At 69.7% G+C, this 107,839-nt stretch carries 113 protein-coding genes, 2 tRNA genes and 3 pseudogenes (1 of these 118 cut by a window edge); 53 read left to right on the top strand and 65 right to left on the bottom strand.

The genetic code is table 11. The annotated features are described in order from the left end of the window. From truB to JMJ56_RS16220, 18 genes are all read right to left on the bottom strand, one after another. Window positions 1-283: the beginning of a tRNA pseudouridine(55) synthase TruB gene (gene truB / locus JMJ56_RS16305; RefSeq protein WP_202832824.1), read on the bottom strand. 695 nt of this gene lie to the left of the window's left edge; the window shows 283 of its 978 coding nt (coding positions 1-283); the start codon lies at window positions 281-283; its stop codon lies off the left edge, out of view. After that, window positions 284-625, bottom strand: coding sequence for an acyl-CoA thioesterase (locus JMJ56_RS16300; RefSeq protein WP_202832921.1), 342 nt, complete (start codon window positions 623-625; stop codon window positions 284-286). A gap of 44 nt (window positions 626-669) precedes the next feature. Beyond that, window positions 670-1,083, bottom strand: a complete 414-nt coding sequence (gene rbfA / locus JMJ56_RS16295) for a 30S ribosome-binding factor RbfA (protein ID WP_202832823.1) — start codon at window positions 1,081-1,083, stop codon at window positions 670-672. Window positions 1,084-1,175: 92 nt separating this feature from the next. Beyond that, window positions 1,176-3,977 carry a translation initiation factor IF-2 gene (gene infB, locus JMJ56_RS16290; RefSeq protein WP_202832822.1) on the bottom strand — a complete coding sequence of 934 codons (2,802 nt, stop codon included), beginning with the start codon at window positions 3,975-3,977 and terminating at the stop codon, window positions 1,176-1,178. 78 nt (window positions 3,978-4,055) lie between these two features. Continuing rightward, window positions 4,056-4,682 (bottom strand): RNA-binding protein, encoded by a 627-nt coding sequence (locus JMJ56_RS16285; protein ID WP_202832821.1) that lies wholly within the window; start codon window positions 4,680-4,682, stop codon window positions 4,056-4,058. Continuing rightward, window positions 4,660-6,201: a transcription termination factor NusA gene (gene nusA, locus JMJ56_RS16280; protein ID WP_202832820.1), complete on the bottom strand. Its 1,542-nt coding sequence runs from the start codon at window positions 6,199-6,201 to the stop codon at window positions 4,660-4,662. Before nusA ends, JMJ56_RS16285 begins: the two co-directional genes overlap by 23 nt. 4 nt (window positions 6,202-6,205) lie before the next feature. After that, complete coding sequence (gene rimP, locus JMJ56_RS16275; RefSeq protein WP_202832819.1) at window positions 6,206-6,805, bottom strand: ribosome maturation factor RimP; 600 nt, start codon at window positions 6,803-6,805, stop codon at window positions 6,206-6,208. A gap of 62 nt (window positions 6,806-6,867) precedes the next feature. Beyond that, entirely contained in the window at window positions 6,868-7,881 is a 1,014-nt protein-coding gene (locus JMJ56_RS16270; RefSeq protein ID WP_202832818.1) for an SGNH/GDSL hydrolase family protein, read from the bottom strand. Next, a complete protein-coding gene (gene trmB / locus JMJ56_RS16265) occupies window positions 7,881-8,594 on the bottom strand; it encodes a tRNA (guanine(46)-N(7))-methyltransferase TrmB (RefSeq protein ID WP_202832817.1) in 714 nt (237 codons plus the stop codon). Before trmB ends, JMJ56_RS16270 begins: the two co-directional genes overlap by 1 nt. A 69-nt stretch (window positions 8,595-8,663) precedes the next feature. Continuing rightward, window positions 8,664-9,854, bottom strand: coding sequence for a methionine adenosyltransferase (gene metK / locus JMJ56_RS16260; RefSeq protein WP_202832816.1), 1,191 nt, complete (start codon window positions 9,852-9,854; stop codon window positions 8,664-8,666). Window positions 9,855-10,000: 146 nt separating this feature from the next. Beyond that, window positions 10,001-10,741: a 4-hydroxy-tetrahydrodipicolinate reductase gene (gene dapB / locus JMJ56_RS16255; RefSeq protein WP_202832815.1), complete on the bottom strand. Its 741-nt coding sequence runs from the start codon at window positions 10,739-10,741 to the stop codon at window positions 10,001-10,003. A 45-nt stretch (window positions 10,742-10,786) separates the two neighbouring features. Further along, on the bottom strand, window positions 10,787-11,185 hold the full coding sequence (locus tag JMJ56_RS16250; RefSeq protein WP_202832814.1) for a PRC-barrel domain-containing protein: 399 nt from the start codon (window positions 11,183-11,185) through the stop codon (window positions 10,787-10,789). Window positions 11,186-11,378: 193 nt separating this feature from the next. Then, a complete protein-coding gene (dnaJ, locus tag JMJ56_RS16245) occupies window positions 11,379-12,533 on the bottom strand; it encodes a molecular chaperone DnaJ (protein WP_202832813.1) in 1,155 nt (384 codons plus the stop codon). A 109-nt stretch (window positions 12,534-12,642) separates the two neighbouring features. Next, window positions 12,643-14,568, bottom strand: a complete 1,926-nt coding sequence (dnaK, locus tag JMJ56_RS16240) for a molecular chaperone DnaK (protein WP_202832812.1) — start codon at window positions 14,566-14,568, stop codon at window positions 12,643-12,645. Between the two features lie 196 nt (window positions 14,569-14,764). Beyond that, entirely contained in the window at window positions 14,765-15,370 is a 606-nt protein-coding gene (locus JMJ56_RS16235) for a nucleotide exchange factor GrpE (protein ID WP_202832811.1), read from the bottom strand. A gap of 80 nt (window positions 15,371-15,450) precedes the next feature. Further along, window positions 15,451-15,927, bottom strand: a complete 477-nt coding sequence (locus JMJ56_RS16230; protein ID WP_202832810.1) for an RES family NAD+ phosphorylase — start codon at window positions 15,925-15,927, stop codon at window positions 15,451-15,453. Continuing rightward, on the bottom strand, window positions 15,924-16,379 hold the full coding sequence (locus JMJ56_RS16225; RefSeq protein ID WP_202832809.1) for an antitoxin Xre/MbcA/ParS toxin-binding domain-containing protein: 456 nt from the start codon (window positions 16,377-16,379) through the stop codon (window positions 15,924-15,926). The genes JMJ56_RS16230 and JMJ56_RS16225 overlap by 4 nt, the downstream gene beginning before the upstream one ends. Window positions 16,380-16,426: 47 nt before the next feature. Beyond that, on the bottom strand, window positions 16,427-17,056 hold the full coding sequence (locus tag JMJ56_RS16220; protein WP_202832808.1) for a glutathione S-transferase family protein: 630 nt from the start codon (window positions 17,054-17,056) through the stop codon (window positions 16,427-16,429). Between the two features lie 282 nt (window positions 17,057-17,338). On the opposite strand from JMJ56_RS16220, the gene JMJ56_RS16215 reads away from it, so the two are divergent. After that, window positions 17,339-19,111: a nucleoside hydrolase-like domain-containing protein gene (locus JMJ56_RS16215; RefSeq protein ID WP_202832807.1), complete on the top strand. Its 1,773-nt coding sequence runs from the start codon at window positions 17,339-17,341 to the stop codon at window positions 19,109-19,111. Window positions 19,112-19,144: 33 nt separating this feature from the next. Here JMJ56_RS16215 and JMJ56_RS16210 read toward each other — a convergent pair whose 3' ends face one another. Then, the gene (locus tag JMJ56_RS16210; RefSeq protein WP_202832806.1) at window positions 19,145-20,098 is read right to left on the bottom strand and encodes a tripartite tricarboxylate transporter substrate binding protein; all 954 of its coding nucleotides are present in this window, start codon (window positions 20,096-20,098) and stop codon (window positions 19,145-19,147) included. 75 nt (window positions 20,099-20,173) lie between these two features. Then, window positions 20,174-20,842 carry an alpha/beta hydrolase gene (locus JMJ56_RS16205; RefSeq protein WP_202832805.1) on the bottom strand — a complete coding sequence of 223 codons (669 nt, stop codon included), beginning with the start codon at window positions 20,840-20,842 and terminating at the stop codon, window positions 20,174-20,176. A gap of 374 nt (window positions 20,843-21,216) precedes the next feature. Here JMJ56_RS16205 and JMJ56_RS16200 point away from each other — a divergent pair, with 374 nt between their 5' ends. From JMJ56_RS16200 to JMJ56_RS16170, 7 genes are read left to right on the top strand one after another with little or no spacing between them, the layout of a single operon-like run. Continuing rightward, on the top strand, window positions 21,217-21,738 hold the full coding sequence (locus tag JMJ56_RS16200; RefSeq protein WP_456318793.1) for an Rrf2 family transcriptional regulator: 522 nt from the start codon (window positions 21,217-21,219) through the stop codon (window positions 21,736-21,738). Beyond that, window positions 21,735-22,811, top strand: a complete 1,077-nt coding sequence (locus JMJ56_RS16195; RefSeq protein ID WP_202832804.1) for a cysteine desulfurase family protein — start codon at window positions 21,735-21,737, stop codon at window positions 22,809-22,811. Before JMJ56_RS16200 ends, JMJ56_RS16195 begins: the two co-directional genes overlap by 4 nt. 18 nt (window positions 22,812-22,829) lie before the next feature. Beyond that, window positions 22,830-24,005: a cysteine desulfurase family protein gene (locus JMJ56_RS16190; RefSeq protein WP_202832803.1), complete on the top strand. Its 1,176-nt coding sequence runs from the start codon at window positions 22,830-22,832 to the stop codon at window positions 24,003-24,005. A 1-nt stretch (window position 24,006) separates the two neighbouring features. Then, a complete protein-coding gene (locus JMJ56_RS16185; protein ID WP_202832802.1) occupies window positions 24,007-24,336 on the top strand; it encodes a ferredoxin family 2Fe-2S iron-sulfur cluster binding protein in 330 nt (109 codons plus the stop codon). Then, window positions 24,329-25,024 (top strand): TenA family protein, encoded by a 696-nt coding sequence (locus JMJ56_RS16180; RefSeq protein ID WP_202832801.1) that lies wholly within the window; start codon window positions 24,329-24,331, stop codon window positions 25,022-25,024. Before JMJ56_RS16185 ends, JMJ56_RS16180 begins: the two co-directional genes overlap by 8 nt. Then, window positions 25,024-26,103, top strand: coding sequence for a tRNA 2-thiouridine(34) synthase MnmA (gene mnmA, locus JMJ56_RS16175; protein ID WP_202832800.1), 1,080 nt, complete (start codon window positions 25,024-25,026; stop codon window positions 26,101-26,103). The genes JMJ56_RS16180 and mnmA overlap by 1 nt, the downstream gene beginning before the upstream one ends. After that, window positions 26,100-26,441, top strand: a complete 342-nt coding sequence (locus JMJ56_RS16170) for a hypothetical protein (protein WP_202832799.1) — start codon at window positions 26,100-26,102, stop codon at window positions 26,439-26,441. The genes mnmA and JMJ56_RS16170 overlap by 4 nt, the downstream gene beginning before the upstream one ends. Before the next feature lie 110 nt (window positions 26,442-26,551). Here JMJ56_RS16170 and JMJ56_RS16165 read toward each other — a convergent pair whose 3' ends face one another. Further along, window positions 26,552-26,896 carry a hypothetical protein gene (locus JMJ56_RS16165; RefSeq protein ID WP_202832798.1) on the bottom strand — a complete coding sequence of 115 codons (345 nt, stop codon included), beginning with the start codon at window positions 26,894-26,896 and terminating at the stop codon, window positions 26,552-26,554. A 167-nt stretch (window positions 26,897-27,063) separates the two neighbouring features. Between JMJ56_RS16165 and JMJ56_RS16160 the strand changes: the two genes are divergently transcribed. Beyond that, a complete protein-coding gene (locus JMJ56_RS16160; protein WP_202832797.1) occupies window positions 27,064-27,444 on the top strand; it encodes a hypothetical protein in 381 nt (126 codons plus the stop codon). Here JMJ56_RS16160 and JMJ56_RS16155 read toward each other — a convergent pair. The 8 genes from JMJ56_RS16155 to JMJ56_RS16120 form a co-directional block, all read right to left on the bottom strand. Then, window positions 27,422-27,613, bottom strand: coding sequence for a hypothetical protein (locus JMJ56_RS16155; protein ID WP_202832796.1), 192 nt, complete (start codon window positions 27,611-27,613; stop codon window positions 27,422-27,424). The two genes, JMJ56_RS16160 and JMJ56_RS16155, sit on opposite strands and share 23 nt — an antisense overlap. 86 nt (window positions 27,614-27,699) lie before the next feature. Further along, on the bottom strand, window positions 27,700-27,897 hold the full coding sequence (locus JMJ56_RS16150; RefSeq protein WP_202832795.1) for a DUF2934 domain-containing protein: 198 nt from the start codon (window positions 27,895-27,897) through the stop codon (window positions 27,700-27,702). A 4-nt stretch (window positions 27,898-27,901) separates the two neighbouring features. Continuing rightward, the gene (locus tag JMJ56_RS16145) at window positions 27,902-28,747 is read right to left on the bottom strand and encodes a metallophosphoesterase family protein (RefSeq protein ID WP_202832794.1); all 846 of its coding nucleotides are present in this window, start codon (window positions 28,745-28,747) and stop codon (window positions 27,902-27,904) included. Then, the gene (locus tag JMJ56_RS16140; RefSeq protein ID WP_202832793.1) at window positions 28,747-29,397 is read right to left on the bottom strand and encodes a phosphonate ABC transporter ATP-binding protein; all 651 of its coding nucleotides are present in this window, start codon (window positions 29,395-29,397) and stop codon (window positions 28,747-28,749) included. Before JMJ56_RS16140 ends, JMJ56_RS16145 begins: the two co-directional genes overlap by 1 nt. Beyond that, entirely contained in the window at window positions 29,397-30,143 is a 747-nt protein-coding gene (gene phnE / locus JMJ56_RS16135) for a phosphonate ABC transporter, permease protein PhnE (protein WP_202832792.1), read from the bottom strand. Before phnE ends, JMJ56_RS16140 begins: the two co-directional genes overlap by 1 nt. Continuing rightward, a complete protein-coding gene (locus tag JMJ56_RS16130; protein ID WP_202832791.1) occupies window positions 30,140-30,994 on the bottom strand; it encodes a phosphate/phosphite/phosphonate ABC transporter substrate-binding protein in 855 nt (284 codons plus the stop codon). Before JMJ56_RS16130 ends, phnE begins: the two co-directional genes overlap by 4 nt. An 85-nt stretch (window positions 30,995-31,079) precedes the next feature. Beyond that, window positions 31,080-32,261 (bottom strand): acyl-CoA dehydrogenase family protein, encoded by a 1,182-nt coding sequence (locus tag JMJ56_RS16125; protein WP_202832790.1) that lies wholly within the window; start codon window positions 32,259-32,261, stop codon window positions 31,080-31,082. Window positions 32,262-32,340: 79 nt separating this feature from the next. Continuing rightward, window positions 32,341-33,243 carry a LysR substrate-binding domain-containing protein gene (locus JMJ56_RS16120; RefSeq protein ID WP_236037822.1) on the bottom strand — a complete coding sequence of 301 codons (903 nt, stop codon included), beginning with the start codon at window positions 33,241-33,243 and terminating at the stop codon, window positions 32,341-32,343. A 207-nt stretch (window positions 33,244-33,450) separates the two neighbouring features. On the opposite strand from JMJ56_RS16120, the gene katG reads away from it, so the two are divergent. Next, window positions 33,451-35,688, top strand: a complete 2,238-nt coding sequence (gene katG, locus JMJ56_RS16115; RefSeq protein WP_202832789.1) for a catalase/peroxidase HPI — start codon at window positions 33,451-33,453, stop codon at window positions 35,686-35,688. Between the two features lie 3 nt (window positions 35,689-35,691). Here katG and JMJ56_RS16110 read toward each other — a convergent pair whose 3' ends face one another. Genes JMJ56_RS16110 through JMJ56_RS16095 form a run of 4 tightly spaced genes read right to left on the bottom strand, consistent with a single transcriptional unit; the run spans window position 35,692 to window position 38,733 of the window. Further along, the gene (locus JMJ56_RS16110) at window positions 35,692-36,630 is read right to left on the bottom strand and encodes an ABC transporter ATP-binding protein (RefSeq protein ID WP_202832788.1); all 939 of its coding nucleotides are present in this window, start codon (window positions 36,628-36,630) and stop codon (window positions 35,692-35,694) included. Further along, window positions 36,627-37,253: an ABC transporter permease gene (locus JMJ56_RS16105; protein ID WP_202832787.1), complete on the bottom strand. Its 627-nt coding sequence runs from the start codon at window positions 37,251-37,253 to the stop codon at window positions 36,627-36,629. Before JMJ56_RS16105 ends, JMJ56_RS16110 begins: the two co-directional genes overlap by 4 nt. Then, window positions 37,253-37,870, bottom strand: a complete 618-nt coding sequence (locus JMJ56_RS16100) for an ABC transporter permease (protein ID WP_202832786.1) — start codon at window positions 37,868-37,870, stop codon at window positions 37,253-37,255. The genes JMJ56_RS16105 and JMJ56_RS16100 overlap by 1 nt, the downstream gene beginning before the upstream one ends. Next, window positions 37,870-38,733, bottom strand: coding sequence for a glycine betaine ABC transporter substrate-binding protein (locus tag JMJ56_RS16095; RefSeq protein ID WP_202832785.1), 864 nt, complete (start codon window positions 38,731-38,733; stop codon window positions 37,870-37,872). The genes JMJ56_RS16100 and JMJ56_RS16095 overlap by 1 nt, the downstream gene beginning before the upstream one ends. A gap of 64 nt (window positions 38,734-38,797) precedes the next feature. Here JMJ56_RS16095 and JMJ56_RS16090 point away from each other — a divergent pair, with 64 nt between their 5' ends. Genes JMJ56_RS16090 through JMJ56_RS16075 form a run of 4 tightly spaced genes read left to right on the top strand, consistent with a single transcriptional unit; the run spans window position 38,798 to window position 42,388 of the window. Beyond that, window positions 38,798-39,601, top strand: a complete 804-nt coding sequence (locus tag JMJ56_RS16090; RefSeq protein WP_202832784.1) for a class II glutamine amidotransferase — start codon at window positions 38,798-38,800, stop codon at window positions 39,599-39,601. Then, the gene (locus tag JMJ56_RS16085; RefSeq protein ID WP_202832783.1) at window positions 39,598-40,428 is read left to right on the top strand and encodes a uroporphyrinogen-III synthase; all 831 of its coding nucleotides are present in this window, start codon (window positions 39,598-39,600) and stop codon (window positions 40,426-40,428) included. Before JMJ56_RS16090 ends, JMJ56_RS16085 begins: the two co-directional genes overlap by 4 nt. 36 nt (window positions 40,429-40,464) lie before the next feature. Then, a complete protein-coding gene (gene puuE / locus JMJ56_RS16080) occupies window positions 40,465-41,373 on the top strand; it encodes an allantoinase PuuE (protein ID WP_202832782.1) in 909 nt (302 codons plus the stop codon). 19 nt (window positions 41,374-41,392) lie between these two features. Then, complete coding sequence (locus JMJ56_RS16075) at window positions 41,393-42,388, top strand: tripartite tricarboxylate transporter substrate-binding protein (protein ID WP_202832781.1); 996 nt, start codon at window positions 41,393-41,395, stop codon at window positions 42,386-42,388. 3 nt (window positions 42,389-42,391) lie between these two features. Here the strand turns inward: JMJ56_RS16075 and JMJ56_RS35515 are convergent. Both JMJ56_RS35515 and JMJ56_RS16065 read right to left on the bottom strand, forming a co-directional pair. Then, window positions 42,392-42,589 (bottom strand): annotated as a pseudogene (locus JMJ56_RS35515) (cupin domain-containing protein); the annotation flags it as partial. An 86-nt stretch (window positions 42,590-42,675) separates the two neighbouring features. Further along, on the bottom strand, window positions 42,676-43,644 hold the full coding sequence (locus JMJ56_RS16065; RefSeq protein WP_202832780.1) for a hydroxyacid dehydrogenase: 969 nt from the start codon (window positions 43,642-43,644) through the stop codon (window positions 42,676-42,678). A 282-nt stretch (window positions 43,645-43,926) separates the two neighbouring features. Between JMJ56_RS16065 and JMJ56_RS16060 the strand changes: the two genes are divergently transcribed. Next, window positions 43,927-45,516 (top strand): 2-isopropylmalate synthase, encoded by a 1,590-nt coding sequence (locus JMJ56_RS16060; protein ID WP_202832779.1) that lies wholly within the window; start codon window positions 43,927-43,929, stop codon window positions 45,514-45,516. 61 nt (window positions 45,517-45,577) lie between these two features. Here JMJ56_RS16060 and JMJ56_RS16055 read toward each other — a convergent pair whose 3' ends face one another. The 3 genes from JMJ56_RS16055 to JMJ56_RS16045 form a co-directional block, all read right to left on the bottom strand. After that, the gene (locus tag JMJ56_RS16055; protein WP_157033526.1) at window positions 45,578-45,778 is read right to left on the bottom strand and encodes a NepR family anti-sigma factor; all 201 of its coding nucleotides are present in this window, start codon (window positions 45,776-45,778) and stop codon (window positions 45,578-45,580) included. A 70-nt stretch (window positions 45,779-45,848) separates the two neighbouring features. Then, window positions 45,849-46,457 (bottom strand): sigma-70 family RNA polymerase sigma factor, encoded by a 609-nt coding sequence (locus tag JMJ56_RS16050; protein ID WP_202832778.1) that lies wholly within the window; start codon window positions 46,455-46,457, stop codon window positions 45,849-45,851. A 72-nt stretch (window positions 46,458-46,529) separates the two neighbouring features. After that, the gene (locus JMJ56_RS16045) at window positions 46,530-47,045 is read right to left on the bottom strand and encodes a sigma-70 family RNA polymerase sigma factor (RefSeq protein WP_328702400.1); all 516 of its coding nucleotides are present in this window, start codon (window positions 47,043-47,045) and stop codon (window positions 46,530-46,532) included. Between the two features lie 69 nt (window positions 47,046-47,114). Here JMJ56_RS16045 and JMJ56_RS16040 point away from each other — a divergent pair, with 69 nt between their 5' ends. From JMJ56_RS16040 to JMJ56_RS16025, 4 genes are all read left to right on the top strand, one after another. Continuing rightward, window positions 47,115-47,861: a PhyR family response regulator anti-anti-sigma factor gene (locus JMJ56_RS16040; protein ID WP_043365263.1), complete on the top strand. Its 747-nt coding sequence runs from the start codon at window positions 47,115-47,117 to the stop codon at window positions 47,859-47,861. A gap of 213 nt (window positions 47,862-48,074) precedes the next feature. Next, on the top strand, window positions 48,075-48,239 hold the full coding sequence (locus tag JMJ56_RS16035; RefSeq protein ID WP_043359947.1) for a DUF1328 domain-containing protein: 165 nt from the start codon (window positions 48,075-48,077) through the stop codon (window positions 48,237-48,239). After that, complete coding sequence (locus JMJ56_RS16030) at window positions 48,236-48,904, top strand: hypothetical protein (RefSeq protein ID WP_202832777.1); 669 nt, start codon at window positions 48,236-48,238, stop codon at window positions 48,902-48,904. The genes JMJ56_RS16035 and JMJ56_RS16030 overlap by 4 nt, the downstream gene beginning before the upstream one ends. Before the next feature lie 2 nt (window positions 48,905-48,906). Continuing rightward, the gene (locus tag JMJ56_RS16025; protein WP_202832776.1) at window positions 48,907-50,748 is read left to right on the top strand and encodes an ABC transporter ATP-binding protein/permease; all 1,842 of its coding nucleotides are present in this window, start codon (window positions 48,907-48,909) and stop codon (window positions 50,746-50,748) included. 95 nt (window positions 50,749-50,843) lie between these two features. Here JMJ56_RS16025 and JMJ56_RS16020 read toward each other — a convergent pair whose 3' ends face one another. Continuing rightward, window positions 50,844-51,080, bottom strand: coding sequence for a hypothetical protein (locus JMJ56_RS16020; RefSeq protein WP_202832775.1), 237 nt, complete (start codon window positions 51,078-51,080; stop codon window positions 50,844-50,846). Window positions 51,081-51,312: 232 nt separating this feature from the next. On the opposite strand from JMJ56_RS16020, the gene JMJ56_RS16015 reads away from it, so the two are divergent. The 7 genes and pseudogenes from JMJ56_RS16015 to JMJ56_RS15985 all read left to right on the top strand — a co-directional run bounded on the left by JMJ56_RS16015 (window position 51,313) and on the right by JMJ56_RS15985 (window position 57,613). Continuing rightward, window positions 51,313-52,356: a rod shape-determining protein gene (locus JMJ56_RS16015; RefSeq protein ID WP_202832774.1), complete on the top strand. Its 1,044-nt coding sequence runs from the start codon at window positions 51,313-51,315 to the stop codon at window positions 52,354-52,356. A gap of 56 nt (window positions 52,357-52,412) precedes the next feature. After that, window positions 52,413-53,276: a rod shape-determining protein MreC gene (mreC, locus tag JMJ56_RS16010; RefSeq protein WP_202832773.1), complete on the top strand. Its 864-nt coding sequence runs from the start codon at window positions 52,413-52,415 to the stop codon at window positions 53,274-53,276. Between the two features lie 6 nt (window positions 53,277-53,282). Then, entirely contained in the window at window positions 53,283-53,816 is a 534-nt protein-coding gene (locus JMJ56_RS16005) for a rod shape-determining protein MreD (protein ID WP_202832772.1), read from the top strand. Then, a pseudogene (gene mrdA, locus JMJ56_RS16000) lies at window positions 53,813-55,727 on the top strand (penicillin-binding protein 2). Before JMJ56_RS16005 ends, mrdA begins: the two are co-directional and overlap by 4 nt. After that, entirely contained in the window at window positions 55,724-56,875 is a 1,152-nt protein-coding gene (gene rodA / locus JMJ56_RS15995) for a rod shape-determining protein RodA (protein WP_202832771.1), read from the top strand. Before mrdA ends, rodA begins: the two are co-directional and overlap by 4 nt. A 55-nt stretch (window positions 56,876-56,930) precedes the next feature. After that, window positions 56,931-57,006, top strand: a tRNA-Lys gene (locus JMJ56_RS15990). A gap of 436 nt (window positions 57,007-57,442) precedes the next feature. Further along, window positions 57,443-57,613 (top strand): hypothetical protein, encoded by a 171-nt coding sequence (locus JMJ56_RS15985; protein WP_202832770.1) that lies wholly within the window; start codon window positions 57,443-57,445, stop codon window positions 57,611-57,613. 98 nt (window positions 57,614-57,711) lie between these two features. Here JMJ56_RS15985 and JMJ56_RS15980 read toward each other — a convergent pair whose 3' ends face one another. Further along, the gene (locus JMJ56_RS15980; protein ID WP_202832769.1) at window positions 57,712-57,873 is read right to left on the bottom strand and encodes a hypothetical protein; all 162 of its coding nucleotides are present in this window, start codon (window positions 57,871-57,873) and stop codon (window positions 57,712-57,714) included. A 259-nt stretch (window positions 57,874-58,132) separates the two neighbouring features. Here JMJ56_RS15980 and JMJ56_RS15975 point away from each other — a divergent pair, with 259 nt between their 5' ends. Further along, the gene (locus JMJ56_RS15975) at window positions 58,133-59,107 is read left to right on the top strand and encodes a Bug family tripartite tricarboxylate transporter substrate binding protein (protein WP_202832768.1); all 975 of its coding nucleotides are present in this window, start codon (window positions 58,133-58,135) and stop codon (window positions 59,105-59,107) included. 18 nt (window positions 59,108-59,125) lie between these two features. Here the strand turns inward: JMJ56_RS15975 and JMJ56_RS15970 are convergent, their stop codons facing one another. From JMJ56_RS15970 to dut, 3 genes are all read right to left on the bottom strand, one after another. Beyond that, the gene (locus JMJ56_RS15970) at window positions 59,126-59,347 is read right to left on the bottom strand and encodes a biotin/lipoyl-binding carrier protein (protein ID WP_202832767.1); all 222 of its coding nucleotides are present in this window, start codon (window positions 59,345-59,347) and stop codon (window positions 59,126-59,128) included. 38 nt (window positions 59,348-59,385) lie between these two features. Beyond that, entirely contained in the window at window positions 59,386-59,745 is a 360-nt protein-coding gene (locus JMJ56_RS15965) for a DUF427 domain-containing protein (protein WP_202832766.1), read from the bottom strand. Between the two features lie 81 nt (window positions 59,746-59,826). Further along, the gene (dut, locus tag JMJ56_RS15960) at window positions 59,827-60,294 is read right to left on the bottom strand and encodes a dUTP diphosphatase (RefSeq protein WP_202832765.1); all 468 of its coding nucleotides are present in this window, start codon (window positions 60,292-60,294) and stop codon (window positions 59,827-59,829) included. Between the two features lie 228 nt (window positions 60,295-60,522). On the opposite strand from dut, the gene JMJ56_RS15955 reads away from it, so the two are divergent. From JMJ56_RS15955 to JMJ56_RS35505, 4 genes and pseudogenes are all read left to right on the top strand, one after another. Next, the gene (locus JMJ56_RS15955; RefSeq protein WP_202832764.1) at window positions 60,523-60,867 is read left to right on the top strand and encodes an Hpt domain-containing protein; all 345 of its coding nucleotides are present in this window, start codon (window positions 60,523-60,525) and stop codon (window positions 60,865-60,867) included. Between the two features lie 47 nt (window positions 60,868-60,914). Continuing rightward, window positions 60,915-61,067: a response regulator gene (locus tag JMJ56_RS15950; protein ID WP_202832763.1), complete on the top strand. Its 153-nt coding sequence runs from the start codon at window positions 60,915-60,917 to the stop codon at window positions 61,065-61,067. Continuing rightward, window positions 61,015-62,054: pseudogene (locus JMJ56_RS35510) on the top strand (sigma-54-dependent transcriptional regulator); the annotation flags it as partial. The gene JMJ56_RS15950 and the pseudogene JMJ56_RS35510, both read left to right, overlap by 53 nt. After that, on the top strand, window positions 62,028-62,288 hold the full coding sequence (locus tag JMJ56_RS35505) for a helix-turn-helix domain-containing protein (protein WP_407927926.1): 261 nt from the start codon (window positions 62,028-62,030) through the stop codon (window positions 62,286-62,288). The pseudogene JMJ56_RS35510 and the gene JMJ56_RS35505, both read left to right, overlap by 27 nt. Window positions 62,289-62,290: 2 nt before the next feature. On the opposite strand, the gene JMJ56_RS15940 is transcribed toward JMJ56_RS35505, so the two are convergent. Next, window positions 62,291-63,163, bottom strand: coding sequence for a LysR substrate-binding domain-containing protein (locus JMJ56_RS15940; RefSeq protein WP_236037820.1), 873 nt, complete (start codon window positions 63,161-63,163; stop codon window positions 62,291-62,293). Between the two features lie 105 nt (window positions 63,164-63,268). Between JMJ56_RS15940 and JMJ56_RS15935 the strand changes: the two genes are divergently transcribed. Continuing rightward, the gene (locus tag JMJ56_RS15935) at window positions 63,269-63,889 is read left to right on the top strand and encodes a pyridoxamine 5'-phosphate oxidase family protein (RefSeq protein ID WP_202832762.1); all 621 of its coding nucleotides are present in this window, start codon (window positions 63,269-63,271) and stop codon (window positions 63,887-63,889) included. Window positions 63,890-63,893: 4 nt separating this feature from the next. On the opposite strand, the gene JMJ56_RS15930 is transcribed toward JMJ56_RS15935, so the two are convergent. Continuing rightward, the gene (locus tag JMJ56_RS15930; protein WP_202832761.1) at window positions 63,894-64,877 is read right to left on the bottom strand and encodes an MORN repeat-containing protein; all 984 of its coding nucleotides are present in this window, start codon (window positions 64,875-64,877) and stop codon (window positions 63,894-63,896) included. After that, on the bottom strand, window positions 64,874-66,682 hold the full coding sequence (locus JMJ56_RS15925; RefSeq protein ID WP_202832760.1) for a serine/threonine-protein kinase: 1,809 nt from the start codon (window positions 66,680-66,682) through the stop codon (window positions 64,874-64,876). The genes JMJ56_RS15930 and JMJ56_RS15925 overlap by 4 nt, the downstream gene beginning before the upstream one ends. A 370-nt stretch (window positions 66,683-67,052) precedes the next feature. On the opposite strand from JMJ56_RS15925, the gene JMJ56_RS15920 reads away from it, so the two are divergent. Next, complete coding sequence (locus JMJ56_RS15920; RefSeq protein WP_202832759.1) at window positions 67,053-68,105, top strand: glycosyltransferase family 2 protein; 1,053 nt, start codon at window positions 67,053-67,055, stop codon at window positions 68,103-68,105. A 186-nt stretch (window positions 68,106-68,291) separates the two neighbouring features. Here JMJ56_RS15920 and JMJ56_RS15915 read toward each other — a convergent pair whose 3' ends face one another. The 12 genes from JMJ56_RS15915 to JMJ56_RS15860 all read right to left on the bottom strand — a co-directional run bounded on the left by JMJ56_RS15915 (window position 68,292) and on the right by JMJ56_RS15860 (window position 80,927). Then, window positions 68,292-69,377: a glycosyltransferase family 2 protein gene (locus tag JMJ56_RS15915; RefSeq protein WP_202832758.1), complete on the bottom strand. Its 1,086-nt coding sequence runs from the start codon at window positions 69,375-69,377 to the stop codon at window positions 68,292-68,294. Beyond that, window positions 69,364-70,068: a GNAT family N-acetyltransferase gene (locus JMJ56_RS15910; RefSeq protein WP_202832757.1), complete on the bottom strand. Its 705-nt coding sequence runs from the start codon at window positions 70,066-70,068 to the stop codon at window positions 69,364-69,366. The genes JMJ56_RS15915 and JMJ56_RS15910 overlap by 14 nt, the downstream gene beginning before the upstream one ends. Beyond that, complete coding sequence (locus JMJ56_RS15905; RefSeq protein WP_202832756.1) at window positions 70,068-71,237, bottom strand: acyltransferase family protein; 1,170 nt, start codon at window positions 71,235-71,237, stop codon at window positions 70,068-70,070. The genes JMJ56_RS15910 and JMJ56_RS15905 overlap by 1 nt, the downstream gene beginning before the upstream one ends. A gap of 24 nt (window positions 71,238-71,261) precedes the next feature. Beyond that, a complete protein-coding gene (locus JMJ56_RS15900) occupies window positions 71,262-72,920 on the bottom strand; it encodes a serine aminopeptidase domain-containing protein (protein ID WP_202832755.1) in 1,659 nt (552 codons plus the stop codon). Between the two features lie 23 nt (window positions 72,921-72,943). After that, entirely contained in the window at window positions 72,944-73,882 is a 939-nt protein-coding gene (locus JMJ56_RS15895) for an amino acid--[acyl-carrier-protein] ligase (protein ID WP_202832754.1), read from the bottom strand. After that, the gene (locus JMJ56_RS15890) at window positions 73,879-74,187 is read right to left on the bottom strand and encodes an acyl carrier protein (RefSeq protein WP_328702398.1); all 309 of its coding nucleotides are present in this window, start codon (window positions 74,185-74,187) and stop codon (window positions 73,879-73,881) included. Before JMJ56_RS15890 ends, JMJ56_RS15895 begins: the two co-directional genes overlap by 4 nt. Before the next feature lie 195 nt (window positions 74,188-74,382). Further along, window positions 74,383-75,438, bottom strand: coding sequence for a hypothetical protein (locus JMJ56_RS15885; protein WP_202832753.1), 1,056 nt, complete (start codon window positions 75,436-75,438; stop codon window positions 74,383-74,385). 4 nt (window positions 75,439-75,442) lie between these two features. After that, window positions 75,443-75,691 (bottom strand): acyl carrier protein, encoded by a 249-nt coding sequence (locus tag JMJ56_RS15880; protein ID WP_202832752.1) that lies wholly within the window; start codon window positions 75,689-75,691, stop codon window positions 75,443-75,445. Beyond that, the gene (locus JMJ56_RS15875; protein WP_202832751.1) at window positions 75,688-77,601 is read right to left on the bottom strand and encodes an HAD-IIIC family phosphatase; all 1,914 of its coding nucleotides are present in this window, start codon (window positions 77,599-77,601) and stop codon (window positions 75,688-75,690) included. Before JMJ56_RS15875 ends, JMJ56_RS15880 begins: the two co-directional genes overlap by 4 nt. 7 nt (window positions 77,602-77,608) lie before the next feature. Beyond that, the gene (locus JMJ56_RS15870) at window positions 77,609-79,273 is read right to left on the bottom strand and encodes an MBOAT family O-acyltransferase (RefSeq protein WP_202832750.1); all 1,665 of its coding nucleotides are present in this window, start codon (window positions 79,271-79,273) and stop codon (window positions 77,609-77,611) included. Between the two features lie 107 nt (window positions 79,274-79,380). Beyond that, window positions 79,381-80,361 (bottom strand): hypothetical protein, encoded by a 981-nt coding sequence (locus JMJ56_RS15865; protein ID WP_202832749.1) that lies wholly within the window; start codon window positions 80,359-80,361, stop codon window positions 79,381-79,383. Window positions 80,362-80,390: 29 nt separating this feature from the next. Then, a complete protein-coding gene (locus tag JMJ56_RS15860; RefSeq protein WP_202832748.1) occupies window positions 80,391-80,927 on the bottom strand; it encodes an adenine phosphoribosyltransferase in 537 nt (178 codons plus the stop codon). A gap of 132 nt (window positions 80,928-81,059) precedes the next feature. On the opposite strand from JMJ56_RS15860, the gene JMJ56_RS15855 reads away from it, so the two are divergent. After that, window positions 81,060-81,248, top strand: a complete 189-nt coding sequence (locus JMJ56_RS15855) for a DUF2842 domain-containing protein (protein ID WP_202832747.1) — start codon at window positions 81,060-81,062, stop codon at window positions 81,246-81,248. A gap of 48 nt (window positions 81,249-81,296) precedes the next feature. Here JMJ56_RS15855 and JMJ56_RS15850 read toward each other — a convergent pair. After that, window positions 81,297-81,373 (bottom strand) — tRNA-Pro (locus JMJ56_RS15850). A 65-nt stretch (window positions 81,374-81,438) separates the two neighbouring features. Then, a complete protein-coding gene (locus tag JMJ56_RS15845; RefSeq protein ID WP_202832746.1) occupies window positions 81,439-82,023 on the bottom strand; it encodes an LOG family protein in 585 nt (194 codons plus the stop codon). 145 nt (window positions 82,024-82,168) lie between these two features. Between JMJ56_RS15845 and JMJ56_RS15840 the strand changes: the two genes are divergently transcribed. The 7 genes from JMJ56_RS15840 to JMJ56_RS15810 all read left to right on the top strand — a co-directional run bounded on the left by JMJ56_RS15840 (window position 82,169) and on the right by JMJ56_RS15810 (window position 89,683). Beyond that, on the top strand, window positions 82,169-82,603 hold the full coding sequence (locus JMJ56_RS15840) for a c-type cytochrome (RefSeq protein ID WP_202832745.1): 435 nt from the start codon (window positions 82,169-82,171) through the stop codon (window positions 82,601-82,603). 82 nt (window positions 82,604-82,685) lie between these two features. Further along, on the top strand, window positions 82,686-84,041 hold the full coding sequence (gene lysA, locus JMJ56_RS15835; RefSeq protein WP_202832744.1) for a diaminopimelate decarboxylase: 1,356 nt from the start codon (window positions 82,686-82,688) through the stop codon (window positions 84,039-84,041). Window positions 84,042-84,097: 56 nt separating this feature from the next. Further along, complete coding sequence (locus JMJ56_RS15830) at window positions 84,098-86,617, top strand: DUF4175 domain-containing protein (RefSeq protein WP_202832743.1); 2,520 nt, start codon at window positions 84,098-84,100, stop codon at window positions 86,615-86,617. Beyond that, window positions 86,617-87,573 (top strand): cation diffusion facilitator family transporter, encoded by a 957-nt coding sequence (locus JMJ56_RS15825; RefSeq protein ID WP_202832742.1) that lies wholly within the window; start codon window positions 86,617-86,619, stop codon window positions 87,571-87,573. The genes JMJ56_RS15830 and JMJ56_RS15825 overlap by 1 nt, the downstream gene beginning before the upstream one ends. 76 nt (window positions 87,574-87,649) lie before the next feature. After that, window positions 87,650-88,819, top strand: a complete 1,170-nt coding sequence (locus JMJ56_RS15820; protein WP_202832741.1) for a zinc-dependent alcohol dehydrogenase — start codon at window positions 87,650-87,652, stop codon at window positions 88,817-88,819. After that, window positions 88,816-89,328, top strand: coding sequence for a cyclase dehydrase (locus JMJ56_RS15815; protein WP_202832740.1), 513 nt, complete (start codon window positions 88,816-88,818; stop codon window positions 89,326-89,328). Before JMJ56_RS15820 ends, JMJ56_RS15815 begins: the two co-directional genes overlap by 4 nt. A 94-nt stretch (window positions 89,329-89,422) precedes the next feature. Further along, entirely contained in the window at window positions 89,423-89,683 is a 261-nt protein-coding gene (locus tag JMJ56_RS15810; RefSeq protein WP_202832739.1) for a hypothetical protein, read from the top strand. Window positions 89,684-89,724: 41 nt separating this feature from the next. Here JMJ56_RS15810 and JMJ56_RS15805 read toward each other — a convergent pair whose 3' ends face one another. The 4 genes from JMJ56_RS15805 to JMJ56_RS15790 all read right to left on the bottom strand — a co-directional run bounded on the left by JMJ56_RS15805 (window position 89,725) and on the right by JMJ56_RS15790 (window position 95,135). Further along, window positions 89,725-90,141: a tellurite resistance TerB family protein gene (locus JMJ56_RS15805; protein ID WP_043342020.1), complete on the bottom strand. Its 417-nt coding sequence runs from the start codon at window positions 90,139-90,141 to the stop codon at window positions 89,725-89,727. Between the two features lie 62 nt (window positions 90,142-90,203). Next, entirely contained in the window at window positions 90,204-92,996 is a 2,793-nt protein-coding gene (locus JMJ56_RS15800; RefSeq protein ID WP_202832738.1) for an ATP-dependent DNA helicase, read from the bottom strand. 45 nt (window positions 92,997-93,041) lie between these two features. Further along, window positions 93,042-94,058, bottom strand: a complete 1,017-nt coding sequence (gene cuyA, locus JMJ56_RS15795) for a D-cysteate sulfo-lyase (protein WP_202832737.1) — start codon at window positions 94,056-94,058, stop codon at window positions 93,042-93,044. Window positions 94,059-94,139: 81 nt separating this feature from the next. Next, the gene (locus JMJ56_RS15790) at window positions 94,140-95,135 is read right to left on the bottom strand and encodes an aspartate-semialdehyde dehydrogenase (protein ID WP_202832736.1); all 996 of its coding nucleotides are present in this window, start codon (window positions 95,133-95,135) and stop codon (window positions 94,140-94,142) included. A 150-nt stretch (window positions 95,136-95,285) separates the two neighbouring features. Here JMJ56_RS15790 and JMJ56_RS15785 point away from each other — a divergent pair, with 150 nt between their 5' ends. After that, window positions 95,286-96,854 carry a lysine--tRNA ligase gene (locus JMJ56_RS15785; protein ID WP_202832914.1) on the top strand — a complete coding sequence of 523 codons (1,569 nt, stop codon included), beginning with the start codon at window positions 95,286-95,288 and terminating at the stop codon, window positions 96,852-96,854. After that, complete coding sequence (locus JMJ56_RS15780) at window positions 96,854-98,779, top strand: lysylphosphatidylglycerol synthase domain-containing protein (protein WP_202832735.1); 1,926 nt, start codon at window positions 96,854-96,856, stop codon at window positions 98,777-98,779. Before JMJ56_RS15785 ends, JMJ56_RS15780 begins: the two co-directional genes overlap by 1 nt. Window positions 98,780-98,789: 10 nt before the next feature. On the opposite strand, the gene JMJ56_RS15775 is transcribed toward JMJ56_RS15780, so the two are convergent. Then, entirely contained in the window at window positions 98,790-99,434 is a 645-nt protein-coding gene (locus JMJ56_RS15775; RefSeq protein WP_202832734.1) for a S24 family peptidase, read from the bottom strand. A 186-nt stretch (window positions 99,435-99,620) separates the two neighbouring features. On the opposite strand from JMJ56_RS15775, the gene JMJ56_RS15770 reads away from it, so the two are divergent. From JMJ56_RS15770 to JMJ56_RS15725, 10 genes are all read left to right on the top strand, one after another. Then, the gene (locus JMJ56_RS15770; RefSeq protein WP_202832733.1) at window positions 99,621-100,049 is read left to right on the top strand and encodes a hypothetical protein; all 429 of its coding nucleotides are present in this window, start codon (window positions 99,621-99,623) and stop codon (window positions 100,047-100,049) included. After that, on the top strand, window positions 100,046-100,486 hold the full coding sequence (locus tag JMJ56_RS15765) for a hypothetical protein (RefSeq protein ID WP_202832732.1): 441 nt from the start codon (window positions 100,046-100,048) through the stop codon (window positions 100,484-100,486). The genes JMJ56_RS15770 and JMJ56_RS15765 overlap by 4 nt, the downstream gene beginning before the upstream one ends. A 144-nt stretch (window positions 100,487-100,630) precedes the next feature. After that, window positions 100,631-100,852 (top strand): hypothetical protein, encoded by a 222-nt coding sequence (locus tag JMJ56_RS15760; RefSeq protein WP_043365245.1) that lies wholly within the window; start codon window positions 100,631-100,633, stop codon window positions 100,850-100,852. A 5-nt stretch (window positions 100,853-100,857) separates the two neighbouring features. Beyond that, complete coding sequence (locus tag JMJ56_RS15755) at window positions 100,858-102,276, top strand: portal protein (protein WP_202832731.1); 1,419 nt, start codon at window positions 100,858-100,860, stop codon at window positions 102,274-102,276. An 8-nt stretch (window positions 102,277-102,284) separates the two neighbouring features. Next, window positions 102,285-103,010 carry a capsid assembly protein gene (locus tag JMJ56_RS15750; RefSeq protein WP_202832730.1) on the top strand — a complete coding sequence of 242 codons (726 nt, stop codon included), beginning with the start codon at window positions 102,285-102,287 and terminating at the stop codon, window positions 103,008-103,010. 141 nt (window positions 103,011-103,151) lie between these two features. Then, complete coding sequence (locus JMJ56_RS15745) at window positions 103,152-103,985, top strand: phage capsid protein (protein WP_202832729.1); 834 nt, start codon at window positions 103,152-103,154, stop codon at window positions 103,983-103,985. A gap of 72 nt (window positions 103,986-104,057) precedes the next feature. Continuing rightward, window positions 104,058-104,627 (top strand): hypothetical protein, encoded by a 570-nt coding sequence (locus JMJ56_RS15740; protein ID WP_202832728.1) that lies wholly within the window; start codon window positions 104,058-104,060, stop codon window positions 104,625-104,627. A gap of 2 nt (window positions 104,628-104,629) precedes the next feature. Continuing rightward, window positions 104,630-106,510 carry a hypothetical protein gene (locus JMJ56_RS15735; RefSeq protein ID WP_202832727.1) on the top strand — a complete coding sequence of 627 codons (1,881 nt, stop codon included), beginning with the start codon at window positions 104,630-104,632 and terminating at the stop codon, window positions 106,508-106,510. Then, window positions 106,510-106,971 (top strand): hypothetical protein, encoded by a 462-nt coding sequence (locus JMJ56_RS15730; protein WP_202832726.1) that lies wholly within the window; start codon window positions 106,510-106,512, stop codon window positions 106,969-106,971. Before JMJ56_RS15735 ends, JMJ56_RS15730 begins: the two co-directional genes overlap by 1 nt. Window positions 106,972-106,980: 9 nt before the next feature. After that, window positions 106,981-107,802, top strand: a complete 822-nt coding sequence (locus tag JMJ56_RS15725; RefSeq protein ID WP_202832725.1) for a glycosyl hydrolase family 28-related protein — start codon at window positions 106,981-106,983, stop codon at window positions 107,800-107,802. Window positions 107,803-107,839 lie beyond the last annotated feature (37 nt).

Here is a 107,839-nt window from a genome sequence, read left to right as displayed (position 1 = left end):
CGCGCAGGTCGCCGAAGCGGAGGGTGAAGCGGTAGGACTTCGTTCCGTCCATCACATAGGGGACGGTCTTGGTCGCGGTGCCGAGGGCGATGGGCAGCACGCCGGTCGCCAGGGGGTCAAGCGTGCCGCCATGACCGCATTTCTGTGCATCGAAGGCGCGCTTGACCTTGGCGACGACATCGGTGGAGCCGATGCCGGAAGGCTTGTCGACGATCAACCAGCCATCGACCACGCGGCCCTTCGGCTTGCGGTGGCGGTGGTGGCGGGGTTTGCCGTTGGACATCTAGCGGGCCTCGGGGGGGACGGGACGCGGCCGGCCATGGGCATCGAGCGCGACGAAGGTGAAGACGGCGGAGGTGACGCGGACGGAATGCTCCTCGGTCCGGCTGCGGCACCAGGCTTCGACCTGGATGCGGAGGGAGGTGCGGCCGGTCGAGACGACATCGGCATAGAGGCTGACCTCGTCGCCGACCTGGACCGGGGCGTGGAAGCTCATCGCCTCCACCGCCACGGTGGCGCAGCGGCCATGGGTGCGGCGGCTGGCGGCGTTGCCGGCGGCGAGGTCCATCTGCGACATGAGCCAGCCGCCGAAGATGTCGCCGGCCGGGTTGGTGTCGGCCGGCATGGCGATGGTGCGGATACGGGGCTCGCCAGAGGGCGGGGTGCCGCTCACGCCTCGTCGTCCGGCTTGGGGGCGAGGTCGCGGGCGACCTCGGGCTGGCGCAGAGCGCGGTCGATCTGCATGGCGTAGTCGAGCGCGGTGTCCTGCTGGAAATGCAGGTCGGGCGCCGCGCGCAGGCGGACCGACTTCGCCACCTGGGTGCGGAGCCAGGGAGCGACGCGGCGGAGGGCGCGCATCTGCGCCTCCGGCAACTCGCGCCCGAGGCCGCTGACGAAGGCGGTCATGTGCTTGAGATCGGGGGAGGCGCGGACCTCCGTCACCGTGACATGCAGGCCGACGAGGTCCGGATCGCGGAACTCGGCGCGGGCGAAGACGGCGGAGAGGGCGTGGCGCACCTCTTCCGCGACGCGCAACTGGCGCTGGGAGGGGCCGGCAGCAGGGCCGGCGGAATGCTTGGGCATAGGCGTCCTCGAAGGGGCTTGAACCCGTTGAAAAGCAGAGGGGCGCGGCACCATGCGGCGCCGCGCCCCCGGATCAGGGTGGAGGCGGCGCCTCAGGTGGCGGCGACCATCTCCGTCTCGTAGCACTCGATCTGGTCGCCAACGCGAATGTCGTTGTAGTTGGCGAAGCTCATGCCGCAATCGTAGCCGTTGGTCACCTCTCGGACATCGTCCTTGAAGCGACGGAGCGTGGACAGCTCGCCTTGGTGGATGACGACGCCGTCGCGCAGCAGGCGGACGCCGCAGCCGCGGCGGACCACGCCCTCCGTCACGCGGCAGCCGGCCACGTTGCCGATGCGCTTGACCTCGAAGACCTGGAGGATCTGCGCGTAGCCGAGGAAGTTCTCGCGCTGCACCGGGGCGAGCTTGCCCTTGTACAGCTTTTCGATGTCATCCGAGACCTCGTAGATGATCGAGTAGTAGCGGATGTCGACGCCGTCACGCTGCGCCATCTCCCGCGCCTGAGTGGTGGCACGGACGTTGAAGGCGACGACCACGGCGCCGGAAGCCTTGGCGAGCTGGATGTCGCTCTCGGTGATCTGGCCGACCGCCGAGTGCAGCACCCGGACCTTGACCTCGTCGTTGCCGAGCTTGCCGAGGGTGACGCCGATCGCCTCGGCCGAGCCCTGGACATCGGCCTTGACGACGACGGCGACTTCCTTCTGCTCGCCGAGCTGCACCCGGGCCAGCATCTCGGCCAGCGTGCCGCGGCCGGCGGTGGCCGCCGCCGAGGACTTCTCGCGCAGCTTGCGCTGGCGGAACTCGGAGATCTCGCGGGCCTGGGTCTCGTCCTCGACCGCGACGAAGGACTCGCCCGCGGTCGGCACGCCGCCGAGGCCGAGAATCTCGATCGGCAGGCTGGGGCCGGCCTCCTTCAGCTGGCGGGCCTTGTCGTCGAGCATGGCGCGGACGCGGCCCCATTCGGAGCCGGCGACCACGATGTCACCTGTGTGCAGCGTGCCCTTCTGGACCAGCACCGTGGCGACGGGGCCACGGCCGCGGTCGAGGCGGCTCTCGATGACGGTGCCCTCGGCCGCGCGGTTCGGATTAGCGCGGAGGTCGAGCAGCTCGGCCTGCAGGGTGATGGCCTCGAGCAGCTTGTCGAGGTTCAGCTTCTGCGTGGCCGAGACCTCGATCTCCTGGGTCTCGCCGCCGAGGGACTCCACCACGATCTCGTGCTGCAGCAGCTCCTGCCGCACGCGCTCGGGGCGGACGCCCGGCTTGTCGATCTTGTTGATGGCAACGATGATCGGGACATTCGCCGCCTTGGCGTGGTTGATCGCCTCGATCGTCTGCGGCATCACGCCGTCATCCGCCGCGACGACCAGCACGACCATGTCCGTGACGGACGCGCCACGCGAGCGCATGGCGGTGAAGGCGGCGTGGCCCGGCGTGTCGATGAAGGTGACGCGCGAGCCGTCCGGCACCGTCACCTGGTAGGCGCCGATATGCTGGGTGATGCCACCAGCCTCGTGCGCGGCGACATCGGCCTTGCGCAGCGCGTCGAGCAGGCTGGTCTTGCCGTGGTCGACATGGCCCATGATGGTGACGACGGGCGGGCGCGGCTGCAGGTCCGCATCCACATCGGTCGCGCCCTCGATGCCGAGCTCGACATCGCTCTCGCTGACGCGCTTCACCCGGTGGCCGAACTCCTGCACCACCAGCTCGGCGGTGTCGGCATCGATGCTCTGGGTGAGCGTCGCCATGACGCCCATGCGGAACAGCGCCTTCACCACCTCGCCGCCACGGGCGGCCATGCGGTTGGCGAGCTCTTGGACAGTAATGGTCTCGGGCAGGACCACATCGCGCACCACGCGCTCGGTGCCGGCACGGAGGCGGGCGAGCTCCTGCTGGCGGCGCTCCCGCTCGCGGGCGCGGCGCATGCTGGCGATGGAGCGACTGCGGTCGTCCTCGCCCTCGATCGCGGCCTGCACGTCGATGCGGCCGCCGCGGCGGTCGGCACCGCCGAGGCTCTTCTTGACCGCGGCGAGCGCGGGCTTCTTGGCCGGGGCGACGATCCCACCCGGGCGGCGGGCGGCGGCGCGGCGCGCCTCGTCCTCCTCCTCGGCGGTACGGGCGCGGAGCGACAGCTTGGCGGCCGGCGAGGCGGCGCCGCCGGGCGCGGCCGGGGCGGTGCCGGCCGGGCGGCGGGCGGCGGCGATCTGCGCCGGGGTCAGCGAGGGCTTCGCCACGGGCGCAGCGGGCTGAGCCGGGGCAGGTGCGGCGGCGGCGGGTGCCGGGGCGGCCGGAGGCTCATCCTCGGGGGCGGCGGGCTGCTTCGGAGCGACGGCGGCGGCGATGGCGGCTTTGCGGGCCTCCTCGGCTTGGCGGCGCTCTTCCTCCTCGCGAAGGCGGGCCTCCTCGGCGGCGCGGACGGCTTCTTCCTCGGCCTGGCGGCGCTCCTCCTCCTCGCGGCGGCGGGCCTCCTCTGCGGCGGAGCGGACCATCAGGGCTTGGCGCTCGCGCTCCTCGCGCTGGCGCTGTGCCTCGAGGCGGCGCTGTTCCTCCAGCACGCGCTGGCGGGTGGCCAGTTCGGCTTGAGTGAGGGGGCGGCCGCCGGCAGAGGCGGGGGCAGGGCGCTGGCCACTGGGCGGGCGGTTGCCGGAGCCGCCCGCGGGGCGGGGGCCGGCGGCAGGCGCGGCAGGGCTGGCCTGCGGCGCCGGCGCGGCCGGGCGGGTGCCCGGCGTGACCACGCGCTTCTTCACCACCTCGACCTGGACGGTCTTGCTGCGGCCATGGCTGAAGCTCTGGCGGACGCTGCCCGCATCCACCGTCTTGCCCAGTTCCAGGCGGCCACCGGCCGGCCGGAGGCTCAGCCTGCTCTTCGCCGCATCCTGGTCGTTCTGGTCACTCATGCGCTGATCCGAACCCGATCCGTCTGACGTCATTGCCGTCCGTTCACTGCCGACGCGAGGGTTCGCGCCGGACATCCATTAACTCGCCGCCGTGCCGGCAATGCCGGCGAGCCGTGCGGCTTCCACCTCAATGGCCTCGGCCAGGCGTCCGGGCGCTATGGCCACATGGACGGCCTGATCCCGGCCGAAGATGCCGCCGAGCATGTCGGCCGGCAATGGCGCCACGACCGGCAGCCCGAACCCGCCGACATGCCTCGCCCGTTCCCTTGGGCTGCCGTCGGAGGCTTCCACCAGCAGCCCGGCCTTGCCAGACCGCATCCATTCCCGCACCGAATCCCGGCCGCAGATGGCCTGGCCGCCGCGACGGGCGAAACCGACGAGATCGCGGAGGCGGCTCCTAAGGCCGTCTTCGATCCGCGCACGAAGGTCAGGGGGCGGGTTCACGGTGCCGCGAGCTGCCCTCAAGAAGGCACCGCGCGTCAGGGCGCGTTCTAACACATCGGCTTTGGCCGACAACCACATTCCCCGCCCTGGCAGCTTGCCGGCCAAATCAGGGACCAATTCGCGCTCAGGGCCGAGGACGAAGCGGATCATCCGCTCCTTCGGCAGGCTCTCCCGCGTGACGATGCAGCGGCGGAGTGGGCCCTTCTCGGCCTCATCCGCCTCGCCGGCTACCGCCGGCTCATGCTGGGGGGCCGTCTGCATTCGCGCCATCCTCGGCGAACCAGTGTTCGCGCGCCGCCATGATGACGGCATTGGCCGTCTCCTCATCCATGGCGTCGGCGCCGACGATTTCAATCAGTTCGTCGGAAGCGAGGTCGGCCAGGTCGTCCAGCGTCTTCACTCCCTTCTCACCGAGCGCCACCAGCTGCGCCGGGTTGAAGCCGCCGATCTCGGCGACCGTATCCTCGACGCCCAGCTCGCGCCGCTTCTCGTCCAGTTCCACGTCGCGGCGCTCGAGCCAGGATTCAGCGCGGCGCTTCAGCTCCGCCGCAACGCTCTCGTCGAAGCCTTCGATACCAGCCAGTTCCTCGTCCTCGACCGAGATGATGTCCTCGACCGAGGTGAACCCCTCGGTCACCAGCAGCCCGGCGATGACATCGTCCACGTCCAGCGCCTCGACGAACAGACCGGAGCGCTTGCGGAATTCCTCCTGCCGCCGCTCCGATTCCTCGGCCTCGGTCAGGATGTCAATGTCCCAGCGGGTGAGCTGCGAGGCGAGGCGGACATTCTGGCCGCGACGCCCGATGGCAAGGGACAATTGGTCATCGGGGACGACGACTTCAACCCGCCGCGCGTCGTCGTCGAGGACGACCTTGGTGACCTCGGCAGGCGCCAGGGCGTTGACGACGAAGGTGGCGTTGTCGCCGGACCAGGGGATGATGTCGATCTTCTCGCCCTGCAGCTCCTGCACCACCGCCTGGACGCGGCTGCCGCGCATGCCGACGCAGGCGCCGACGGGATCGATGCTGCTGTCGCGCGAGATCACCGCCATCTTGGCACGGCTGCCGGGGTCGCGGGCCACGGCGCGGATCTCAATGATGCCGTCGTAGATCTCGGGCACTTCCTGGGCGAAGAGCTTCGCCAGGAAACCCGGATGGGTGCGGCTGAGGAAGATCTGCGGGCCGCGCGGCTCCTCGCGCACGTCGTAGATATAGGCCCGCACGCGGTCGCCGTTCTTGAAGGCCTCGCGGGGGATGGTCTCGTCGCGGCGGAGCAGGGCCTCGGCCCGGCCGAGATCGACCATCAGGTTGCCGTACTCGGTGCGCTTCACCGTGCCGTTGATGATCTCGCCGACGCGGTCCTTGTACTCGTCGAACTGCTTGCGCCGCTCGACCTCGCGCACGCGCTGGACGATGACCTGCTTGGCGGATTGCGCGTTCACCCGGCCGAAGTCGATCGGCGGCAGCGGGTCGATGATGAACTCGCCGGCCTGGATGCCCGGCTTGATCTTCTGGGCGATGCGGAGCGGGATCTGCGTCGCCTCGTTCTCGACCGGCTCCTGGTCCACCACCTCGGTCCAGCGGGAGAGGCGGACCTCGCCGTTCTTGCGGTCGATGACGGCGCGGATGTCCTTCTCGTGCCCGTATTTGGCGCGGCCGGCCTTCTGGATGGCCTCCTCCATCGCCTCGAGCACCTCTTCGCGCTCGATCATCTTCTCGCGGGCAACCGCATCGGCGACCTGCAGCAGCTCCGGGCGCGCGATGGTGATATCGACGGCCATGGCGCTAATTCCTCCTGGGCGGCGTGGGGGCTTCGGCTACCGGTTCCCCGGCATCCGTGTCGTCTTGTTCGGGGAGATCCTGGTCAGGCAGGGCGGCCGCGGCGGCGGTGGCCTCGATCAGGGCGTCGGTCAGCACCAGCTTGGCACGGCGGATGTTGGCCCGCGGCACGGCGATGTCGGGGCCCTCATCAAGGCGCATGCGGGCGGTTTCGGAATCGGCGCCGAGGATGGTGCCGCGGAAGCGGCGGCGGCCATCCTGCGGCACCAGCAACTCCATCGTGGCAAGGTGGCCGGCGTAGTTCACCCAGTCCTTGGTGCGGGTCAGCGGGCGGTCGATGCCGGCGGAGGATACTTCAAGCGCCCATTCACCCTTGATCGGGTCCTCGACATCCAGCACGGCGCCGATGGCGTGGCTGATCGCCTCGCAATCCTCAACGCGGAAGGGGGTGCCGTCGGCGCGATCGGCCATGATCTGCACGACCGGGCGCTCTTTGCCGCTGACCTGCACCCGAACGAGTTCATAACCCATATGTTCGATGGTGGGCGCCACCGCATCGGCGATGCGGGCCTCGAGGCCTTCGTGCTGCGGTCGTTCGGTCGACAAAAACAAAAAAGGCGGCCCGCGAAGGCCACCCCCCTAAGAGCGGATGAGGTTATCTGCCGGGATTATAGGCATCGGCCAGCCCGGGTGCAAGCGGCGCTGCGCAGGGCCGTGGCGAGGGCGGCAGCGGCCTCGCGGGTGGCCTGGCGTACACCTGCCTCCGTCCAATGGATGCCGTCGAGGCCAGGGACGATGCCGGCCATGTCGCCGCCGCTGGGGAGGCCAAGCCTGGCCTGGGCGGCGCGAATTGCCTCCGCATGGCGGGCAAGGTGCGGGTCGAGGGGCTGACGGCGAGCGAGGCCGGGCAGGAGCATCGCCAACCTGCCGCTGCCGAGCAGGGTGGTGCGGCCGAGCAGCGGCGGGAGCGGGGCCAGGAGGACGGGCATTGCCGGTGAGGCGGTGCGAAGCGTGGCGACGATGGCGGAGAGGCGCTCGGCATAGACCGAGGGCGGCGTGCCAACGAGGACGTCCGTCGTGCCATGGGCGAGAATGAGGGCGGCCGAGGCTGGCGTCGCCGCCATCCGCCGGAGGCGGGCGCCGGCCGGGGTGGCGGGGTCGGCGAGCATGGCGGCGCTGCTGTTGCCCCAGGCGGCATTGACGAGGCCGAGCGGGATGCCAGGGCCGAGATGCCGCGCCAGCTCGGCGAGCAGGATGCGAGCGCCGAGCGGGGCGATTGCCGTGGTCCAGCCCGCCGCCTCGTCGGCGAGCATGGCGGCGAAGGGCGGGGCGGGCGGATCGTCCCGCCCGGCGGGGAAGGCCCCGGCCGCGGCCGGGGCAGTGTCGAAGAGGGAACTCGCCTGGGACTGGCCGGTGACGATCACCACGACGCCGATGGCGAAGCGGCCGCCGAGCGGGGTGGTGGTGCCGTCCGTCTCGCGGCGGAGCATGCGGTACCAGCCGTCGGGCGGAAGGATGCCATCCGGCGCGGGGATGACGCGGCCGGACTCGTCCTCCGCCTGCCAGGCGATGCCGGGAGGGGCGCGTGGCGCCTCCCCGATGGGATAGACCTGGTTGGGCACCGGCTGGGCCGCGGCGCCGGTGATGGTCGCGAGCCAGGCAAGAGCGAGGAGGTGGAGCATCACCCGCGCCGCGTCAGGCTCCAGTAGAGAGGGCTGCGGCCCTCGCGCAGCGCCTTCGCCTCGTAGCGGGTGCCGGGCCAGCCCTCAGGCCGGGCGGTGGCGGGGGGCGGGACGTCGAAGATATCCTGCGCCGCCATCACATCGCTGACCCAGGCCTGGTAGGTCGGGTCGTCGCTGGCGATGCGCCACTCGGCGCCAGGGCGAAGGGCGCGGGCGACGAGGGGCAGCAACGAAGGGTTCACGAAGCGCCGCTTGGCATGCCGCGCCTTCGGCCAAGGGTCGGGGAAGAGGAGGAAAAGGCGGTCGAGCGTGCCCTCCGGCAGCAGGCCGAGCAGGTGCCGGGCGTCCTGGGGCCAGAGGCGGAGATGGCCAGGCAGGGGTGCAGTGGCTTCCTCGCCCTCCGGCACCAGGGTGGTCAGCAGGGAGCAGAGGCCGTTCTCGAAGACCTCGGAGGCGATGTAGCCGACATGCGGGTTGGCCTTGATCTGGGCCAGGCTGTGCTCGCCGCCGCCGAAGCCGATTTCGAGCCAGAGGGCGGTGACGGGCGCGCCGAAGGCGGCGCGCGGGTCGGCGGCCTGCTCGGGCAGCAGGCGGAGGCGGGGAAGGGTCTCGTCCAGCAGGCGCTGTTGGCGGGGGCGGAGCGGATGGCCGCGGCGGCGGCCGTAGAGCCGGTCGGGGATGCCCTCGGCGAGCGGCGGGCGGTCGGCTGTCATCGGCGATCCTGCCATGAAAAAAGGGTGGTGCCGTGGCACCACCCCCAAGTCGCGGTCAATGGCGAAGGTTCAGCGGCCGAAGGCGCGCTTCAGCTCCGGCGCCAGCAGGTCGGTGCGCTCCCAGGTGAAGGTATCCTTCGCCTGGTCGGGCGTCCGGCCGAAATGGCCGTAGGCGCTGCTGGGGACGTAGATCGGGCGGTTCAGGCGCAGCATCTCGCGGATGCCGCGGGGGGAGAGGTTCACCATCTCCTGCACCACGCTGGCGAGCTTCGCCTCGTCGATGTCCTTCCCCGTGCCGTGCAGGTCGAAATAGACCGAGAGCGGCTTGGAGACGCCGATGGCGTAGGAGACCTGGATGGTGCAGCGGTCGGCGAGGCCGGCGGCTACCACGTTCTTCGCCACGTAGCGGGCGGCATAGGCGGCCGAGCGGTCGACCTTGGTTGGGTCCTTGCCGCTGAACGCGCCGCCGCCATGCGGGGCCGCGCCGCCATAGGTGTCGACGATGATCTTGCGGCCGGTGAGGCCGGCATCGCCGTCCGGGCCGCCGATCACGAATTTGCCGGTCGGGTTCACGTAGAACTCGGCCTCGGGCACCTCCCAGCCGGCGGGGAGGACGTCGCGCACGATCGGGCGCAGCAGCCCCTTGATCTCGGCCTGCTCCATGCCCTCGTCATGCTGGGTCGAGATGACGACGCAGGTGACGCCGACGGGCTTGCTGTCCACGTAGCGCAGCGTGACCTGGGACTTGGCGTCGGGCTGCAGGCCGCGGGCGCGCTTGTCGCCGGCATGGCGGTACTCGGCCATCTTGCGCAGGATGTTGTGCGCGAAGGTGAGCGGGGCAGGCATCAGCTCCGGCGTCTCGTTCGTCGCATAGCCGAACATGATGCCCTGGTCGCCGGCACCCTCGTCCTTGTTGCCGGCCGCGTCGACGCCGACGGCGATATCGGCGGACTGGGCGTGCAGGTGGCATTCGAAGGCGGCGTTGCGCCAGGAGAAGCCTTCCTGGTCGTAGCCGATGTCCTTCACCGCGGCGCGGACCAGCTCTTCCAGCAGGGCCGGGGTGACGCTGTCGGGGCCGCGGGTCTCGCCGGCGAGGACGATGCGGTTGGTGGTGACCAGCGTCTCGCAGGCCACGCGGGCATAGGGGTCAGCCGAGAGGAAGGCGTCGAGCACCGTGTCGGAGATCCGGTCGGCGACCTTGTCGGGGTGGCCTTCGGACACGGATTCGGAGGTGAAGAGATATTCGCCCTTGTCGCGCATGGCTTGGTTCGGCCTCTTGTCGCGGGTAACGGTCCGGCAGACCCCGGCCTGGCTGTCCCCGATTGGGGCGCGCGTGTGTCGCAGGCAGGGGGCAGGGGGTCAAGCGGAAGGGGCAGATTTCACAACACGGCTTGTTGCGATATCGTTCAGTTCATGCCCAGGACGTGCTTCATATCGTAAAGGCCGGGCGGGCGGCCCTGCAGCCAGAGGGCGGCGCGGACGGCACCCGCCGCATAGGCGCGACGATCGAAGCTGCGATGGGTCAGGACGATCTGCTCGGCCCCTGCAGCGAAGATCAGGCTGTGCTCGCCGATCACTTGGCCGCCGCGCAATGCCGCGAAGCCGATGGTGCCGGTGCCCCGGGCGCCGCAATGGCCATCGCGGCCGCTTTCGGTGCCGGCCTCCTCCAGCGTAGTGCCGCGGCCACGGGCGACGGCGCGGCCGAGGGCGATGGCGGTGCCGGAAGGGGCGTCCACCTTCTGGCGGTGATGCATCTCGAGAATTTCGGCATCGTATTGCGCGGCGGGCAGGGCGGCAGCCATGCGCTCGGCCATGGCGAGGACGAGGTTCACCCCGGTCGCGAAATTGGCAGCATAAACAATGGGGACAGCGCGCGCGGCCTTGGCAAGGGCGGCTTCCTGCGCTGTGGACAGGCCGGAGGAGCCGAGGACAAGGGGAATACCGGCGGCGACAGCCGCAGCGGCATGGGCCTCTGCCGTAGCAGCATGGGTGAAGTCGATGACGACGTCACTGGCGCTGAAGAGCGGGCCAGCGGCCTCGCCGCGGTGGAGGCCGCCGGAGAGGGCGGCACCGGCGGTGGCCACTTCCTCGGTGAGGAGCCGCCCCATGCGACCGGTGATGCCGGCGATGCCGATACGGATGGACATGGGGCGACTGTGGCCGGGCGAGGGCTGCCCGTCCAGATGGTCAGGTCAGGGAACTTCGGCCCAGTACGGGCGGACTCCATAGTAGTCCGAGACACGCTGACCCCATTGCCGGTCTGCCCAGTCGACCTCGTCGGTCGCGGCATAGCTCGGAGCGCCCTCCAGCTGCTCGCGGTCAAGATCCACCACATAGCCGCCGAGATCCACATCGTAGCGCAGCATGGACCAGGGGAGGGGATGGTAGCGCTCGCCGATGCCGAGGAAGCCGCCGAAGGCCATTACGGCATAGGCGACGCGACCGGAGCGCTTGTCGAGCATGACATCCTCGACGGTGCCAAGCCGCTCGCCGCGCCGGTTGAAGACGGGTGTACCGCCGACCTTGCCGGCAGCGATAAGCTGGGCAGTTTCCTCAATTGCCACACCAGGGGCCACGGGGCTGGTGGCCATCGGCATCTCCTATCGCGGGGAAAGGGGGGGGCGGGCGGCGGTGCGCTGGGACCAATGCGCGCCGCCGCCTGCCTGGACCGCCGATTGGGGGGAAGTGCGGCGGTCGGGATATACAACGTGGCGAATCGGAGCGGGTTCCCGCAGCCGAATCATTCTTCAGACGCCAGCCCTTAAGACGTCAGTCACGAGAGCGTTACCGTGCCAACCCGTCCCAGAAATCCTTCACCTTGGCGAAGAATCCCTCACTTTCAGGGCTGGTGCGGCCGCCCTTGGCAGCCTCGGCCTCGAATTCCTCCAACAATTCGCGCTGGCGCTTGCTGAGGTTCTGCGGAGTCTCGACCGAGACCTGGACATACATGTCGCCCCGCGTCGCGCTGCGAAGGACAGAGAAGCCCTTGGTGCGCAGGCGGAACTGGTCCCCCGCCTGGGTCCCGGCCGGGATGGTGACGCGGGCGCGGCCGCCATCGATTACCGGCACCTCCACCGTGCCGCCGAGTGCCGCCTGCGTCATCCGCAAGGGCACGCGGACGAAGATATTGGCGCCGTCCCGCTGGAAGATCGGGTGCTGGCGGATGCCGATATCGACATAAAGGTCGCCCGCCGGCGCGCCGCGGAGCCCAGCCTCGCCCTCGCCCGCGAGGCGGATGCGGGTGCCGTCCTCCACGCCTGCCGGGATGGAGACGTTGAGGTTGCGATCGCGCTGCACGCGGCCGGCGCCCTGGCAGACCTTGCAGGGGTTCTTGATGGTCTTGCCCTGGCCGCCGCAGGTGGGGCAGGTGCGCTCGATCAGGAAGAAGCCCTGTTGGGCACGGACCTTGCCGGCACCCTGACAGGTCGGGCAGGTCTGCGCCGCGGTGGAGCCGGCCTCGGCACCGCTGCCGTTGCAGGCCTCGCAGGAGACGCTGCTGGGCACGCGCACCGTCGATTTGGTGCCGGCGAAGGCCTCCTCCAGGCTGATCTCGACCGTGGTGCGGAGGTCAGCGCCGCGGCCGGAGGCTTGGCGCTGCCGGCCACGGCCGCCCCCGCCGCCGAAGCGGCCGAACATCTCCTCGAAGATATCCTCAAAGCCCGCGCCGAAGGGGTTGCCACCGGCACCGCCCCCACTGCCCGGGCCGCCGCCGCCCTCGAAGGCGGCATGGCCGAAGCGGTCATAAGCCGCGCGCTTCTCGGCATCCTTCAGAACGTCATAGGCCTCGTTCAAATCCTTGAACTTGGCCTCGGCTTCCTTGTCACCCTGGTTGCGGTCAGGGTGATAGGCCATCGCCAGCTTGCGATAGGCCTTCTTCAGCTCGTCCTCGCTCGCCTCGCGTGAGACACCGAGGATCTCGTAATAATCCCGTTTCGCCATGACCGGGGCGACATCCCCTGAGGAAGGTGCTGCGAAAAGGGCCCGGAGGAGCTAGTCCCCGGGCCCGAACTCCGACGAACCCGGCCTGAAGGCCGGGTGCGAGTCCGGCTTAGCCGGACTTCTTCTTGGTGGGGTCGACTTCCTCGAAGTCGGCATCCACCACCTTGTCGGAGCCGCCACCAGGGGCCCCGGCGCCGGGCTGGGCGCCGCCGGCCTGCTGCTCGGAGGCCTGCTGCGCCTTGTAGAGCGCCTCGCCGACCTTCATCGTCGCCTGAGACAGCGTCTCGGAGGCCGTGCGGATGGCCTCCACGTCGCCGCCCTCGAGCGCGGTGCGGGCCGCGGCGATCGCCGACTCGACCTCGCCCTTCTCGGCTGGGCCGACCTTGTCGCCGTTCTCCTTCAGCGTCTTGTCGGCGCTGTGGATCAAGGCTTCCAGGTTGTTCCGGACCTCGACGGTCTCGCGGCGCTTCTTGTCGGCCTCGGCATTGGCCTCGGCGTCCTTCACCATCCGCTCGATGTCGTTGTCCGACAGGCCGGAGCGAGCCTGAATCTTGATCTGCTGCTCCTTGCCGGTCGCCTTGTCCTTGGCACTGACGGAGACGATGCCGTTGGCGTCGATGTCGAAGGTCACCTCCACCTGCGGCACACCGCGCGGCGCCGGCGGGATGCCCTGCAGATCGAAGTTGCCCAGCAGCTTGTTGTCAGCCGCCATCTCCCGCTCGCCCTGGAAGACCTTGATCGTCACGGCGGTCTGGTTGTCGTCGGCCGTCGAGAAGACCTGGGACTTCTTGGTCGGAATGGTGGTGTTGCGGTCGATGAGCCGGGTGAACACGCCGCCCAGCGTCTCGATGCCGAGGCTCAGCGGGGTCACGTCGAGCAGCAGGACGTCCTTCACCTCGCCCTTCAGCACGCCGCCCTGGATGGCGGCACCGATGGCGACGACCTCGTCCGGGTTTACGTTGCGGGCCGGCTCCTTGCCGAAGAACTGCTTCACCGCCTCGATGACCTTGGGCATGCGGGTCATGCCGCCGACCAGGATCACCTCGTCGATCTCGCCGGCGGAGAGGCCGGCATCCTTCAGCGCCTGCTTGCAGGGCTCCATGGTGCGGGCGATGAGGTCATCGACCAGCGCCTCGAGCTTCGAGCGCGTCAGCGTCATCACCAGGTGCTTCGGCCCAGAGGCGTCGGCGGTGATGAAGGGCAGGTTCACCTCGGTCTGCTTGGCGGAGGAGAGCTCGATCTTCGCCTTCTCGGCGGCCTCCTTCAGGCGCTGCAGGGCGAGCTTGTCGCCGCGCAGGTCGATGCCCTGCTCCTTGCGGAACTCGTCGGCCAGGTAGTCGATGATGCGGGCATCGAAATCCTCGCCGCCGAGGAAGGTGTCGCCGTTGGTGGACTTCACCTCGAAGACGCCGTCGCCGATCTCGAGCACGGAGACGTCGAAGGTGCCGCCGCCGAGGTCGTAGACCGCGATGGTGCCGCCCTTCTTCTGGTCCATGCCGTAGGCGAGGGCTGCCGCCGTCGGCTCGTTGATGATGCGCAGCACCTCGAGGCCCGCGATGGCGCCGGCCTCCTTGGTGGCCTGGCGCTGGGCGTCGTTGAAGTAGGCGGGGACGGTGATGACGGCCTGCGTCACCTTCTCGCCGAGATAGGCCTCGGCCGTCTCCTTCATCTTGCCGAGCACGTTGGCGCTGATCTGCTGCGGCGCGTATTTCTGGCCGTCGACCTCGACCCAGGCATCGCCGTTGTCGGCGCGGCTGATCTTGTAGGGGACGAGGTGGATGTCCTTGTTGACGATCGGGTCGTCAAAGCGGCGGCCGATCAGGCGCTTTACCGCGTAGAGCGTGTTGTTCGGGTTGGTCACCGCCTGGCGCTTGGCGCTCTGGCCGACCAGCCGCTCGCCGTTCTTGGCGAAGGCGACCATGGAGGGCGTCGTGCGCGCCCCCTCGGCGTTCTCGATGACCCGCGTTTCCTTGCCTTCCATGATGGCGACGCAGGAATTGGTGGTCCCGAGATCGATGCCGATAACCTTGCTCATCCGTGCTTCTCCTCTGCGGCGGTCGAGGGCGGCCCTGACATGGCACCGCACCCGTCCCCTTGATCTGACCTTGCCCGGGCCTTCGGGCGCGGGCGATCTTCGGATGGGAATATTGCCGGAAGGCTTCCGGCGACGCTCCCGATGTATGGCCCGGCCAGGGGCAGGACAAGCCCCCTGGCCTGGCTGTGGCTAAATTTTAGGCGGCCGAGGCGCTGGCGGAGCCGCCTGCCGCGACGACGACCATGGCGGGCTTCAGCAGCCGGCCGTTCAGCGTCCAGGCCGGGGTCCAGGCCTGGATGACGGTGCCGGGGGCGACGCCCTCGGGCGCCGGCTGCTCGGCCATCGCCTGGTGCAGCGCCGGGTCGAAGGGCTGGCCCTGGGCCTCCTGGCGCGCGATGCCATGGCGCTCCAGCATGCCGATGAAGCTGCGCTCGACGCCCTCGAAGCCCTCGCGGAGCTTTGCCAGCAGCGGGTCCTCGCCCTCGCCCGCGGCGGGCAGGGCCTCGAGGCCGCGGCGGAGGTTCTGCGCGGCTTCCACTACGTCGCCAGCGAATTTCTGGATGGCGTAGTTGCGGGCATCCGCCACCTCGCGCTGGGTGCGTGCGCGGAGGTTCTGCGTCTCCGCCTCGGCGCGCATCCAGCGGTCGCGGAACTGCGCGACCTCGGCCTCCAGCGCTGCGATGCGCTCGGCGAAGCTGTTGGGCGGGGACTGGTCGGGGCTCGCCTCGGCTTCGGTGGCCGGGGCCGCGGCTTGGGTATCCGCCGGCGCGGTGCCCGGCGGCAGGTCGGTTGGATCGCTCATGCCTGTCTTTGCGAAATGAGGAGAACTGTCCCGCGTCAGGTAGTCGCTGCGGGAAGCCAGGGCAACGGGGTGAGTGTGGTTTACGCAAGCCTCGCGTCATAGAGCCAGCGCCGGATCTTGCGGGCGACGATGCCAGCGCTCGCCGGATGCTGGGGGTTGATCAGGATGTTCTGCTCCTCCGGCACGATGGCGGAGGGGAGGATCAGCAGGGCGGAGCGGCCGGCACGCAGCCATCGCGTGCCGAAGGCGATGCTGGCGCGCCCGGCGGGCTGGGCGTCCCAGCCGACCGGCAGGCTGGCGGGTGTCTCCTGCTGCGCGGCTGTCCACAGGGCCTCAGGAATGGCAATCTCTACCAAGTAGCGGTTGAAGGGGAGGCCGCCGGCATTCAGGTGGACGACCGTCTCCAGGCAGGCGAGGGCGCGGTTCTCCGAGGCATAGAGCATGGGCAGGCTGCGCTCGTTCCAACGGCCACCGCTCTGCTTGGCGCCGGCGCCGGAGAGGTCATCGGCCTCGTAGTCGGGCGTGTCGGTCGCAATGCGCCAGGCGGTGCGGCTCACGCATGGGCCCCGCTCTGCATCTGGGCGAGGGTGGTGGAAACGAGGGCTTGGCCTTCCATCGTATCCAACAGGTCGATCGGGCAGCGGCCGCCGAGGGCGGGCAGCGGCGCCTGGAGCCAGCGGGACATCCAGGCGGTGGCGTCGAAGCCTTCCGGGTCGCCGGAGGCCTGGATCATCGCCTCCAACTGGCCGACCAGCTTCGCCATGCCGAGCACGCGCTCGCTCTCGCCGGGGGAGAGGGTCCCGTCCTGCTTGGCCTTCTTGTTCACCGTCGCGGGCGATAGGCGCAATGCCTTGAGGGCGACGCCCTGGCCAATAGCGAGGTCGGCGAAGATGCGCTTGGCCTCGCTGGCGGAGAGGCCGGCCTTGATCATCTCGATCCGCTCGACTGCGGAGGCCTGGTAAAGGCGGAGATAGTGGGACAGGCCGGCCGGAATGGCGCGGGTATGCATACGGCTGCTCCTTTGAGCATATTAAATGCTCAAAGGAGCAGGCAAGGTCAAGGGGCGTAGGCGTAGGAGCCGCCGCGCTCCAGCGCCCGGCGATAGGCGGGGCGGGCCTGGAGCTTGCGAAGCAGGCCGAACAGGGCGGGGCGGGAAGCATCCAGCCCACCGCGGGCGGTGGCGACCTCGAGCGGGAAGCTCATCATCACATCGGCGGCGGTAAAGTCCGGGCCGGCGAAATATCCCTCCTTCTCCACCTCCGCCTCCAGGTAGTCGAGCAGGCCGGCGATATTGGCCTCGATGCGGGAAAGGACGGGGGCAGCCGCTTCGCCGACCCGGGTCAGGTAGAGCTTCACCAGCAGGGGCGTCATCGCCGAGCCCTCGGCGAAATGCATCCAATAGCGAAGGCGACGATGGGTCGGCGTGCCCGAGGGGGGCGTAAGGCGGCCGGCGCCGTGATGCTCCAGGATGTATTCAACGATGGCGCCGGTCTCGGCAACGGTCTCGCCATCCTCGACCACCACGGGGGACTTGCCGAGCGGGTGAATGGCGCGGAGCTCCGGAGGGGCGAGCATGGTCTGCGGATCCCGCTCGTAGCGGACGACCTCATAGGGCAGCTCCAGCTCCTCCAGCAGCCAGAGGATGCGCTGGGAGCGGGAGTTGTTCAGGTGATGGACCTGGATCATCGGCTGGCCTCCGGGCGTGCGGCGGCACTCTGGGCGAGCCGGAACCGGTTGTCAGGACGTTTTGCGGAACGCACCCGACCATGGCCGTGACGGTGACATCATATCAACCTGAAGTTTATTTTATGCCGTTAAGATTCCCGCAAGACGGATGACAGACAGGAAACCAGACTCACGCAATCGCGAAGTCAGACCTCCATGAGCCGCCCCGGCGGCCCGCCCTCGCATCCAGACCGGATGAGGGGCGGGTCCGCCGGGCCGGCAGGCAGAAGGCAGGAGTTTCCGATGGCTCTCCCGAGGCTGTTCATCTCGACCGATATGCAGATGATCACTGGCATCAACAACATCGATGGTGACAAGGACGACGTCCAATCCCTCGTCCATGCGCTGATGTACCAGGACAAGTTCGACATCGTCGGCATTGCCTCCAGCGTCTCGCGCTGGCAGCCCGGCAAGAACGACGCTTCCTTCATCCACCATGTCATCGACAAATACGGCGCCAACCAGGACGAGCTTGCGCGGCATGGCAGCGGCTTCAAGACGGCGGCCGAGCTGCACGGTATCACCTACCAGGGCACCAAGACGGTCGCGGGCGCGAGCGGCATCGTGGCGCAGACCGACGCCTCGCGCGCCATCGTGCGCGAGGCGCGCGAGGCCGCCGCGGCGGGCACCGACCTCTATGTCACCACCTGGGGCGGGGTCGGCGACGTGGCGCGGGCGCTGTATGACGCGCCGGACATCGCGGACAACATCCGCCTGCTCTCGGTGGCCGGCCAGGTGCAGGAGCCGAACGCGCACAAGTACCTCAAGACGAATTTCGCCGGCAAAGGCGATCTCTGGTGGATCGACGAGGCCAGCACGCATTTCGGGGTCTATGCCCTCCCCGATAACCGCTATCCGACCGGCAATAGTTGGGCCGCCAACAACGCGAAGGGGCATGGCGCGCTCGGCGACCTGTTCTACCAGAACACGATCGACATCCGCGGCACGTCGGGCGACCTGAACCTGACGAAGATGGGCGACTCGGCCACCATCCTCTACCTGATCGACACCGCCAGCAACAACGACGACCCGACGGCCGAAAGCTGGGGCGGCGAGTACCGCAAGGCCGGCAACCAGTACTGGGTGGACCGCACCGACCAGGGCTTCAACTTCGCCGAGAGCGGCGGGGCGCGGACGGTCTACGAGGACCGGGCCGCCTGGCAGGGCGACTTCGCCAAGCGCTTCGACTGGTTGACATCCTCTTCGCCGGCACCGGTGCCGACACCCGGGCCGGCGCCCGGCGGCGGGGTGGTGAAGACCGCAGGCAGCGGCAGCGACGCGGTGGTGCTGAAGATCAGCCAAGACGCCTGGAACGGCAGCGCGCAATACACCGTCAAGGTCGACGGCAAGCAGATCGGCGGCGTGATGACGGCGAGCGCCTCCCATGCGGCGGGACAGGATGACGTCATCACCATCAAGGGCAACTGGAGCGCGGGCAACCACAAGGTCACCGTCACCTTCCTCAACGATGCCTGGGGCGGCAGCGCCGGCGCCGACCGCAACCTGCATGTCGACGGCGTCAGCTACAACGGCAAGGCGCTTGCCGAGGGGACGGCCTTCCTCAACAAGAATGGCGCGGCGGATTTTACCTTTACCGATGCCGGCGGCGCGGTCCCCGGCGGCGGGGCAGTGAAGACCGTCGGCAGCGGCAGCGACGCACTGGTGCTGAAGATCAGCCAGGATGCCTGGAACGGCAGCGCGCAATACACCATCAAGGTCGACGGCAAGCAGATCGGCGGCACGCTGACCGCGAGCGCCTCCCATGCATCGGGGCAGGATGATGTCATCACCGTGCGGGGCGACTGGAACGCCGGCTCGCACAAGGTCACCGTCACCTTCCTCAACGATGCCTATGGCGGCATGGCGGGCGCCGACCGCAACCTGCATGTCGACGGCATCAGCTACAACGGCACCGACCTGGCGCGGGACACGGCGCTGCTGAACCGGAACGGGGCGGCGGATTTCGCCTTCACCGATACCGGCAACGTGGCGATGGCGGACCAGCTCTTCGCCTGAGCCGGCGGGGAGGGGCGTGCAGCCCCTCCCCCGCTACTCCCTCCAGGGATGGGCTGACCACAGGGCCTGGTACTTGTCGCGCAGCGCAGTGAGTTCGGCGAGATAGGCTTCCGGCCCAAGGAAGCGGAGCGGCAGAGCCTGCTGCGAGGCACTCATCTGGAATTCCGGGTCTTGCACCACCCGGTCCACCGCCAGCGACAGCCGTTGCAGCACGGCAGGCGGCAGGCCAGTGGGAGCGGCGAGGCCGCGCATCGAGCCCTCCACCACGTCGAAGCCCGCTTCGCGGAAGGTGGGGATCTCGAGTGCCACCTCGGTGCGGCGTTCGCCCATCTGCGCCACCATGCGGAGCAGGCCCTGGCGGCTCTCCTGGACGCCCTCCGCGACGTTCATCGAGGCGATCTCGATGGTCTTGCCGATCAGCGCCTGCTTCACCTGGGCGCTGCCGGCATAGGGAATGTGGAGCAGGCGGATGCCGGCCTGGCGCTCGAAGGCAAGAACGGCGAGGTGGTCGTCGGAGCCGATGCCGGTGCTGCCATAGCTGATGCTCTCGGGCCTGGCGCGGGCAGCGGTGATGAGGTCGGCGAGGCTGCGATAGGGGCTGTCGGTCAGGACGTAGAAGGCGCCCGGGTCATCGACGATGTTGGCGATGGGGGTGAAGTCCTCCAGCCGGAAGCGGGTGCGGCGCTCGATCGGCAGGGTGACGATGTGCGGCGTGTTGATGAAGCCGATGGTCAGGCCGTCCGGCCGCGCCCGGGCCAGTTCGCCGAAGCCGATCTCGCCGCCGGCGCCGGGGCGGTTGTTGACGACGACGGGCTGGCCGAGGTCGCGCTCCAGGAAGCGGGCGATGGTGCGGGCCGCGAGGTCGGTGCCGCCGCCGGGGGCGAAGGCGACGATCATGGTGAGCGGCCGGTCGGGCCAGTCAGCGGCCGGAGCCGGGCGGGCGAGAAGCAGGGCGGGGGCTACAAGGAGGGCGCGGCGCTTGGGCATCGGGGTTTCCCGAAATGACGAAGGCCGGGGAGTGTCCCCCCCCGGCCCTCGGTCCTGCAACCGTCGATACGCCGATCAGTCGGCGGCGAGCGCCATCCGGCTGCGGTTCATGCGGCTATTCACATGATCCTCCGACATGTCCACCACCCGTTCGGTCTCCTCCGGGGTGAAGACATGGCCGGCGCCAGACATCACGCGGTAGTCGATGGTGATGCCGCGCTGGGTGTTCAGCTTGTCGACCAGCTTCTTCACCGAGCTCTCCGGCACCAGCTCATCCGCCGCGCCGTGCAGGATGAGGCCGTTGCACGGGCAGGGGGCGAGGAAGCCGAAGTCGTAGTGGCTGGCGGGCGCGCTGATGGAGACGAAGCCGCCCATTTCCGGCCGGCGCATCAGCAGCTGCATGCCGACATAGGCGCCGAAGGAGTAGCCGGCGACCCAGAGGCTGTGCGAGTTCGGGTTCACCGCCTGCAGGAAGTCGAGAGCGGAAGCGGCGTCGGAGATCTCGCCGATGCCGCCGTCATACCGGCCCTGGCTGCGGCCGACCCCGCGGAAGTTGAATCGCAGGGTCGAGAAGCCCATGGCCTGGAAGCGCTGATAGAGCGCGTAGATCACCCGGTTGTTCATGGTCCCGCCATGCAGCGGGTGCGGGTGCAGCAGCAGCGCCACCGGCGCGTTCGGCTGCTTCGAGTGGTGGTAGCGGCCTTCGAGCCGGCCGTCGGGGCCGGCGAACATGACCTCAGGCATCGTCCCGTGGGTCCAATTCCGGTTGTGCCCTGCGCGTCTGGGCTGCCGACGGGGAGGTGTACCAGCCCGCCGACAGGCCAAGCGCGCAAGTGCGCTTGCTGGGGAAGTCCTTGCCGGCCTGACGGGGCCAGCCCCGGTCCATGTTCCACCCGGCCCAAAGGTTGACCGGATTGGTCGGACAAAATAGCCTGATGGATGCGACGCTCCCGGAGGGGACGTGTTTCATCGCAGCAGCTATGTCTCCAGTTCATGGATCGGCAACCCCCCAGACAGTCTCCCGGATCCGGGGGTGGCGGGAATATAGGGATGCGCCTCCACGTTTCATAACGAATTCAAGGCGCGGCCCCCTCGTTCACGGCATGGGGCCGGGTGGCGTGCCGGCCGGGCGCTTGGAATCAGGGGATTGGGCGATGCGACTTTCTACCCGTGGTCGCTATGCGGTGATGGCAATGGTCGAGCTCGCGGTTCGAGACGGAGGGTGCGAAGCCGCTGGAAGACCTGGGAATCCAGCGTCACGGCCGGTCTCGCTGGCGGACCTGGCCGGGGCACAGATGCTCTCGGTGGCTTATCTCGAACAATTGTTCGGTCATCTGCGGCGGGCTGGGCTTGTTGCCTCGGCGCGCGGACCGGGGGGCGGCTACCGGTTGGCCCGGCCTGCGGCGGAAATCGCCATTGCCGCCATCGTCGATGCGGTGGACGAGCCGCTGCGGGCAACCCGCTGCGAGGAAGGCTCGCCGGGATGCCTGGCCGGTCGGAAATGCCTGACACATGATCTATGGGAGGAACTTGGCGAGCAGATCCGCCTCTTCCTGGCCCATCTGACGCTGGCGGACATCGTTGCCGGGCGGATTGCCGGACGGGCCAATGTGCCGCGGATGCAGGCGGCAGTGGAATGACCTTGTATCTGGATGCGAATGCCACCGAGCCCCTGCGGCCGACGGCGCGGACGGCCGTGCTCGCGGCGCTGGATGCGGGGGGAAATCCTTCCGCCATCCATAGCACGGGCCGGGCAGCCCGGCGGCGGCTGGAGGAAGCGCGGGAGGCCGTCGCGGCGCGCTTCGGGGCGCGGCCCGGGGATGTCGTCTTCACCGCTGGCGGGACGGAGGCGAATGCGCTTGCCGTCCATGGCCTCGGGCGCGGGCGGCGGGTGCTGGCCGGGGCGACGGAGCATCCGGCGGTGCTGGCGGCCGCGGGAACGGGCGCGGAGGTGGTGCCCGTGCTCGGCGACGGGCGGGCCGATCTCGCTGCGCTTGAGCGGATGCTCGCCGGCGGGCCGCCGGCGCTGGTCTGCCTGATGGCAGCCAACAACGAGACGGGGGTGATCCACCCCATCGCCGAGGCGGCTTCGCTTTGCCGAGCATACGGGGCGCTGCTGCACATGGATGCGGTGCAGGCGGCGGGGCGCATTGCCTTGCCCGAGGAAGCCGACAGCTGGGCGATCTCCGGCCATAAGCTTGGCGGGCCGCCGGGGGCAGGAGCGCTGCTGCTGCGGGCGGGGCTCAACCTGCCGGCGCTGATTGCGGGCGGCGGGCAGGAGCGTGGGCGGCGCGGCGGGACGGAGCCGTTGCCGGCCATCGCCGGCATGGCGGCGGCAGCGGCGGGCCCAGGCGAAGCGGCGCGGCTGGCGGCGATGCGGGACCGAATCGAGGCGGGGGCGGCGGGCTTGGCCGTCATCGCCGGGGCAGGGGCGCCGCGGCTGCCGAATACCAGCTGCATCATCCTGCCGGGCGTGGCGTCCGAAACGCAGGTGATCGCGCTCGACCTCGCCGGCGTCCGGGTTTCGGCGGGGGCGGCATGCTCCTCGGGGAAGGTGGCACGGAGCCCGGTGCTGGGGGCGATGGGGCTCGGCGCGCTGGCGGGATGCGGCATCCGCGTCTCGCTGCCCTGGAATGCGCCGGAGGATGCGGCAGAGCGCTTCCTCGAAGCATGGTCTGCCATGCGCGTCCGCCTCTCCAAAAGCGCGGCCTGAGGGGCCACCATCTGGGGCATGCGATCGAACCGGCCCGTCTATCTCGACAATCACGCCACCACGCCGCTCGACCCGCGGGTGCTGGCCGCCATGCGGCCCTGGTGGGAGGAGAATTTCGCCAACCCCCATAGCGTCGAGCACGCCATGGGGCGCGCAGCGGAGGAGGCGGTGGAGGCGGCGCGGGCGGAGGTCGCCGCGCTGGTCGGGGCGGAGGTGCGAGAGATCGTGCTGACCTCCGGCGCGACGGAGGCGAACAACCTCGCCATCAAGGGGGCGGCGCGCTTCGCCCGCAGCCAGGGCAGCGAGCGGCGGCGGGTCGTGACGCTGGCGACCGAGCATAAATGCGTGCTGGAGAGCGTGCGGGACCTGGCCGAGGAAGGGTTCGAGCCGGTGCTGCTGCCGGTCGGGGCGGATGGGCTGCTCGACCTCGACCTGCTGCGCGGGGCGGTGGATGGGCGGACGCTGCTCGTCTCCGTCATGGCGGTGAACAACGAGATCGGCGTGGTGCAGGACCTCGAGGCGATCGGGGCCATCGTGAAGGCGGCCGGCGCCCTGTTCCATACCGATGCGGCGCAGGCTGTGGGTCGTATCCCGCTCGATGTGGCGGATATCCAGGCCGACCTGCTCTCGATCTCCGGGCACAAGATCTATGGGCCGAAGGGCATCGGCGCGCTCTATGTGCGCCGGCGGCCGCGCGTCCGCCTCGCGCCGCTCTTCTCTGGCGGCGGGCAAGAGCGGGGGCTGCGCTCGGGAACCCTGCCGGCGCCGCTGGTAGTCGGCCTCGGCGAGGCGGCGCGGGTGGCGGGCATCGAGGCGATGCTGGATGCCGGGCGGATCGCCGGGCAGCGCGACCGCTTCCTCAATGCGCTGCGGGTGGAGGTGCCTGATATCCGGGTGAACGGGCACCTGGAGCGGCGGGTGGCAGGCAACCTCAACCTCACCTTCCCCGGCGGCATTGATGCCCAGGCACTGATGGCGGCGGCGCCGGAGGTCTGCGTCTCGACCGGCTCGGCCTGTTCATCGGCGGCGGTCGAGCCATCTTATGTCCTGCGGGCGCTCGGGATTCCTGAGGCGGAGGCACGCGCCACCTTGCGGATCGGGATCGGTCGCTTTACCTCGCCCGCGGATGTGGACCGGGCCGCGGCATCCCTTGCCGCGGGCTGGCGGGCGGCCGTTGCGGGAGCGAGCAGGTAGAATGCCGAAGATGACCTTCGTCGAGCGGGACGGCACCAAACGGGAGGTCGATGCACCGCTCGGCCTGTCAGTGCTGGAGATCGCGCACAAGCACGGCGTCGATATTGAGGGCGCCTGCGAGGGCTCGCTGGCCTGCTCGACCTGCCATGTCATCGTCGATGGCGGCTGGTTCACGAAGCTGGCGGAGCCGACCGAGGACGAGGAGGACATGCTCGACCTCGCCTTCGACCTGCAGGAAACGAGCCGGCTCGGCTGCCAGATCATCATGACCGAAGCGCTAGACGGTCTGGTGGTGAAGCTGCCCTCCGGGACCAGGAACGCCGGTGGCTGATACTCCCTGGACGGATTTTGGGGCTGAGGGCGGGCTGTTCCGGCGGTTGCGGAAGGCCTGCGCGAGCGATTGGGCGGCCTATACCTGGCATCCCTTCGTCCGGGGAATCTCGGACGGGACGCTGCCGCTGGCGGCCTTCCGCCGATACCTGATCCAGGACTACCTCTTCCTCATCCATTTCGCGCGGGCCAAGGCGCTGGCGGTGTTCAAGGCTGAGAGCATTGAGGCGATGCGGGACAAGACCGCCTCCATAGCCGCTATCCTGGCCGAGACGCAGCTGCATCTCGGCTACTGCGCGGAATGGGGGCTGGACGAAGCCGAAGTACGCGGCACGCCGGAAAGCGCTGAGACGGTCAGCTACACCCGCTACGTCATCGACCGCGGCCTGGCGGGGGACATCCTCGACCTCGAAGTGGCGCTCGCCCCGTGTACGGTGGGCTACGGCGAGGTGGCGCTGCGCATCCTCGCCGACCCGCACCGGCGGCGCGAGCGCAACCCATACCAGAGCTGGATCGACGCCTACGCCGCGCCGGGCTACCAGGCGATGGCGCGGGCGGCGGCCCTTAGGATCGATGCGCTGGGAGAGAGCCATGGCGGCTCGGCGCGCTTCCCCATCCTCTCGGCGACCTTTGCCGAGGCGGCGCGGCTGGAGGCGCGGTTCTGGCAGCAGGGGCTGGACGCGGCCTGATGCGTATTCTGGTTGCCATGTCGGGAGGAGTCGACAGCAGCGTCGTCGCGGGGCTGCTGAAGGCGGAAGGGCATGAGGTCATCGGCGCCACCCTGCAGCTCTACGACCACGGTGCGGCGACGAGCCGGAAGGGCGCCTGTTGCGCCGGGCAGGACATCCACGATGCACGCCGCGTGGCGGATACGCTCGACATCCCGCATTACGTGCTGGACCGGGAGAACCGGTTCCGCGATGCCGTCGTAAGGGATTTCGCCGATAGCTATGCGCGGGGCGAGACGCCCATCCCCTGTGTGCGCTGCAACCAGACCGTGAAGTTCGAAGATCTGGTCGGGCTGGCGCGGGACCTGGGGGCGGAGGCGCTGGCGACGGGGCATTATGCGCGGCGCATCGAAGGCGCGGCGGGGGCGGAGCTGCACCGCGCCGCCGATCCGGCGCGGGACCAAAGCTACTTCCTTTTCGCCACGACGCAGGCGCAGCTTGACTTCTGCCGCTTCCCGCTCGGCGGGATGCCGGACAAGGCGGCGGTGCGGGCGGAGGCGGCGCGGCTCGGCCTCGCGGTGGCGGAGAAGCCGGACAGCCAGGATATCTGCTTCGTGCCCGAGGGTCGGTACTCCGAGGTCGTCGCCAAATTCCGGCCGGATGCGGCGGAAGAAGGTGAGATCGTCCATCTCGACGGGCGGGTGCTCGGGCGGCATGCGGGCATCGCACGCTATACGGTCGGGCAGGGGCGCGGGCTGGGGCAGGCATCGCGCGATGGGGAGCAGCCGCTCTATGTCGCGGCGGTGGAGCCGGGGCGCCGCCGCGTTGTCGTCGGGCCACGGGCAGCGCTGCCGCAGGCCGAGGTCGCCGTCGCCGAGGTGAACTGGCTGAGCGCGCCGCCGGAGGGACCCATCGCCTGCCAGGTGAAGCTCCGCGCGCGGGAGGTGCCGCAGCCGGCCCTCGCGCGCTGGGATGCGGCGGCCGGCGTGCTGCGCGTCACTCCGGACGTGCCGGCCATCGCGGCACCGGGCCAGGCCTGCGTGCTCTATGACGGGGAGCGGGTGCTGGGCGGCGGCTTCATCAGGCGGGAGGCGGCATGACCCGGCCGCCACGTCCCGCCAAGCCGAAGGGCGCCAAGGGCCAGGGGCGCCGGGTGGCGCAGCTCGAGACGGAGCTGGCCGAGGCCAGGGCGAAGCTCGCCAGAGCGGAGGCGAGCCTTAGCGAGTTCGAGAAGGGTGGCGTCGAGGCCTATGCGGCGCGGCGGATCGCGGCCCTGGAAGAGGGCCAGCAGGTGGCGCGCGGGCAGGCCGTCGAGGCGGCTATTGCCAAGGCACGGGCCGAGGGGGAGCTGAAATCGCTCAAGGATGCGATCGGCAAGGTGCCGGGCTTCCATGGCTGGCTGCTGCGCCGGGCGGCAGCGAAGCTCGACAAGGGATAAGCCCGGCGCCGAGCTTGTTCCGCTGCAGATCGGTCGTCACGGAGAAGAGGAAGATACGCGGGGCGCCCTGGGAGATGGTCCCGAAGGAGGCGACGCCCGCCCAGTGGTCGTTATCCGTCACGTTGAGGATGCTGGCGCGGAAGGTGCTGGCCGCCCTGCGATCTCTGCCCGGTACCGGGCACCGATACCGAGGCGTGCCCAGGCCGGCAGGCTGACGGTATGGCGGTGTCGACCTGCTGCCGCCCGGTCAGGACCACGGCGCCGTTCAGGCTGAGGCCCGGCGTCCAGGGCAGGTCCCAGTCGAGGCCGTGATTGGTTTGATAGGTCGGCACGCAGTTCGGCCGGTTGCCGACCACGGCGGCGGTGCCGGAACGGGTAATTTCGGCATCGAACAGGGTTGGGCCGCCGAGCAGGCGCAGGGACGGCGTGATTTCGCCGGATGCGGTCGACTCCAAGGCCGCGAACGCGCTGCTCGCCGCCCACCGAATAGACGTTGTTCGCCGTCTCTACCGTCGGCCAGGTGATCTGGAAGGCGCTCAGGATCACGATGGCGCGGTCGAAGTCGAATTTGACACCGGCCTCGTATTGCTGCGCGCGGTAGGGGGCGAAGGCTTCGCCAACATTGACGGCTGTCGTCGACGCGATGCCGCCGCGGCTCAGCCCTTCGATGCATTTGACATGGAGCGAGACGCCGGCCCAAGGGGTGGACCACCAGCCCAACGAAGGGCGCGACCGCGCTCTCGTCATAGGCCAAGCTGCGACCGCCGGTCGCGGCGTTGTATTTGTTGAATTCGACACGCTGGAGGCGCAGGCCGAGCATCAGCTGCAGCCGTTCGTCGAGCATGGCGATCGTGTCGGCGAGGGACAGGCCGCTGAATGCCGTGGTCGAGACCCTTGGCACGCGCCCTGGCGCGGGGACTGCCTGCTCCGGCCGCAGGACCGGCTGGAAGATGTCGGAGCGATAGGCCGTGCCGTGATGATCAGCCGGTCCTGCCGTTCGTGATAGGCATCGCCTGCAGGGTCAGCGTATGGCCGACAGGGCCGGTGGCGAAGCGGGCACGGGCTCCGCCGCTGGCGCCGTAGTGCTCGATCCGGAAGGTGGCGTTGCCGGGCGTGCTCGTCGTGTCGCCCAGGGCGTTGACGATGGTCGGCAGGCTGAACAGCCGCCGCATCCCGGTCTGCGAACCGCCGAGATTGCCGAAGACGGTGATGCTGTCGGTGAGGTCGTATTCGGCGCGTGGTCAGGACGGCAGGGCTGTCACCCATCCCGCTCCGGCAGGGGCGCAGCCCCGGTTTCGCCAGCGAATTCCTGCGGGGCGCGGTCGGCCAGGGCCAGTTGCTCGCGGGCGCGATGCCAGAATTCCTCGGCCCGGCCCTCGGGGCAGCCGGCTTCCTCCCAAAGGGCATGGGCCCAGTGGCGGATCGCGTCTTCGGTGCTGGTCTGTTGCCCGGACATGGCGTCATCCTCCTTGGTGTGCGGCATCCTCTGGCCGGAGCCAGAGCAGGGGCGGCGGGGCAAGCGGCTGGCCGCGGCGGGCACGCTCGGCGGACGGCAGCACGTCCTCGGAGGGCCAGAGGCCGGTCTCCAGTGCCGCGGCATAGCCTTCCGCCAAGCCGGCTTCGCGCATGGCGCGGGCGGCGGCGTCGTGGTCATAGGCAAGGGCGTGGTGTTCGATGCGAATGCCGCCGAGCGAGGGCGTCAGCAGGGAGAACCAAGCGCGCGGGGTGCCGTCATGCGCCGGCATGCCGATGGCGCCGGCATTGTGCCAGAGCCGGCCCTCGACCAGCCGGGTGAAGGGCAGGCCGCAATGTCCGGCGAGCACGCCCTCGGCGCCGGTCCCGGCGATCTCCGCGGCCAGCATGGCATCGGGGGCGGAGGCGAAGAGGAAGCGGTTGATGCTGGCGGCGCCGCCATGAATGGCGGCGAGGCGGCGGCCTGCGAGGGTGAGGTCGATCCGGCGCGGCAGGGCGGCCATCCAGGCGCGGTGGGCGGGCGTCACCTGACGGTCGGCATGGGCGAACCAGCCGCGGGTGAGCAGGTCGCAGGCGGTGCCCGCCTCGAAGCCGCAGCCGCAATCCGCGGCGCCCTCGGCCAGGCTCTCCTCGCAGTTGCCCATCACGGTCGGGATGCGGGTGGCGATCATCAGGTCGAGCGTCGCCGCGGGCTCGGCGCAGTAGGCGACGACATCGCCGGTGCAGAGCATGCGGCCGGGCGGGATGCCGAGGCGAGCGGCCTCGGCCAGCAGGGTTTCGAGGGCCTGGCGGTTGGAATAGGGGCCGCCGAAGCAGAGCAAGGGCTGGTCCATCAGGTCTCCCAAAGCCGGCCGCCCTCGATGCGGAGGCGGCGGTCGGCGAAGCGGCGGGCGAGGTCGGGCTGGTGCAGGCTGACGAGGATGGCGAGGCCCTCCTGCCCCGCAAGGTGGCGCAGCAGGGTGAGGATCGCCTCGGCATTCTTCGGGTCGAGGCTGGCCACCGGCTCGTCGGCCAGGAGGACGCGGGCGCGCTGCAGTAAGGCGCGGGCGATGGCGACGCGCTGACGCTGGCCGCCAGAGAGATGCGCGGCGCGGCGGTCGCCGAGCCCGGCGAGGCCGACGCGGGCGAGGCAGCCTTCCGCTGCCGCCACCTCCGCCGCTGGCCAGAGGCCGAGCGCCGGCCGCCAGAAGCCGAGGCGGCCGAGGGCACCGACCAGCACGTTCTCCTGCGCGCTAAGCCGGCCGGCGAGGGCGTGCTGCTGGAAGACGAGGGCGGGGTGGCCGCCATCGGCGAGGATGGTGCCCCCGCATGGCAGCAGCCCGGCGGCGGCGCGGAGCAGGCTGGTCTTGCCGGCGCCGGATGGGCCTTCCAGCGCCACCACCTCGCCCGGCGCCACCTCCAGCGAGACGGCGTGCAGCACCCTCTGGCCGCTGAGGGAGAGGTCGAGGCCGCGCAGCACCAGGCCGCGCCGGGTCTCCAGCATCAGGCGAGCCTCCGGCGCAGGGTCGCGGAGAGGCGGTCGGCGGCGAGGACCAGGGCAATGACGATGATGAGGATGGCGAGTACCCGGGCGAAGTCGAGCAGGTCCACGGCATTCTTCAACTCCTGCCCCAGCCCGCCGGCGCCGACCAGGCCGAGCACAGTGGAGGCTCGGATGTTGAACTCCCACACATAGAGCAGGGCGGAGAGGGTCTGCGGCAGAGTCTCAGGCAGCAGGATCACCGCGGCGGCCTGGGCACGGCTGCCGCCGGCGGAGAGGGCGGCCTCGACCGGGGCGGGATCGGCGGTTTCCAGCGCCTCGGACCAGAGCTTGGCGATGGAGCCGGCGGAGTGGAGCGCGACGCCGAGCATCCCGGCGAAGGGTCCGAGGCCGACGGCGGCGACGAAGATGAGGGCGAAGACGAAGCCGTCGATGCCGCGAAGCGCGTCGAGCAGGGCACGCGCCGGATGGTAGAGGGCCGGGATGGGGGCGACCGGGCGGGCGGCCATCAGCGCCAGCGGCAGCGCGAGGAGGGCGGCGAGGCTGGTGCCGAGGGTGGCGATGGCAACCGTCTCGGCCGCGCGGCGCAGCAGGTCCGGCAAACCGGAGAAATCGGGCGGGAAGGCGCCGGCCAGCCAATGGGCGAGGCGCGGCAGTCCGGCCCAAAGGCGAGGCAGGTCCGGCTGCACCACGGCGATGCAGGCGGCGTAGAGGGCCGCCAGCACCAGGAGCCAGGCGGCTCGCCTCATCCGCCGCCGATGCGCCCGACGGCGCGGCCGGCGGCCTCGATCATCGCGTAGCTGTCGGGCTGGGCCGGGACCCAGCCGGTGTAATTGGCGGGCATGATCCGCGAAGCGCTGGCTGCGTCGATGCCGAGAGCGGCCTCGCGCAAGGCTGATTTCAGCCCAGGGTCGAGCCGGTCGCGGACGGCGAGGGCGTCGTTCGGCAGGGGCTCGGAGCGCCAGACGATTTTCACCTGATCCTCGCGCAGGCGGCCGGCGGCGATCATGGCGGCGAGGTTGCGGTCGTAGTCGGTGGCGAGGTCGACCTGGCCGGTCGCCACGGCGAGGTCGTTGGCGGGGTGGGAGGCACCGTCGCGGTAGCGGAAATAGCTTCGTGGATCGATGCCCTGCGTCCTGAACCAGTAATGCGGGATCAGCCAGCCGCTGGTGGAGCCGGCATCGGCGAAGGAGATGGACATGCCCTTCGCATCTTCGGGGAAGCGGGCGATGGCGAGGTCCGGCCGGGCGATGATGATTGCCTGGTAGGTCGGCTTGCCCTGGTACTGGACGACGGCCAGCGCCTCCGCCTTCGCGCGGTCCTTGGCCAGGATGTAGCCCCATGGGCCCATCCAGGCGACGTCCACCTGCTCATTGGCGAGGGCCACGGCGATCCCGGCCCAATCCGTAGTGACGGTGAGGTCGAGCGGCCTGCCCACCGCCCTGGCGAGATGGGTGAAGAAGGGCTCATAGGCCCGGCGGGTGTCCCCGGCGGTGGGTTGGAAGGGGCCGACGGCGCAGCGGAGCGGGGTGCCCTGGGCAAGGGCCGGCGCCGCGAGCAGCGGGGCCAAGCCGAGGAACAGGCGGCGGGTGGGGGTCATGCGGTGATCCTCCTGCCGACCTTTCGCTCCAGGTCGGCGGTCGGTTCCGGCATGGCTCGAAACCACCCGGCTGTCGCGCTGTTTTTCAGCCCTTCAGCATCCGCCGGGCGATGGCCATGCGGTGGACCTCGCTCGGGCCCTCGTAGATGCGCTGGACGCGGACCTGGCTCGCCATGAGCTGGAGCGGCAGCTCCTTCGTCATGCCCATGGCGCCGAAGGTCTGCATCGCGTTGTCCAGTACCTCCTGCGCCATCTCCGTCGCATGGACCTTCAGCATCGAGGCCTCGGTGCGGACATCCTCACCGGCCGTCATCTTGGCGGCGGCGTCGCGGACCATGAGGCGGGTGGTGTGGATCTTGGTCGCGGCCTCGGCGACCCACCACTGGATGGCCTGGCGGTCGGCCAGGCGGACGCCGAAGGTGCTGCGGTTCCGCGCCTGCTCGCAGAGCATGTCGAGCGCGCGGCGGGCCATGCCGGTGCAGCGGGCGCCCATCTGCAGGCGGCGGACATTCAGCCGCAGCTGCATCGGCGCGTAGCCGGCGCCGAGCTGGCCCAGGATCTGCCGCTCATGGACGCGGCAATCCTCGAAGACCAGCTCGTAGGTCCGTCTGCCGCCGATCATCGGGATCTCGCGCTCGATGATGAAGCCGGGCGTGCCGCGCTCGACGATGAAGGCGGTGACGCCCTCCTGCCGCTTGCCCTCGCCGGTGCGGGCCATGAGGATGATGAAATCGGCGCGCGGCACGCCGCTCACCCAGATCTTGCGGCCGTTGATGATCCAGTCGTCGCCATCCTTCACCGCGCGGGTGGTCATCCCCGCCGGATCACCACCGGCGCCGGGCTCGGAGATGGCGATGGAGGAGCGCATCTCGCCGCGGGCATAGGGGTCGAGATACTTCATCCGCTGCTCCGGGTTGGCGACGGCGAGCAGCATGTGCAGGTTCGGGCTGTCGGGCGGGAAGATGAAGGGGGTGACGGTGCGGCCCATCTCCTCCTCGATCGCCATCAGCGCGGAGATGGGCAGGTCGGCACCGCCGAATTCCTCCGGCACGTCGAGGCCGTAGAGGCCGAGCTCCTTGGCCTTGGCGAGGAGCGGGGCCTCCTCCTCCGGCGTCAAGCCGTAGCGCTGGCCCTCGGATTCGCGCTTCAGGACGGCGGGTTCGAGCGGCATCAGGTCGCGCTCGACGAAGCGGGCGACGAGGTCGCGCACCATGCGGTGCTCCTCGGCGAGAGGCGGGATGGCGATGCCGTCGGTGTCCAGGGCCATTGGGTTTCTCTCCCACAAATCGGTTGGGCGAAGGCTAGACCCGTGCGGCGGGGGTGCCCATCCCCTTGTCGGAAGCGCTTCAAACCCTATGCGCCGCCGCTTTGGCGAAGCCGCGCAGGCGGTCGCCGATCACTTGACCAACGGCCTCCGCGGCGGCACGGCGGGGGAAGCTCGAGCGCCATACGAGGCGCACGGTCCGGCCGGTGCATTCATGCAGCGGCCGCAGGACGATCCCCATGTCCTGCGCGGTGCCGGCAGCAAGGCCCGGGATCAGCGTCGTGCCGTAGCCGGCGGCGACCATGCTGAGCAGGGTCGAGAGGCTGGCGGCGCGCAGCGTGCCGCCGAGCGCGCCACTCTGGCCGCAGGCGGCCAGAGTCTGCTCGCGCAGGCAGTGGCCGTCCGCCAGCACCAGGACGTCCTGGGCGAGGTCGGCTTCCGCCACCACCTCGCGGGCGGTGAGCGGGTGCTCGGGTGGCAGGGCCGCCAGAAAGGGCTCGTCGAAGAGCGGCTGGCTGGTGAACTCCGACCCGTCAACCTCCGTGGCCAGCAGCGCCGCGTCCAGCTCATGGGCGCGGAGCCGGTCGAGCAGGGTCAGGGTTTGATCCTCCCAGGGCTCCAGCAGGAGGGTGGGCAGCGCCTCGTGCAGCGGTGCGAAGACCAGGGGGAGCAGGTAAGGCGCCAGGGTCGGGATGATGCCAAGGCGGAACCTCCCCGCCAACGGGTCGCAGAGGTCACGGGCGGCGGCGAGGATCGCATCGACCTCGGCCACCGCGGCCCGGACATGGCCGATGAGCCGCTCGCAGGCGCTGGTTGGGACTACCGCCTTGCGGTCGCGCTCGAACAGGGCAACGCCGAGCTGCTCCTCGAGCTTGCGAAGCTGCACGGAGAGCGTCGGCTGGCTGACGCCGCAGGCCTGGGCCGCACGCCCGAAATGCCCGTATTCGGCGACCGCCAGCAGGTAGCGGAAGTCCTTGAGGTTCATGGGACTGACATACCCATCCCGATAGGCCTTGCCTATCAGGTTGGTTGAAATTTTAGGCTTACCTCTATCTCCATAACCCGGCTAGCGTCACCGAGGACCATTTGGCCAAAGGGAGGAAACAGCGGGGCCAGGGCGTGAACCCAAGCCTGTGCCCGGCTGCTGCGACGCAGCTCTCAATCAATCAACAGCATGGCAGAGGAGAGAACCATGGACGGCAATCAGAGCCCAGGCGCCGGGCAGTGCCCGGTGATGCATGGCACCGCGCCACGCCACACATCCTTCGGCGGCCGCTCGAACCGCGACTGGTGGCCCAACGCGCTGAACCTCAGGATCCTCCACCAGCACTCCAATCTCGCCAATCCGCTAGGCGAGGCCTTCGACTATGCGAAGGAGTTCGAGACGCTCGACCTCGATGCGCTGAAGCAGGACCTCTTCGCGCTGATGCGGACCTCGCAGGACTGGTGGCCGGCGGATTACGGCCACTACGGGCCGCTCTTCATCCGCATGGCCTGGCACAGCGCGGGCACCTACCGCACCGGCGACGGGCGCGGCGGCGGCGGTGCGGGCACGCTGCGCTTCGCGCCGCTTAACAGCTGGCCGGACAACGGCAACCTCGACAAGGCGGTGCGGCTGCTCTGGCCGGTCAAAAAGAAGTACGGGCACAAGATCTCCTGGGCCGACCTCATCATCTTCGCCGGCACCTGCGCGATCGAGTCGATGGGGCTGAAGCCCTTCGGCTTCGCCGGCGGGCGCATCGACCTGTGGGAGCCGCCGGAGGACATCTACTGGGGCGCCGAGGACACTTGGCTCGGCGACAAGCGCTACACGGGCGACCGTGACCTCGAGGCGCCGCTGGCCGCCGTGCAGATGGGCCTGATCTACGTCAATCCGGAGGGGCCGAACGGCAAGCCGGACCCGGCCGCCTCGGCACGCGACATCCGCGAGACCTTCGCGCGAATGGCGATGAACGACGAGGAGACGGTCGCGCTGATCGCTGGCGGCCATACCTTCGGCAAGTGCCATGGTGCGGGCAGCCCGCAGGAACATGTCGGCCGCGAGCCGGAGGGCGGCGAGATCGAGGAGATGGGCCTCGGCTGGAAGAACAAGCTGGGCCAGGGCCACAGCGTCCATGCGATCACCAGCGGGCTGGAGGGCGCCTGGACCACCAACCCGATCCAGTGGGACAACGGCTACTTCGACAACCTCTTCAAGTACGAGTGGGAGCTGACGAAGAGCCCGGCCGGCGCCTGGCAGTGGACGCCGACCGACCCGGCGGCGAAGACGACCGTGCCGGATGCGCATGACCCTTCGAGGCGCCATGCGCCGATGATGGCGACGACCGACATCGCGCTGAAGGTCGACCCGAAATACGCCGAGATCTCGAAGCGCTTCCACGAGAATCCGGACCAGCTGGCGGATGCCTTCGCGCGGGCCTGGTTCAAGCTGACCCACCGCGACATGGGGCCGGTCTCCCGCTATCTCGGCCCGCTTGTGCCGAAGGAGGTGCTGCTCTGGCAGGACCCGATTCCGCCGGTGACGCATCCGCTGATCGAGGCGGAGGACATCAAGGCGCTGAAGGGCAAGCTGCTCGGCTCGGGCCTCTCGATCTCCGACCTGGCCGGAACGGCCTGGGCCTCGGCCTCGACCTTCCGCGGCTCCGACAAGCGCGGCGGGGCGAATGGGGCGCGCATCCGCCTCGCGCCGCAGAAGGATTGGGAGGTCAACGAGCCGCAGCGTCTGGCGGGCGTGCTGGCGAAGCTTGAATCCATCCGATCGGAGTTCAATGCCTCGCAGCCTTCCGGCGGCAAGCAGGTCTCGCTCGCCGACCTGATCGTCCTCGGCGGCTGTGCCGCCGTGGAGGAGGCGGCGCGGAAGGCAGGCACGCCGGTGGAGGTCCCCTTCACGCCCGGCCGGACCGATGCCTCGGCCGAGCAGACGGATGCGGAGTCCTTCGAGGTGCTGGAGCCGGTGGCGGACGGTTTCCGCAACTACCTCAAGCGCGACTACAAGGCCTCGCCGGAGGAACTGCTGCTCGACCGGGCGCAGCAACTGATGCTGACGGCGCCGGAGATGGCGGTGCTGCTGGGCGGGCTTCGGGCGCTCAACATCAACCATGAGCGGGCGAAGCATGGCGTCTTCACAGATCGGTCGGAGACGCTGACCAACGACTTCTTCGTCAACCTGCTCGACATGGGCACGGCTTGGCAGCCGACGGAGGAGCATGGCGTTTATGAGGGGCGCGACCGGGCGACGGGTCAGCCGCGCTGGACGGCGACGCGGGTCGATCTCGTCTTCGGGTCGAACACCCAGTTGCGTGCCGTGTCGGAGGCCTATGCCTGCGACGACTCGAAGCCGGCCTTCCTGCGAGACTTCGTGAAGGTCTGGACGAAGGTCATGAACCTCGACCGGTTCGACCTGGTCCAGAAGGCGCTGAAGCACGCCTGAGGGTCAGGCGCGGCTCCCCTCCCCGCCGGCGAAAGCCAGGAGGTCGGCGAGGGTGATGGAGCCGCCGCCGGGCAGCGGCGCAGCGGTGGCCCCGGCTGACAGCATGTGGGCGAGGGCGTCACGGAGCGTGGCGCCCTCGGGCAGGGCGGCGCCGGGGGCCGGCTTCGCATGTACCGGCAACGTTGTGGCCGGGAAGAGGGCAAGGCGCAGCAGCATGCGGTCGGCGCCGAGGAACTCGGCGGCAAAACCGTCGGCGGGGCGGGCCAGCATCTCCGCCGCAGGGGCGTGCTGGACCAGTCTGCCCTCGCGCAACAGGGCGACGGCGTCGCCGAGGCGGACGGCTTCCGCCACGTCATGCGTCACCAGCAGCACGGTCTTGCGGAGCTGCCGCAGCAGGCGCAGCACCTCCTCCTGCAACAGGCCGCGCTGGACGGGATCAACGGCGCCGAAGGGCTCGTCCATCAGCAGCACGGGCGGGTCGCCGGCGAGCGCGCGGGCAACGCCGACGCGCTGGCGCTCGCCGCCAGACAGCTCGTGCGGGCGGCGGGTGGCGAAGCGGGCGGGGTCGAGGCCGACCAGGGCCAACACCTCCTCCACGCGGGCGCGGATGCGGGCGCGGCCCCAGCCGAGCAGCGTCGGGACGGTGGCGATGTTGGCGGCGACGTCCCAGTGCGGGAAGAGGCCGACCTCCTGGATCACATAGCCGATGCGGCGGCGGAGGGCCGTGGCGTCGATCGCGCGGGCATCCTCGCCGCCGATGCGGATGGTGCCGGCGCTCGGCTCGACCAGGCGGTTGACCATGCGCAGCAGCGTGGTCTTGCCGGAGCCGGAAGGGCCGATGAGGGCGCAGCTCGTGCCTTCGGGGACGATGAGCGAGACGTTCTCCACCGAGGCGCGGTCGGCGCCGGGCCAGCGCTTGGTGAGGCCTTCGATCTCGATCATGCGCCGCGGACCCGCGCGGCGAGATGGCGTTCCAGCATGCCGAGCGCGGCCTCCGTCCCAAGGGCGAGCATGGCGATGGCGATGGCGCCGACCAGCATCCGCCCGGTATCGAGCAGGGCGAGGCCCTGGGTGACGAGATCGCCGAGCCCGCCGCCGCCGATGAAGGTGGCGAGCGCCGCGGCCGAGACCACCTGCACGGCGGCGACCCGAAGCCCCGAGAAGATCAGCGGTGCGGCGAGCGGCATCTCGACCTGCATCGCCCGTTGCGTGCCGGTCATGCCGAGGCCGCTTGCGGCGTCCAGTGCGGCGGGATCGGCGCTGCGGATGCCGATCACCGTGTTGACCAGTACCGGCGGCAGGGCGAGCAGGGCGAGGGCGATCACCGACGGGGTGAAGCCGACGCCGAGCAGCGGCAGCAGCGCGGCGAGGACGGCAAGGCTCGGGATGGTGCGGAGGGCGCCTCCGAGCATGATCGAGGCTTCGGCCAGGCGCGGGCGGTGGGCGACAGCGATGCCGAGCGGCAGGGCCAGCGCGATGCCGATGGCGAGGCCGGTGAGCGAGAGCAGCAGGTGGTCGCCGACCGCCGCGAGGAAGAGGCCGGGATGGGCGCGCAGCCAGTCCATCAGCGGCTCGCCGGCAGGCGGCGCTGCACGGCGCCGAGGCCCGCATCGATCAGCAGGGCCATGAGGGTGACGAGGCCGGCGCCGACCAGGATCTTCTCCGTGTGGCCCTGGTCGAGGCCGGTGAGGATCAGCGTGCCGAGGCCGCCGGCGCTGATATAGGCGGCGACCGTCGCCGCCGAAACCAGGGTGACGGAGGCGACGCGGAGGCCACCGATCACCGCCGGCAGGGCAAGGGGCAGCTCAACGCGGAACAGGCGCTGCAGGGGGGTGAGGCCCATTCCTTCCGCTGCATCGAGCACCGCGGGCGGCGCCGAGGCGAGGCCGGCCACGAGCGCGCGGAGCAGGACGGGCACGGCATAGGTGACGAGGGCGAGCAGCGCCGGGGCGAAGCCGAGGCCGAGCACCGGGACAAGCAGGGCGAAGAGGGCGAGGGTCGGCAACGAATAGAGCAAGGAAGCGGAGCCGAGCAAGCCGGCGCGGAGGCCGGGGCGGCGGGCGACCAGCAGGCCGAGGGGAAGGGCGATCAGCAGGGCCAGCGCCAGGGAGGCGGCGACCAGCCCGGCATGGGTGAGCAGGGCCGCGCCGATGGTGTCGAGGTTGCGGCTGGTCCAGCGCATCAGGCGAGGCCCTGCTCCTTGAGGAAGCGGGCGGCGACCTCGCGCGGCTCCTCGCCATCCTGGTCGACCTGGCGGTTCAGCTCCCGCATCACGCCGTTGTCGAGCCTGGCGCCGATGGCGAGCAGAGGCGGGGCGAGGCTGGGGAAGTCGCGCAGCGCCTGCTGCCGGACCACGGCGGCAAGCTGGTAGGGCGGCCAGAGATGCCTGTCGTCGCGGAGGGTGGTGAAGCCGTAGCTGGCGATCTGCCAGTCCGTCGCATAGGCGTTCACCACATCGGCCTGGCCATGGTTCAGCGCAGCATAGCGCAGGCCGAGGGCGGCGAATTGGCGGAAGCGGCGGAACTCCATGCCATAGACGCGGCGGAGGCCAGGCAGGCCGTCGGCCCGGTCGGCGAATTCGTTGCCGGCGGCGAGTGTCAGGCGCGGGGCGGCGCGGGCGAGGTCGGAGAGGGTGGCAAAGCCGTGGCGCCGCGCCGTCTCCGGCAGGACGAGCAGGGCATTGCCGTTGTCGATGCCGGAGGGATCGAGCCAGTCGAGGCCGAGCGGGGCATAGCCGGCGCGGACCTTGGCGAGGATGGCGGCAGCATCGCCTTCGGGCGGCTGTTTGAGGACGACGCCGAGGCCGGTGCCGGTGTATTCCGGGTAGAGGTCAATCTCGCCCGAAAGCAGCGATTGATGTGCGATGGCGGTGCCGCCGAGATTGACCCGCCGCTGCACCGTGGCCCCGGCGCGTTCCAGCCTCTGGGCGAAAAGCTCCGCCACCACGAGCTGCTCGGTGAAATTCTTCGACCCGACGCGCAGCAGCGGGGCCGCCCGGGCGAGGGCGGGCGCGGCCAAGGCGGCAAGGAGGAAGCGTCTCCGCATCCTGTCAGCCTATCGCGGCGCAACGATTGCACAAACCGGTCCCGCCCGGGTCTAGGCTGGCGGGATGTGTGAACTTCTCGGCATGAGTGCCAATGTCCCCACGGATATCTGCTTCAGCTTCGCCGGATTGATGCAACGGGGCGGCAGGACCGGGCCGCATGCGGATGGGTGGGGGATCGCCTTCTATGAAGGCAAGGGCGCCAGGGCCTTCCATGACCCGCGGCCCTCGGCGGATTCGGACGTGGCACGCTTCGTGCGGGACCATCCGATCAAGAGCTGCACGGTGCTCAGCCATATCCGCCGGGCCAATCGGGGGCGGGTGGCGCTGGAGAATACCCATCCCTTCCAGCGGGAGCTCTGGGGACGGCTCTGGACCTTCGCCCATAACGGGCAGCTCGCCGGGGTGAAGCGCTGGCCGCTCCGGCACTACCACCCGGTCGGGACGACCGACAGCGAGCATGCCTTCTGTTGGATGCTGGACCGGTTGCGGGAGGCCTTTCCGGCCTCGCCGCCGGGCCATCGGCTGGCGGCGGCGATCGAGGCGCTGTCGCGGCGGCTGGCGGCGACGGGCGTCTTCAACATGCTGATGAGCGACGGGCGCTGGCTCTACTGCTTCTGCGGCAAGCGGATGGCCTGGCTGACGCGGCGGGCGCCCTTCGGCCCGGCGACGCTGATCGACGAGGACCTCAGCGCCGACTTCGCTAAGGAAACCACGCCGCGCGACGTGGTGACGGTGGTGGCGACGCGGCCCTTGACCCGGGACGAGGCCTGGACGGTGATGGAGCCAGGACAATTCGTGGTGTTCCGCGAGGGCGAGCGCTGGATGCATCGGCGCGTCGCCGTCCCGGAACTGGAGCATGCAGCATGAGCGAGGCAGTGGCGGGCAGTATGGCCGGGCTCCGGGTGGTGGTGCCGGAGACGCGGGAGCTGGAGGTGCTGGCGCGGATGCTGGAGCGGCAGGGGGCAGAGGCAATCCGCTGCCCGCTGGTCGCCATCATCGATGCGGCGGACCCGGCGCCGATCGAGGCCTGGCTGCGGCGCTTCATCGCCACGCCGCCGGACGACCTGATCCTGCTGACCGGGGAGGGGCTCGGCCGGCTGCTCGGCGTGGCGGAGCGGGTGGGGATCGAGGGAGAGTTCCGCGCGGCGCTGGCCGGCGTCAGGCGCATCTGCCGCGGGCCGAAGCCGAGCCAGAAGCTGCGCAGCATCGGCCTCGGGCCGGACCTGGCGCCGGAGCCGGCGACGACGGCGGGGATCATCGCCGGGATGCAGGGGCTCGACCTCAAGGGGCGGTGGGTGGCGGTGCAGCTCTATCCCGACAATCCCAATGCGCCGCTGATCGACTTCCTCAAGGCGGCCGGGGCGCAGGCGGACCCGGTGCTGCCCTACGCCTATGCGACGCGGGCGGAGGATGAGCGGGTGCTGGAGGCGGTGGGCGAGATGGCGGCGGGGCGGGTCGATCTCGTCGTCTTCACCAGTACGCCGCAGGTGCGGCGGCTGGTGAGCCTGGCGGAGGCGGCAGGGCAGCGGGCGATGCTGGACGAGGCGCTGAAGCGAACGCGGATCGCGGCCGTCGGGCCGGTGGTGGCCGAAGCGGTACGGGCGGCGGGCGGCGAGGTGGCGGTGATGCCGGAGGAGAATTTCCACATGAAGCCGATGGTGAATGCCATCCTTGCGGGGCTCAGCCGCGGGTAGTTGCGGGGCCGGGGTGCGGCGGGCCACACTCCCGGTATGATTCTCGCAGGCGACACCGAGCATCCGCGCGACTTCCACGGCTACGGGCCGAACCCGCCCGATCCCCGCTGGCCGGGCGGGGCGCGGCTCGCCCTCTCCTTCGTGCTGAATTACGAGGAGGGCGCGGAGAACACCGTGCTCAACGGCGATACCGGGAGCGAGCTCTACCTACATGAGGTGCCGGGAGGCACGCCGCGGGCGGAGCGGGACCTCTCGACCGAGAGCCAGTTCGATTACGGCGCGCGGGCGGGGCTGTGGCGCATCCTGCGACTGTTCAAGGAGCGCGGGCTGCCGCTGACGATTTATGCGGTGGGCCGGGCGCTGGAGTTGCATCCGGAGGCCGGGCGCGCCTTCGCTGAGGCGGGGCATGAGGTGGCCAGCCATGGCTGGCGCTGGATCGACTATCGCCGCGTGCCGGAGCATGTGGAGCGCGACCATATCGCCCGCTGCGTGGAGGTGATCGAGCGGACCACGGGCAGCAAGCCGGTCGGCTGGTATACCGGGCGGATCAGCCTGCGGACGCGGCGGCTGGTCGCCGAGCATGGCGGCTTCCTCTACGACAGCGACAGCTATGCCGACGACTTGCCGTATTACGTGCGGACGGCAGGGAAGCCGCTGCTGGTCGTGCCCTATACGCTCGACAACAATGACATGAAATTCGCGGTGCCGCCGGGCTTCTCGGCCAACGACGGCTTCACGCAGCATCTGACCGACGGCTTCGACTTGTTGCGGCGCGAGGGCGGGCGGATGATGTCGGTCGGGCTGCATTGCCGGCTGGCAGGGCGCCCCGCGCGGGCCGCGGCGCTGGAGCGCTTCCTCGACCATGTCGCGCGGCACCGGGATGTTTGGGTCTGCCAGCGGGCGGAGATCGCCCGGCATTGGCTTGCGCAGCATCCACCCCAATAAGCCATAAGAGGAAACGACCATGACGCTGCATCGCCGTACCGCCCTCGGGCTGGGGCTCGCCGCATTCGGCGCCCCCCTGGCCGCGCCCGCCCTCGCGCAGCCGGCGCGCGCCACGGCGCGGGTCGTCGTCGGCTTTCCGGCGGGCGGCAGCGCCGACACCACCGCGCGGCTGATCGCGGAGCGGCTGCGCGGGACCTATGCGCAGAATGTCATCGTGGAGAACCGCGTCGGCGCCGCGGGGCGGCTGGCGGTGGAGGCGGTGAAGGCGGCGGAGCCGGATGGCAACACCATCCTGCTGACGGCGGCGAGCATGCTGGTGATTTTCCCGCATCTCTACCGTCCGGCGACGCTGCGCTACGACCCCTTCGCCGACCTCATGCCGGTGACGCCGGCGGGGGAGTTCACCTTCGGCATGGGGGTCGGGCCGATGGCGAACAGCCTCGGGACGTTGGCAGCTTTCAAGGAATGGGGGGCGGGGAAGCGCGATATTCCCTTCAGCAGCGCGGCGGCAGGCAGCATGCTGCACTTCCTCGGCGTGCAGGTGGCGAAGGCGACCGGGCTTTCCATGACGCACATCCCCTACCGGGGCAGCGCACCGGCGATCCAGGACCTGCTCGGCGGCAGGCTGGCGGCGAGCTACCATCCGATGGTGGATCTCGCCCCGCATGCGGCGGCCCCAGGCGGGCCGGTGCGGCTGGCCGGCGTCTCCTCCGAACAGCGGCTGCCGCGCTTCCCGGATGTGCCGACCTTCGCCGAGCAGGGCTACCCGCAGCTGACGGGGAGCGAGTGGTTCGGCCTCTTCCTGCCGGCGAGGACGCCGGGCGCGGTGCAGGAGGCGTTGCACCGCGCAGCCGTCGAGGCGATCGGCACGGCGGATTACCGCGAGGCGATCGCCCGGCTGGAGATGCGGCCCTATCCCCTCTCCATTGCCGACTTCACCCGGCGCTTCCGGGCCGATTACGAGAAATGGGCCCCGATCATCGCCGAGAGCGGCTTCCGGCCGGAGGAGACCTGAGCCTCAGCTCCGGTGGCGGCGGCCGGCGATGTAGCTGGCGCCCTCCAGCCCGGCCGTCTCGGCATGGCGATGCCCGGCCGGAACGCTGAAGACATCGCCCGGACCATGGGTGGTGGCCCGGCCGTCACGAGTCAGGGTGAAGTCTCCGGCAGTGACCAGCAGCTTGGCGTCGAACGGGTGGGTGTGCTCCGGTACGGCCTGGCGGGGTGGTAGGCTGCGGGCGAGGACTTCCGTGAAGCCCTCCGCGCAGGAGGTCGGCGAAGTCTCGGGCGTCCATGCTGCCTCTCCTACCGGGCGATTTCGCCGTTCACCATGAAGGCGGGGTCGCGCTTGCCGTCCAGTACGTCGAGGATGTTGCGCGCCGCCTGGCGGGCCATGCGGGCGAGGCCTTCCTCCGTGCTCGCGGCATTATGCGGACTGACGACGACATTGGGCAGTTCGTAGAGCGGGTTGGTGGCGTTGGAGGGTTCCACCTCCAGCACGTCGAGGCCTGCACCGTGCAGGCGGCCGGATTTCAGCGCGGCGACCAGGGCGGCTTCCTCCACGATTGGCCCGCGGGCGGTGTTGACCAGGATGGCGCCTGGCTGCAGCGCGGCGAAGGCGGCCGTGTCCATCAGATGGTGGGTAGCGGGCGAGAGAGGGCAGTGGAGCGTGACCACATCCGCCTCGGCGAGGCCGGCTTGGAAGTCGCGGATGGGAATGAACCCGTCGGCGGCGATGCGGGCGGGGTGGAAGCCGGGGTCCATCACCATGACCTTCATCTGGAAGGCGCGGCAGTAATTGGCGACGCGGCTGCCGATGCGGCCATAGCCGACGACGAGGACGGAGCGGCCGGCGAGGTCGACCATGCCCGGCCCGTCCTTGGCCCACCAGCCGCCCGCCTTGACGATCTGGTCGTTATCTAGCGTGCGGCGGGCAACGGCGAGCATCAGCATCATCGCATGCTCGGCGACGCTGAGGTCATTGGCGCCGTTCACTACCATTACCGGGATGTCGCGCTCGGAGCAGGCGGGTATGTCGACCGTGTCGAAGCCGACGCCGTAGCGGGAGACGACCTTCAGCCGCGGCGCGGCGGCGAGCGCCGCTCGGTCCACCCGTTCCAGCCAGCAGAGCACGGCATCGGCGGACGAGAGGTGCTGGTGGAATTGCTCGACCGGCGGGTCCTGCAGGGTGACGATGTCGAGGTCGCTCCGTTCCGCCAGCACCGCCTGGCCGGCGGGATGCAGGGCGCGGCAAAGCAGGATGCGGTATGGCATTGGATCGGTCCTCCCCGGATTATGGTGGAATGGTGAAACCATCGGCGCTCGGCGCCAAGGCCCTTGCCGCTAGGACGGCGCGCAGTTAGGGTAAAGGCAGCATGATCCTGCGCGCGCCCCTGTCCGGCCTGGTGAGCGGTTCCGCCGCTGGCCGCGTGCGCCCGCTTATCGGCCTCCTTCTCCTTCGACTTACCCGCCCCTGGGCGTGACGCTCGGCTGACGGCCGGCATCGCTCAGGGGAGACTGAGCGAGAGGCTGCGCGAGCACGAAGGAAACAGATCCATGGCCATCACCCATCCCAGCTTCGGCACGCTGGACGACAACCGCATCATCTTCTTCGATACCACCCTGCGCGATGGCGAACAGTCGCCTGGCTTCTCGATGAACCTCGAGGAGAAGCTGCGCATGGCGGAGGCGCTGGCTGAGCTCGGCGTCGATGTCATCGAGGCGGGCTTCGCCATCGCCTCGCCGGGCGACTTCGAGAGCGTGCAGTCGATCGCGCGGAAATTCGCCAAGGACGGGCCGGTGGTCGCCAGCCTCGGCCGCGCCAACCCGGCCGACATCCTGCGGAGCGCCGAGGCGCTGAAGCCGGCGGCGCGCAAACGCATCCATATCGTGCTGGCGACGAGCGAGCTGCATATGCGCGTCAAGCTGCGCATGACGCCGGAGGAGGTGCTGGAGCTGACCACCAGCAGCGTCAGCCTCGGTCGGCAGCACAGCGACGACGTGGAGTGGTCTGCGGAGGACGGCAGCCGCTCCGACCCCGACTTCCTCTGCCGCTGCGTCGAGGCGGCGATCAAGGCCGGGGCGACGACGATCAACATCCCCGACACCGTCGGCTACTCGATGCCCGAGGACATGGCGCGGATCTTCCGCGACCTGCGCAACAGGGTGCCGGGGATCGAGAAGGTGATCCTCTCCGCGCACAACCACAACGACCTCGGCATGGCGGTGGCCAATACCATCGCCGCTATCCAGGCCGGCGTGCGGCAGATCGAGAGCACGATCAACGGCATCGGCGAGCGGGCTGGCAATGCCTCGCTGGAAGAGGTGGCGATGGCGTTGCGCACGCGGCGCGATGCGCTGCCTTACAGCAACAACATCGTCAGCCAGAAGCTGCTGCGCACCAGCAAGCTGTTGGCGACCATCACCGGCTTCGACGTGCAGCCGAACAAGGCGATCGTCGGCCGCAACGCTTTCGCGCATGAATCGGGAATTCATCAGGACGGCGTGTTGAAGGACGCCTCGACCTACGAGATCATGACGCCGGAGAGCGTCGGCTGGACCAAGAACAGCCTGGTGCTCGGCAAGCATTCCGGCCGGGCCGCCTTTCGCGACAAGCTGGCGGCGCTCGGCTACATCGTCGGCGACAACCAGCTGAACGATGCCTTCCGCCGCTTCAAGGACCTCGCCGACCGCAAGAAGGTCGTCTACGACGAGGACGTCGTGGCGCTCGTCGATGACGAGGTGGTGCGCGGCAACGACCGGGTGAAGCTGCTGGCGCTGACGGTGGCGACCGGCCTTGGCACCAAGCCGATGGCGACGCTGGCGCTTGAGGTGGATGGCGAGCACCGCGACGGCATGGCGAGCGGCGACGGAGCGGTGGATGCGACTTTCAACGCCATCCGCAATGCCTTCCCGCATGACGTCGCGCTGAAGCTCTATGCGGTGCAGAGCGTGACCGGCGGGACGGATGCGCAGGCGCGTGTCACCGTGCGGATGGAGGAGGGCGGCAAGTTGGTCGATGGCCAGGGCGCCGATACCGATACCATCGTGGCCTCGGCCCGGGCCTATGTGCATGCGCTGAACAAGTTGCTGGTGAAGCGCGAGCGGACGGCGCCGGCAGACATGGCTCCGGCGCTTTCGGCCTGAGCGCATGAAAAAGGCCCCGGCCAAGCTGGCCGGGGCCCAAAGGGCGCGTCAGGTAGGCGCGCTACTTCTTCTCGGAGGAGGACTGGTCCTCCTCGATCAGGCGCAGCAATTCATCCGGAATCGGCTCGCGCGCCACGGTGTCGTAAAGCTGGTGCAGCCCACGCCGCAGCCAGACATCGAAGGCCTGGTCCACCTCCTTGCCCTCCTGCTCGATACCGGGCTTCGCCGGGGTGTTCGCACGTTTCTTTTCGGTCTTGCCCATCATCCCGGCCGCCAAGGACGGGCTGGTGGCGTGCCGTTCCAGCAACGCCACCCCACTCCGTGTCATTACACTATACCACAGAGCGGATTTCGCCAACGGCCGTATCGGTCCGGTCGCGTTGCGCACCGGAGCGCAGCTCGCCGGCCGACTGGTCCTCGCCCATCAGCCAAGCCTGGAGCTGGCGGCGGGCGCGGAAGACGCGGCTCTTCGCGGTGCCGACGGCGCAGCCGGTGGCCTGGGCAACCTCCTCATAGGAGAGGCCCTGGAGGACCACCATGAACAGCGCTTCGCGTTGATCGGAGGGCAGGCGGCCGAGGGCGCGGCTCAGCTCCTTGAGGACGAGGCGGTCCTCATGCGCGCCGCTGACGGCGAAGGCAGACATCGGCAGATCCTCGATGTCGGTCGTCTCGCGCTGCTTGCGGAGCGTGGAGATGAAGCGGTTGCGCAGAATGCGATGCATCCAGGCCGCGAAATTGGTGCCGGGGGTAAAGCTGTCCTTGGCGGCCAGGGCATTGGCGACGGCGTCCTGCACCAGATCCTCCGCGGCGGCCCGGTTACGCGTCAGCGCCAGGGCCTGGACCCGCAGCTTCGGCAGCAGGGCGACCAGCTGGCCATGGAACTCGGCAGCGGTGCTGACGGCGTGGGCGGGCTTCGCAGTGGTTTCTGTGTGTCCGTCCATAGTCGTCCGGTCCCTCTTGGTTCGTCTGATAAGGAGTGACCGGCAGGAGCGGATGGATGCATCACGCGCGCGTCAGAGCATCACAGGATCGGGAGGTTGTTTTTCGAGCGCGTCGGCGAGCAATCGGCGAGCACGGGAGACGCGAGCCTTCATGGTGCCGAGCGGCACGGCACAGATCTCGGCGGCTTCCTGGTGCGACAGGCCCTGGGCACCCACCAGGATCACCGCTTCGCGCAGCAGCGGCGGCAGATCGCGCAGTGCCCGCGTCAGGTCGCGCATGCGGCCGGGGACTTCCTGCTCGGCGGGAGCCTCCTGCTCTTCCGGCATGGTTTCGGCAAGCCGGCGTTCGCGGCGGCGCGAGCGAAGCTGCTCATGGAAAGTGTTGCGGATGACGGCGAGGCACCAGGCGCGAAGATCCACGCCCTCCGACCTGCCGTCGAGCGATCGCAGGGTGCGCAGCACCGCCTCCTGTACCAGATCGTCTGCCTCGGTGCGCGAGCCCGAGAGGTACCGGGCGAAAGCCCGGAGTTCGGGCAACAATTGCGCGAGCGCTGTCCGCAACCCGCGATCCATGGCTTGTTCGGTCACGACATGCTCAATATCACCCCCTTAGGGGTGCGATAAGGATATCCATCGCCTGTGCAGGATGAGAAAGGCATGAGTGCCATCGACCGGGCGGGAATGATCAAGGCGTTGCCCTATGCGCGCCGCTATGCCCGCGCGCTGACCGGAACCCAGGCTCAGGGTGACGCAATGGTGGCGGATGCGCTGCGCAAGGTGATGACGCAGCAATTCCCCGAGGAAATGACGCCGCGTACCATATTGTACGGCGCGGTCGGCGACGCCGTCCGCGCCGTGGACTCCGGACCAAGGATCGATCCCGCCGGGCTGACCTTGCAGCAGCGCATGCTGCTGTTGCTGACCGCGCTGGAGGAGCAGCCCTTGACCGCCGCGGCCGCAGCTTGCCGCATCGCCCCCGCCGAGGCGGAGGCGGAGTTGCTCGTAGCCCGCGACGGGCTGCGCACCGGCGTCACCGCCCGGGTGCTTATCATCGAGGACGAGCCGATCATCGCCCTTGACATCCAGGAGTTGGTGGAGCGCTGCGGCCACAGCGTCGTCGGCATCGCCGCGACAGAAACCGAGGCGGTGGAGTTGGCGCGGGCGGAGCGGCCGGGGCTGGTGCTGGCCGATATCAACCTTGGCGCCGGTGGCGACGGGGCGAGCGCGGTCGCCCGCATCTTGCGCGACCTGACGGCGCCGGTGATCTTCGTCACCGCCTATCCGGAGCGGCTGCTGACCGGCGAGGCGGTGGAGCCGGCTTTCGTCATCACCAAGCCGTTCGACCCGACGACGCTGGCTGTCGCCACTTACCAAGCGGTGACGCGCGGCGTGCGGCCGGTTTGAAGCGTCACTAAAGATCGCTTCACTGGGGCGGGTGGTCCCTCGAACCCAAGGTTCCGCACCGCCTTCCGCGGCAAGGCTGCGGTAGAGCGTCAGGAAATGGCCGGTTTTGAGCGGGTTTGATGTGACACAGGTTCGTTAACTGGGACGCTCGTTAGGCTTAGGCAACCGAGCAGAGGTGGCAGCGTTTTGCCGGCACACCCTGCGGAGGATGCCATGCTCTACTGGACCTTGATCTTCCTTGTTGTCGCCCTTGTCGCTGGGTTGTTCGGTTTCGGCGGCATCGCCTCGGCCTCGGCTGGCATTGCCAAAATCCTTTTCACCATCTTCATCGTGCTGTTCCTCGTCTCCCTGATTTTTGGAGTCATCCGCGGCGCATGAAGCTCGGGAGGCGCGGCCTGATCGCTGTTCTGGCCGCCGCGCCCTCGGGTGGCGCGGCGCGGGCGCAGACCGTAGCGGGCCGGCGGGGCGAGCCGGATCTCTGGTTCGATCCGACCCAGCTTCCCTCCTTTACCGGCACCGTCGAGCGATATCTGCCCAATCCGCGCGGCGAGGTGGATGGGTTGATCTTCAAAGAGGGCCCGCAGGTGGTCTTCCCGCCCGATGTGGCGGAAGCGGTGCGGCGGGACGCGCCTACCGGGAAATCCGTCATCATCTGGGGCATCCGGGCGCGGCGCGCCCCGGTTATCACCATGCTGGCCTTCGCCCCGAGTTCGGATGCGACGCCCGTGGTGGTGGACCGCTTCTACTGGCGCCTCGGCGGGCGGGCGGCGCAGGAGGGCAGCGCGTCGCTCCGTCTCTCCGGCACGGTCAAGCAGCCCTACTATACTCCGCAGGGTGACGTGGCGGGCGCGATCCTGGAGGATGGCAGTGTCGTACTGGTGCCGGCCGCCGCCGTGGACAGCGTGCAGGACATCTTGAAACCGGGGCAGGCGCTGGCTGCCTCCGGACCGGGGCGGGAAGGGCCCGATGGACGCGCGCTTCTCGCCCAGCAGCTCGGCCCGGCACCCGATGCGCTGCAGCCCCTCCCCGGCTTGCAGCGCTGACCATGTCCGATGATGACGACCGCCGGGAGGATGGCGGCAAGCCCGGTTTCATGGCCAGCTTCTGGCGGCTCACCTCGCAATACTACAGGGGGGAGGAGCGGCGGCGGGCCTGGTGGCTGACCGCCGGCGTGCTGGGGCTGACGCTGCTGCAAATCGCCGTGCAGGTGCGGTTCAACATCTGGAACCGGGACTTTTTCAACGCCCTCGAGTCACGCGACCGCGATGCCTTCTTTGGCCAGCTCGGCCTGTTCATGGCGCTCACCATCGGCAGCATGGTGACGGCGGTCTTCCAGCTTTACATGCGGCAGATGCTGCAACTCCACTGGCGGGAGTGGCTGGTGAAGCGGTTGCAGCACCGCTGGCTGGAGGGCGGGCGGCACTACCGCATCAATTTCCTGCCGGATGCCGCGGACAATCCGGACCAGCGGATCAGCGAGAACACGCGCTGGGCGACGGCGATCGCGGTCGACATGGCGGTGGGGCTGGTCAGCTCCGTGCTGATGCTGGTTTCCTTCGTCGGCATCCTGTGGACCTTGTCCGGGCCTCTGCATGTCGCGCTCGGCAGCAGCGAGTTCGAGATCCCCGGCTACATGGTCTTCGCGGCGCTGCTCTATGCGGGCATCGGCTCGGCGCTGACCTGGTTCATCGGACGGCCGATGGTCGAGGCCAATATCCGGCGGAACGAGGCGGAGAGCGACCATCGCTTCGCCCTGGTGCGGCTGCGCGAGAGCAGCGAGGGCATCGCGCTGATCGGCGGCGAAGCGGATGAGGAGCGCGGCTTGCACCGCGCCTTCGGCCAGGTGGCGCGATCCATGCTCGACCTGATGCGGAGCGAGCGGCGGCTGATGTGGCTGACCTCGGCCTATGGGATGCTGCTGACGGTCTTCCCCGTGCTGGTGGCGAGCCCGCGCTATTTCGCGGGTGCCATCACGCTGGGGGTGCTGATGCAAATCTCTTCCGCCTTCGGGCAGGTGACGAGCAGCCTCAACTGGTTCGTCGACAACTTCCCGCGCCTGGCCGATTGGCGCAGCCACGTGGCGCGCGTGGTGGAGCTGGAGGAGACGCTGGACGGGGCCGATGTCAGCGAGTCGGATGCCGTGATCGAGATCGAGGAGGGGCCGGATGAGGATGGGCGGGAGGTGCTGGCCTTCCGCGACCTTCAGATCGCCCAGGTCGATGGAACGCTGGTGATCGAGGAGGCGAATGCCGAGATCGCTCCTGGCGAGCGGGTACTGATCCTCGGCGAGAGCGGCAGCGGGAAGTCGACGCTGTTCCGGGCGATCGCAGGCCTGTGGCCCTGGGGATCGGGTGCGATCCGGATTCCTCGCCGAAAGTCGATGATGTTCATGCCGCAGCGACCCTATCTGCCGCTCGGCACGCTGCATGCGGCGCTGACCTATCCGGCGCCGGCCGAGGAATTCCCGCGCGAGGCGGTGCAGGCGGCGCTTGAGCGCTGCGCGCTGGAAGGGCTGGTGCCGCGGCTGGATGAAGAGGAACGCTGGGACCGCATCCTCTCCCTCGGCGAGCAGCAACGCCTGGCCTTCGCCCGGCTGCTGCTGCACCGGCCGGGCTGGGTCTTCATGGATGAGGCGACGGCGGCGCTCGACGAGGCGAACCAGGATGCCATGATGCGGATGTTCGGCGAGGAACTGGCCGGAAGCGCGCTGGTGTCGATCGGGCATCGGCCGGGGCTCGACGCCTATCACGACCGCACGCTGAAACTGGCTCCGGGGACGGAAGGGGCCCGGCTGGGGCGGCGCCGCCCGCGCCGCAAGACGAGTCAGCGCAACCCGATACGGCGCCTCTTCCGCCGTAAGTCTTCCAAGGCCGGCGAGCCCAATTGAAGAGGGGCCCGAGTGGGCCCCTTGATGATGCGGCCACCCGATGGTGGCTGGGACGAGGCGGGGATGCGCTGGGTGGCGCAGTCCCCGCTAAGCCTTCAGCGCCAGGCCGGCCGGCCGAGATTGACATTCCGCCCGCTGGTGAGCGCGCCACCCGCGGCGCCCGCCGCACCGCCGATCAACGCGCCGGTGCCGACGCCGCCGCCGGTCAGCGCGGCAACGCCCGCGCCAGCGCCCGCGCCGAGCAGGCCGCCGGAGACGGCCCGGTCGCCGGTGCGGTAGCCGCAGGCGCCGAGAGCGAGGGTAGCCAGGAGGAGGATGGCTGCTTTCCGCATGATTTGGATCTCCCGTGTTTCCAGGGCCACAACGCGTGACGTTCCGCTTGGGTTGCGGTCTGCCCCGGTCGCAGCCCCGTGGGCCGCGGAGAGGATGCTTGAGTGGCGCGCGCCGGGGCGGTAAGGGCACGGCATCCGCTACACCTCGCGGACCGGTGATTTCGGATCCGAACATAACCTTCTGGTTGACGGGCTGGATGGCCGGTAGCGCGATCAGGAAGGTTGCCTTCGCATGTTCTCTCGCCTGTTCGGCTTCCTTTCCGCCGACATGGCCATCGACCTCGGGACCGCGAATACGCTGGTCTATGTGAAGGGTCGGGGCATCGTGCTGAACGAGCCGAGCGTTGTCGCCATCGCCGATTTCCGTGGCCGCAAGCAGGTGCTGGCGGTGGGCGAGGAGGCGAAAATGATGCTGGGGCGCACCCCCGGCAACATCGCCGCCATCCGGCCGCTGCGCGACGGCGTTATTGCCGACTTCGAGGTGGCGGAGGAGATGATCAAGCATTTCATCCGTAAGGTGCACAACCGGCGGAGTTTCGCCTCGCCACTGATTATCGTCTGTGTGCCTTCGGGCAGCACGGCGGTGGAGCGGCGGGCGATCCAGGAGAGTGCCGAGAGCGCGGGCGCCCGACGCGTGCTGCTAATCGAGGAGCCGATGGCGGCGGCGATCGGCGCCGGGCTGCCGGTGACGGAGCCCTCCGGCTCCATGGTGGTCGATATCGGCGGCGGCACGACGGAAGTCGCGGTCATCTCGCTTGGCGGCATTGTCTATGCGCGGAGCGTGCGCGTCGGCGGCGACAAGATGGACGAGGCGATCATTTCGTACATCCGCCGGCAGTTCAACCTGCTGATCGGCGAGAGCAGCTCCGAGCGGATCAAGATGGGGATCGGCGCCGCGGCGATGCCGGACCATGGCGAGGACGGGCCGGTCACCGAGGTGAAGGGGCGCGACCTGATGAACGGCGTGCCGCGCGAGGTCTATGTCTCGCAGCGGCAGATCGCCGAGAGCCTGGCGGAGCCGGTGACGGCGATCGTCGAGGCGGTGAAGGTGGCGCTGGAGAACACCCCGCCCGAGCTGGCGGCCGATATCGTGGACAAGGGCATCGTTCTCACCGGGGGCGGGGCGCTGCTGCACCGGCTGGACGAGGTGCTGCGGGCCTCGACGGGCCTGCCCGTGGTTGTGGCGGAGGAGCCGTTGTCCTGCGTCGCCCTCGGCACCGGCCGGGCGCTGGAGGAGACGAAGAGACTCCGCCAGGTGTTGAGTTCGATGTATTGATGACCAATTAGTTTCCGCGAGTAGCCCGGCTCAACCCAGGGGCTCCAGGAGGCGGCGTGATCCGGCTCAGCATTCCGCTTCGGCAGGCCCTGTCCCGCTTGTCCCTGCCCGTGCTGATCGCACTGGCCTTCGGGACCATGTTGCTGGGCAAGGCTGACGCACTGCTGGCGGAACGGGCGCGGATGGTGCTGGCCGATGCCCTGGCACCGATCTGGGCCACCTTGCAGCAGCCGGTGGCCTCGGTGCGGGGGGCGGTGCAGGAGGCCGAATTCCTGCTCAACCTGCGAGCGGAGAATGCCCAGCTGCGCGAGGAGAACGAGCGGCTGCGGCGCTGGCAGGCGACAGCACTGGCGCTTGAGGCCGAGAATGTGGTGTTGCAGCGGCAGCTCCGTTTCGTGCCCGAGGCGGCGCCGGCGTTCCAGACCGTGCGCGTCGTCGCCGATGGTGGCGGAATCTATGCGCGGGCGGTGCTGCTTGGCATCAGGCCCAATCATGGCGTCAGGAAGGGGCAGATTGCCCTCGACGAGCGCGGGCTGGTCGGGCGGGTGACCGAGGTAGGCCTGCGCTCCGCGCGCGTCCTGCTGGCGACCGACATGAACAGCCGCATCCCCGTAGTGCTGGAGGGCAGCCGGGCGCGGGCGATGATGGTCGGCACCAACGGCGCCCGGCCGCGCCTGCAACACTGGCCGGAGGGTTCGGCGCCAGAGGATGGCGAGCGCATCGTCACCAGCGCCGAGGCGGGGGCCTTCCCGGCCGGTCTGCCGGTCGGCATCGTCCGCCGCAGCGAGGGCGGGGCGCCGGAGGTCGAGCTCTTCGCTCGGTTGGATCGGTTGGATGTGGTGCGGCTCTTCGATTACGGGCTGGGTGGCATCCTGCCGCCGGAAGCCGTGGCGCGGCCCGAGCCGCGGCCCAGGCGGTAGCGCGCCATGAGAGGGCGCCCAGTCCCTGCCATGGGGTTGCTGCGCCAGATCGACGCGGTGGCCCGGGCCGCCTTTCCGACGGGCCTGACCGCCCTGCTGATGGTGCTGGCGGCGGTGCCGGTCGGGCTGCCCGGCCTGCTGCCGGCGGTGGCGCTGCCCTGCATCGTCTTCTGGTCGGTGTTTCGCCCGGCCGCCCTGCCGCCGCTGGCGGTGTTCGGGCTGGGGCTGCTGGGGGACCTGCTGAGCTTCGCCCCGGTCGGCTCCGGCGTGCTGACCCTGCTGGTGGTGACGGGGCTGGTGACGCGGTGGCGGCGCTTCCTGGTGAAGCAGTCCTTCCTCGCCGTCTGGCTGGCCTATTGCGGGGTGGCGCTGGGGGCGGCGGCGCTGGAATGGCTGCTGCAAGTGGTGCTGGGGTGGCGCGTGTTGCCAGTGGCTCCGGGGTTGTATCAGGTGATGCTGAGCGCGGGGCTCTACCCGGGCCTCGCCTGGATCATGAGCCGCATCCATGAGGCGATGAGTCGCGCGGAGAGCGCGCCATGACTCTTTGGCGCAGGGCGGAGCGGGGGCTCGGCAGCGGCAAGCCGGGCGGGTCCGGCTTCAAGGGCGTGCGCAAGGAAGAGGAGCGCCGCAGGGGCGTCTTTACCCGCCGGGCGCTGCTGCTCGGGGTGGGGCAGCTCGGGCTGTTCGGCTTCCTCGGCAGCCGGCTCTACCGGCTGCAATCGGAGGAGGGTGACCGCTATGCGACCCTCGCCGAAGAGAACCGCGTCTCCGCTCGGCTGATCCCGCCGCCGCGCGGGCGCATCCTCGACCGCAACGGGCAGGTGGTGGCGGGGAACCAGCTGAACTGGCGGGCCCTGCTGGTCGCCGAGCAGACCCAGGATGTGGGGGCGACCCTCGACACCTTCTCGCGGATCGTGCCGCTGACCGAGCAGGAGCGGGCGCGGATCGAGCGTGAACTGCGGCGGCGGCGGCGCTTCGTGCCGGTCGCGGTGCGGGAATTCCTCAGCTGGGAGGACATGGCGCGGATCGAGGTGAATGCGCCGGACCTGCCGGGCATTCTGATCGATGTCGGTACCACGCGGCTCTACCCGGAGGGGGAGCATCTGTCGCATCTCGTCGGCTATGTGGCGCCGCCGGCCGAGCGGGACATGGATGGCGACCCGCTGCTGGAGCTGCCGGGCATCCGCGTCGGCCGGGCGGGGATCGAGCGGTATCACGACCTGCTGCTGCGCGGGCGGGCGGGGGCGGTGCAGCTCGAGGTCAACGCCGTCGGGCGGGTGATCCGCGAGCTGGACCGGCGGGAGGGCGTGCCGGGGCAGGATGTGCAGATCTCGGTCGATGCCGAGCTGCAGAAGGCGCTGCGCGGCAGGATCGAGGAAGGCACCAGCATCGTCGTCATGGATGCGCGGAACGGCGAGGTGCTGGCCATGGCCTCGCAGCCCTCCTTCGACCCGAATGTGTTCAACGCCGGCGTCTCGGCCGCGCAATGGCGGCAATGGACGTCGAACCGGGCGACGCCGCTGATCAACAAGGCGACCAACGGGCTCTATGCGCCGGGCTCCACCTTCAAGATGATCGTCGGACTCGCCGGGCTGGAGGCGCGGGTGGTGACGCCGGGCGACCGGGTCTTCTGCCCCGGCCATATGGATCTCGGTGATACGCGCTTCCATTGCTGGCAGCGGCACGGGCATGGCTCGCTCGACCTGCGGGGCGCCATCAAGCTGTCCTGCGACGTCTATTTCTACGAGGTGGCGAAACGCACCGGCATCGACCGGATTGCCGCCATGGCTAACCGCTTCGGGCTCGGGACGGAGCTGGACATCGAACTACCAGGGACGAAGAGGGGGCTGGTGCCGACGCGGGCCTGGCGTCAGGCGCAGGGCAAGCCGTGGAACCTCGGCGATACCGTCGTGCATGGCATCGGCCAGGGCTTCTACCAACTGACGCCTTTGCAGCTTGCCACCATGACGGCGCGGCTGGCGACGGGGCGGGCGGTGCAGCCGCACCTCACCCGGATGATCGGCGGCAGGGCGGGGCGGCAAGGCGGAGGAGTGGCCGAGCCTCGGCATCCCGGAGCGGGATCTGAAGCTCATGCGCGAGGGGATGTGGGCCGTCGTCAACGAGCCGGGGGGCACGGGGCTCGGCGCTAGGCTGCCGGCGGCGCTCGGGGTGATGGCGGGGAAGACCGGCTCCGTCCAGGTGCGGCGCGTCAGCCGCGAGCAGCGGGAGCGCGGCTTCAAGGCGGAGAACCAGCCGCGGGAATGGCGGCCGCATGCGCTCTTCGTCGCCTTCGCTCCTTATGAGAACCCGCTCTATGCCGTCAGCGTGGTGGTGGAGCATGGCATGAGCGGCGCCGGGGCCGCGGCGCCGCTGGCCCGCGACGCCATGGTGGAGGTGTTCAACCGGCTGCGCCCGGCACCCGGCCAGCGCGTGGCCGAGGTGGGGCGATGAGCGTCACCTACGAGCGGCGCTTGTTGACGCGGGACCGCGGCGTCGGACTGTTGCAGAAGCTTTGGTTCATCCCCTGGAGCTTCGTGCTGCTGCTCTGCGCCATCGCGGCCGTCGGCTACGTGGCACTCTATTCGGCCGGCGGTGGGTCGGCGGAGCCCTATGCGGCGAAGCATGCGCTGCGCTTCGGCTTTGGCCTTGTGCTGATGCTCTCCATCGCGATGGTTGATATCCGCTTCGTCGCGCGGCTGGCCTGGCTCGGCTACGCGGTGGGGATCGCACTGCTGGTGCTGGTGCTGGTGCACGGCAATGTGGGGAAGGGAGCGCAGCGCTGGATCGATATCGGGCCCTTGCAGCTCCAGCCCTCGGAGCTGATGAAGATCATGCTGGTGCTCGGCCTCGCCGCCTGGTTCCAGCGGGCGAGCTGGGAGCGGATGGGCAACCTGCTTTTTCTGATTCCGCCGGGAGTGGCGGTGCTGTTGCCGGTCGGGCTGGTCCTGAAGCAGCCCAATCTGGGAACGGCGCTCATCACCGGCATGGTTGGGGCAGCGGTGTTCTTCGCCGCCGGGATGCGCTGGTGGAAATTTGCACTGGCCGCCGGCGGCGTCGCGGTGGCGGCACCGATCGCCTATGATCACCTGCATGACTATCAGCGGGCGCGGATCACCACCTTCCTCGACCCGGCGAGCGACCCACTGGGGGCGGGGTATAACATCATCCAGTCGAAGATCGCGCTCGGCTCGGGTGGGCTCTGGGGCAAGGGCTTCCTGCAGGGGACGCAGGGGCATCTGAATTTCCTCCCCGAGAAGCAGACCGACTTCATCTTTACGATGATCGCCGAAGAATTCGGCCTGGTCGGGGCGCTGGCGGTGCTCGGGCTGCTCTCGCTGGTGCTGGTCTTCTGCTTCACGGTCGCGCTGCGCTGCCGGCATCAGTTCGGCCGACTGATCGCGGTGGGGCTCGGGACCAACTTCTTCCTCTACGTCTTTGTGAACGTAGCGATGGTAACGGGCTCCATTCCCGTCGGCGGGGTGCCGCTGCCGCTGATCTCCCATGGCGGCTCGGCCATGCTGACGACCATGCTGGGCTTCGGGTTGTTGCTGTCGGTCTATGTCCATCGGAATGCGGAATTCGGTCCGGCACGCGATTGAGCGCGGATAAGGGCTAGACAAAGCCGCAGCGCTCGTTAGAAAGCGCCTCCCGGTGGGGCGCCTAGCTCAGTTGGTAGAGCAGCTGACTCTTAATCAGCGGGTCATAGGTTCGAATCCTATGGCGCCCACCATTCCCTCCCTTCGCAACCATTCATCGCATCGATAATGGCTATCTGTCCTCTGTCTTGGACCAGGGGCAGGCCTGCACGCATCTTCCCCTGCATCACCGGTTTGGCGGTGGCGTGGCGGAGGAGGTTTTCCGATGAGGCATCGTGGCGTGCTTGGCCCGTTGCTTGCGGTGGGCGTGGTGGCGCTGTCCTCGAGCCTCGTGCCGGGGCCGGTCAACCGCGACGAGGCCTTGCGGCTTGAGCGGAGCATCCCAAGCCCAGCCGCTGAAGATAGCGCCACGTTCCGCAGAGCCGAGGCATGGCTCGAAGCGGTGGGGCGAGCTGCACGACGGTAGGGATGCGGGCGGAAGTCTTTTCTTTCAATATATTACATTGAATTGCTATGGATCGATGCCGCTGATTGGCGTTACCATGCTGCATCGCAGCAAGGCTATTCAGGATGACCACACAGACCGTCTTCTCCGACGCGTCACTCGCCGCCGCGGACCGGCGCGAGACAGGGCATACGCCCGCCACCGAAGCCGCCCGGGTGGAGCGCACCTTCCTGGTCACGGTCGGTCTGCTGGCCGGGCTGGAGGTTGGCCTGCTCGCCTTCTGGCTGATTGGCTAAAAGGGCGCCCCCGCCACGCCGTTGAGTTGGTCTGCGCCGAGCGTTTTGCGAAGCAGGTCAATCCCGACGTCGTGTGGCACAACCCACGCCTTCGGCTTTCAGTTCTTCCGGGCGAGTCTGGCGGCGAAGCGGTCCTGCAGGCGGCGGCGCTTCTGGTGCAGGAAGGCATATTGGCTCAGGCGACGGATGACGACCGGCGCGAGAAGCAGCCCTGCGATCACGAGGCCGCATACCCAAATCCAGTCGTTCCCGCTCACCATGCGATCCTTCTGCTGGTTCAGCCAGCGCCTGTCACTGGCCAGGATCTAGGGGGAAATGACCTGCGGCGCTAACCACAGGTGCGGTAGCGGGCCGAAGGCACGGAGACGTGTAGGCGTCTTCGCTCGATGCCGTGTTTGCGGCATGAGCTTTGCAGAAGCAAAGCGAGCCGGGGTCAGGTCGGCTTGCAGAAGCCGCTCCAGACTGTTGTTTGGCCAAGCAATGACTTGCCTGACCAAAGCCTGTTTTAGCGAGGGCTGTATGACCGCTTCACGCCGTACGCTTCTGGGCGCCTTGCCGTTGCTGACCGCGCCGTTCCTCACGCAAGCCCAATCCGGACCCTGGCCGAACCGGCCGGTGCGGCTGATCATCCCTTTCCCGCCCGGGGCCTCAACCGATGCAGTGGGGCGGACGACGGCGGCGGTGATTGGGACGCGCATCGGCCAGCCGGTAGTCGCCGAGAACAGGGCCGGGGCGGGTGGCAACATCGGCGCCGAAGCCGCGGCGAAGTCCGATCCGGATGGCTACACGTTGCTCATCGCTACCATCAGCGCGGCGGTGATGGGGCCGCACCTGTATGCCAGGCTCGGCTACGATCCGATGAAGGATCTGGTGCCGGTGGCGCGCACCTGCCACACGCCGAACTGCATCGTCGCCCGGCCGGACCTGCCGGTCGGCACCTTGCGGGAGGCGCTGGACCTCGCCCGGCGGCAGCCGCTGACCTATGGCAGCCCGGGCAACGGCACCTCCGGCCACCTGATCGCGGAGTCGCTGAACCATGCGGCTGGCACCAGCATGCAGCAGGTGCCCTACCGCGGCACCGGGCCCTTGCTGGCCGATCTGCTCGCCGGACGGCTCGACCTCGCCTGCGACAACCTGCCTGCCTACGTGCAGCAGGCGCGCGAGGGCAAGCTGAAGCTGCTGGCGGTGACGAGCGTGGAGCGCTGGTATTCCGCGCCCGAGGTGCCGACCGTCGCCGAAGCGGCCGGGTTGCCTGGTTTCGCCGCCATGATCTGGTGGGGCGTGCAGGCTCCGGCCGGGACGCCAGCGCCGATTCTTGAGCGGGTGGCGACGGCGGTGCTGGAAGGCTTCGCCACACCCGAGATCCGCGAGCGGCTGCGGAGCTACAGCATCGAGCCGGCGCCGCTCGGCGGGGCTGAATTCGGCCGCTTCGTCGAGACCGAGTACCGACGCTGGGGCGACGTCGTCCGGGATGCAAAAATCCGGCTGGACTGAAACCCCCGACCCAGCGCGTCAGGCGTCGAGCAGCAGGACGATCTGGCCCTCCTGCACCTCGTCGCCCTCGGCGACGAGAATGGATTTCACCGTGCCGGCGCGTGGCGCCTCGACCGGAATCTCCATCTTCATCGACTCGAGGATCATCAGCACGTCACCCTCCGCGACCTGCTGCCCTGGCGATGCCTCGATCTTCCAGACGGCGGCTGTGAGTTCGACGGGTACGCGCAATTCGGCCATGCAATCCTCCCCCACGATGCAGTCAGGCAGAGCATAGCCTAGCCGATCTCGATGGCGTCCACCCGGTCGGGGTAGAAAGCCAGATAGCCCTTGATCGCGGCCATTGCGGGGTAGGGGGATTCGTAGCTCCAGACCGCATTCTCGGCCTGCCTGCCGCCGGTGGCGATGCTGTAGTAGCTGGCATCGCCTTTGTAGGGGCAGTGGGTGCTGCGGGGCGTGCGGACCAGCATCTCCATCGCCGCATCCGCGCGCGGGATGTACTGCACGGCGGGGTAGCTGGCTTCCTGCAAGGTCAGCGCCCGGCTCGTCTCCGCCACGATCTGGCCGTCGAGGATGACTCGCACACGTTGCGGCGTTGGCGAGATGGTGATGGGGTGATCCGGCCCTGGCAGCTTCATGGCGGCGCTCCTCCCTCGGGACCTCGGATATCGCCGGCGCGGGGGCCGATTCCAAGACCCTGTGAAGCGGCCGCCCGCCTCTCAGCCGGTCGAGCCGAAGCCGCCGGCGCCGCGGGAGGAATCCGTGGAAAATTCCTCCACCACAGCGAATTCCGGGCGGAGGATCGGGACGAAGACCATCTGCGCAAAGCGCTCGCCCGGCGCGATGGTGATAGGCTCGCCGCCGGGCGGGTTGCGGTTCCAGGCGCTGACCAGGATTGGGCCGGTGTAATCAGCATCGATCAGCCCGACGAGGTTGCCGAGCACCAGCCCCTTCCGGTGCCCGAGGCCGGAGCGCGGCATCACCAGCGCCGCCATGCCGCTATCGGCCATGTGCAGGGCGATGCCGCTCGAGATCAGCACCGGGGCCGTGCTCGGTTCAAGCACCACCGGCGTGTCGAGGCAGGCATGCAGGTCGACGGCCGCAGCCAGACCGGTCTGGTAGCGGGGCAGGCCCCACTGTCGCAGCCGCTCGTCCAGCAGCTTCAATTCGATCACCGGATTGCCCATGCCTGCCTCTCCCTGTCGCATCGCCCGGTGATAGAGCAAGGGCCGCGAGGGCGGAACGCTTAGGGGGCGATGGCAGGTGCGAGGCTCTCCCGTCCCTCGCAGGCAAGGCAGCGCCAGGCGAGCACGGCGGGGCGGTATGCGGCGGCATCGCCAGCCCCGACCCTGCTTGTTGCGATACCGATCAACTCTGGATTGACACAAAATTTGCAAAATGCGACACACGCTGCCGTGAGTGCCATCGATCCCCATATCGCTGAGCAATTGGCCCAGGATCTCCCGCCGGCCGATTTTCGGCGCATCATCGAGACTTTCGAGGATGATCTCGGCCGGTTGGCGCAGCAGCTGGAGGCGGCTGCCATCGCCGGGAATTGGGATGGCTATCAGCGCGCTGCCCATAGCCTGGCCGGGGCGGCGGCCGCGGTCGGCGCCATCACCCTGGAACAGGCGGCGCGCGTCGCCATGGACCCGCGCTCGCCACATCCGCCGGCGGTGGTGGTGCCGGTCATCCGGGACCGGGCCCAGGCGGCCCTGCAGGAATTATCCGCCCTCGTGGCACGCTCCGATGGCCGATGAAAGGCAGCGCCGGGCGCGTCCTGCTGGTCGAGGGACACGCCACCTAGGTGGAGGTCGCGCGGTCGCACCTGCGGGATCTCGGCCACGAGATCCGCACCGTCGAGACCGTGGCCGAAGCCCTCGCCCAGGCTCGCGCCTGGGACCCGGATGCCATCCTGCTCGACCTCGATTGCCGGACTTCCCCGGCCTCGATGTGCTGAAGGCGCTGCGGGCCGAAGGCTCGGAACCGCGGTCATCGTCATCATCGCCAATGCCTTGATGAATACCGCTGTCGAGGTAACGCGGGCCGGCGCCATGGATTTCCTGCCGAAGCCCTACCCGAAGGCGAAGCTCGTCTTCACCTTGCAGAACGCGATGGAAAAGCGCGCCCTCCTCATCGAGAAGCGGGCGCTGGAGACGGGATTGCGAGCGGCCCGGGCGCTGACGGCGAGGCAGGGCTTCATGGGCTTCATCGGGGCCTCGCCGGCGATGCAGGCGGTCTATCGCACCATCGAAAGCGTCGGCTCCAGCCGGGCGAACATCTTCCTCACCGGCGAGAGCGGCACGGGCAAGAAGCTGGCGGCGGAGGCGGTGCACAAGGCCTCGTCTCGGGCTGCACAACCTTTCGTCGCGCTGAACTGCGGCGCATCCCACGCGACCTGCTGGAGAGCGAGATCTTCGGCCATGTGAAGGGTGCCTTCACCGGGGCGACGGAGAACCGCGCCGGCGCCGCCATGCAGGTGGATGGCGGCACGCTCTTCCTCGACGAGATCGGCGAGATGCCGATCGACATGCAGGCGACGCTGCTGCGCTTCGTGCAGACCGGCAGCATCCAACCGGTCGGCGGCTCGCGGCAGGAGAGGGTGGATGTGCGCTTCGTCTGCGCCACCAACCGCGACCCGCTGGCCGAGGTGGAAGCCGGGCGGTTCCGCGAGGATCTCTACTACCGGCTCTATGTCGTGCCGATCGAGCTGCCGCCGCTGCGACACCACGGCAAGGATGTGCAGCTGGTCGCCCGCGCCTTCCTTGCCCAGTTCAGCCGGGAGGAGCGCAAGCGTTTCCGCCGCTTCTCGCCCGAGGCGGCGACCCTCGGCTATCCCTGGCCGGGCAACGTGCGGCAGTTGCAGAATGTGGTGCGCAACGTCGTCGTGTTGCATGAGGGCCAGCAGGTGGAGGCAGCGATGCTGCCGGCGCCCCTGTTGCGCGCTGGGTCACATGGGGGCCAAGCGGTGTCCGTCCCCATGGCTGAGCCAGTGGTGCCTTTGTCGCCGCCGGCCATGGAGATCACGCCGCTGGCCGAGATGGAGCGGCAGCTGATCCTCGCCGCGCTGGAGCAGACCGGGCAGGACGTGCCGCGCGCCGCCTCGCTGTTGGAAATTAACGCCTCGACCATCTATCGGAAGCTGCAGGCCTGGCGCGGGCCGAAGCGGGCAGCGGACTGAGCTCAGCCGAGCGTTCCGCGTAGCCAGTCGACAAAGGAGCGGGCGGCGGGCGACGTGGCGCGGGGCGAGGTCGGCAGGGCGGCCAGGCCTTCGGGGAACGGGACGAAGCCGCAGGGGGCGAGCAGGCGGCCGGAGGCCAGTTCCTCTCGCACCAGGCGTTGCTCGACCAGGGCGATGCCGAGCCCGGCCAGCGCCGCCTCGATGCAAAGATGGGTGTGCGGGAAGCGCAACTCGTCCCGGCCGTCGAGCGTGCGCCCGGCGCGCTGCGCCCAGACCGGCCAGGCGTGGTCGATATGGTCATGGGCGATTCGGGTGGCGGCGGCGAGGCGACCGGAAGTGACCTCGACCGGATAGTCCGGCGCACAAACCGGGCCGAAGGCGATCGGGCCGAGCGCGATGGCGCGGGCCTGCTCGCCGGGTGGGTAATGGCCGCGATCCCAGGCGATCACTAGGTCGGCGCCTTCATGGCGGAGGGCGCGGGCGGTGGTCATGGAGAGGCGTAGGCGCAGCGCCGGCTGCGCACGGTAGAAGCCCGGCAGGCGGGGGACCAGCCAGCGCATGGCGAAGCTGGCGCTGCAGGCGATATGCAGGGATGGGCCGCCGGCCGCCTCGCGAAGGGCTGTCCAGCCGGCCTCCAGCCCGTCCAGCGCGGCGGCGACGCTGCGGTGCAACGCCTCGCCCTCGGCATTGAGGCGGAGACCGGTGCCGGCCTTCTCGAAGAGCGATAGGCCGGCCGCCGCCTGCAAGGCCTGGATCTGCCGGCTGACCGCGCCATGGGTGCGGCCCAGCTCCTCCGCCGCGCGGGTGACGGAGCCGAGCCGTGCCGTCGCTTCGAAGGCACGAAGGGCGGCGAGCGGCGGCAGGCGACGCGGCATGGGGTTCTTTCCGTGAGTTTTGCTCACCGATCCGGCAGCCGAAATCGATAGTCGCGCGGCGGGCGCTTCGTCTAGCCATGCGCAGCACCAGGCAGGGAGGCGGGCATGGCGGTCATCAGCAGCATCGAGAAGTTGGAGGCGATCTATGGGTCGCTGGATACGATCGGAGAAGCCTCGACGGCCAAGGTGGCGGACCATGTGACGCCGGCCTATGCCCGGATCATCGAGGCGGCGCCTTTTCTTGTCCTGGCGACGGTGGGGCCGGAAGGGCTCGACTGCTCGCCACGTGGGGATCGGCCGGGCTTCGTCCGCATCGCCGACCCGAAGACGCTGCTGCTGCCCGACCGGCGCGGCAACAACCGCATCGACAGCCTGCGCAATGTGGTGCGGGACCCGCGCGTCGGGCTGATGTTCCTCATCCCCGGCAGCGGCAATGCGCTGCGCATCAACGGCACGGCGGAGGTGGAGACGGATGCGGCGCTGTGCGGCAGCTTCGCGGTTGAAGGGAAGGCGCCACGCTCGGTGCTCGTGATCCGGGTGGGGGAGGTCTATTTCCAGTGCGCCCGGGCGATCATCCGCGCCGGGCTGTGGCAGGCGGAGAGCCAGGTCGATCCCCGCAGTTTGCCGACGCCGGGCGCGATCCTCGCCGAGATGAGCGCGGGGCGGGTCGGCGGCGAGGCCTATGACACCGCTTGGCCGACGCGGGCGCGGGAGAGCATGTGGTAGGGTCTCAGCAGGAGCCGGGGCCGGCGAGGACGCGGTAGATGCCGCGTTCCGTGGCGAGGCAGCCGCCGGTGATCCGGCCTTCGAAGCGGGTGCCGTCGGCTGCGATGAGGACGCCAGGGCCGCTCGGCAGGTCGTCGGCGAACTGGCCGATGAAGCGGGTGCCGTTGCTGTAGGTTTCGGTGCCCTGGCCGTTGCGACGGTCGCCCTGCCATTCGCCCTCGTAGACGCCGCCGGACCAAGTCATGGTGCCGCGGCCCTCGCGCTTGTCATTGCGCCACTCGCCCTGGTAGCGGTCGCCGCTCGGGTAGATCTGCAGGCCGCGGCCGTTGCGGCGGTCGTCGCGCCATTGGCCGGAGTAGACGCCGTAGCCGTCCTGCTGGCGGCCCTCGCCGCTGCGGACGCCGTTCATCCAATGGCCGTCGTAATCCGGCCCGCGCGGCCAGGTGCGGACGCCCCTGCCATTCGGCAGGTTGTTGCGGATCTCGCCGCGATAGGTGCTGGCATCGCCGAAGCGGATGAGGCCGGCCTTCGCCTCGCCGCCAGCAAATTCCGCCTCGACATGGGTGCCGCCGCTCATGGCGATGGTAGCCGGGCCTTCCAACTTGCCGTCCTTGAACTGGCCCTGAGTGAGGCTGATCACCGCCTCGCCTTTCCGCCGCAGCAGCTCGCCCGTGCCGCTGGCGGCGCCGTTGCGGCAGGCGCCGGACCATTCAAGGCTCTCGCCGGGCTGGAGGTCAGGCGCCCAAATGCCGCAGCGGTTGCGTGTATCAGTGACCAAGCCGCGCGACGGCTCCGCCGGGGCGGCGGGGGGTGGCGGGACGGGGGTGACGGCCTCCTCGCGCGGAGGGCGGGGGCGCGGGGCGGGACGCGGGGCGGGTGCGGCAGGGCGGGTGCTGCTGGGAGGCGGTGCGGGAGAATCTTCGAATGTCACCGCAGCCCAGGCGGGCTTGGCGAGCAGCAGCAGTAGTGCGATCAGGGCAGGTTTCATCGACCGGGCACCGTCCGCAAAAGCACGATCCGCACGGCGACCCGCCCGGCATCCCGCGCATCGCGCAGGGCGCCGGACAGGGCGATGTTGAAATCCTCCAGCGGCTCCGGGCGCCGGCGTTGCTGAAATAGCGGCGCTTCGGAGGCAATGACGACCAGCATGTCGGTTCCGAAGGGCGCCGTCGCCGTCCAGCGGTTACCATCACCGAAGCCGAGGCTGGTGCCTGCCGGCTGCGGGGTGCCGCCCTGGACGATATGCCCGACCTCGCCAGCCTCGCTTACATAAGCCACGTGCAGCCGCGCCTGCCAGGGCGGGGTGGTGACGCTGAAGCGCAGGCCCTGGCCCTCGCGCAGCGGGTTGGTGCTGGTGAAGGCGAGGCTGGGCGTATCATCGCCGAGGGTGGCGAAGGGGCGGGCGATGTCGAGCGTCCGGCAATAAGGCCCGTCGAAACTGTCGAGGGCGAACCGCGTCGCACCAGGCGGCAGGCCGGAGGAGCCCAGGTCGCGGCGCATGGCCTCGGCAGCGGCGGTGCCGGCGAGGCCGGTGATGGACAGGCCGTCACGGCCCGTCGGAGTGGCCTGGACCAGGCTGCACGGCATAGCGCGAAGCATGGCGGCAAGGGATGCAGCATTCGGGGCAGGGGGCGGCGCCGGGCTCGGCGCCGGTGGTACGGGAGGCGGGGCGGGAGCGGGGACGGGGGTCGGTTGCGCCGGCGGTTGGGCCGGCGGGGGAGGCGGAATGTTGGGGCCAGCCTGCTGCGGCGTGCGGTCGCCGCCGAGCATCAGGCTGCCGGCCACTAGCAGGGCGAGTACTACGGCGCCACCGCCGAGGGCCGGCAGCAGCAGGCGGCGGGTCCGCGGCGGCTCCTGCAGCAGCGGGCGCGGCGGCGGGCGGACGACGGTGCCATCCTCCGGCGGCTCCGGGGACCGGCGAAAGGGGGAGGCAAGGGCAGACTGCGCCGGTACGGCTGCCGTCACCGCCGCCGCCGCCTGTTGCAGCACGGAGGCGAATTCCGCGGCCGAGGCGAAGCGGTCTTCCGGCGCCTTCGCCATGGCGCGGGCGACGATGGCATCGATCGCCGGCGTGCCGGTCGGCGACAGGCCGATGCGCGAGGGAGGCACCGGGTCGGTGTTCAGCACCTTCTGCATGATGGAGGTGATGCCGCCGGAGAAGGGCTTCTCGCCCGAGAGCAGCTGGTAGAGCACCACGCCCGCGGCCCACAGATCGGCGCGCTGGTCGACGGTTTCGCCGCGGAGCTGCTCCGGCGCCATGTAGGCCGGGGTGCCCATCATGGTGCCGACATGCGTCATCGAGGAATTCTCAAGCCGGGCGATACCGAAATCGGCGATCTTCAGCGTGCCCGAAGGGGTGAGCATCAGGTTGGCCGGCTTGATATCGCGGTGGACCACGCCCTTGGCGTGGGAATAGCCGAGCCCATCGAGCAGCTGCGTCATCAGCTGCACGACGCGTGGCAGGGGCAGCTTCTCGCCCCTGTCGAGCAGCGACTTCAGCGAGCCGCCCTCGACCAGCTCCATGATGATCCAGGCCTGCTCGGCATTCTCGCCGTAGTCGAAGACGGAGACGATGTTTGGGTGGTTGAGCCCGCCCGCGGCCCGCGCGCCGCGCCGGAACCGGGCCATGGCGTCGGCGGTTTCCGCATCCTCGACTGGCGGCAGGTTCACGACCTTCACCGCAACCCGGCGTTCGATCAGCTTGTCGAAGGCCTCGTGCACGATGGTGCCTGCACCGGTGCCGAGCGTGCCACGCAGCTCGTAACGGCCGGCGATATCCACCCGGACATTCATGACGTGGCCACGCTTCCGCGGGCCCGAGGGGCGGACCTCACCATCAGCGCGCCATCACCCAGCATCGCCAGCCACCAAACACGGAGAGGGATAACCTTGCAAGGAGGAACAAATCCGGGCAAGCGCCGGCTGGGCATCAGGACCGATATTGGCCAAATTGTTACTCGGATCGCCCCGAATTCGCCAAATGGTTTAATATCGATGCCAAAAACATTCCTGGCGTTGGACGCTGCGTGGCTTCCCCGCAACGTGACGCGGGCATCCTAGAAGTTTGCCTGCGGAGAACGAATCTCACGGCCTCGTCGATTGCGAGGATGAAACAGGAGGCAGACATTCCACTTCAGATCAACGTCGAAGACGAGCGGCAGGCATGTCCATGACCCTCCAGCCAAGCTATACGGATACCAGGCCGCAGGGGCAGAGCGTTTCCGTCACCGCCTGCATCTGCACGCACAACCGTACGCATTACCTGCGCCACTGCCTCGAGAGCCTGCGGCAGCAGACTGTCGGACCGGATGCCTTCGACATCGTCGTCGTGGACAGCAAGTCCTCAAGGGCTGTGGCGGAGGAGATCCAGCATCTCGTCGCCGAATCGCCGAATGCGCAGCTCATCCGCGTGGAGGAAGCCGGCCTCAGCCTCGCCCGCAATGCCGGTGCGCTGGCTGCGCGAGGCGATTACGTCGCCTATCTCGATGACGACGCGCTGGCGGCGCCCGACTGGATCGAGCAGATCATGTGCGTGGTGCAGGAGCTGCCGGTGCGGCCGGCGGTACTCAGCGGCCGCGCCTTGCCGATCTGGGAAGCGCCCCTGCCGGGCTGGTGGCCGGACAGCCTGCGCGGCATCCTCACCATCACCGAATGGGAGGGGCGCGGCGAGTACCGCACCTCCGAGGTGCCGGCGGAGCTCGGCCCCTATGGTGCCAACTTGGTGGTCGAGCGCGCGGCGCTGCTGGCGGTATCCGGCTTCGCCGAGGATCTCGGCCGCCGCGGCGGGCTGCTGCTGTCCGACGAGGATGTGCACCTTGCCTGGAAGCTGCAGGACAGCGGCCGCTCCGCCCGGCACGACTCGCGCATCACTGTGCACCATTGCATCCAAGCGGTGCGCCTGACGCCCAGTTGGCTGCTGCAGAGGCTTTACTGGCAGGGCGCCTCCTCGGTGCTGACACGGTTGATGCTCGGGGATAACCGCCTTGTCTGGAGCGAACTGCCGCGGCGCCTGGCCCTGGTGGCCGCGCTGGCGCCGCTGGCACTGATGCCGGTGGAGAGCAGCGCCTTGATCGGTCTGCGCTGGCGGCTGGCCTATGCGCAGGGCTTTGTCAGCATGGCCCTCGGTGAATTGCGGATCCGCGCGAAAAAGGCCGGCATCCGTGTGAATGCCCATACCCTGCAAGAGAGCGCGGCGGCACGCGGAGCGATGGGCTGAGGCGCCCTGGGCGACGATCCAGGATCACCAAATCGCGGATCGTCGCCTTGGCTTAGGGCTTCCTCCGCAAAGCCGCTTCGCGGCTTTGCGTGGACCCCGGATAGCTGCCCAGGGCCAAGGCCTCGCACAACCTTCCACGGCGGAGCCGTGAAAGAACATCGGCGAGGACTGGATTTGATAGTGCTTCTATGTCGTGGCGGGGAGCTTTGCCTCTGCGCGATCCTCGGCCCAGGCCAGCGTGTCATGCAGCAGGCCGAGCGACCGAAGCTGCTCCGGCCCCTTATAGCGCAAGCTACGCGGCCCGTGCAGGGTGAAGTCCGGGTCGCGCTTCAGCGCCGCGAGGTAGCGGCGATACTCCACTGACCCGTCGTAATGCGCGTTGCGCGTGACGGCATCCAGCACACGGGCATGGAAGTCCTGAAGGAATTTGAAGTGGAGCAGCACGCCGCTCGGCTGTTCCGCGGCGAGGACGAGCGGTGCGACCGCATGAGCCGACCGGAACTCCATCCCCTCGCGCCAGCGCAGCAGGGGCAGCTTGGTCAGGTTGGGCGAGCGGAGCGGGGCCAGGCGGGCAAACCAGGCAGCACGGCGGAGCGGCGGCAGGCGCCAACCGAGATTGTAAAGCTTCTGATGCAAGAAGCGCCTCGGGCGGGTGGGAATGGTCTCGGGGAAGAAAAGGCGTTCGCGGATGCCGCCATAGGTGGCGATATAGGGGCAATTCGGCTCAGGCTCCTGCCTCAGCCGCGGCGGCTCGAACCAAGGAGCCGCTTCCAGCAGTTCCTGCTCAGCTTCATAATGGACCGCGTGCAGAGGCTCACGCGGGAAGCAATCCAGCATGACCGTCAGCAGACCTTCGGACCCGCACCCTTCGAGATGGCGGCACAGGCGGGGCAGGGCACCAGGCACATCGCTGCCGGGAAAGACCAGCATTTCATCGGCATCGAAGAGCATTACCCAGTGACCGCGGGCATGGCGGTCCAGCAAGGCGTTCACCCAGTCGATGCCGAAACCGGCATCGGCGAAACTGCCAGGCGCCTCGACGACATGCACGCGCGGGGTGCGGAGCGCGATGTCCCGCGTGGCATCCGTGGAGCGGTTGTCGATCAGCAGGATTGGGCCGACGCCGAGGCGGCGCGCATGCCGGATCGCGGCCCCGAGCCGAAGCGCCTCGTTCCTTGCGACGACGATCCCGATGACCTCGCCCGGGGCGGGATCAGGGGCAGGACCGACGAGTCGCAGGCCGAAGGGCAGGACTTCCTCAGGCGACGTCATGCTGGTCCTTGGAGCGGTGCAGGCGTTCGATCGCCCGGCCCGATGCATCGAAATTGGCGTCGCGCAGCCAGTGGGCGATGGCGGCGCGGCGCTCCGGCCATTCGTCATCGAGCAGGGAGAAATAGGCGGTGTCGCGGCGATGGGCGCGCACGACCATATGGGCCCGCAGCACGCCTTCGAGCCGGAAGCCAAGGCGCTCCGCCGCTCGGCAGGAGGCGGTGTTCAGCGTGTTGCACTTCCAGGCGATGCGGCGATAGCCGAGGCTGAAGGCCAAGTCGATCAGCAGGAACATGGCTTCGGTCGACGCCCGGGTGCGGGCGAGGCCGGGCGGGAACCAGATATTGCCGAGCTCGATCGCCGCGTCCGACGGCCGGATGTCGAGCAGAGCAAGCCAGCCGGCCGCGGGCCCCGGCCTGCCATCGGCGCCATGCGGGCAAACCGCCCAGACCAGCTCGCCCTTGCTGACGGCCATGAAGCGTACCGTGCCAGCGAAGGCGGCACGGTCAGTGAAGGGACCGAAGGGCAGCCAGCGCCAGCTCTCCGGTGCATCGCGCGCGATGGGCCAGAGCTCCTCCGCATGCGCCGTGGCCAGTGGCACCAGCGTGACGCTGGTGCCGGTGACGGGCGCATGTTCCGGCCGAGGCCGCGGCGTGGGGTCGACCGGCTCGCCAAGCAGATCCGTCGTGCTCATCAGACGAACCGCCGGCCGCCGGCGAGGAAGGCGTAGAGGCTGGGCGAAAGGCGGAAGATCACCGCCGCGCCAAGCGCCGCGACGGACACCGTGACGGCGACGCTGGCGGCGTAATGCGCGAGCATCCAGGTATCCGTCTCCGCAGGCACCAAGCTCCAGAGCAGGTACTTCACGAAGATGATGATGGGAAAATGCGAGGCATGCAGGAAGAAGGCGAAGCCGCCGTAGCGCGCGAAGAATCCGCCGAGCTGCGTCGTGGCCAGACGCAGGCAGAGGCCCCAGCAGGCAACGACGCCGAGCGGACGGGCGAGCCGTGTCGCCAGGTCGAGCATGTCCTCATGCGGCGGCGTGGTCGGGTCGAGCCAGAGTGGTGCCAGGGCCCGTGCCGCCATCAACAACGCATAGCTGACCAGCAGGACCTTCGTGGTGCTCCAGGAGATGTTCAGCGGCACCTGCCGCATCCGGGCAAAGCCGCCGAGGAAGAAGAAGAACAGCACGTCGGTGCGGATGAAGATGCCGAAGGTGAAGTCGCATACCCAGGAGGCGCCGAGCACCGCTACGCCCGCCAGCGGCGCATGGCGTAGGATAAGCCAGAGCAGCGGGCTCACCAAAACCGACAGGAAGAGGTCGCGCACGAACCAGAATTGGAAGGCGGTCGGCAGGCCGGTCAGGCCGAAGATCCCATCGAGCAGACCGAAGAGGCTGGGTTCGTCGAAGTCAAAGCGGAATTCGCCGAGCAGGCCTGTTGTCGGAGCGATCGCGTGCAGGACGAAGCCGGTTGCGATCGTGGCGAGGCTCCAGGTGATGAGCGGCAGCAGGAGCGAGACGATGCGGCCCCGCATCCGCCGTGCGATGGTCTGCAGCGGGTGATCGGTCAGGCCGAAGAACAGCCAGCCGGAAATGGTGCTCAGCAGCGGCACCGCGCTGAAGAAGAACAGCAGAATGAAGCTGTTCACGAAGGTGGCGAAGGAGTGTTGATCGGGATCGAAGCCGGTGAAGGGCGAGACGCGGCTGTTCGGGAAGGAAAAGTAGTGCAGGAAGACGAGGCCGATGACGAGAACCACGCGGGCGACCTCGATCGTCGTCGGCAGGCTGGCGGGAAGGCTGCGCGAGGCCTCAGCCTGCGCGACAGGTCTTCCGGACAATAAGGCGGACTGGAGGATGGCCATGGCGTCGGTCCCGGGCTGTTCTTGTTATGACGTATGGGTGGGCGTGGCGAGGGCGGGTTGTTGTGGCGTGGCGGCAGGACGAGGTTGCGTGTGGTGCTGCAGCAGCTCCTGCTCGACGGCGACGATGAGCTCGTCCTGCATGCTCTGCGGATTGATGGCGTGGTCCGTGCCGCCGAGGGTGAGGATGCGTACCGGTGCACGCCGCGGAAGGTGCCGGCCGCCGCGGCCAAAATGCGCGCGCAACTCGCGGAGTGAGCGGTCGCGGTCGCTGTAGACAAGGCAAAGAGTCGTGCCGCGCGCCTGCAGTTGCCGCAGCCAGCGGCCGGCGCGGTCAAGGCCGCTCTCCAGGCCAAGCCGCTCGGCGAGGAGGCGGTCGGCTTCGGCGAGGCTTCGGCGAATCGCCATGCGCACCTTGCGCCACCTGGGACTCTCGCCGGGCGGCGGCCCGCCGTCGAGGTCCGGCGCGCCGCCCGCGGCGCGATCGAAGGCGGGCAGGTTGGCGATGGCGAGGCCGGCAACCCGGGCATCCCGCAGCGCGGTCTGGAACGCGTGATGCCCGCCGGAGCAGACACCGACGACCAGACTGCGCCGGAAGCCTTGGCGCTCCAGCGCATCGAGCCCGGCGAGTGCATCGAGTGTCGGGGTATCGCCAAACAGGGCTTCGGCGCGCTCTTCGTCGCTGACCGTGCCGCTTTCGCCGATGCCGTTGGCGTCCATGCGCAACGAGGCGAAGCCGAGCCCAGCCAGGCGGCGCGCCATGCGCACGGCGATGCGGCCGTTGCCGATATGATGGTTGGCGCCGGTGTTCAGGATCAGCACGCCGATGGGCTGCGGCTCCGCCGGCCGGCAGAGAATGCCGGCAAGCTGTTCGTCCTCGGCAAAGCGCAGGACGCGCTCCTCGATGCCGGGCGCAACGGGAAGGCGGTCGGTCACGGCGGCCGGGCCCGGCGATGGCGTCCCATCCTTGGTCAGCCAGCGGGCAACACCGCCGAAGAACGGCCTGGGCGGGATGCTGAGCTGGGCATGACGCAGGAAGTCGGCTTGGCCGTCGAATGGCAGTGCCGTCACCGCCGTGCCGAGATCGGGCAGTGCCGCCGGCCTCGGCGGCTCGGCGAGCAGGATGCGGCCGGGCCGTGACTGGCGCAGCAGCATGCCAAGGTCGAGGCTGCGCAGGTTGGCGATGTCGGTTTCGTGCAGGCGAAAGCCGGCCGATTCGAGCCAGCCCGGCGCGGGCGTGGCCTCGCCGGCGGCACGGGCGCCGAGCAGCAGCTCCCGGCCATGGGCGCGACCGGACCAGACGGGCGCGAGGAGCACCATGTCAGCGATGGTGCCCGGGCGGCGGGCCGCGCTGGCCGCCGCGAGCAGCGCGCCAAGCCTCAGGCCACCGAGGCTGACGGCCTTCAGGCCAAGCGTGGCGCGCATCCAGTCGCAGGCGGCATCGATGCCGGCGAGCCAGTCCGCAAGTCGGTGCGGCGCCTCCTCGCCCACCGAGTCGCCGGTGCCGGGATAGTCGAAGCGCAGCACCGGCGTGCCGGCGGCGGCGACCTGCTCGGCGAGGACGCGCAGCCCGGCATGGGTGCAGATCAGCTCATAGCCGAAGGGCGGGCAGAGCACGAGGCCATGCGCTGCCCCCTGTGACGGATGCAGCCAGCCGCGGCAGCCGTGGAAGGCGACCGGGATCATCGGCGGCTACCTCCGTTCCCTGCTCAGGCCCGAGGCCAGAGCGTCGTGCGCACGGCCTCGGGCCAGGCTTCGATATCGAAGCCGTGCTGCCGCAGCAGGGCAAGGGCGACGCGCTCTAGGCCGAAGCCGGCGCAGCCGGTATGCGCCGCCTCGCCATCCGCGCCACTGATGCCATAGGCATCGGCGAAGTGATGGACATGATAGTTGAAGCTGCCGCATGCGCTCAACCGGTCGGGGTCGGAGATCGGCACGAGAATCTCGAATTTCAGCCGCTGGCTGCGCTGGCCATTCGCCATGAGGAGGCCGGGGCGGCCGAAGAAGGGGTCGTTGGCGAGGTCGGTCGTGGCCGGCAGGCCCATCAGGCGGAACATCTCCAGCGCACGCGACATCCAGTGCGACTGGAACGCACGGATGCGCTCGGGCGTGCCGAAGCAGACCTGCTCGCGCTGGCGGAACATCTGCATCCGGGCGGGATCGATCGAGGGCTCCCGGCGGAAGCAGTAGGAGGACGAATCGACCAGCCAGCCTTCTTCCGGCAACCGGCCGCGCGCGGCTATGATCGGATAGACCGGGTAGCAGGATGCCGGCGTAAGCACCACATCGGCAGGCTGCTGTGCCGCGGTCCAGCCGCCTTCCTCCGGCGTGCAAGCCAGCACGCGCTTGTGCTCGCGGTCATCGCCGCAGAAGCAATGCACGGTGCCGACGAGCTGCGGCATGTTCTTGAAGTAGCCGCTGGCCTCGAATCCGCTGCGCGTCATGATCGGCGGGAAACGCATGATCTCCGCCTTGTCGTCGGCGGAAAGGCGGCCGATCAGCCGGTCGACGGCATCGACGAGCGACTCGAAGGTGGCGCTGCGGCCGTAGAGGCCATCGACGCCGGTTGCAAAGAGCAGGCCGCGGGTGAACAACTCCTGGCGGAAGCCGTCGGCGCTGAGGCGGGGGGCGAGTTCGATGGTGCTCACTGCACGGTCTCCCCGGCGACGGGCCAGCCATTGGCGTCGACCGCCTTGCCGCCGGCAGCGGCCGCATCCTTTTGCAGGCCTTCCAGCACGCGCACGATGGCGTTGATGGAGGAGAAGCTGTCGCGCGTCAGCGCCGTCTCGGGGAACTCGACGCCGAGCGCGTTCTCGAGGCCGATCATCACCTCCACCGTGCCGTAGGAGGAGAGGCCAGCATCGAAGAGGTCCGCATCGTTGCTGAGCGTATCGGCGTGACCAGCGAGGTCGCCGACGCCTTTCAGGACATTTCGAACGGTTTCATGCAGCACGGCGCGATCTCCAGCGAACAACAACCGTTATTTGAGAAAATGCAGGCAATATCAACTCAAGATGGCTTTATCGACTTGCAGGGATTGCATCGGCGGCAAGGCGTCTCGCCATTAGCGTTCATGGAGATACGCCCCGCCGTCCCGGCAATCGTATCACATGACGGTGGGTGGCGGCATGATGCCGCCACCCTGATGTCAGTCGCTCGCCTTCACGCTCGCATTATGTGAGGAGAGAGAGAGGCTGGATTGCGGGCCTGGCGGCGGTGCGGCTGTGGCCATGCCCAACGCCCGCTGCAGCGCCGCGGTGAAGCGCGGCACGCCCGCCCAACGGAGATGGATGGCATCGAAGAATTCCTCCCCGGTGGCCTCGTGGGACTGGTTGCTGTCCCAATATTGCGCACCGCTCTCGCCGAGCGTGGCGCGGATTGCCGCCGAGAATTGGTCCAGCACGGCGCCGTCCGCGTCGTGCATCGCCCGCCATTGCGGATGCAGCGGCGTCATCGCAACCATCAGCCGCTTGCCATCGCCCTGCACCCGGCCAGCGAGCTGCGACAGTGCCGAAAGGCAGGCGGGGTGCGGCCCGTCGACGGCGCCATAGAGCAACTGGCCACGCCCTTCCTCCACCGCGAGGGGCCCGCTGCCGAACCGGTCGAAGACCAGCGGGTCGATGCGGTTCGCGCCTGAGCGCTTGTCGGCGATGGTGGCGGCGTTGCGCGCCAGCGAGGAAAGGGAGAAGTAGCGCGTGTAGTAGAACCAGGGCGTCGCCCGGCCGAAGACGTAGTCATCGGCATCGCCGCGGTCGAATACGGCGGTCGGCTTGCTGTCGCAATCCTGAAAGTCCTGCGGCGAGGCAATCATCACCACGTCCCGCACCGAGGGGTGGTGGTCGAGCAACCATTCGGTGACGAAACCTGTCTGGTTGACGCTCAGGCCGCAGAAGGCGCCGTTCAACGGTTCTGTCTGCGGCGTGGCCTTCAGCAGGGTCTCGCCGTCGAAGTGACGCCAGGCGACGGAGGAGCCGACGACCAGGAGGGTCGGCGTGCCAGCCTGCTTCTCCCGCAGGACATGCAGCTTCTCGTCGATGCACAGTGAATTGCTGAAGGCCGGCGGCGGCAGGTTGCCCGTCGCCGAAAGCGTCAGCAGCACGCCGTAGTAGAGGGCGAACATCCCCAGCAGGGAGCCGAGAAAGGCCAGCAGGTAGCCGGGCCGCACCGGTTTCGGTGCAGCCTGGACGATCGGCGTTGCGGACATGGCGTCATGCGCCTTTCCGTCTGGTGGCGATCAGCTGGACGAAATCACCCACATTGTGCAGCGACTCCAACTCGGCCGTGCGGAAGCGGATGCCGAAGCGCGTCTCCGCCGCGACCACGAGGTTGACATGCGCCTGGCTATCCCATCCAGGGATGTCCTCGGCGGTGGTCGCGGGTGTGAGGGTGATGTCGTCGTCGTCAAAAACGTCGCGGAAGACCTGTGTCAGTGCCGCGTAGATTTCCTTGTCGTTCATGTGGTGTCCAAGGCGATGGGGTGGGCGAACGGCCTTGAGCCGCGAGTCTCGTACCGCCAGACCAGCGTCCCCTCGGGGCGATCGGGCAAGGGCGCCATCGGCGTGAAGCCGAGGCGGGGATAATGCTCCGCCACCATGCCATTGCGCGCGGTGGGGCGATACTCACCAATAAGCGCGGTAATGCCCTGGCGCCTGGCGTAGTCCGCCAGCACCTGCAAGGTCGCCTCCTCGACCTTGCGGCCGAGCACGCGGCAGCTCATCAACCAGGTGTCTATTAGCCATTCGCCGGGGCGCAGCGCGGCGTCCGGGCGGGCGAGCACCACGCTGATGAGGCCATTGTCGCCGAAGCGGTCGGCAAGGCGGAGCGAAAGCGCCAGCGAATCCGGGTCCGCCGCCAGGACCTGCATCTCGGCCTCGGTATAGCGGCGGGTGGTAAGATTGAATTGGTTGGTCTTGTTGACGAGCTGCGTGGCGCGCGGCAGCTCGGCCGGGCCGATCGGACGCGCCGTCAGCACCATCTCGAGGCTGCGGAGATAGCCCTCGAGGTCGGTCGTCTGTTCCAGCACGGCCTGGCGCGCGGCGTTCGCCGCGTAGCTGCGGCCCCGCGCGGCATCGTCGGCGGTGAAGCCGGCCGTCTCGAAATAGCCGGCCGCAGCGATCCAGGCCGGATAGAGTGCCGCGTCGTCCGGCAGTTCCGGCACAGCGACATCCGGCAGCTCGCGGCGGATGATATCGCGCTCGGCCGGGTTGTCGTCGGCGAAGACAAGGGCGTCGAGGCCGATGTTCAGCTGCCTGGCGATCTGGCGAAGGTTGCCCGCCTTATCATTCCAATTGGCCAGGAAGGCGGCGATGTCGCCGCGCTTCAGCGCCATCTCCGGGTGGTTGGCGAAGGCCGCCTCGGCGACTGCGGCGTCGTTCTTGCTGCATACGGCAAGGATGATGCCGCGCCGGCCGAGCTGCGCCGCATAGCGCTGCACGGCGAGGAAGGCTTCGCCGGTCGGGTTGCCCTGGCCAAGCTTGATGCCCTCGATGCCGTCATCGCCGATGACGCCGCCCCAGAGTGTGTTGTCGAGGTCGAGCACCAGGCATTTGCGCGTCCGGCCCAGCACGGCCCCGGCGATGCGGGCGACAAGGTCGCCATGCAGCGGCGCCATCGTCGGGCTGACGAGCTGCTTCGCCTGATGCCAGCGCACCGGGTCGGCGAGGCCATCGGCCGGGCCCTGGCCGGCCATCTGCGCAACGAGGTCGAGCAGCAGCACGCCATCCTCACGCGCGGCGGCGCGGATGCCGGCATTCAACCGATCGAGCAGGCTACGCGGCGCAGCGGGCACCATCGCCTCGTAACTGCCGAAGATCGGTGGGCTGGCGGGTACCAGCAGCTGCTGCACCACCTGCGCGTTGAACCGCTCCTTTGCCCGGCGCCAGAGATGGCGCAGCTCGGCGATGCGGGCGGCAACGGCCTCCTCCACAGCGCTCTCTGCAGAGTCGAGCGGCAGGTCGATGGGAGAATCCTGCGCATCGAGGGCGAGCAGGATCAGCTGCGGCGCGAAGGCGGCCAGTGCCGGATCGTCGCCGAGCAGCGATTGGCGGTAGCTGCCATAGGGCGCGACATGCACCGACAGGGCAAGGCCGCGATGCAGGCCAGCAATGCGGATGCCGGGCACCAGATGATCGACCGTGTGCGAGGCAAGGATGGCGAGCCGCAGGGGAACCAGGCCGAGTTGTGACGGGGGCGCGGCCAAGCCAACCTCGGCCAGCCGGTCGAGCCGGCCAGTCGCGGTGAAGTCGCGGCGGAACCCGGCAAGATGCATGGCCCGAGCGAGCCGCTCGCCCGGATCGGGGATTCGCCGGGCGACGGAAAGCGCCGTGCCGAGATCGTCATGCACCGGGAGCCAGGCGAGCTGTTCCATGGCGGCCTCAGAACTGGAAGTAGAGGAATTCGGTTGGCGCCGAGGAGAAGGTCTGCATCAGCACGAAGAAGCTGAGCACGCCGAGCGCGACGCCGTAGATCGGCGCCGGCCGCCAGGTCATCGCCGGCAGGATCGCTTGTACCCATGCCGGGCGGCCGCGCCAGCCGAGCGCGGTGCGGAAATGCAGCATGAACTGCTGGGTGTTCGGCATGAACCAGACGAAGGCCAACAGCGCGAGGATCGTTGCCCAATCCTCGATCTGCACGAACTGCCCGGCACCGACCGCCAACCCTTGGCTGGCGACAACCTGGGCGACGAGCGGCAGGTTGGCGAAGCTCGCCGGTACGACGACGCCGTGCAGGCCGACCATGCCGGCCAGCAGGTTCAGCGCCGCCGGCACGCTCTCGGCGCGGAAGAAGACCAGGGCCACGACGACGCAGACGAAGGTCAGCAGCACGGAAGACGCATGCGGCAGCAGGCGGTCGTCATCGAGCTTCCAGCCCCGGCTCGCCTTCAGCGCACGCCAGCCATGAGCGATGACGAGATAGGCGCCATGCAGCACGCCGAAGACGACGAACTGCCAGCCCGCTCCATGCCAGACGCCCGAGATGAACATGGTCAGGATGGTCGGCCAGGCGACCAGGGCGAGGAACGTGCCGGGCGTCATCTTCCCGCGGCGCGGCAGGGGCTTGCCGGCGGCGGCGCGGGCGCGCGTCGCCCGCAGCACGATGGGGTTGTAGATGTAGGCCGTCAGGAAGCGCGTCAGCGTCATGTGCCAGCGCGACCAGAACTCGATGACGTTGCGCGCCTTGAAGGGGCTGTCGAAATTCGGCGGAAAGCTGATGCCGAAGAGCAGGCCGAGGCCGATCGCCATGTCGGTGTAGCCGGAGAAGTCGAAGTAGATCTGCAGCGCATAGGCAAGCGCACCGCCCCAGGCATCGAGCAACGGAAGACCCTGGCCGTCGGCAGCCGCGACGAATGCCGGGCTTGCCACGGTGCCGAGGGGATCGGCCAGAATGACCTTTTTCGCCAGGCCCAATCCGAAAAGGGTCAGGCCGATCGAGATGTTGTCGAAGCGGGGGCGGAAGTTCTCCGGATTGCCGAATTGGCTCAGCATCTCCCTGTGATGGGTGATCGGGCCGGCGATCAGGTGCGGAAAGAAGGTAATGAACAGGCAATAGTTAAGGAAGTCGTGTTCAACGACGGCTCCGTCATGCGCGTCGCTGAGATAGGCGATCTGTTGGAAGGTGAAGAAGGAAATGGCGAGCGGCAGGACGATCTCGTTGAGGTGCCAATCGAAGCCGAAGGCCGTATCGATGTTGGTCAGTAGGAAAGTTGTATATTTGTAGTAAAGCAGCGGCAAAAGGTTGCCGATTATACCCAAAACAAGAACAATTTTCGAGGGATTGCGCGCAAGATAGCTTCCTAGAATGTAGTTGGCGACAATGCTGGTGGCAAGCATCGGCACGCACCAGGGATTCCACCAACCGTAAAAGACCAGAGATGACAGCGTCAGCCACCCGGCTGCCATCCGTCTTTGCCCAAAGCTGGCAAGGACAAGGAAGCCGAGCAGTACGATCGGCAGGAAGCCCAGGATGAAGGTGACTGAACTGAAGACCATCGGCCCGTTCTTTTCTAAATAGGTTTCCACCGCGGCGATAGCCTGCCGCAATATATGCCCATCCAAAAAGACGCAGCTTCACAAACAGAAAAGCTTTCGGCTTCTTATCGGATAAGTGATGACACTATTCCGCCTTGAACTTGGAGTGAGCGCCAAGGTCAGTCCGGCTTCCAGCGCAGCCGGCGGAACAGCCAGTCCCGGTAAGCGAGAACTGCCTCGGGTGGCGGTGCGAGCGGACTGAAGACCGGCGCGAGGTCGGCCCCGGCGCTGAGCCGGATTCCGGGGTTGAGCGTCGCGCGCTCCTCCTCCAGCCAGCGCTGCGCAGCCGCACGCCAGAGTGCCACTAGGTCGCCCGGCGTGAGCGCCGGCAGCAGCACCGCGCCAAGCAGCCGGGCATTGGCCGCGGCGGCGAGCAGGCCGGCGCGCAGGGCGGAATCGCCGCCGGTGGCAAGCTCGGTGACGGCAGGTACCTCGGGCAGACTCGGGTCGCGCTGCTCGTCCAGCACGAACCAGGGCTGGGCGCCGAGCGCTGCGAGGCGGGCCAGCCCATTGCCCCCCTGCATCACCACCGCCTCCACCGCGCCCTGGGCGAGTGCCGTGTCGGCGCGTGCTCCGGCGAGACCGAGGACGGGTGTAGCGGCATGGCCGATCAGGTCGAGGCCGAGCAGGGCCGCGGCGCCCGCCTTGTCTGGGGCGGCAAGGCCGAGGCGGAGCGGGGCTGCGGCCGCTGGTGGCCGGCCCCGTCCGGCCAGCAGCGCCGGCCCTTGCGCGGCACAGACGGGCACCCAGCCGGCACCGTCGAAGCGGGCGCGTTGGTCGCCGACTAGCCGGGCCTGGGCCGCGGCGCCCGGCAGCACGAGAAGGCTGCGGCCGTCCGGTGCGGCGGCGGTGGCGAAGCGGTTCGCGGCGGTCACGCCATCCGGCCCGCCGAGGACGCTGCGCTCCAGCATCACGGCAGTGGTGCTGCCACGGGCCAGCGCGGCGGCCAGCCGATGCGCCCAATCGGCAAGCGGCCCGTCCTCCGGGCCCGGGACCAGCAGTGTGGCGGTCGCCGGCAACAGGGCGAAGGCCGGCGCGGGCAGGGCGGCGAGTGCGGCAGCGAGCAGCCTCCGGCGATTGGGTCGCGGGCCTTGCGCCATGCTGTGCCTCCCTCGCCTTGGCGGGACCTCTACTCGTCGTAGCGCAGCAGGGTCTCGCAGGGGAGGTCAAGCCGGGCGCGGCCGTTGAGGAAGGCGAGTTCGATCAGCGCGGCGACGGCCGGCACCTCCGCCCCCGCCTGACGCAGCAGGCCGATGCCGGCCGCCATGGTTCCGCCGGTCGCCAGCAGGTCGTCGAGCAACACCACGCGCTGGCCGGGCTTCACGGCATCGGCCTGCATCTCGATCCGGTCGGTACCGTATTCCAGCGCGTAGTCGAGGCCGATCGTCTCGCCCGGCAGCTTGCGCGGCTTGCGGAGCATGACGAAGCCGAGGCCGAGCTCCAGCGCCAGCGGAGCGGCGACCAGGAATCCACGGCTCTCGATGCCGGCCAGCACATCGGGCTTGTAGGGGCTGATCCTTGCCGCCAGCCGCTCCATCGCCGCGCGCCAGGCGGGACCGTGCCGGAGAAGGGTCGAGATATCGTAGAACAGGATGCCAGGCTTCGGGAAATCCGGGATTCCGCGGATATGCGCGCGGAGATCGAGATCGGGGTGGGTCTCGGGCATGGCCTGTCCTTCGGTCGCCGTGCCCCCGGGTCCCGGCGGCGGCGCCAATAAGCACCGGGCGGGGGGGAGGCGCAACGGGCGGGCAGCGATTCAGGCCTTGGCGCCGGCGCGGGCCTGGGCCATCTGCGGGGCATGTCCCGAGCCTCCATCGCCACGCTGGTCGGCCTTGCCGGCTTCCTCGCCTACGTCATCGCCGTGGTGACGCTGGCCGACCACGTGCTGCAGATGCATTGGGCGGTGCAGGCGCTGTTCTTCCTGGTCGCTGGCACGGTCTGGGCCTTCCCGGCCAGCAGGCTGATTCTCTGGGCTGGGGGCAAGTAAGGAAAAACCCCGCCAGCGGGGCTGGCGGGGCTTCCGGCGAGGCCGACTTGGTCGGAGCGAGAGGATTCGAACCTCCGGCCCCTGCGTCCCGAACACAGTGCTCTACCAGGCTGAGCTACGCTCCGCTGGTCGGCTCTTCGCCGCGGGAGGCGGCCATATAGCGGCCGGGCCCGGGCGCGGCAAGGGGGGATCATAGGCGGCGGGCCGGTGCGCCCTCGCCGGCCGGGCTCTCGCGCAGCAGCGCCATGGCGGCCGGCACGTCCGATGCCAGGGTGAAGAGTCGCCGCGTATCCTCGCCGGCAAAGCCGGCCGCGACCAAGTGCTCGACCAGCGCAAGGAAGGGCTGCGCCCAGCCGGCGATGTCGAGCAGGATGATCGGCTTGTCGTGCAGGCCGAGCTGGCGCCAGGTCAGCACCTCCATCAGTTCGTCCATGGTGCCGAGGCCGCCGGAGAGGGCAATGAAGGCATCGGCCATCTCGTACATGCGGGTCTTGCGGCTGTGCATGCCGTCGGTGACCTCGAGTTCAGTGACCTTCGGGTGCGGGCGCTCGATCCGCGTCAGGAATTCGGGGATGGCGCCATGCACCCGCCCGCCGGCGGCGATGGCGGCTTCCGCCACCATCCCCATCAATCCGACACCGCCGCCGCCATAGACCAGGGTGATCCCTGTCTCGGCCAAAGCGCGCCCGAGCGCCTCGGCCGCCGCCGCATGGGCCGGGTCGGCGCCGGGGCGGCTGCCGCAGAAGACGGCGACGGATCGGATGGGCTCTGGCATCGGGTGAACTCCGGGTGCGGTCCGGCTGCAACGCGGCGGCGCCCTCCGGTATCCGGTGCGGCGTCGTTACAGTCCGAGGCTTGCCAATGGAAGGGGCGGCCATGCCATGATCGCAATCATGGGTTTGGAGTTGGGGGATTCTTGCATGGCATGGCGGATGATGGTGTCGGCGCTGGCATTGCTGGCGCTGGGAGGGACGGCTTTGGCGCAGGGTGATGTCATTGCCGAGCGCCGGGCCGGGCTGAAGCGTATGGGCGCGCATATGGATACGATCAAGCCCGTGGCGGAGGCGCGGGGCGACGTGAAGGCGCTGGAGCCGCGGATCGACGACATGATCGCCTGGTTCCGCACCATGCCGACGCGCTTCCCGCCCGGCTCCGACCGGGGCGATACCAAGTCGCTGCCCGCGGTCTGGTCCGAGCGTGCCGGCTTCGATGCGGCGAACACCCGCCTGCTCGGCCAGCTCGACGTGCTGAAGACGGCCGCCGCCTCGGGCGATGCGGCGGCCTTCGCCACTGCCTTCCAGGCGACCGGGCCGCAATTCTGCGGCGGCTGCCACCGCACCTACCGGGCGCGCTGAGGCCCGGCCGTCGCGGTCCGGAGCCGCGACGGCCCTCAAGCGGACGCTTGTGGCGCAGCCCCGTGGCGCCGCACAATGGGGGATGGTTTCCCCTCTTCCCTTCGCCCAGGCCGATGCCGACCCGAGCTTCGCCGAGATGCTGGCTGCGCGGCCGCATCTCTCCCTCCATGCCCTCGACGGGCTGACGGTGGAGGAGGTGCCGCTGGCGCGCATCGCCGCCGCAGCCGGCACGCCAACCTGGGTCTATTCCGCCGGGGCGTTGCGGCGGCGGGCGCGGGCGTTGCAGGCAGCGCTGGCGGGGGCAGGGCTGCGGGCCTCGGTGCACTATGCGGTGAAGGCCAACGGCAACCTCGCCGTGCTGCGGGTGCTGGCGGCCGAGGGGTTTGGCGCCGATGTCGTCAGCGAGGGGGAACTGCGGCTGGCCCGCGCCGCCGGCATCCCGGCCTCCGCTATCGTCTTCTCCGGCGTCGGCAAGACGGAGCGGGAGCTGCGTCTGGCCCTGGCCGAGGACATCGTGCAGATCAACATCGAAAGCGCGGAGGAGGCGGCGATGCTCTCGGCGGTGGCCGCCTCGCTCGGGCGGGTGGCGCGGGTCGGGCTGCGGGTCAATCCGGATGTCGATGCCCAGACCCACGCCAAGATCACCACCGGCCGGTCGGAGAACAAATTCGGCGTCGCCTTCGAGGATGCGCCGGCGCTCTATGCTCGGCTGGCGGAACTGCCGGGGTTGCGGCCGGTCGGCATCGCCATGCATATCGGCAGCCAGATCACCAGCGGCATGGCGGCCTATCGTGCCGCCTATGCGCGGATGGCGGAGATGGCGCAGGCGCTGATGGCGCGGGGCCTGCCGGTGGAGCACCTTGATTGCGGCGGCGGCCTCGGCATCCCCTACCGGGACGAGCCGGCACCCTCGCCCGAGGCCCTGGCGGGGGCGATCGCCGCGACGCTCGGCCCGCTCGGCCTGCCGGTGATGCTGGAGCCGGGGCGCTGGATCGCAGGTCCCCCGGGCCTGCTGCTGAGTTCCGTCGTGTTGCAGAAGCAGGGGGCAGGGCGGCGCTTCCTGGTGCTCGACGCCGGAATGAATGACCTGGTGCGGCCAACCATGTACGACGCCTGGCATGGCATCCTCCCCGTCGCGCCGGCGGATTGCACCGCCGCCCTCAGCCCGGCTGATGTGGTCGGGCCGGTCTGCGAGACGGGCGACACCTTTGCGCGCGGCCGCGCGTTGCCATCTCTGCAACCGGGGGCGCTGGTCGCCTTCCTCGATGCGGGAGCCTATGGGGCGGTGATGAGCAGCACCTACAATGCGCGTCCCCTGGCGGCGGAAGTCCTGGTCGATGGCGCCCGCTTCGCTGTGGTGCGGGAGCGGCAGGGTTTCGAGGCGATGCTGGCCGGGCAGCAAACGCCCGACTGGTTGGCCGGCGGGGGCGCTCCCTGAGCCCGGAGCGCCTCGCCGCGGCACTGGCCCGCCGGCGCCGCCTGGCGCAGCTGGCCATGTTGTGGGAGGGGCTCTGGCCCCGGCTCTGGCCGGTGCTGGCGGTGCTCGGCCTGTTCCTCGTCCTGGCCCTCTTCGATGTGCCGCGGCAACTGCCGGCGGCGCTGCACATCCTGCTGCTGCTGGGCTTTGCCGCGGCGCTCGGCTTGGCTGGCTGGCGGGCTTTCCACGGCTTCGTCCCGCCTGGCGAGGCGGCAGCGGAGCGGCGGTTGGAGCGGGAATCGGGATTGCGGCACCGGCCGCTGGCGGCGCTGGCCGACCGGCCCGCGGGCGACGATCCGGCGGCGCTGGCGCTCTGGCGGGTGCACCAGCAAAGGGCGGCGGCGCAGATCGGTGGGCTGCGGATCGGGATGCCGCGGCCCGGCCTGCCGGTGCGCGATCCACGGGCGCTGCGGGCGGCGCTGGTCGTCGGGCTGGTCGCAGCCTTCGTCGTGGCGGGAGGCGAAACCGGGGAGCGACTGCGGCGGGCGGTCAGCCCGGCCTTCGCGGGCCCGGTCACCGGGCCGGGGATGCGGCTCGAGGCCTGGGTGACGCCGCCGGCCTATACCGGGGCGCCGCCGGTCTTCCTCGACCCGGCCGGCGGCAGCACGACGGTGCCGGCGGGCAGCCGGTTGCAGGTCTCGCTTTCCGGCGGCGGAGGCAGCGTGCCCGAATTGCTGGCCGATGGGGTGGCGACGCCCTTCCAGGCTCTGGATGCCGCCAGCTTCGGCGCGGAGATGCCGCTGGAGCGCGGGCTGCGGCTGGCCGTCCGTCGCGGTGGCGTGGAACTGGCCCGCTGGACGCTCAGCGTGCAGACCGATGCGCCGCCCTCCGTCGCCTTCGCCGAGCCGCCGGGCCGGACGCAACGCGGCCTCGGCACGCGGATGCCCTGGCGAGCGGAGGATGACTGGGGCCTCGCCGGGCTGCGCGCCGAGCTCCGGCTGAAGGCGCGGCCCGAGGCGGCGCCGCTGGTGCTCGACCTGCCGCTGCCCGGCGGCAATCCGAAGACGGCACGCGGCACGGCGCAGCCCGACCTCTCCGCCCATCCTTGGGCCGGGTTGGAGGTGGAGGTGCGGCTCGCGGCGCGCGACGGCGCCGGGCAGGAAGGCATCTCCGAGCCGGCGACGCTCACCCTGCCGGAGCGGAGCTTCAACCATCCGGTCGCCCGGCGGCTGATCGCCATCCGCCGCGAGCTGTCGGCGGAGCCGGAGCGCCGTACCCCCGCCCGCCGGGCGCTGGAGGAGGTGGCCGAGGCGCCGGAGGCATTCGAGCACGATACAGCCACCTATCTCGCTCTCCGCGTCGCCCGTGGCCGGCTGCTGAACGACCGCCGGCCGGAGGCGGTGCGGGAGGTGCAGGACATCCTCTGGGAAGCCGCGCTGGCGCTGGAGGAAGGCCGCGACGGCCGCACCCTCCGTGCCCTGCAGCAGGCGCGCGAGGCGCTGCGCGAGGCGCTTGACCAGGCCGAGCGGCAGCAGCAGGAGGCGCGCGAGAATCCCGAGCGGGCGCCGGAGCAGGCTGAGCAGCGCGCCGAGTTGCAGCGCCGTATCCAGGAGCTGCGCGATGCCATCCGCCAGCACCTGGAGGCGCTGGCTGAGCGGTTGCAGCGCGAGAATGCCGAAGCGATGCCGGAAGGCAGCCAGAACCGGCTTATGGACCAGCGCGAGATGGATCGCCGCACCCGCCGCATGGAGGAGGCCGCCCGCGAGAGCCGCACCGAGGATGCGAAGAAGGAGCTCGCCGAGCTTGAGGAGATGCTGAAGGCGCTGGAGGAAGGCCGCAGCCAGCGCGCCGAAAGCCCCGAGCGCCAGCAGCGCCGCGAGCGCGGCCAGCAGCAGATGGGCGTTGTCCAGGACATGGTGAAGCGGCAGAGCGACATGCTCGACCGCAGCCACCAGCGCGCTGAGCAGGGTGACCGTGAGCGCAACCAGCGCAGCCGCCAGCAGCAGCGCCAGCAGGCGCCGCAGCAGCAGGGCGCCGAGGCGCAGCAGCAGCCTGAGGCCGGGCAGGACGGCCGTCGCCAGCGCGCCCTGCGCCGGGCGCTCGGCGAGCTGATGCAGCAATTCGGCGATCTCACCGGGGAGATCCCGGAGGGCCTCGGCCGCGCCGATCAGGCGATGCGCGAGGCGCAGGAGGCGCTCGGCCGGGGCGGCGATCCGCGCAATGCCCAGCAGCAGGCGCTCCGTGCCTTGCAGGAGGGCGGCCGGCAGATGGCGCAGTCTATGCAGCGGCAGTTCGGCAACCCCCAGCCGGGCGAGGGCGAGGAGGAAGGCGAGCCCGGCGACATGGCCGGCGAGAACCAGCCCGGCGGACAAGGCCAGGACCAGGCGCAGGGCCAGGGCGAGGGGCGCGATCCGCTCGGCCGGCGCTCGCGCGACGTGAACGGCAATGCCGATAACGGCGCCGATACCCGCGTGCCGGAGGAGGCGGAGGTGCTTCGCACCCGGAAGCTCCAGGATGAGTTGCGCCGCCGCGGCGCCGACCGGGAGCGGCCGTCGGAGGAACTCGACTACATCGACAGGTTGCTGAAGCGCTTCTGATGCCGCACGGGGACCATCACCACCACGCCCCCGGGCACGATCATGGACACGGCCATGGGCCGGGCCATTCCCATGGGCCGGCGCCGGGCGAGCGCGGCTTTGCCCTCGGCGTCTCGCTCAACCTCGGCTTCGTCGTGCTGGAAGCGGCGGCGGGGCTGGTCGCCGCCTCCATGGCGCTGCTGGCCGATGCGGGGCACAACCTCTCCGACGTGCTTGGCCTGTTGCTGGCCTGGGGGGCGGTGCGGCTGGCGCGGCGGCGGCCGGGCGGGCGGCGGACCTATGGCTGGCATCGCGGCACCATCCTGGCGGCCCTCGGCAATGCCGTGCTGCTGCTGGTGGCCGTCGGGGCCATTGCCCTCGAATCGGCGCAGCGGCTGGCGGAGCCGGCGCCGGTCGCCACCGGCCTCATGATGGCCGTCGCCGCGGCCGGCATCCTGGTCAATGGCGGCACGGCGCTGCTCTTCGCCCGCGGGCGGGAGGCGGATATCAACCGTCGCGGCGCCTACCTGCACATGGTCGCGGATGCTGCCGTCTCGGCCGGCGTGGTGGCCAGCGGGCTGCTGATCCGGCTGACGGGGTGGGACTGGGTCGATCCGATGGTCGGGCTGGTCATCGCCGGCGTCATCCTGGCGGGCACCTGGGGGCTGCTGCGGGAGTCGGTCGACCTTGCGATGGATGCGGTGCCGCGTGGCATCGACCCGGCGGCGGTGGAGGCTTGGCTGGCAGGGAGGCCGGGCGTTGCCGAGGTGCATGACCTGCACATCTGGGCCATTTCAACGACCGAGACGGCGCTGACCGCTCATATTGTGCGGCCGGGCGCGGCGATGGATGACGGCTTCCTCAATGCCGTGCAGCAGGGGCTACGCGAGCGCTTCGGCATCGGCCACGCGACCTTGCAGGTCGAGCAGGGCGACCCGGCGCACCCATGCGCGCTGGCGCCGGCGGAAACCCTGTAGTTCCGTTCCGCGCCCGCCCCGACAACCCGGGGCGGTGGCATCGCGTTCCTTCCGGTGACTGGGAAAGGCACAGGCGATGCGCGCACTCCGCTGGCACGGCAAGCAGGATATCCGCTGCGACACGGTCCCGGATCCGAAGATCGAACATCCGCGTGACGCGATCATTAAGGTCACGTCCTGCGCGATCTGCGGTTCCGACCTGCACCTCTATGACGGCTTCATGCCCGGCATGGAGAATGGCGACATCATGGGCCACGAGACCATGGGCATCGTCGAGGAGGTCGGGTCCGAAGTTACGAATTTGAAGAAGGGCGACCGCGTCGTTATCCCCTTCACCATCTTCTGCGGCGAGTGTGACCAGTGCCGGCGCGGCAATTTCTCCGTCTGCGAGCGGAGCAACCGCAACAAGTCGCTGGCCGACAAGGTGTTTGGCCACACCACGGCCGGGCTGTTTGGTTACACGCACCTGACGGGCGGCTATCCGGGCGGGCAGGCCGAGTACCTGCGCGTGCCCTTCGCCGACAAGACGCATATCAAGGTGCCTCTCGGCATCCCCGACGAGACGCTGCTCTTCCTCAGCGACATCTTCCCGACCGGCTGGCAGGCCGCGGTGCAGTGCGACATCCAGCCGGACGACACCGTCGCCATCTGGGGCTGCGGACCGGTCGGGCAATTCGCCATCCGCTCTGCCCTGCTGCTGGGCGCGAAGCAGGTGATCGCCATCGACCGGGTGCCGGAGCGCCTGGCCATGGCCGAGGCGGGCGGCGCTACCACCATCGACTTCTCGAAGGAGAGCGTGGTCGAGCGGCTGAACGAGCTGACGCGCGGCAAGGGCCCGGAGAAGTGCATCGACGCCGTAGGCATGGAAGCCCATGCGACGGCGACGATCGACAGTATGTATGACCGCGCCAAGCAGGCGGTGATGCTGGAAACCGACCGGCCGCATGTGCTGCGGGAGATGATGTATGTCTGCCGCCCCGCCGGGGTGCTTTCGATCCCCGGCGTCTATGGCGGGCTGCTCGACAAGGTCCCCTTCGGGATGGCGATGAACAAGGGCCTGACCTTCCGCATGGGCCAGACGCACGTGAACCGCTGGACCGACGACCTGCTGCGGCGGATCGAGATGGGGCAGATCGACCCGTCCTTCGTCATCACCCACAAGGTCGGGCTGGAGGAGGGACCGAACATGTACAAGACCTTCCGCGACAAGCTGGACGGCTGCATCAAGGTGGTGCTGAAGCCATGAGCCGGACGCGCGGATCGAACCAGGCCCTGGCGCTGGCGCAGGGGCTCGGCTGGTTCAGCATTGCCCTCGGCGTTGCCGAGGTGCTGGCGCCGCATCGCGTTACCCGGGCAACCGGGTTGCACGGGCATGAGCGGCTCGTCTCCTCCTATGGCGTGCGGGAGATCGTCACCGGCATCGGGTTGCTGACGGCGAAGGATCCGACGCCCTGGGTCTGGGGCCGGGTCGGCGGGGATGCGCTCGACCTCGGCACGCTGGCGGCGGGCGTCGCGGGGCCGCAGCGGGAGCGCTCGGGCATCGCGTTCCTGATGACGCTCGGCATCGCGGCGCTGGACGTCGCCTGCGCGCTGGCGCTGCGACGGCCGTTGCCGGCGGCGATGGCGAGCTTCCGCCGGCGGAGCGGCTTGCCGAAGCCGCCCGGGGCGATGCGCGGCGCGGCGAGCGACTTCGTCGTGCCGGCGGATTTCCGCACGCCGGAGGCGCTCAGGCCCTGGACCGCGAAGGCTGGCTGAAAGGCCGCCGTATCAAACCCGCCCCGGATGGGACCGTTGTAGGGAGGCTGCCTGCGGGAGCCTCCTCCCGGGCCATACACAGGGATCAGTTATCATGAGCAATCCGCATTCCCGGACGACCGAGAAGAACAACGACCATTCCGGCGGCGGCCCGGGCAGCAGCCATCAGGGCGGCTCGCATGGGCACGCGACGCGCTCAGACGACAAGGCGAACAGCGACACGACGCGCGAGCCGGGCACGCCGACCAACCCGGACCGCTCCCGCGTCTCGGGCGGTGGGGGCGAGCGGGATGTCGCGCATACGCACGACACTGCCTACAAGAGCTCGAAGCACAGCAGCTCCAAGAACGACTGAGGCCATGCCGCCCCGGCGTGCCGCGGCACGCCGGGCATCTGTCAGATTACCTGGTAGCGTGCCCGCGCCGCCCGCTCGATGGCGCCGGCGATGAGGCGGTCGATATCCATGGCGATGCGGAAGTCCTGCAGGAATTGCAGCTCTTCCTGCGTCAGGTCGCCGTCGGCCGCGGCAACTTCGCAGGCCAGCAGATAGGCCGTCTCGCGCAGCCGGGCTGGCAGGGCCTCGCGGATCAGGGTGCAGGCGCGGTCCAGCCCGTCCGCCCGGTCGAGCAGGGTGAGGCAGGTCTCGGTCACACTCGAGATGCCGTTCGGGTGGAAATCGCTGAAAGCCGGCAGGGTCTGCACCAGCCGGGACATCATGGCGAGCTCGGCATCCGACATCATGCGGTCGGAGGCCGCCATCAGCACCATGGCGCAGACCAGCGCCTCCTGCGGATTGAAACGGGTGTTGGGCATGAGGGCCTCGCTTTCCCGCGGTTGGTCGCCCGGCCGGCGGGCGGCGTCAACCACCCGGCCTGTCACCCTTCTGCCAGGAAGGTGCGCGTCTCCGCCACAACTTCGGCGAGGCCGGTCCGGCGAACGGGCACCCCCGCCGGCAGACCCGCCAGCAGGCGGGAGGGGCAGGAGCGGTCGAGTAGGACAAAGACGCCGCGGTCATCCGCCCGGCGGATCAGCCGGCCGAAGGCTTGGCGGAGCCGATGGCGGGCCAGCGCGTCGTCATAGCCCTTGGGGTCGCCGCCGGAGAGGTGAACGCGCCGCTCCCGGTGCAGGATGGAGGGGCGTGGCCAGGGCACCCGGTCGAATACCAGCAGGCGCAGGCTGCGGCCGGGCACGTCGACGCCGTCGCGCATCGCATCCGTCCCAAGCAGGCAGGAATTCTCCTCGGCGCGGAAGACATCGACCAACGTGGCGTTGTCCATCGCATCCATGTGCTGGGCGTAGAGCGGGATGCCGGCTGCCTCCAGCCGGGGCGCCATGTGGCGGAAGCCGTCGCGCAGCCGGCGGATGGCCGTAAAGAGGCCGAGGCCGCCGCCGCCGGCCGCCAGGAAGAGCGCCCCCATGGCCGCCGAGACCTGGGCGGAGCGGGTCTTGTCCACATCCGTCACCACGAAGGCGCGGGTGCGGGCAGCATAGTCGAAAGGCGAGGGGAAGGCAGCGCGGATGGCCGGCGCCGCCAAGTGACTGGCGCCGGTGCGGGCCTCGGCGGCCACCCAGTCGGCCTCCTGGTCGCCGCCCAGGCCGGCATCGCGCAGCGTCGCCGAGGTGACGAGCAGTCCGTGGGCCGGCGCCGCCACGGTCAGGGCGAAGGGCGTCGTCGGGTCGAGCCAGTGGCGGTGCAGGCCGGCATCCACATCGCGCCCTTCGCGGCGCGTCAGCGCCAGCCAATCGACGAAGGCGCGGCGCTCGCCGGGCGCGGGCGGCGGCTCCCGCAGCGCGCGCAGCATGCCCTGCCAGGCGGCGAGCGGCATCAGGGCGCGGCGCTCGATCCCCTTGGCGGCGGTCTCGTAGCGGATGCGGTCGGCGGTCTCCAGCTCCTCCACCTCATCCTCGAGCCGGGCCATCAGCTTCTCGCGCAGCCGGGCCAGCGGCTCCTCGATGCGCTTGAGGGCGCGCTCCAGCGCTTCGCCGGCCTCGGGCAGGTCCTCGCCGAGCGGGTGGAGGTCGCATTCGACGTCGTAGAGCCCGTCCTCCTCCCGCGCGCGGGCCAGCACCTGGCGGCGGACGGCGCGGAGGAAGACCTCGGTCGGGTTGGATTGCCGCTCGGCCGCCGCCTCGGAGGCGGGCTCGCGCGGCTCCTCCGACAGGCGGGTCACCCAGCCGAGGCCGGGCAGGGCGCGGGCGGCGTGGAGGGCGGCCTCCATCGGCGGCAGCAGGTCGGGCAGGTCGCCGGCCAGCTCCTCGATGCGACGGCGGAGGCCGCGCGCCCGGCTGCGGCCGCCCTCGGCGCCGAGCAGCCAGCGGCGCAGCTCCGCCGTCTCGCCGCCGCACAGCGCGGCCGAGAAGGCGGCGTCGGCGGCATCGAAGAGGTGGTGGCCCTCGTCGAAGACGTAGCGCAGCGGCCTGGCATCCTCCGCCCCGCCCTGCGCCGCCTGGACCATCACCAGCGCATGGTTGGCGACGACCAGCGTCGCCGTGCGGGCGCGGCGGATGGAGTGCTCGACATAGCATTGCTTGTAGCGGGGGCAGGCGGAGCGGATGCACTCGCCCCGGCGGTCGGCCAAGGGCCAGATGCTGGCAGGGCCGTGCAGCTCCGCCACCCAGCCGGGGAAGTCGCCGGCCATCAGGTCGCCGTCGCGCGTCGCCAGGGCCCAGCGGGCGACGAGGGCGAGGGGCACGGCCATGTCGGCATGGGTCGCCTGGCCCAGCATCTCGTCGAGGTTCAGCAGGCAGAGGTAGTTTTCCCGCCCCTTGCGGACGACGACGCGGCGGCGGCGCTCCTCCGGCTCCGGGTAGAGGCGGGCGAGCTCCTGGTCGATCTGGCGCTGCAGGTTGCGGGTGAAGGTGGAGATCCAGACCGGGGCGCCGTTGCGCTCGGCCCAGAGGCTGGCAGGGGCAATGTAGCCGAGGGTCTTGCCCGTGCCGGTACCCGCTTCGGCGAGGACGACATGCGGCGTGCCGCGATCCTCGCGCGGGGCAAATGCGCCGCTGGCGGCGGAGGCGTAGTCGGCCTGTTGCGGCCGCTGCTCGGAACTCTCGCCAAGGATCTGGGCGAGGCGGGTGCGCGCCTCGCCGGGCGAGACCTCGAAGCTGCCGGGGGGCTGGGCGGGACCGGGGTCTTCCCAATCCGGCAGGCGGCGCCAAACCTTGTAGGGATCGAGGGAGGGTTTTTCCCCATCCGCGCCGAGGGCAGCGAGGACCGAATCGGCCCAGGGCCAGCCGGCGATCTTCTTCATCTGTGCGGCGAGGATGGCGGCGTCGCGGTTCAGCGGCAGGTGGCGGCCGGCGGCGAGGTGGCGCAGCAGGATGGTGGCCATCTCGGGCAGGAGGGCGGCGGCGGCCGCGTCATCCGCCGGCAGGGCGAGGTCGAGCGCCATGGCGAGGCCGCGCGGCGTCGGCGCCGCCGGGCGGGTCGGCATGCAGAAGGCGAAGAGCTCCAGGAGGTCGAAGGCGAGGTCGAAACGCGGCAGGTCGAGGCGGCGGGCGGCAGCCGGGGCATGGACCAGCAGTGGCGGCGCGCCGCCCAGCGCCTCGGCGAGGCCGGCGGCAGGCACCGCCAGCAATTCGCCATCCGGAGTGAGGAGGGTGGCGCGGCCGAGGCCGGCAATGAGAGCCGGGGCATCGGGCAGGAGAAGACGCGGGGGCTGGGGCATATGTTCGCGCTTTACCCCGAATGCGGCCCCCGGGGAAACCGGCGGTTACGCCGCGATGTCGGGTGGCAGGCCGAAAGCCTCGGGATAGCCGAAGAGGCCCGCTTGGCCGCCGGTATGCAGGAAGACCACGTTCTGGTCCTTGGTGAACTGGCCCCGCTGGATCAGGTCAATCAGCCCGGCCATGCCCTTTCCCGAATAGACGGGGTCGAGGAGGATGCCCTCCTTTTGCGCCACCAGCTTCACCGCCTCGACCATGCCCTCGGTCGGGATGCCGTAGCCCTGGCCGACATAGTCGCAATTGGCGACCACGTGCTCCGGCCTGACGAGCCCGGGCAGGCCGAGATGCGCGGCGGTGCGCTCGGCGAGCGCCAGGACGTTCGCCTCCTGCTTCGGCTTCGGCGCGCGGACACCGATGCCGAGGACGGGGATGCCGCTGTTCAGCGCGACCAGCCCGGCGACGAGCCCGGCCTGGGTGCCGGCCGAGCCGGTGGCATGGACGAGATGGTCGATGCGCAGCCCCATCTCGGCGGCCTGGGCCACCAGCTCCAGCGCCGCGTTGACATAACCGAGGGCGCCGACCGGATTCGAGCCGCCGCCTGGGATGACGTAGGGTCGCCGCCCCTTGGCCCGGAGATCGGCGGCGACCGCCTCCATCTCCGCCTGCATGTCGGCGCCGCCCGGTCGCCGGGCGACCTGCGCGCCGTGCAGCTTGTCCATCAGCACATTGCCGGATTGGGTATAGGCCGGGTCGGTGGAGCCGGTGCGGTCCTCAAGCAGAATCAGGCAGTCGAGGCCGAGCTTGGCCGCGGCGGCGGCGGTCTGCCGGGCATGGTTCGACTGGGTGGCGCCCTGGGTGATGAGCATGTCGGCACCCTGGGCCTGCGCGTCGGCGCAGAGGAATTCCAGCTTCCGCGTCTTGTTGCCGCCGGTGGAGAGGCCGGTGCAGTCGTCCCGCTTGATCCAGAGCCTGGGGCCGCCGAGATGCCGGGAGAGTTGCTCCATCGGCTCCAGCGGCGTCGGCATGTGGCCGAGGCGGATGCGTGGGAAGCGGGCGAGGTTCATGCGGACGTGTCCTTGGCTGGCCGTATTCCACCAAGGCTAGAGCGGTCCACCCATGGCGTACACGGGTGAACCGCAGGGGGTTCAGGGCCGTAACCGCTCGGCGATCTGCACCGCGTTGAGCGCCGCGCCCTTCAGGAGCTGGTCGCCGCAGAGGAAGAGGTCGAGGCCGTAATCCCCGAAGACCGGGTTGGCCCGGATGCGGCCGGCCTCGACATCGTCCTGGCCGGTCGCGGTGATCGGCATCGGGTAGAGCTGGGCGGCGGGGTCGTCCACCACCTTCACCCCCGGCGCCTTGGCGAGGACGGCGCGGGCGGCCTCCGGCGTCACCGGCCGCTCGGTCTCGATCGTCACGGCCTCGGCATGGACGCGGAAGGTCGGGATGCGGACGGCGGTGCAGGAGATCAGCAGGTCCGGCAGGCCCATGATCTTCCGGCTCTCCCAGGCGACCTTCATCTCCTCGCGCGTGTAGGCATTCGGCTGGAAGCTGTCGATCTGAGGGATCACGTTGAAGGCGAGGGGGTGGGCGAAGACCTCGTGCCCGGCCGGGCCGCCCTCCAACAGCACCCGGCGCGTCTCCCGCTCCAGCTCCGCCATGCCCTCGGCGCCGGCGCCGCTGGCCGCCTGGTAGGTGGAAACGATGACGCGCTTGAGGCCGAAGGCCTGGCGCAGCGGCTCCAGCGCCACCACCAGGATGGCGGTGGTGCAATTGGGATTGGCGATCAGCCGGTGGTTGCCGATGGCCGAGGCGTTCACCTCCGGCACCACCAGCGGCACGTCCGCCTCCAGCCGGAAGGCGGAGGAATTGTCCACCACCGCGACGCCGGCCTCGGCCAAGGCCCGGGCATGGGCCTTGGCGAAGTCGCCGGAGACGGCGAGCAGGGCGAGGTTCAGGCCGCGGGCAGCCTCCAGGCTGTAGGCCTCGATGGTGATCTCGCCGAAGGGCGTTTTCTGTTTGGTGCCGGCGCTGCGGGTCGAGGCGAAGAGGCGCAGTTCCGTGACGGGGAAGCGCCGCTTGGCCAGCACCTCCACCAATTCCTTGCCGACCGCGCCCGTGGCTCCGATCACGCCAACCCGCATGACACCTTTCACTCCTGTGCAACCTTGCCCGATTAGCGCAGGGGAGTTGCCAATTCTACAAGGACTTGGCCTCGCTGGCTGCCGGTCAGCCATGCAGGAGGCGCGGTGTCCTGCGTTGACCGCATCGCCGCCCCCTGCCATCTGCCCTGCATGAGCGCCGATCCATCCTTCCGCACCGTCAAGGCCTGGCCCTTCGAGGAAGCCGCCAAGGTCGCCGACCGGCTGGCCGCGGCGCCGAAACCCGAGGGCGCCCTGTTCGAGACGGGCTACGGACCGTCGGGCCTGCCGCATATCGGCACCTTCGGCGAGGTGGCGCGGACCACCTGGGTGCGGCGCGCCTTCGAGCGGCTGACCGGCCTGCCCGCCCGGCTGCTGGCCTTCTCGGACGACATGGACGCGCTGCGGAAGGTGCCGGACAACGTTCCGAACAAGGAGATGCTCACCGGGCATCTGGGTCGGCCGCTGACCGCCATCCCGGACCCCTTCGGCACGCATGACAGCTTCGGGGCGCACAACAACGCCCGGCTGCAGGCCTTCCTCGACACCTTCGGCTTCGACTACGAATTCGCCTCCTCGACCGAGTATTACCGGGGCGGAAGATTCGATGCGGCGCTGCTGCGAATGGCGGAGCGGCATGATGAGGTGCGGGGGGTCATCCTGCCGACCCTCGGGCCGGACCGCCGCGCCACCTATTCGCCCTTCCTCCCGATCCATCCCGAAACCGGCCTCGTCATGCAGGTGCCGATGGAGGAAGTCCGCCCGGCCGAAGATCTGCTGGTCTGGACCGACCCCGAGACGGGCAAGCGCCACGGCACCCGCATCACCGGCGGGCATTGCAAGGCGCAATGGAAGGCCGACTGGGCTCTGCGCTGGTACGCGCTCGGCGTCGACTACGAGATGTCGGGCAAGGACCTGATCGACAGCGTCCGCCTATCCGGCCAGATCTGCCGCGTCCTCGGCGGGCAGCCGCCGGTCGGCTTCACCTATGAGCTCTTCCTCGACGAGACCGGGGGGAAGATCAGCAAGTCGAAGGGCAACGGCCTGACCATCGACGAATGGCTGCGCTACGCCCCACCGGAGAGCCTGGCGCAATTCATGTATGGCCAGCCGCAGCGGGCGAAGCGGCTGTTCTTCGACGTCATCCCGCGCGCGGTGGACGACTACCTGGCCAATCTGGAGAAGCTGAAGACAGCTCCGGACGGCACCAACCCGGCCTGGCACATCCATGGCGGCAGCAGCAACGATCCCGGCTCGCCGATCTCCTTCGCCATGCTGCTGAACCTCGCCAGCGTGGTGAATGCCGAAGGGCCAGAGATCCTCTGGGGCTTCATCGGCAAATATGCGCCGGGCGTCACCGCCGAGAGCCACCCGATGCTGGCCCGCCTTGCCGAGCATGCCGTCGCCTATTACCGCGATTTCGTCGCGCCGCAGAAGCGCCACCGGGCGCCGAGCGCAGTGGAACGCGGCGCGCTGGAGGATTTGCTGGCCGCGCTGCGTGCCCTGCCGCCGGAAAGCGATGCCGAGGCGGTCCAGGCGCTGCTCTACGAGGTCGGCAAGCGGCATGAATTCGCCAGCCTGCGGGACTGGTTCTCCTGCCTCTACCAAGTACTGCTCGGCCAGCAGGAGGGGCCGCGCTTCGGCGGTTTCGTCGCCCTCTATGGCATTCCAGGCACGATCGGGCTGATCGAATCAGCGCTGGAACGGGAGGCTGCGGCCTAGTGTCCCCAGTATTGTCCTGGCTCCGGCGGCATGGGGCGACGGTGTTCGGCCTCGTGCTGCTCGTCGGTGCGCTCTATGTGGTGCAGAAGGAGTTCCGCGGCCTATCGGTCGCGGAAATCCGTGAGGCAATGGGCAAGCTCACGGTCGGCGCCCTCTGGATGGCGGGCGGCCTCACCGTGGTCGCCTATCTCGTGCTTGCAGCCTATGACAAATTGGGGTCGCGCTATGCGGGGCGGCCGGTCTCCTGGCCGAAATCCCTGCTCGCCTCCTTCTGCGGCTATTCGCTGGCGCACAACCTCGGCTTCGCCGCAGTGTCGGGGGCTGCGGTGCGCTACCGGCTCTATTCCGCCTGGGGGCTGACGCCGCTGGAGATCGCCAAGGTGGTGGGGTTTACCAGCCTCACCTTCGGCCTGGGTGGCATGGCGCTCGGCGGCCTCGTGCTGATGTTCGAGCCGGAGGTGGTGCCCTTTTTCGGCAGCACCATGCCGCGCTGGGCCCTGCAGGCGCTGGCGCTGCCGCTCTGGGGCATCGTCGGCACCTATGTCGTGCTGAGCCGCTTCCGGCGGCATGTGCGCATCCTCAAATACGAGATCGACCTGCCAAGCCCGCGCATGGCGCTGATGCAGACGCTGCTCGCCACCGTCGACGTGGCGATGACGGCGGCGATCTTCTACACGCTGCTGCCGGAGGCGGAGGGGCTGACCTTCCTCCGCTTCGTCGGCATCTACCTCGCCTCCTACGCGGTCGGCATCGCGGCCAGCGTTCCGGGGGGGCTGGGCGTCTTCGACGGCGCCATACTGCTCGGCCTGCAACCCTATATGCCGGCGCCGGAGGTGGTGGGGGCGCTTCTCGTCTTCCGGCTCTACTACTACATCATCCCGCTCTTCATCGCCGGCGGGCTATTCGTCTCCTTCGAACTCGGCCAGCGGCGCACGGTGCTGCAGCGGATGAGCGCCTTCGGGCGGGGGACGGATGCGCTGGAGGTGCCGGCCATCGCCTCACTGGTCGCGCTGGCAGGCGCCCTGCTGGTCTTCCTCGGGGCGCTGCCGACCAAGGGAACAATCCTCGAGGAGTGGGCGGGGCATGTCGCTGCGCTCGCCTCGCATTTCGCCGCCTCGGTCGTCGGCTCGCTGCTGCTGGTGATGGCCTATGGGCTGCTGCGGCGGCTGACCATCGCCTGGGGCTTCACCCTCTTCCTGCTGGTGAACGGTGCCGGCATCGCCTGGCTGCGGGGCGAGGCCTGGTGGCTCTGGTGTGCCTTCCTGCTGCTTGCCGTGCTGGTGGCGGCGCTGCGCCAGGCCTTCTACCGCGACAGCCGGCTGGCCCGCGAGCCGCTCTCGCCCCAGGCACTGGTGCCGCTGCTGGCGGTGACGGCCTCCGGCATCACCCTCGCCCTCATCGCCTATGGCGGAAGGGTAGCGGATGAAAGCTGGTGGACGGTGGCGATGTCGCCGCTGGCGCCGGACAGCTTGCGCTTCACCGTCGGGCTCACCGGGGTGCTGCTGCTGTTCGCCATGGTACGGCTGCTGCGGCCGGCGCGCTTCCGCCCGTTGGACTGGGAGCCGGGGGTGCGGTCGCGGCTGGCCTCGCTCGGCGCCCTGGCTCCGGCCGAGGCGGATGGCGCTGTCTTCGGCGAGGCGGAGCGGGCGGGCTTCGCCTTCCTCAAGCGGGACGGGGTGTGGCTGGCGCTCGGCGACCCGGCGGGGGATCGGCGGGACGCCATCTCGGCCATCTGGCGCTTCCGCGACCTCTGCGAGCGGGCGGGGGTCGATCCGGCCTTCTGGCGCGTGGGGCCCGACTTCCTGCGGGTCTATGGCGATATCGGCCTGGTCGCCGTCTCGCTGGGCGAGGGGCCGCGCTACCTCGCGCTGCGGGCGGAGCGGGACCTGGCTACGCTGCGGGAGCTGCTGCCGCGCGAGGCATAATGCCTCGCCGCTACTGGCTGCTCCAGACGATCCGGTGCATCCAGTTCAGCTCAGCGAGGTCGAAGGTGTAGTCCGGATGCGCCGGGTTCAGGCTGCGCAGGTCGACGCGCCGGGCCGATTGGCGCTTCAGCTCCTTCGCCATCACCTCGCCCTTTTGGGTGCGGACCACCACGCGGTCGCCGCGCCGGATGGGTGCGCCGGGCGAGACGATGACCATGTCCCCGTCACGGAAGACCGGCTCCATGCTTTCGCCGGAGATCTCCAGCGCATAGGCATGCGGGTCACCGACATCGGGCAGGCCGATCTCGTCCCAGCCGCCACCGACCGGGAAGCCGCCATCGTCGAAATACCCGTCGCCGCCGGCCTGGGCGAGGCCGATCAGCGGGATGCGTCGGCCGAGCACGCCGCGGGCGCGCGGCAGGGCGGCCATGCCGGTGACGAGGGCGGCGAAATCCGCCATGCCGGTGCCCGTCGCGGCGAGGACCTTGGCAAGGCTTTCGGTGGAGGGCCAGCGGGCACGGCCATCGGCACCGATGCGCTTGGAGGGATTGAAGGCGGTGGCGTCGAGCCCGGCCTTGCGGGCGAGGCCGGAGGCCGAGAGGCCGTTCTCGGCAGCCAGCGCATCGAGCGCGCGCCAGATCTCCTCATGCGTCACGGCATGACCTCGGCCCAGGCGCCAAACATGGAGCGCCAGATATAGGGTTCCTCATGGGCATAACATCCTAGGTATTGAGACTAAGATCAATAGGCGAATTTTCCTTTATTTTCTCTTGCGATCTGGCCGGACAAAGTTTTACGTTCTCGAAATGTTCCGGTCAGAGCAGAGAGGAAAAATCCCCCCATGCCAAGCCTTCAGACCAGCCGCGCCCCCAGCCACCTCACCGAGACGCGCGAGCAGCCCTTCCGCAGCGTCGAGGAGGTTTGGTTCTGGACCATGGCCGCGCTCACCGCCCGACGCGACGGCGCCCGCATCGTCTCCGGCGCCGGCCTCGTCTCCCGGCCCTGCGAGCCGGATGACGTGATCCGCTGCCTCGACCGGCTCTACCGCCAGCGCCGGATCGAGTTGGCGCACGCCCGCATCATGCGCATCTGGGGCGAGCGCGGCGAGGCGCCCAATCCGCGCTCGCCGCGCGAGGCGGGCGACTGGCGGCTCTGGACCGAGGCGATGCGCCGGCTCGACTGGCCGCTGCGGGTGAAGGGCATCATCACCGGCCCTTTGCCTGTCAACAAACCTGCCGACATCCTCGACTTCCCGGGCGCCGGCTCATGATCCGCGCGGCGCATCGGCGGGTGCCGGCGCAGCAGGTCTTCATCGTCTTCGGCGATGGCGCGGACCAGCCTTGGCTGCGCCTTTTGCGGCCAGGCTTTCGCCACTGCTTCGCCGCGCTGGCGGATGACGCGGGATGGACGGTGCTTGACCCGCTGACTGGGCGGCTGGTGGTCTCGCGCCTTAGCCTACCGCTCGGCTTCGATCTGCCGGGCTTCTACCGGCGGGCAGGGCTACTGGTGCTCGGCCCCTTCCTTCCCGGGGAGCCACGGGCGCGGCGCCTGCCGCCCCTCCTGCCCTATTCATGCGTGGCGCTGTGCCGGGCCGTGCTGGGCGGCGACGCGCCCTTCGCGGTGACGCCGTTAGGTTTATTTCGTTATTTAAATAAAATGCTTGTTGCTAGGAAAAATATCTTGACAGCCGCGCCGGCTGCGAGGTAGAACATCCCTCGTCAACGGGCGATCTGCGCCCGCTGGCCTCCTCCCGATCCCCCGACTTCCACGGGCCCGGTCCTACCAGACCGGGCCCGTGGCCTTTTTGGGCTCCGGATCGCTCCCGCACTCCCAGAACCCGAGGTGACGCGCATGGGTGGCCTGTTCCGTGCCCCGAAGCCGGTGATCGTCGCGCCGCCCCCGGCGCCCGCGCCGGTGGCCGTGGCGCCAACCCCAGTCCAGGCCCAGCAGGCCGCGGAGGTCGAGTCGCAGGCCCGCTCGCGGCGCGGGCTGGAGGGCACCATCGCCACCTCCGACCGCGGCGTGCTGGCGCCGCTGCCGGCGGTCGCTCGCAAATCCCTGCTCGGGGAGTAGCGCCGATGACCGCCGAGGAAATCCTCGCCCGCCACCAAGCCGCGCTCGACCGCCGCCGCCCGCTGGAGCCTGTCTGGCAGGATTGCTACGCCCATGTGCTGCCCCCCATCGGCCAGGGCGGCGCCCTGTTCGACGCGACGGCGGCGGATGCGGCCGAGCAGCTCGCCGCTTCGCTCCTTGCCGAACTGACCCCGCCCTGGTCGCGCTGGTTCGGTCTCTCCCCCGCCCGGCCCTTCGCCGAGGGCGAGGCCGGCCGCGCCATGGCCGAGGCCCTGGAGGATGCTGCCGCGACGCTCCAGGGGCATTTCGACCGCTCCAACTTCGCGGTCGAGATGCACCAGGCCTTCGTCGAGCTGGTCGTCACCGGCACCGGCGTGCTGCTGGTGGAGGAGGCCCCGCTCGGCGGGCCCTCCGCCTTCCGTTTCGCTGCGGCACCACTGCGCAGCGCAGTGCTGGAGGAAGGGCCGGACGGACGGCTTGATACCATCTACCGCCAGGCGCGGCTGACGCCGGGCCAGCTCCGCACCCGCTTCCCCAAAGCGCCGCCGGAGCTGGAGCGGGCGGGCAGCGATGCCATGCCGCTGCCGCTGCTTGAGGCGCTCTGGGCCGAGCGCGGCGGCACGCGCTATGCCGCCATCCTCACCGCCGATCCCGCCCGGCCGCTACTGCTGGCCGAGGGGCGCTTCCATGAGAGCCCCTGCATCGCCTTCCGCTGGCTGAAGGTGCCGGGCGAACTTTATGGGCGCGGGCCGGTGATGAAGGCCCTGCCCGATATCCGCACCGCCAACAAGGTGGTGGAGCTGGTGCTGAAAAACGCCTCCATCGCGGCGACCGGCATCTGGCAGGCCGAGGATGACGGCGTGCTAAATCCGGCGACGGTGAAGCTCGTCCCCGGCGCCATCATCCCCCGCGCCCCAGGCAGCGCCGGGCTGACGCCGCTCGCGGCGCCGGGGAATTTCGACGTGTCGCAGCTGGTGCTGCAGGATCTGCGGGCGCGCATCCGCGGCGCGCTGCTCGCCGACCGGCTTGGCACCATGCAGGCCGGCGCGATGACGGCGACCGAGGTGCTGGAGCGCAGCGCGCAGACCGCGCGCCTGCTCGGCGCCACCTATGGCCGCCTGCAGACCGAGCTGCTGACGCCGCTCGTCAGCCGCTGCCTCGGCATCCTCGGCCGGCGCGGCGAGATCCCGCCATTGCTGCTCGACGGGCGCGAGGTGGCGTTGCGCTACGAGAGCCCGCTCGCCCGCATCCAGGGCCGGGCCGACGCGGCGAACACGCTGCTCTTCCTCCAGGCGGTCGGCCAGCTCGGCGGCGAGGCCGCGCGGCAGGTCGATGCCGCAGCCGCGACCCGCTGGCTGGCCCGCACCCTCGGCGCCCCGGCCGAGGTGCTGGCGCCTGTCCCAACCCCCTCTAACCGGGAGTGACCCGACCGATGCCCGAGGATTTGTTGCAGCCCGCCGAGGCTGACGGCCCTGCGCCGCGCCTAGCCGATGTGCCGGAGAAATTCTGGGATGCCGAGACCGGCACGCTGCGCACCGAAGCGCTGCTGAAATCTTACCGCGAGCTGGAGCGCCGTCTCTCCCAGCGCGCCGGCCCGCCCGGTGCCAATGCGGCGCCGGAGGACCTGCTGCGCTTCCGCCAGGCAATGGGCATCCCCGATGCGCCCGATGGCTACGAGATCACCCCGCCGCACGACCTCTGCTGCGCCGATGCCGAGGTGAACAGCCGGCTGCACGCCGCGCATTTCACCCCTGGCCAAGCGCAGCTGGTCTACGACCTCGCTGCCGAGCGGTTGCTGCCGCTGATCGCAGAGGCCGCCGCCGAGTTCGAGGCCAATCGCCAGCGCGAGAAGCTCGCCGCGCATTTCGGCGGCGAGGAACGCTTCAAGGCCATGGCCGCGCAGCTTTCCGCCTGGGGCAAGGCCAAGCTGCCGGCGCCGGTCTATGCCGCGCTCTCCTCCACCGCCGAGGGCGTGCTCGCGCTCGAGCGGATGATGCAGGGCGACGAGCCCGGCCTTGCCCGCGGCGGCGTGACGCCGCCCGGCGAGAGCGAGGCGGAACTGCGCGCCATGATGCGCGACCCACGCTACTGGCGGACGCGCGAGCCGGCCTTCGTCACCCGCGTGACCGAGGGCTTCCGCCGCCTCGTCGGCCAGTAAGCCCGAACCCCTTTCCGCCGCGAACAACCCCGCCCGCTTCGCGCGGGCGGAGCCGCGGCGTGCCGTGCCCAGGCGGTCTCGCAAGCGGGACAAACCGCATCGGCGCGGCCTTCCCACCGACCCCCAAGCGAAGGGCAGACCATGTCCAGCTCCATCGACCAGGCCTTCATCAAGCAGTACGAAGCCGAGGTTCAGGAAGCCTATCAGCGCCAGGGCAGCAAGCTGCGCCCGCTGGTGCGCAGCAAGTCCGAGGTGCGCGGCGCCTCCACCATCTTCCAGAAGGTCGGCCGCGGCACCGCCGCCGCCAAGGCACGCAACGGCGTCGTGCCGGTGATGAACATCGACCACACCAATGTCGAATGCTTCCTGCAGGACTACTACGCCGGCGACTGGGTCGACCGGATGGACGAGCTGAAGACCAATATCGACGAGCGCGCGGTGGTAGCCAATGCCGGCGCCTATGCCCTCGGCCGCAAGACCGATGAGCTGATCATCTCCGCCCTCGATTCCGCCACCAACGAGGCGATCGGCACGAACACCGGCGAGACCGACAACGACGGCATGACGCGTGCCAAGGTGCTGCTCGCCTTCCAGGCGCTTGGCAATGCGGATGTGCCGGATGACGGCAACCGCTTCGCCGTCGTCGGTTGGAAGCAGTGGAGCGAACTGCTGACCATCCAGGAGTTTGCCAACACCCAGTACATGGGCCCGGACGAGCTGCCTTGGAAGGGCACGCAGGCGAAGTGCTGGCTCGGCGCCACCTGGATGCCGCATAGCGGTCTGACCAAGAATGGCGCGCTGCGCTACTGCTACTTCTTCCACAAGACGGCGGTCGGCCACGCTGCGGCGGCGGAAATCTCCACCGACGTCACCTGGCATGGCGACCGCGCCGCGCATTTCGTCAATACGATGATGAGCCAAGGCGCCGTGCTGGTCGACAACACCGGCGTCGTCCGGATGCGCTGCAAAGAGTAATGCAGCCACCGCCCCACCCTGCATCCACGGGGTGGGGCCCTTTCCTTCCTCACCGCCGGAGTTTCACACCCGATGGCCCTCTCCGCCCTCGCGCTCTGCACGCGCGCGCTGCTGAAGATCGGCGCCCAGCCGATCGCCTCGCTCGACGAAGGCACCGCCGAGGCCGAGGTGGCGGCCAACCTCTATGCCGGCACCCGCGACGCGCTGCTCTCCTCGCATCCCTGGAGCTTCGCCACCGGCCAGGCCTGCCTGCCACGGCTGGCGGCGACGCCGGTCGCCGATTTCCAGTACGCCTTCCAGCTGCCCGCCGGCTTCCTGCGCGTGCTTTCGGCCGGCGTGCCGAACAGCGGCCGCGGCCTCGCCTACCGGCTGTTCGAGGACCGGCTGCATTGCAATGCGCCGCAGGTCGTCCTCAGCTACGTCTTCCGCCCGGATGAGGGCGCCTTCCCGGCCTTCTTCGCCGCAGCGCTGGCCGCGCGCCTCGCCGCCGAGTTCTGCATCCCGCTGACCGAGAACACCGGCCGCGCCCAGCTGCTGCTGGCCCAGGCGGATGCCGAGCTGCGCAACGCCCGCCGCGCCGACAGCCAGCAGGCGACGCCGCGCGCGATCGAGGGCTTCCCGCTCGTCACGGTGCGGGGCTGAGCATGGCCCAGGCCCGTACGCTGAAGACCAGCTTCACCGCCGGCGAAGTGGCGCCCACGCTGCTCGGCCGGCCGGACCTCCGCGCCTATGCCAATGGCGCGCGGCGATTGCGTAACGTTTTCATCCAGCCGACCGGCGGCGTCACGCGCCGGCCCGGCCTCCGCCATGTGGCGATGCTGCCCGGGCCCGCGCGGCTCATCGCCTTCGAGTTCAACACGGAGCAGGCCTATCTACTGGTGCTGACGGAAGGCCTGCTCCAGGTCTTCATCGATGACGGCCAGGTGGCGCAGTTCCCGGCACCCTGGACGGCCGCGATGCTGCCGCAGCTCGCCTTCACCCAGAGCGCCGATACGCTGCTGGTCTGCCACCCCGACCTGCCGCCGCAGCGGGTGACGCGGACCAGCCATGTTGCCTGGACGATCGCGCCCTGGTCCTTCCTGCGCGAGCCTTTCCACTACTTCGCCGCGCCCGAGGTCACGCTGACGCCGAGCGGGACGACGGGCAGCATCGGCCTCACCGCCTCCGCCGCCATCTTCGCCGCGGGCCATGCCGGCGTGCGCTTCCGAATCGGTGGCAAGCGGCTGGTGGTGACCGGCGTTGTCTCGTCAACCCAGGCGAATGCGGTGGTGGAGGAGACGCTCGCCGGCACCACGGCGACGGCGGACTGGGACGAGGCCGCCTTCTCCCCGGTGCATGGCTGGCCGGTGACGCTCTGCTTCCACCAGGACCGGCTGGTGCTGGGCGGCTCACGCGACCTGCCGAACCGGCTCTGGCTGTCCCGCACGGGCGACTTGTTCAACTTCGACCAGGGCACCGGGCTCGACGACCAGGCGATCGAGTTCAGCCTCGTCTCCGATCAGGTGAACGCCATCCGCGCCGTCTTCTCCGGCCAGCACCTGCAGGTCTTCACCTCCGGCACGGAGTGGATGGTGAGCGGCGCGCCGCTGACGCCGGGCAGCATCCAGCTCGACCGGCAGACGCGGGTTGGTTCGATCATGACGCGCATGGTGCCGCCGGTGGATGTCGATGGCTCCACCATCTTCGCCAGCCGCAACGGGCGCGGGATCTTCGAGTTCGCCTACACCGACTTGCAGCAGCTCTACCAGGCGAATGACCTCGGCCTCGTCGCCCAGCACCTGATCCGGGACCCGGTCTCGATGTGCTACGACCAGCGCCGCCGGCTGCTGCATGTGGCGATGGCCGATGGCAGCCTCTCGACGCTGACGCTCTACCGCGCCGAGCAGGTCACCGCCTGGACGCGGCAGGAAACGGCCGGCGCCTTCCTCGCGCTCGCCGAGATCGGCGGCACGGTCTGGGCCGCGGTGCAGCGGGCCGGCAGCATCCGGCTTGAGCGCTTCGATGACGCCCTCGGCCTCGACGCGGCGCTGACCGGCGCAGCGCCGGTGCCGCAGGATGAGTGGTCCGGCCTTGCCCATCTCGAAAGCCAAACGGTCGGCGTCGTCGCCGAAGGCGCACCGCGTGAAGATGAGACGGTGCTGAACGGCAGCGTCACCATCGACCCGCCTTCGACGAGCGTGCAGATCGGTCTCGCCTTCACCCATGTGATCGAGCCGCTGCCGCCCGAGCTCTCCACCGCGATCGGCGCCCGCGCGGCACCGATCCGTCTCGTCGCCGCGACCTTCCGTCTGCTGGAGACGACGGCGCTCGCTGTCGATCTCGGCCGCGGCCCGCAGCCGGTGCCCTTCCGCCGGCTCGATACGCCGATGCTCGACGCAGCCCCCGCGCCCTTCACCGGCGATGTGCGGCTGCGCGCCCTCGGCTGGCGGAGCGATGCGATGCAGCCGCTCTGGCGCATCGAGGACCACACGCCGCTGCCGATGACGCTGCTTTCCGTCACCACCGATACGAGGATGACCGACTGATGGGCGCACTCACCTCGATTGCCACCGTGCTCGGCGCCGGTGCCACGATCTACGGCCAGGTCCACCAGGCCCAGGCGCAGGACGCCGCCAACAAGGCCCAGGCTCAGATCAATGCGACGCGGGAGGTGGCGCAGCAGCAGGTGCTGCTGGCCCAGGCGCAGGAGGCGGCGCTGCAGCGGCAGACAACGCTGGCGCATGCCGTCGCCTCCGCCCGCGCGCGCCTCGCCGCAGCCGGCGTCTCGTCGGATGGCGGATCGGCCGCTGCCGTCACGGGCGGCCTCGCCAATGAGGCGGCAGCGGCGCAGGGGGCGGACGACGCCACGCTGCGTGCCCGCCTCGCCGATGGCCGCAGCAGCCTCTTGAACCCAGACGGCACGGTGACGGCGCTGCTGAGCTCCGGCCGCGGCATCGCCGCCATCGGCCGTGGCTTCGGCGGCATCGCCAGGAACCTGTTGGACTAGGAGCGCAGCATGGACGACCATATCAGAATCGGCGACGTCGCGCCGCGGGTGCAGTACCGTGCGGATGGCGTGCTGACCGGATTCACCTATCCCTTCCCGATCTTCACGCCGACGGATATCGAGGTGCGGCTGGACGGCGTGCCGCAGGCCGGCGGCTTCGTCGTCACCAATGCGGGCGCCAGCGAGGGCGGCAGCGTCGTCTTCTACGCCCCGCCGCGGGCCGGAACCCAGGTCACGCTCCGCCGCGACATGGTGGTGGCGCGCACCACCGACTTCCAGTCGAACGGCATCCTCCGCGCCCGCACGCTGAACGACGAGCTGGACTATCAGGTCGCCGTCCTGCAGGAGGTGAAGGACGGGCTCGGCAACGCGCTGCATCTCGACCCGTCGGAGAGCGGCCAGACGGCGCTGCCGCTGCGCGGAGCGCGCGCCAACCGGCTGCTCGGCTTCGACAGCCTCGGCAACATCGCCACCTTCGGCCGTGACGAGGGGCTGCTCACCATCGGCTTCCCCGGCGGCGTGCCGCGCACGGTGGAGGACAAGCTCTCCGAGCGCCTCACCGCGCGCGACTTCGGCGCGACCGGCGACGGCGAGACGGATGACGGCCCGGCGCTCCAGGCGGCGATGACCGCGGCGGCGGCGAGCGGCAAGCTGCTCGAGATCGGCGAGGGCACCTTCCGCACCAGCATGGCTCTCGCCCTGCCGGGCGCGGCGGCGGGCCTCGTCATGCGTGGCAGCATCCTTTACGCCGGCCCGGCCGGTGTGCCGGCGCTGACCCTCGGCGATGGTGGTGGCCTTGCCCCGCCTTTACGGACAGTGTTGCACGGCTGAAGCAGCCGCCTGGAACGCCGCCACCTTCTGCTCTGGT

It is taken from the genome of Belnapia arida, assembly GCF_016773205.1.
Classification (GTDB): domain Bacteria; phylum Pseudomonadota; class Alphaproteobacteria; order Acetobacterales; family Acetobacteraceae; genus Belnapia; species Belnapia arida.
The sequence above is the reverse complement of the archived record's forward strand: the minus strand, read 5'-3'. Positions and strand labels throughout refer to the sequence as shown.

What these genes read in the sequence shown, in the direction of transcription:
- JMJ56_RS16055 (WP_157033526.1), bottom strand. Translation starts at nt 45,778, where the DNA reads ATGGGCAAGACCGAAAAGAAACGTGCGAACACCCCGGCGAAGCCCGGT.
- JMJ56_RS16285 (WP_202832821.1), bottom strand. Translation starts at nt 4,682, where the DNA reads ATGCAGACGGCCCCCCAGCATGAGCCGGCGGTAGCCGGCGAGGCGGAT.
- dapB (WP_202832815.1), bottom strand. Translation starts at nt 10,741, where the DNA reads ATGTCCATCCGTATCGGCATCGCCGGCATCACCGGTCGCATGGGGCGG.
- JMJ56_RS16020 (WP_202832775.1), bottom strand. Translation starts at nt 51,080, where the DNA reads ATGCGGAAAGCAGCCATCCTCCTCCTGGCTACCCTCGCTCTCGGCGCC.
- JMJ56_RS16030 (WP_202832777.1), top strand. Translation starts at nt 48,236, where the DNA reads ATGAAGCTCGGGAGGCGCGGCCTGATCGCTGTTCTGGCCGCCGCGCCC.
- JMJ56_RS16300 (WP_202832921.1), bottom strand. Translation starts at nt 625, where the DNA reads ATGCCGGCCGACACCAACCCGGCCGGCGACATCTTCGGCGGCTGGCTC.
- nusA (WP_202832820.1), bottom strand. Translation starts at nt 6,201, where the DNA reads ATGGCCGTCGATATCACCATCGCGCGCCCGGAGCTGCTGCAGGTCGCC.
- JMJ56_RS16095 (WP_202832785.1), bottom strand. Translation starts at nt 38,733, where the DNA reads ATGCGGAGACGCTTCCTCCTTGCCGCCTTGGCCGCGCCCGCCCTCGCC.
- dnaK (WP_202832812.1), bottom strand. Translation starts at nt 14,568, where the DNA reads ATGAGCAAGGTTATCGGCATCGATCTCGGGACCACCAATTCCTGCGTC.
- JMJ56_RS16035 (WP_043359947.1), top strand. Translation starts at nt 48,075, where the DNA reads ATGCTCTACTGGACCTTGATCTTCCTTGTTGTCGCCCTTGTCGCTGGG.
- JMJ56_RS16105 (WP_202832787.1), bottom strand. Translation starts at nt 37,253, where the DNA reads ATGGACTGGCTGCGCGCCCATCCCGGCCTCTTCCTCGCGGCGGTCGGC.
- JMJ56_RS16125 (WP_202832790.1), bottom strand. Translation starts at nt 32,261, where the DNA reads ATGGCCCTGGACACCGACGGCATCGCCATCCCGCCTCTCGCCGAGGAG.
- JMJ56_RS16250 (WP_202832814.1), bottom strand. Translation starts at nt 11,185, where the DNA reads ATGGCCACCAGCCCCGTGGCCCCTGGTGTGGCAATTGAGGAAACTGCC.
- JMJ56_RS15825 (WP_202832742.1), top strand. Translation starts at nt 86,617, where the DNA reads ATGCCGCACGGGGACCATCACCACCACGCCCCCGGGCACGATCATGGA.
- puuE (WP_202832782.1), top strand. Translation starts at nt 40,465, where the DNA reads ATGATTCTCGCAGGCGACACCGAGCATCCGCGCGACTTCCACGGCTAC.
- JMJ56_RS15920 (WP_202832759.1), top strand. Translation starts at nt 67,053, where the DNA reads ATGTCCATGACCCTCCAGCCAAGCTATACGGATACCAGGCCGCAGGGG.
- JMJ56_RS16065 (WP_202832780.1), bottom strand. Translation starts at nt 43,644, where the DNA reads ATGCCATACCGCATCCTGCTTTGCCGCGCCCTGCATCCCGCCGGCCAG.
- JMJ56_RS15760 (WP_043365245.1), top strand. Translation starts at nt 100,631, where the DNA reads ATGGGTGGCCTGTTCCGTGCCCCGAAGCCGGTGATCGTCGCGCCGCCC.
- JMJ56_RS16040 (WP_043365263.1), top strand. Translation starts at nt 47,115, where the DNA reads ATGAGTGCCATCGACCGGGCGGGAATGATCAAGGCGTTGCCCTATGCG.
- JMJ56_RS16155 (WP_202832796.1), bottom strand. Translation starts at nt 27,613, where the DNA reads ATGCGGCGGCTGTTCAGCCTGCCGACCATCGTCAACGCCCTGGGCGAC.
- JMJ56_RS16205 (WP_202832805.1), bottom strand. Translation starts at nt 20,842, where the DNA reads ATGCCTGAGGTCATGTTCGCCGGCCCCGACGGCCGGCTCGAAGGCCGC.
- JMJ56_RS16050 (WP_202832778.1), bottom strand. Translation starts at nt 46,457, where the DNA reads ATGGACGGACACACAGAAACCACTGCGAAGCCCGCCCACGCCGTCAGC.
- JMJ56_RS15880 (WP_202832752.1), bottom strand. Translation starts at nt 75,691, where the DNA reads ATGAACGACAAGGAAATCTACGCGGCACTGACACAGGTCTTCCGCGAC.
- JMJ56_RS16140 (WP_202832793.1), bottom strand. Translation starts at nt 29,397, where the DNA reads ATGCTGGAGACCCGGCGCGGCCTGGTGCTGCGCGGCCTCGACCTCTCC.
- JMJ56_RS15820 (WP_202832741.1), top strand. Translation starts at nt 87,650, where the DNA reads ATGCGCGCACTCCGCTGGCACGGCAAGCAGGATATCCGCTGCGACACG.
- JMJ56_RS16120 (WP_236037822.1), bottom strand. Translation starts at nt 33,243, where the DNA reads ATGAACCTCAAGGACTTCCGCTACCTGCTGGCGGTCGCCGAATACGGG.
- JMJ56_RS16015 (WP_202832774.1), top strand. Translation starts at nt 51,313, where the DNA reads ATGTTCTCTCGCCTGTTCGGCTTCCTTTCCGCCGACATGGCCATCGAC.
- JMJ56_RS15750 (WP_202832730.1), top strand. Translation starts at nt 102,285, where the DNA reads ATGCCCGAGGATTTGTTGCAGCCCGCCGAGGCTGACGGCCCTGCGCCG.
- JMJ56_RS15915 (WP_202832758.1), bottom strand. Translation starts at nt 69,377, where the DNA reads ATGACGTCGCCTGAGGAAGTCCTGCCCTTCGGCCTGCGACTCGTCGGT.
- JMJ56_RS16150 (WP_202832795.1), bottom strand. Translation starts at nt 27,897, where the DNA reads ATGTCCGGGCAACAGACCAGCACCGAAGACGCGATCCGCCACTGGGCC.
- JMJ56_RS16235 (WP_202832811.1), bottom strand. Translation starts at nt 15,370, where the DNA reads ATGAGCGATCCAACCGACCTGCCGCCGGGCACCGCGCCGGCGGATACC.
- JMJ56_RS15860 (WP_202832748.1), bottom strand. Translation starts at nt 80,927, where the DNA reads ATGCCCGAGACCCACCCCGATCTCGATCTCCGCGCGCATATCCGCGGA.
- rodA (WP_202832771.1), top strand. Translation starts at nt 55,724, where the DNA reads ATGAGCGTCACCTACGAGCGGCGCTTGTTGACGCGGGACCGCGGCGTC.
- JMJ56_RS35505 (WP_407927926.1), top strand. Translation starts at nt 62,028, where the DNA reads ATGCTGCCGGCGCCCCTGTTGCGCGCTGGGTCACATGGGGGCCAAGCG.
- JMJ56_RS15965 (WP_202832766.1), bottom strand. Translation starts at nt 59,745, where the DNA reads ATGAAGCTGCCAGGGCCGGATCACCCCATCACCATCTCGCCAACGCCG.
- phnE (WP_202832792.1), bottom strand. Translation starts at nt 30,143, where the DNA reads ATGAGGCGAGCCGCCTGGCTCCTGGTGCTGGCGGCCCTCTACGCCGCC.
- JMJ56_RS16270 (WP_202832818.1), bottom strand. Translation starts at nt 7,881, where the DNA reads ATGCTCCACCTCCTCGCTCTTGCCTGGCTCGCGACCATCACCGGCGCC.
- JMJ56_RS15735 (WP_202832727.1), top strand. Translation starts at nt 104,630, where the DNA reads ATGGCCCAGGCCCGTACGCTGAAGACCAGCTTCACCGCCGGCGAAGTG.
- JMJ56_RS15725 (WP_202832725.1), top strand. Translation starts at nt 106,981, where the DNA reads ATGGACGACCATATCAGAATCGGCGACGTCGCGCCGCGGGTGCAGTAC.
- infB (WP_202832822.1), bottom strand. Translation starts at nt 3,977, where the DNA reads ATGAGTGACCAGAACGACCAGGATGCGGCGAAGAGCAGGCTGAGCCTC.
- JMJ56_RS15785 (WP_202832914.1), top strand. Translation starts at nt 95,286, where the DNA reads ATGAGCGCCGATCCATCCTTCCGCACCGTCAAGGCCTGGCCCTTCGAG.
- JMJ56_RS16005 (WP_202832772.1), top strand. Translation starts at nt 53,283, where the DNA reads ATGAGAGGGCGCCCAGTCCCTGCCATGGGGTTGCTGCGCCAGATCGAC.
- JMJ56_RS16025 (WP_202832776.1), top strand. Translation starts at nt 48,907, where the DNA reads ATGTCCGATGATGACGACCGCCGGGAGGATGGCGGCAAGCCCGGTTTC.
- JMJ56_RS15875 (WP_202832751.1), bottom strand. Translation starts at nt 77,601, where the DNA reads ATGGAACAGCTCGCCTGGCTCCCGGTGCATGACGATCTCGGCACGGCG.
- JMJ56_RS16075 (WP_202832781.1), top strand. Translation starts at nt 41,393, where the DNA reads ATGACGCTGCATCGCCGTACCGCCCTCGGGCTGGGGCTCGCCGCATTC.
- JMJ56_RS15730 (WP_202832726.1), top strand. Translation starts at nt 106,510, where the DNA reads ATGGGCGCACTCACCTCGATTGCCACCGTGCTCGGCGCCGGTGCCACG.
- JMJ56_RS16145 (WP_202832794.1), bottom strand. Translation starts at nt 28,747, where the DNA reads ATGGACCAGCCCTTGCTCTGCTTCGGCGGCCCCTATTCCAACCGCCAG.
- JMJ56_RS15925 (WP_202832760.1), bottom strand. Translation starts at nt 66,682, where the DNA reads ATGAATGTCCGGGTGGATATCGCCGGCCGTTACGAGCTGCGTGGCACG.
- dnaJ (WP_202832813.1), bottom strand. Translation starts at nt 12,533, where the DNA reads ATGGCGAAACGGGATTATTACGAGATCCTCGGTGTCTCACGCGAGGCG.
- JMJ56_RS15770 (WP_202832733.1), top strand. Translation starts at nt 99,621, where the DNA reads ATGCCAAGCCTTCAGACCAGCCGCGCCCCCAGCCACCTCACCGAGACG.
- JMJ56_RS15805 (WP_043342020.1), bottom strand. Translation starts at nt 90,141, where the DNA reads ATGCCCAACACCCGTTTCAATCCGCAGGAGGCGCTGGTCTGCGCCATG.
- JMJ56_RS15745 (WP_202832729.1), top strand. Translation starts at nt 103,152, where the DNA reads ATGTCCAGCTCCATCGACCAGGCCTTCATCAAGCAGTACGAAGCCGAG.
- JMJ56_RS16060 (WP_202832779.1), top strand. Translation starts at nt 43,927, where the DNA reads ATGGCCATCACCCATCCCAGCTTCGGCACGCTGGACGACAACCGCATC.
- JMJ56_RS16130 (WP_202832791.1), bottom strand. Translation starts at nt 30,994, where the DNA reads ATGACCCCCACCCGCCGCCTGTTCCTCGGCTTGGCCCCGCTGCTCGCG.
- JMJ56_RS15810 (WP_202832739.1), top strand. Translation starts at nt 89,423, where the DNA reads ATGAGCAATCCGCATTCCCGGACGACCGAGAAGAACAACGACCATTCC.
- JMJ56_RS16195 (WP_202832804.1), top strand. Translation starts at nt 21,735, where the DNA reads ATGACCTTGTATCTGGATGCGAATGCCACCGAGCCCCTGCGGCCGACG.
- JMJ56_RS16225 (WP_202832809.1), bottom strand. Translation starts at nt 16,379, where the DNA reads ATGCATACCCGCGCCATTCCGGCCGGCCTGTCCCACTATCTCCGCCTT.
- rbfA (WP_202832823.1), bottom strand. Translation starts at nt 1,083, where the DNA reads ATGCCCAAGCATTCCGCCGGCCCTGCTGCCGGCCCCTCCCAGCGCCAG.
- JMJ56_RS15980 (WP_202832769.1), bottom strand. Translation starts at nt 57,873, where the DNA reads ATGGTGAGCGGGAACGACTGGATTTGGGTATGCGGCCTCGTGATCGCA.
- JMJ56_RS15975 (WP_202832768.1), top strand. Translation starts at nt 58,133, where the DNA reads ATGACCGCTTCACGCCGTACGCTTCTGGGCGCCTTGCCGTTGCTGACC.
- metK (WP_202832816.1), bottom strand. Translation starts at nt 9,854, where the DNA reads ATGCGCGACAAGGGCGAATATCTCTTCACCTCCGAATCCGTGTCCGAA.
- JMJ56_RS16170 (WP_202832799.1), top strand. Translation starts at nt 26,100, where the DNA reads ATGACCCGGCCGCCACGTCCCGCCAAGCCGAAGGGCGCCAAGGGCCAG.
- lysA (WP_202832744.1), top strand. Translation starts at nt 82,686, where the DNA reads ATGGTTTCCCCTCTTCCCTTCGCCCAGGCCGATGCCGACCCGAGCTTC.
- JMJ56_RS15985 (WP_202832770.1), top strand. Translation starts at nt 57,443, where the DNA reads ATGACCACACAGACCGTCTTCTCCGACGCGTCACTCGCCGCCGCGGAC.
- JMJ56_RS15840 (WP_202832745.1), top strand. Translation starts at nt 82,169, where the DNA reads ATGGCATGGCGGATGATGGTGTCGGCGCTGGCATTGCTGGCGCTGGGA.
- JMJ56_RS16090 (WP_202832784.1), top strand. Translation starts at nt 38,798, where the DNA reads ATGTGTGAACTTCTCGGCATGAGTGCCAATGTCCCCACGGATATCTGC.
- JMJ56_RS15865 (WP_202832749.1), bottom strand. Translation starts at nt 80,361, where the DNA reads ATGGCGCAAGGCCCGCGACCCAATCGCCGGAGGCTGCTCGCTGCCGCA.
- JMJ56_RS16185 (WP_202832802.1), top strand. Translation starts at nt 24,007, where the DNA reads ATGCCGAAGATGACCTTCGTCGAGCGGGACGGCACCAAACGGGAGGTC.
- JMJ56_RS15940 (WP_236037820.1), bottom strand. Translation starts at nt 63,163, where the DNA reads ATGCCGCGTCGCCTGCCGCCGCTCGCCGCCCTTCGTGCCTTCGAAGCG.
- JMJ56_RS15755 (WP_202832731.1), top strand. Translation starts at nt 100,858, where the DNA reads ATGACCGCCGAGGAAATCCTCGCCCGCCACCAAGCCGCGCTCGACCGC.
- dut (WP_202832765.1), bottom strand. Translation starts at nt 60,294, where the DNA reads ATGGGCAATCCGGTGATCGAATTGAAGCTGCTGGACGAGCGGCTGCGA.
- JMJ56_RS15935 (WP_202832762.1), top strand. Translation starts at nt 63,269, where the DNA reads ATGGCGGTCATCAGCAGCATCGAGAAGTTGGAGGCGATCTATGGGTCG.
- JMJ56_RS16085 (WP_202832783.1), top strand. Translation starts at nt 39,598, where the DNA reads ATGAGCGAGGCAGTGGCGGGCAGTATGGCCGGGCTCCGGGTGGTGGTG.
- JMJ56_RS15765 (WP_202832732.1), top strand. Translation starts at nt 100,046, where the DNA reads ATGATCCGCGCGGCGCATCGGCGGGTGCCGGCGCAGCAGGTCTTCATC.
- JMJ56_RS15740 (WP_202832728.1), top strand. Translation starts at nt 104,058, where the DNA reads ATGGCCCTCTCCGCCCTCGCGCTCTGCACGCGCGCGCTGCTGAAGATC.
- JMJ56_RS15900 (WP_202832755.1), bottom strand. Translation starts at nt 72,920, where the DNA reads ATGATCCCGGTCGCCTTCCACGGCTGCCGCGGCTGGCTGCATCCGTCA.
- mnmA (WP_202832800.1), top strand. Translation starts at nt 25,024, where the DNA reads ATGCGTATTCTGGTTGCCATGTCGGGAGGAGTCGACAGCAGCGTCGTC.
- JMJ56_RS16210 (WP_202832806.1), bottom strand. Translation starts at nt 20,098, where the DNA reads ATGCCCAAGCGCCGCGCCCTCCTTGTAGCCCCCGCCCTGCTTCTCGCC.
- JMJ56_RS15815 (WP_202832740.1), top strand. Translation starts at nt 88,816, where the DNA reads ATGAGCCGGACGCGCGGATCGAACCAGGCCCTGGCGCTGGCGCAGGGG.
- JMJ56_RS15830 (WP_202832743.1), top strand. Translation starts at nt 84,098, where the DNA reads ATGTTGTGGGAGGGGCTCTGGCCCCGGCTCTGGCCGGTGCTGGCGGTG.
- cuyA (WP_202832737.1), bottom strand. Translation starts at nt 94,058, where the DNA reads ATGAACCTCGCCCGCTTCCCACGCATCCGCCTCGGCCACATGCCGACG.
- JMJ56_RS15845 (WP_202832746.1), bottom strand. Translation starts at nt 82,023, where the DNA reads ATGCCAGAGCCCATCCGATCCGTCGCCGTCTTCTGCGGCAGCCGCCCC.
- katG (WP_202832789.1), top strand. Translation starts at nt 33,451, where the DNA reads ATGGACGGCAATCAGAGCCCAGGCGCCGGGCAGTGCCCGGTGATGCAT.
- JMJ56_RS16110 (WP_202832788.1), bottom strand. Translation starts at nt 36,630, where the DNA reads ATGATCGAGATCGAAGGCCTCACCAAGCGCTGGCCCGGCGCCGACCGC.
- JMJ56_RS15930 (WP_202832761.1), bottom strand. Translation starts at nt 64,877, where the DNA reads ATGAAACCTGCCCTGATCGCACTACTGCTGCTGCTCGCCAAGCCCGCC.
- JMJ56_RS15885 (WP_202832753.1), bottom strand. Translation starts at nt 75,438, where the DNA reads ATGTCCGCAACGCCGATCGTCCAGGCTGCACCGAAACCGGTGCGGCCC.
- JMJ56_RS16190 (WP_202832803.1), top strand. Translation starts at nt 22,830, where the DNA reads ATGCGATCGAACCGGCCCGTCTATCTCGACAATCACGCCACCACGCCG.
- JMJ56_RS15970 (WP_202832767.1), bottom strand. Translation starts at nt 59,347, where the DNA reads ATGGCCGAATTGCGCGTACCCGTCGAACTCACAGCCGCCGTCTGGAAG.
- JMJ56_RS15905 (WP_202832756.1), bottom strand. Translation starts at nt 71,237, where the DNA reads ATGGCCATCCTCCAGTCCGCCTTATTGTCCGGAAGACCTGTCGCGCAG.
- JMJ56_RS15800 (WP_202832738.1), bottom strand. Translation starts at nt 92,996, where the DNA reads ATGCCCCAGCCCCCGCGTCTTCTCCTGCCCGATGCCCCGGCTCTCATT.
- JMJ56_RS15910 (WP_202832757.1), bottom strand. Translation starts at nt 70,068, where the DNA reads ATGAGCACGACGGATCTGCTTGGCGAGCCGGTCGACCCCACGCCGCGG.
- JMJ56_RS16215 (WP_202832807.1), top strand. Translation starts at nt 17,339, where the DNA reads ATGGCTCTCCCGAGGCTGTTCATCTCGACCGATATGCAGATGATCACT.
- JMJ56_RS16220 (WP_202832808.1), bottom strand. Translation starts at nt 17,056, where the DNA reads ATGATCCAGGTCCATCACCTGAACAACTCCCGCTCCCAGCGCATCCTC.
- JMJ56_RS15790 (WP_202832736.1), bottom strand. Translation starts at nt 95,135, where the DNA reads ATGCGGGTTGGCGTGATCGGAGCCACGGGCGCGGTCGGCAAGGAATTG.
- JMJ56_RS16100 (WP_202832786.1), bottom strand. Translation starts at nt 37,870, where the DNA reads ATGCGCTGGACCAGCCGCAACCTCGACACCATCGGCGCGGCCCTGCTC.
- trmB (WP_202832817.1), bottom strand. Translation starts at nt 8,594, where the DNA reads ATGACAGCCGACCGCCCGCCGCTCGCCGAGGGCATCCCCGACCGGCTC.
- JMJ56_RS15855 (WP_202832747.1), top strand. Translation starts at nt 81,060, where the DNA reads ATGTCCCGAGCCTCCATCGCCACGCTGGTCGGCCTTGCCGGCTTCCTC.